This is a genomic window from Kribbella sp. NPDC050241, from assembly GCF_044459685.1.
Taxonomy (GTDB): domain Bacteria; phylum Actinomycetota; class Actinomycetes; order Propionibacteriales; family Kribbellaceae; genus Kribbella.
Window position 1 is genome coordinate 727412 of sequence record NZ_JBITJE010000003.1, and the last position, 111262, is coordinate 838673.

The following is a 111262-nucleotide window of genomic DNA, read 5'->3' on the forward strand; positions in this document are numbered from 1 at the left end:
GGCGCTCACGTTGATCACTGCCACCGGTCCTGCCCTCGATGCGCTGGCCTCACTGGCCGATGAGTTGCGCAAGGCAACAGTCGGCGACGACGTGACGTACGTCGTGAACCGGAACATCAACTTCACCAACGTCTGCTACACCGGCTGCCGGTTCTGCGCGTTCGCCCAGCGGCGCACCGACGCGGACGCCTACTCGCTGTCGATGGACGAGGTCGGCCAGCGCGCCGAGGAAGCCTGGGTGATCGGCGCGACCGAGGTCTGCATGCAGGGCGGTATCCACCCCGACCTGCCAGGCACGGCGTACTCCGATCTGGTCCGCGCGGTGAAGGACCGGGTGCCGGACATGCACGTGCACGCGTACTCCCCGATGGAGATCGTGAACGGCTCGGTCCGCACCGGGCTGTCGATCGAGGACTTCCTGATCTCGGTCAAGGAGGCCGGGCTGGACAGCATCCCCGGTACCGCGGCGGAGATCCTGGACGACGACGTCCGCTGGATCCTCACCAAGGGAAAGTTGCCCACGGCATCGTGGATCGAGGTCATCACCACGGCCCACAAGGTCGGTCTGCCGTCGAGTTCGACGATGATGTACGGCCACGTCGACGCACCGCACCACTGGGTCCAGCACCTGCGCACGATCGCCGCCGTCCAGGATCAGACCGGCGGCTTCACGGAGTTCGTGCTGCTGCCGTTCATCCACCAGAACTCGCCGATCTACCTGGCCGGCGTCGCCCGGCCGGGTCCGACGTACGACGAGAACCGCGCGGTGCACGCGATGTCGCGGATCATGCTGCACGGGCGGATCGACAACATCCAGTGCTCGTGGGTCAAGCTCGGCGTGGACGGGTGCGTCGCGGTGCTGAACGGTGGCGTCAACGACATCGGCGGCACACTGATGGAGGAGACCATCAGCCGGATGGCCGGCTCCAAGCACGGGTCGCGGAAGTCCATCGCCGAACTGACCGCGATGGCCACGGCCGCCGGCCGCCCGGCGCGGCAGCGTACGACGACCTACGGCCAGGTGCCGGAGCGCCCTGCGCTCGAACTGGCCTGAGAATCACCGGACGGGGTCGAGGTCCGCGCCCGTGGACCTCGACCGCCGCATACGTCGCCTGGATCGCCATACACCCAGCACGTGTCGCCGGATGCTTGCGGTCCTCACCCACCTGACGTCGTGAGCATGCATCCCTGACGTTGTGAGCGCGCGGCGCCGGTCGGACCGTGGGCGTTCTGGGGTGCAATCGGATGCACGGGAACGCTGATTTTGCAGTGGCGTTTCCTGGTTGGTGTCTGGTCCCCAGCAGCACCAGACACCAACCAGGGAACGGAAACGCCGGCCATGCCCGGAGTCGGTCGCCACCTCACTGGCGACCGGCACCGCCTGCGGCACGGCCGGCGTCCTGCTGTTGCCCCGAGAGGGCAGTCGGCCCTAAGGAGGGCGGGCCGGCGTCTCATTCCGTGACCGGCAGGGGAGGTACAGTCCGGTCGCGGACGGGAGTACGTCGGTACCACCTGGAGCCTGTTTGTCAGCGACCCGTCCGTCGCCGACAACTGAACGTTGTCACGTCACCACAACCGCAGACCATCCCCGGGTTCAAACATTTGCATGGCCTTTGAACTGGACAACCCTCAGTAAACAAACCCTCACTTTCCGTGCCCCCGTTGCCTTCCGCAACAACAATCACCCACGCCGGATCTCCAGATCCACACGCCAGTGGCGGGTTGTTCTTCCACTGACGCGCAAACAACCCGCCACCCAGCACACAACCCGCCACCTGCCGGCAACCACCGCCAGTGCCCACCGATCCCGAGCAGTGCCCGACCGGACCGGGATTCGCATCAGCCGGCACGAGAAGCGGCCCGACGCGGCCCCCGGATTGCACCGAACAGATCTGTCATACCCGGCCCACTGGCGGGTTGTTTCTCCACTGGCGCGCATATAACCCGCCAGCCAGCTCATAACCCGCCACCCGTCGGGAACCACCGCCAAAGCCGACCACGTGCCGACGGTCGCAGAGGCATGGCGGGCTCCCGGCGGCAGGCATGGCGGGCTCCCGGCCGGGTTGGGATCTCAACCCTCCTTGACGCGGCGCTCAGTCCGAGGTGCCACACCGGACTGAACCGGACAGGAGCATCCAGCCGACCCCGTGCATCGAAGTCAGCTGGTCGGCTCCACGCTCAGCGGGAGACGGGTCCGGAGGTTAGTACGGGTAGGTGTCGTCGCGGCGGGTGGGGTCGAGGTCCCAGAGGGAGAAATCGACGATCTTGTGGGACTCTTCGCCGCCGGCCGGCATCAGGCCGAAGGAGTCGTAGTCCTTCGACCCCATCCCGTCGAGGTAGCACAGCAGCTCGAACGCCGACTGCGCGTCCTCGATGTCGTCGATCACCTCGTCGTTCTGCGCCTCGTCCGCGCGGCTGCGGACGTACTCCACGAACGCGTCCGGATCCGTCACCACGTAGTCGTACCGCGCCTGGTAGCTGAGCCGGACCCCGTCCGCCGGCAGCAGCGGCTCCTCGAGGCCCTCGAGGTCGTCCAGGCCGGCGCCCTCGACCATCTCCCGGTAGTCCGCGGGGTCGTCGAAGTCGTCCGGCCCGAGCGGCAGGTCGTCGAGCTCGTCGGGGTCGTAGGAGTCGATCCCGAGGAAGATGTCGCCCCAGCCCCGCTCGTGCACGGCGTCCGCGAGCGCCCGGGCCTGGACCCGGACGTTCTCGATCGCGCCGGTGGCCCGCAGGTCGTGGAGATCCAGAGCGTCGGCCTGCTCCAGCAGCACCCGGGCGAGTTCGCGGGCGGCCTCGGCGGCCGACGCGGGTTCGATCGGCTCACTCATGCTGCGACGGTACAACCATCGGCACCTCCACCGCCGAGCCCGGTACGCCGAACGCGTCGACGAGCTCGACCGCGACCGGCCGAACCGTGGCGCAGAGCTCGTTCACCAGCGCCGTGATCGCCTTCGACCGGCCCGGCGACAACCGCCCGTGCTCGAGGTACCAGGCGCGCTCCGACTCGATCGTCGCGAGCGCATGCAGGTCGTAGACGTCCTTCAGCACCTCGCGGAGCTCCTCCGGCGCATCGTCGACCGCCGCATGGAACGCCTCCAGCACGACGCGGTCCACGTGCGCCCGCCCGGCCGCGATGACGTGGTCCTGGCACCGGTTGAACACCTCGAACGGCTCGTCCCCGGCATCGATCCCCGCCTTCAGCCGCCGCGCGACCCCGGACAGCATGTGCTCCTCGCGGAACCGCAGCAGCCCCGAGTGGTACGCGTCGTCCCGCAGCCCCGCATCCGGATCGTTCGCGTCACTTCGATTCGGTACGACGTCCCGCAGCCGCTCGATGAGTGGTCGCAGGGCCGCCTTCTCGACCGCGATCTCCACCGCCTGAGCCGCGATGAACCGGGCCGTGCCGAGCGGGTCCAGCTTCCCGAACGACTCCCGGTAGTCCGTCAGCAGACCCTTGGCCACCAACTGAAGCAAGACAGTGTTGTCACCCTCGAAGGTGGTGAACACATCGGTGTCCGCCTTCAGCGTGGCCAGCCGGTTCTCTGCCAGGTAGCCGGCACCGCCGCACGCCTCGCGGCACATCTGGATCGTCTCGGTCGTATGCCACGTCCCGAGCGCCTTCGTCCCGGCCGCCTGCGCCTCCAACGCTCTCCGGTCGTGCTCGTTGCTGCCGTCACCGAACACCCGCACGAACTCGTCGACCAGCTCGGCTTGCGCGAAGTGCAGTGCGTAGGTCCGCGCGAGCAACGGCAGCAGCCGGCGCTGGTGCATCCGGTAGTCCAGCAGCAACGCCTCCTCAGCACTCCCCGGAGCACCGAACTGCCGCCGCTGAGCGCCGTACCGGATCGCGATGGTCAGTGCGACCTTGCTGGCGTTGATCGCCGCGCCACCGACCGAGACGCGTCCCTGTACGAGTGTGCCGAGCATGGTGAAGAACCGGCGGTCCGGGTTCTCGATCTCGCTCTGGTAGTTGCCATCAGCATCGACCTGCGCGTAGCGGTCCAGCAGCGCCTCCCGCGGCACCCGGACCTGATCGAACACGATCCGCCCGTTGTCGACCCCGTTCAGCCCCAGCTTCGGGCCGCAGTCGGACAGCGTCACCCCGGGTGTCGTCGTACCGTTCTCATCCCGGATCGGCACGAGCAGGCAATGCACGCCTCGGCTCTTGCCGCCGACGAACAGTTGCGCGAACACCGCGGCCATCCGCCCGTGCCGCGCCGCGTTCCCGATGTAGTCCTTCCGCGCGGCCGCGGTCGGCGTGTGCACGACGAACTCCGCGGTCGAGTCGTCGTACGTCGCCGTCGTACCAAGGGCCTGCACGTTCGAACCGTGGCCCGTCTCGGTCATCGCGAAGCAGCCGAGCAGCCGGCCGCTCAGCGCATCCGCCAGATAGCGCTCGTGGTGACGCTCGGTGCCCAGGTGCAGAATCGCGCCGGCGAACAGGCCGAACTGCACCCCCGCCTTCACCATCAACGAGAGGTCCCCGAAGGCGAGTGTCTCGAACCCGGCGATGAATCCGCCGAGATCGCCCGCACCGCCGTACTCCTTCGGGAAACCGCGTGCCGGATGGCCCTCGGCCGTGACATCCAGCAACACGTCGAGCACCTTGTCGCGGTACTCGTCCGGCTGCAGGCGCAGGGACATGTCGAGCAGCTCCGCGTTCGCGCTCAGCCCAGCGCGCACGACGTCCCGCGCCGCCTTGTGCGGCCCGTCCAGATAGTCCCGCAACCCCGTTGTGCTCATGCTCTTAACCTATGCGGATTCGCCCGCACTTTCCGTCACCATCGTGTGACTGTGGACAACTCTCTCGCAATGCGCATCTGCGGCAGTATGCTGTCGACCGTGCCGAACTTGCGGATCAGTGAGGCGGCCGCGCTCCTCGGGGTCAGCGACGACACAGTACGGCGCTGGATCGATCAGGGCAGGCTGCAGTCAGTCCAGGAAGGCGGCCGGATGGCCGTCGACGGCGGCGCGCTCGCCGCCTTTGCCCAGAGCTTGGCGGAGTCGCCCGAGCCGGGGGTCACCGCCGCGGCCTCGGCACGCAACCGCATGCGGGGGATCGTCACCCGTGTGCTCAAAGACGGCGTGATGGCCCAGGTCGAGATGCAGGCCGGGCCGTTCCGCGTCGTGTCCCTGATGAGTCGCGAGGCCGCCGACGAGCTCGGACTCGAGCCAGGTGTGGTTGCCGTCGCCTCGATCAAGTCGACCCATGTGGTCGTAGAGATCCCGGAGGCCTGATGTTCCGTCGTACAGTGCTCGCCGCGCTGGCCGCCACCGTCGCGCTCACCCTGGCCGGCTGCGGCGACGACACCCCTGCGGCGTCGTCGTCCTCGGACAGCCCGAGCGCCGCGGCGTCCCTGTCCGGGACTGTCAACGTGTTCGCCGCCGCGTCCCTCACCGAGTCGTTCACCCAGATCGGCAAGGACTTCGAGGCGGCTCATCCGGGTGTGAAGGTCACCTTCAACTTCGCCGGCAGTTCGGCGCTGGCGCAGCAGATCAACCAGGGTGCGCCCGCCGACGTGTTCGCCTCCGCCGCGCCGAAGAACATGGACCAGGTGACTGACAAGAACAGCCCGACCACGTTCGTGACGAACACGCTGGAGATCGCCGTACCGCCCGGCAACCCCGGGAAGATCACCGGTCTGAAGGACTTCGGGGACAAGAGCAAGAAGATCGCGCTGTGCGCGCCGCAGGTGCCGTGTGGCGCAGCGTCGGAAACGGTGTTCAAGGCGGCCGGGATCACCCCGCAGCCGGACAGCCTGGAGCAGGACGTCAAGGCCGCGCTGACGAAGGTCAGCCTCGGTGAGGTCGACGCCGCGCTGGTCTACAAGACCGATGTGCAGGCGGCGAAGGGCAAGGTGGAGGGCATCGAGTTCCCCGAAGCGAGCGAGGCCGTCAACAAGTACCCGATCGCCACGCTGACCAAAGCCCCGAACGCTGACGGCGCCAAGGCGTTCGTTGACTACGTCCTGTCCGACAAGGGCAAGGCCGTCCTCACCGCGGCGGGCTTCGCTACACCGTGAGTCGTCGTAGCAGGAGCACGATCGGGCGTCTGCCCCTGGTGCTCCTGCTGCCTGCGTTACTCGGCCTGGCGTTCCTGCTCATCCCGCTGGTCGGTCTGCTCGCCAAGGCGCCGTGGTCGACGCTGCCGAGCCGTCTGTTCAGTGCTGATGTCTGGGACGCACTCAGGTTGTCTCTGCTGTGCGCAACGGCGGCCACTGCGGTGTGCATGGTCCTGGGGATCCCACTGGCGTGGTTGCTGGCCAGAGCACCGATACCCGGCCGCGGTGTCATCAGAGCGTTGGTGACTGTTCCACTGGTCCTGCCGCCGGTGGTGGGAGGTGTTGCGCTGCTCCTGGTGCTCGGACGGCGTGGACTGGTCGGTCAGCACCTGGACGCCTGGTTCGGCATCAGTCTGCCGTTCACCACGGCCGGAGTAATCGTGGCGGAAGCCTTTGTGGCTATGCCGTTCCTGGTCATCTCCGTGGAGGGTGCGCTGCGCGCTGCGGACCCCCGCTACGAGGAGGCCGCCGCGACGCTCGGCGCTGGTCGGTGGCTGACGTTCCGCCGCGTCACACTGCCTTCCATCGCACCAGGCGTCGTGGCGGGCGCCGTACTGTGCTGGGCTCGTGCACTGGGTGAGTTCGGCGCCACCATCACCTTCGCCGGCAACTTTCCCGGTCGTACGACGACGATGCCGCTGGCCGTCTATCTGGCTTTGGAGACCGACCCGGACGTGGCCGTCGTACTGAGTCTGGTGCTGCTGATCGTTTCTGTCGTCGTACTGGCGTCTCTGCGTGAACGCTGGATCAGTGGGCTGCGATGACGCTGCATGCCGAGATTCGTGTGACCCGCGGCGAGTTCGACCTCTCACTCGACCTCGCCGTCGAACCAGGCGAGGTCGTCGCCCTCCTCGGACCCAACGGCGCCGGCAAGACCACTGCGCTCCGTGCGATCTCCGGACTGCTGCCTCTGGGCGACGGCCGGATCGCGCTGGACGAGGAGGTGTGGGACGAGCCTCCTCGCACCTTCCGTACGCCGGACCGTCGGCCGATCGGTGTGGTCTTCCAGGACTACCTCCTGTTCGACCACCTGAGCTGCGTGGAGAACGTTGCCTTCGGCCTCAGAGCCCGTGGTGTCGACAAACACGCAGCGCGTGCTGAAGCCAGCCGGTGGCTCGACACCGTAGGCCTCTCGGCGTACGCCCGAAGCCGACCACGCTCGCTGTCCGGCGGCCAGGCCCAGCGGGTCGCTCTGGTCCGCGCGTTGGCAACCAGCCCTTCGCTGCTGCTGCTCGACGAGCCGCTGGCCGCATTGGACGCCAGTACGACGCTCCATGTGCGCGCCGAACTCGGTCAGCACCTGGACCGCTTCCCGGGGCACACGCTGCTCGTCACCCACGACCCCCTCGACGCCATGGTCCTCGCAGACCGCCTGGTGATCGTCGAACATGGCCGCGTGGTCCAGGAAGGCCGTCCCACCGAGATAGCCCGCCGCCCTCGCACCGACTACGTAGCCCAACTGGTAGGCCTCAACCTCTACCGAGGCACAGCATCCGGCACCACCGTCACGCTGTCCGAAGGCGGCACCATCACCCTCGCCGAGCCTGCGACCGGCCCGGTTCACGTAGCCTTCCCACCCACTGCCGTCAGCCTCTACCCCGAGGCCCCGTCCGGCAGCCCCCGCAACACCTGGCCCGCCACAGTGACCGGCATAGAGCAACACGCCCACACAGTCCGAGTCCGCCTGACCGCAACCCCCGCCGGCCCAACCACCCTCCTGGCCGACATCACTCCCGCCGCAGTAGCCGACCTCCACCTGTCCCCCGGCCAACCCCTCCACGCCTCCCTGAAAGCCACCGAGATCCACACCTACCCGGTGTAAAGGGCCCCACGAGCAACGCGGCAGTTGAGGACGTTCCCGTCAGTCGCCCTCGAAGGTGACTGGGCCAGCCGCAGCTCGTCCAACAGCGACTCGCATCGTTGACGGTGCTGTCGAACTCATCCTGCTCGGGTGAAGTCGAGCGCGTCCGAGCCGGATAAGACTCAGGGGCATGACGACTCCTCGTGATGCCAGCGCTGCCGTCCGCGTCCAGCACCGAGCGGCGCTCGAGACTCTGCCGATGTCCGATACTGCCGACTTCGATGCGACCTCACGGGGTCGGATCGATGAGCTCAGCCCGGGTGTGGTGCGGGCCGTGGGCGGCGAGGTGGTGTGGGACAACGACTCGTACGCGTTCCTGGAAGGAGACGCCCCGGACACGGTGCACCCGAGCCTGTGGCGGCAGTCGCAGCTGGTCGCGCGACAGGGGCTTTTCGAGGTGGTCGAGGGCATCTACCAGGCGCGCGGCTTCGACCTGTCGAACGTCACGTTCGTCGAGGGCGAGACCGGTCTCGTGGTCATCGACCCGCTGCTGTCGGCACAGACCGCTGCCGCCGCGCTCGGTCTGTACCGCAAGCACCGGGGCGACCGACCCATCCACGCAGTCATCTATACCCACTCTCACGTCGACCACTTCGGTGGCGTGAAGGGCGTGGTCTCCCAGGAGGACGTCGACGCCGGGCGCGTGCGGATCCTCGCTCCGGAGGGGTTCACCGAGCACGCCGTCTCCGAGAATGTCTACGCCGGCACCGCGATGGGCCGACGGGCCGGCTACATGTACGGCGCGGCACTGGCCCGTGGGCCGCGCGGCCAGGTCGGCGCCGGGCTCGGGCAGACGACCTCGACCGGAACGATCACGCTGATCGCGCCGACCGACTTCATCTCCACGACCGGGCACGAGGAGACCATCGATGGGGTCCGGATGGTGTTCCAGATGGCGCCCGACACCGAGGCGCCCGCGGAGATGCTGATCTACTTCCCCGAGCACAGGGCGCTGTGCGCAGCCGAGGACGCCACCCACAACCTCCACAACCTCCTCACCCTGCGAGGCGCGCTGGTCCGCGACCCGCGCGGCTGGGCTCGCTATCTCACCGAGACCCTCGACCTGTTCGGTGCGGACGTCGACGTTGTCTTCGCCTCCCACCATTGGCCCACCTGGGACAACGAGCACGTCGTCCACTACCTCACCCTCCAGCGCGACCTGTACGCCTACCTGCACGACCAGACCCTGCGGATGCTGAACAAGGGCCTGACCGGCCCCGAGATCGCCGAGCTGATCCAGCTCCCGCCCGTCCTGGAGAACGCCTGGCACACCCACGGCTACTACGGCTCGGTGAGCCACAACGTCAAGGCCATCTACCAGCGCTACATCGGCTGGTTCGACGGCAACCCCGCGCACCTATGGCAGCACCCACCCGTCGAGGCCGCCACCCGGTACGTCGAGTTCATGGGCGGCGCCGACGCTGTCGTGGAGAAGGCCCAGCAGTACTTCGACAACGGCGACTTCCGCTGGGTCGCGGAGGTCGTCAACCACGTCGTGTTCGCACAGCCGGATCACGCCGCCGCCCGCGAGTTGCTCGCCGATACCTACGAGCAGCTCGGCTACGGCTCCGAGAACGGCACCTGGCGCAACTTCTACCTGTCCGGTGCGACCGAGCTACGCGACGGCAGCTTCGGCACCCCGACCGTCACCGCATCTGCCGACGTGGTCTCCAACCTCAGCCCGGACATGTTGTTCGACGCCTTCGCGATCCAGCTCGACGGACCCCGCGCCTGGGACCAGGCCCTGTCCATCGACGTTGTCTTCAATGATGTCGACCAGCGCTACCGGCTCCGCCTGTCCAACGGCGCTCTCACCTACAGCTCAGCGCCACAGCGCGGGGACGCCGACGTGACCCTGACCCTCCCTCGCGCCTCGTTGCCCGCCCTCGCCCAGGCAACGACAGATCCCGCCGCGCTGGCTGCCGCCGGCATCGACGTCGCCGGCGACGCCGGAGTCCTCGACCGACTGTTCGGGCTTCTCGACCCCGGCGACCCGAACTTCACGATCGTCACACCGGACTGAGTCCAGACCAAGCATCGACCAGGACCGCCGGCCGCTGAGCCTTGGGCGGGCATCGTGCAGGTGCTGGACACCGGAGTTGGACCTTCGAGGGAGGCGGGGTGACACGCGTGAACTTCCTGTTCGGATCGCTGGCCGGGTACCGGCCACAATGGCTGCGCCGGGACCTGGTCGCAGGCCTGACAGTGTGGGCGGTGCTGGTTCCCGAGTCGCTCGCCTACGCCACGATTGCCGGCGTCTCGCCGGTCGTAGGCCTGTACGCGGCGGTGCCGGCGCTGGTGCTGTACGCGGCAATCGGAAGTTCCCGGCACCTGGTGGTCGGTCCGATGTCGGCGACCGCGGCATTGTCGGCGGGCATCGTCGGCACCTTCGTCGCCGCCGGCGACGATCGGTACGCCGCGCTGACGACCGCGCTCGCGCTGGTGACCGGGGTCATCGGTGTGGCCGCGGGGCTGGCCCGGCTGGGGTTCCTCGCCTCGTTCATCTCCGAGCCGGTGTTGAAGGGGTTCATCGTCGGGCTGGCGCTGACGATCGTGGCTGGACAACTCCCCAAGCTGTTCGGAATCGAAGGTAGCGACGGCGACTTTTTCGCCAAGCTCTGGCACCTGCTCACCTCGCTGGACCAGACGAGCGGGACCACGCTGGCAATCGGCGTGCTCAGCCTCGTCGTGGTGCTGGGCCTGCGCCGGTGGCTACCGATCGTCCCCGGGTCCCTGGTGGCGGTCCTGCTCGGCATCGCCGCGGTCGCCCTGTTCGACCTCGACCAGCATGGCGTGGCGATCGTCGGGCCGATCCAGTCCGGCCTGCCGACGTTCGGCCTCCCGTCGGGGTTGGCGTGGGACGACTACCTCGCCCTGGTGGGGCCGGCCGGTGGAGTGCTGCTGGTCGGGTTCGCCGAGGGACTGGCGGCGGCGAAGACGTACGCCGCCCGGGCCGGCTACGACATCGACGCCAACCGCGAGCTGGCCGGTTTGGGCGTGGCGAACCTCGGAGCAGGCGTCGCCTCCGGGATGGTCGTCAACGGCAGCCTGTCCAAGACCGCCGTCAACAGCGGGGCCGGCGCCCGCTCCCAGATCAGCGGGCTGACGGTTGCCGCACTCACGGTCGTGACGCTGCTGTTCCTGACCGGCCTGTTCGAGGAGCTTCCGGAGGCCACCCTGGCCGCCATCGTGATTGCCGCGGTCATCGAGCTGGTTGACATCGCCGCCCTGCGCCGGCTGTATCGCGTGTGGACCCAAAGGCTCGGCGGCATTTACGGCCCCGCCGCCCGCGCGGACTTCCTCGCCGCGATCGCCGCGATGCTCGGCGTGCTCGTCTTCGACACCCTGCCCGGCCTGGTGATCGGCATCGCCGTGTCGATGACATTGCTGCTCTACCGAGCCAGCCGGCCGCACGTGACTAGACTGGTCCGCATCGGCGATACCGACCGGCCAGGACTCTGGGTGGATGCCGACCGGCACCCCGACGTCCGCCCCGAGGACGGCATCCTCGTGATCCGCGTGGAATCCGGGCTGTTCTTCGCCAACGCCGATCACGTCCGCGACAGCATCCGTGCCCTTGCCGCACCCGGTCCCGTCGCCGTCGTGCTGGACGGCGAGAGCAGCCCATTCATCGACGTGACCGCGGCCGGCATGCTCGATCAACTCAGCCGCGAACTCGCTGCCCGCGGCGTTCGCCTCTACTTCGCCCGCAACATCGGCCAGGTCCGTGACGTCCTCCACCACACCGACAACGGATCAGGACTCGTGATCTACCGGAACATCGACGCCGCAATCGCCGCCGCCCGAGCGCATCCGCAACGACCTGACAACTGACGCACACACCGCTGCTCCTCCCCAGATGCGCGCGGCCGACCACAGCCGACCCGTAGTTAGTGCAGTCCGTGGCTCCACGCCAGTTGGAGGAGGGCGGCGCCTGCGGGTTGGGTGGGGTTTTGGTGGGTGAAGGTGTTGATTACCTCGGGGGTGAAGGGTTGGGGGGTCAGGAGGCGGCCTTCGGGGTTGGTGGTGGGGAGGTCGGGGAAGAGGGTGTCGAAGATCGTGGAGTCGAGGGACAGCACTGTCAGTAGGTCGGTGGCGAAGGTCAGGGGGTCTACGCCTAGGCCTACGCAGTGGGCTCGGGCTGTGCCGGCTTGGAGTGCGTCGGTCAGGTGGGTGGCGAAAGGCCAGTTCGCGTAGGGGATCGGGGCGGTGGCGCTTCCGTAGTCTTCGGTGTGGGCGGCCAACTCTTCGGCTAGTTCTCTGGTGAGGTTGTGCCAGAGGGAGAAGTCGTCCTGTTCGTTCCAGGGGGCGGCGGCGCTGGGTTGGAAGATGCCGGAGGGGACTACCTGGTAGAGGCCGCCGGCGTGGCCGACTTTGGCGGGGTCTCGCCAGTGCAGGTAGAAGGTGGATTCGCCGGAGTCGACGTCGCGGCGGATGGTGAGGGTGCTGATCGCGATGTTGGTCGGGCGGTTGGCTGGGTTCCAGGGAGCGCCGATGGATGAGCGCAGTGGGGTGGGGGCGTTCGGGTTGAGGCGTTGGGCCGTGAACTCGTGGGCGGAGGCCTCTCCGGTGTTGATGCTGTCGAAGTAGGTGCCTCGGCCCAGGCGGAGGAACGGCTTGGGGCCAGTCAGGTCCGCGGCTATGAGGCGGTAGGTGGGGCGGTCCTCGAAGACGGCTGGTGGGGCCAGGTCGGCGATGGTATCCGCGTACGAGCCGTAGTGGGTGCCGTCATGGCGGAGAGGCAACTGCACCCGGGCTGCGGGTTCGCGGCCGGTGACGCCGGTGAAGGTCGCGTCGGGATCGAACTCGAGAGTGATGGACGTCAGCGGGATGGGTGTCGTCGGTAGCCAGGTTCCTGGTGCCAGCAGCGGTGTGCCTGCAACATGATGGGCTGCAGGGAACTCGTCGGATGCGTCCAGGCCGAGGCGATAACGGTGCTCGACGAGGTGGCGGCGTACGGCGAACCAGGCGTGGCGGCTTGCCTCGACGTCGGCTGTGGACTCCGGCATGACTCATTGCAGCAAGGTGCACGGTCCCCGAGCAACGGCGGGTCCCGGCTATCGTGTGCATTCGACCGACGGGGAGGCCGACGTGATGAAGCCTGTTGTTGCCTCAGGCATCTTGGTGATCGCCGCATGACGGCGGACTTGGAGGCCGCCCTCGGGCGGTTGGAGGACGTCCTGGACGGTGTCGAGGCGAACGTCGATGACTTCTGTGGGTTCTGCTACAGCGAGGCGGATGCGAAGGCGCTTGCGGGGCCGGTCGATCGATTCCCTCAGAGCCTGCTGACGTCGGTCGCCATGGAGGTACCGGATCACTTCGACGATTACGCGAACCTGTACCGCAAGGTCACTCCTCGCGTGATGGCCCTGATGGTTCGCGACGAGCTGCACGTCGACGAGAACCTGATCGCGAAGCGCATCGCGGAAGTCGGGTGCTGGAGCACATGGGCCGACGACGAGCGCGATGCGATGCTGTCCGTCTGCCAGGCTTGGTGGGAGGACACGCTGACGACGCACCCGCGCCAACCGGAGGCGCACGTGGTGCTCGGCTTCCTGGCGACAACGTCCGTACCGGTGACGCACTGGTTCGAGCTGTGGAACGCGCTGCCACCGGGCGCGGCCGACCTGCAGGCCGTCGACCTCTGCCGGCGGTGGGTGCTCCAACTGCCCGGCGACGTGAAGGTCGGGTACTCCGAAGACATCGACATCACGGCGGACCTCCGCCAGTGGATGTTCACCGACGCTCGGCCCCGGCTCGTCCGTGCCGAGGCCACGGATGTGCTCGACATCTTTGAGTGGATCTGACGCGGCACGAGGAACAGCCGGAGAAGTTACGAGCTGTGACGTCACCGGGATGAATTGACATCGTGTAACGGCCGGTTTCACGCTCAGAACGCGCGATGCGGTAACGAAGAGTGTTTAGTTACTCACTTGTAGTGTGTGGATTCTTCACACGAGAGTGATGACATCGTGCACTACGCCAGCCCCTGTCCGGGTGTCCAAGATGTGCGGGGCACCACGAGAGGGGGTCGGACAGTCATGCACGAGAGTTACGAGTTCTACTGCCTTGCGGACCGGACGTTCTACGAGACGCCGGCCAATCGTGGTGCCCAGCACCCGGACTTCGCCCTGTCCGGTAGGGCGGTACCGGACGGGTGGCGGCATGTGCCCGGGGAGACCTGGATGCACTACGCGCCCGACGGGCTGAAGCTTCCCGCGCAGGGCTGGAAGATCCACGTGTCGGCCCGGCTCACGGATGTCGAACGGACGCTCGAGGCCGTCTGGGAGTACTGCGTCCCGCGCGGCATCGCGTTCAAGTTCCTCCGCAACGAGCCCGTCCTCGTGATGGTCAACTCGAAGGCCGCTCCGCGCGGATCGAGTGGCAAGCTCGTGACGATCTACCCGACCGACGAAGCACAGCTCGAGCTCGTCCTCAAAGAGCTCGACGGGATCCTCCAGGGCGTCGAAGGCCCTTATATCTTGAGCGATCTGCGCTACGGCGAGGGTCCGCTGTTCATCCGCCGGTACACCACCGCGGCGGCGAAATCCAGCTGCCGGACAGCGGGGCCCGTGCTTCGATCAACGAGTGAACCCGCCGGATGACACGCACGAATCCCGCCGCTGCCCGGGCTGCGGCGCCGATCTCCCGCGCTCGGACTGGCCGGGCGAGGCGAAGAACAACGCATCCCCCGAGTGCCTGGAGGTCTCCGGTCAGCTGCTCGGCTTCGAGATCGAGCACCAGGCCAGGCTCGGCCACCTGCACCAACTGCGGATCGACGCGTACGGCGGCCAGCATGTCCTCCCCGGGACTCCGCCGATCGGGCCGGTGTTCGCGCTCAACGGGCTGTACATGTACCTCGAGCGCGGTTCGGGCAACCTCGACGTACGCACGGCGCACGGCATCATGGCCAACTCGTACGACGACTGGCCGGTGCTCACCCCACCCGCGACGGTCGGCCGGCTCACGGCGTACGACGTCCTGACCGCGGGCGGCGTCGAGGAGGTGGAGGCGACGCTCATCATGTGGGCCGGACAGGTGTGGGATTCCTGGCCGGACGACGTCCAGGATGTGGTCCGGAAGCTGACCGTCGAGCTGGTCCCGGAACGCTATTTCCGGCGCTAGAAACCGGTCGGTTCCGAGCCTCGGATACCCCTTTCCAGCGACCCTAAAACCTCGGCGTGTCGGGCCGGAAACCGTTCTGTTGTTGGACTTTCACTACCTCAAAGGCCAGAAAAAACCGGGGCAGATTCCCCGAATGGTCTTGCGCTCCGCGCCGAGGTCGCACAGGATGACAGGCGTTGCGTCGTTACCGTGGCGTGATCATTCGGTCGCTGTCCTGTGACCTGACCGAGTGCCCCCTCCCCTGCACGGGGGGCCTGGTGAGTTCCACCATGCCCAAGCTCACGAGGAGCGCTTTTCCGATGTCCAAAGCACGACATGCGCGCCCCCGGCGAAGTACCCGCCGGGTGGCACGGACCCTCACGATCGCCGGTCTCGGGGCCGGCATCACCGCCGCCGGCGCCGGTGCGGCGTTCGCGACCGACTACACGGTCAAGTCCGGCGACACCCTCTCCGAGATCGCGCAGGCCAACGGCGCCGACTGGCATCAGCTGGCCAGGATCAACAACCTGAAGGACCCCGATCTGATCCTGATCGGGCAGACCCTGACGCTGGACGGCGTGACGAAGGCCGCCGCTCCGAAGCGGGTGACGACCAAGAAGGTCGAGACCAGGAAGGTCCGCAAGACCGAGCGCAAGGTGAAGTCCAGCCGCTCCGAGGACCGTCGGTCGACCAGCGGCCGCGCGAACCTCAGCGGCGCCTGGGCGAAGGTCGCCAACTGCGAATCCAGTGGGAACCCGCGGGCCGTCAACCCGGCCGGGTACTACGGGCTGTTCCAGTTCGACCGGCAGACGTGGCGCAGCGTCGGCGGCTCCGGCAGCCCGGCCAATGCGTCGGCGGCCGAGCAGTTGATGCGCGCCAAGAAGCTCTACGCCCAGCGCGGCGCGTCCCCGTGGCCGGTCTGCGGCCGCTTCCTCCGCTGACCTGACCTCCACCACGCACGTTCTATCCGGCCGGGCGGCGGTAGACCGTCCTCCACCGCCTGGCCGGGCCTCCGCGCCCCTGGCGTCTGGCGCTCCCCACCCATCGTGGCGGGTTAGTGCGCAACTCATCCGTGATCGCGACGGGTGGGGAGCACCAGACGTCAGTTGGTCAGAGGGCGTCTGAGGTCCGGGTGATGACCAGCATCTCGTTGGCACCGACCTGGAACTCGTACGGCACCTTGCGGGTCTCCCAGGTGATGCCGTCCAGCTCGTCCAGGATCTCCGGCAGGAACGGCACCGGCTCGCCGGCGCCCTGCAGCACGAGCGGGAAGATGCGTACCTCGGCGTTGCTGACCCGGAGCAGTTCACGCAGCGCCGCCAGGTGCCAGTCGCGGTCGTACTTGTCCGCCCAGGTGAACAGCAGGTGCGAGCACAGCACCAGGTCGAACCGCCGGTCGCCGAACGGAAGCTCCGGCAGCCCGGCCGCGATGTAGCGCTCGGGCGCCACCGACACGTCCTGCAGGAACCGGTCGGCCGCCTCGATCCTGTACTGGTCCTTCCGCTCCGGCGATCCGTACCAGTGCCAGACGAAGCTCCCGTGGTGCTCATCCACGATCCCCGCGGTCGCGGGCAGGCTGCGCCGAACGGTGTCGATGAGCTCCGGCGGCTCCAGCTCGTACGCCGGATCGACCGCGATCGCGTCGACGCCACGCGCGGCGGCCTCCGCGGTGAAGCTCGCACCGCCCGCACAGCAGTCGAGCACGGAGTCAGGAAGTTCTCTCAGGTCGAACATCGCTTCGTACTCGGCGTACGAGCGCGAGGTCACCAGCACGGGTCTACCTTTCGACGGTTGTCTTCCGGTGCAGGCGGCGATCCAGGAAGGATGCTCCGGCCGCCAGAGCCAGGAAGAGTACCGCGACCAGCAGACAGTTCAGCAGCACCCGGGCGTATCCGTGCTCGCCGACGTCCACGAACGGATACGGGTAGAAACCGACGAACTCACCGCGGACCAGTGTGAAGACCAGCCACAGCAGGGGGTACACGATCGACCACCCCACGATCCGCTGATCCACCACGCCGCGCGGGCCGAACAGCAGCCATCCGAGGACGCCGAGGATCGGCGTCGCGGTGTGCAGCAGCAGGTTCGCCACCGACGCCCACCCGGACAGATCGTCCTGCCCGGCCAGCACCAGGTGATAGACGATCCCGGTCACCGCGATGCACAGCACACCATTCAGCCGCAACGTCTTGAACACGGTCCCCTGCGGCCGGTCCGGCTGCAGAGCCAGTAGCAGAACCGTTGCCCCCAGCAGCAGGTTCGACTGGATCGTGAAGTACGCGAACACGTTGAACACCCGCTCCGGGTTGTCCCGGAAGAACCCCTCGGTCCCGTTCGCCGTCACGAACAGCTGCACCACGATGCCGGCCGCCACGGCGAACGCGGTGACCCCGGCCCAGACCCGCCCGGTCGTCGTCATGCCCGCAATGTACGACGGCCGGACGGCGGAGCCGGGGACCTCAGACGGACTGCTTCTCGCGCGGCGCCTGCTCCTGGCCGGCGGACGCGTTGGCGCCCTGGAAGCTGTAGCTGAACGAGACGATGGCGTCGATCACGAGCACGATCGTCCACGTCCACGCCGGGGCGAGGGCGGCGTCGTACCCCTGCCCGGAGAGCAGGCCGAGGGCGATCATGATGCCGACGGCCACGACGTACGCGAGCAGGTGGCGGTACCAGCCGGCGCGCTCGCGGCGGGCCCGCTCGGGCCCGCGCTTCGGCGGCTTGACCGGCCGCGGCGCGCCACCCAGGTAGTGCGCGGCCCACTTGTCCGCCCACTGGAGCGTCTGGTGGCCGAAGCCGACGCTGACGCCGATGAAGATCGCGGCCAGCGAGTGCTTGAACGACGGCTCGCCGCCGCGATGAATGTCGATCACGCTGGCAACCAGCATGACCACGTCGACCAGCGGCACCGCCGCCAGCAGGACCAGACCGGCCTTCGGCAGCCGGAGCAGATAGCGCGTCGCGAGGCCGGCGGCGAGCAGGACCCAGAACCCGATCTCACATGCGGCGATCACAGCGAGCAGCACAGTGGTCCACCCTCCCGAGATGTTTATTAGTACGACTGTGTTGTGAACGACTGTAACACGACTGTGCTAAAAAGGGCACATGCCGAAGATCGTCGACCACGACGTCCGCCGCGAGGAGATCGCCCAGGCGCTCTGGCGGGTGGTCCGCCGCGACGGCGTCCGCGCAGCGTCGGTCCGGACCGTCGCCGCTGAGGCCGGCTGGTCACCCGGCGCCGTCCGCTACTACTTCCCCGACCAGGAGGGTCTGCTCAGCTTCGCGATGGACCTGGTGGCGCGCCGGGTCGGCCAGCGGATCAGCGCACTGGACGTCAAAGGAAGCGCCCTGACGATCGCGCTGCGTTATCTGGAGGAGGCTCTCCCCCTCGACGCCGAGCGGCGGGCCGAGTTCGACGTCTGGCTGGCGTTCATGGCCCAGGCCCAGGCCGAGTCCGGGGCCGGCGCACTGCACGGACACGTCGACGCGGTGCACGACGGCTTGCGCCAACTCTGCGAGTCGCTGCTCCGATCCCTGTCCGAGGCCGGCGGTCTCCGCGAGGGTCTGGATCTACGCCGCGAGGCCGAACTTCTGCACGCCCTGATCGACGGTCTGGCCCTGCACTCGGCCATCCAGCCCGGCCGGACCACACCGGCCCGGATCCGGCAGCTCCTCCGGCACCACCTCGAGACACTGCTTGCCTGAAACCCCTTGCACACGAGGCTCTTCTGTCCGATCACAGACAAGATTCGGCGAGACCGGACTAAAACCTTGCGCCGCGTGGCACGATCACCGCATGGAGTCCGAGGGGGTGATCGTCGTCAGTGGGATCATGGCGGCCGGGAAGTCGACGGTTTCCCAATTACTGGCGGAGAGATTCCAGTACGGCGTCCATCTCCGGGGTGACGTTTTCCGCCGGATGATCGTCAGCGGGCAGGCCTCGATGGCCGACGACATGGCCGAGGCCCAGCGGCAACTCCAGCTCCGGTACCGGCTCGCCTGCCAGGCCGCCGACGGGTACGCGCAGGCCGGTTTCACCGTGGTCCTGCAGGACGTGGTGATCGGTGAACTGCTGCGCGAGTTCCTGGACGGGATCCAGAGCCGACCGCGCTATCTCGTCGTTCTGACGCCGCGACCCGAGGTGATCTCCAGCCGGCTCGGCGGGGCTTATCACCTGGTCGACGAGCTCGACTACGAGCTGCACGCGTTCAGTCCGCGGCGCGGGTTGTGGCTGGACAACTCCGATCTGTCCGCCGGCGAGACCGTCGACGCGATCCTCGGCCGCCTGGACGAGGCGCGCTTCGAGTGATGACCGGACAGGCTACCCAGGGGTAGTTTGGCTGGATGGCGACCACAGTACGGCGGACCTCCTGCAACCTGTGTGAAGCGATCTGCGGCGTGCTCGTGACGGTCGACGACGGCCGGGTCACCGACATCCGGGGCGACGAATCCGACCCGCTCTCCCGCGGTCACATCTGCCCCAAGGCCGTCGCGCTCCGCGATCTCCAGGAGGACCCCGACCGGCTGAGCACGCCAGTACGACGTACTGCCGACGGCTGGCAGGAGATCGGATGGGACGCGGCATACGAGCTGGTCGTCGAGAGGCTGACCGAGATCCAGCGCGAGCACGGCCGGAACTCGGTCGGTGTCTACCTCGGCAACCCGAACGTGCACAGCCTGGGTGCGCTGACTCACCTGCCGACGATGATCCGGCAGCTCCGGACCCGGAACCGGTTCAGTGCCACGTCGATCGATCAGCTTCCGCACATGCTCGCGTCGTACCTGCTGTACGGACACCAGCTGATGGTCGCGGTGCCGGACATCGATCGGACGTCGTACCTGCTGATGCTCGGCGCCAACCCGCTCGCGTCGAACGGCAGCATGATGACCGCGCCCGGCTTCGGCCGTCGGCTCAAGGACCTGCGTAAGCGTGGCGGCAGGGTCGTGGTGATCGACCCGCGCCGGACCGAGACGGCCGCGGTTGCCGACGAGCACCACTTCGTCCGGCCGGGCACCGACGCGGCGTTCCTGCTCGCGCTCATTCACCAGATCATCGCCGACGGTCACGCGCGGCCGGCGTCGTACGTCGACGGGTTCGCGGCGGTCAAGGCAGCGGTCGTGCCGTGGACCCCGGAGCGGGCAGCCGCCATCACCGGGATCGACGCGGACGTGATCCGGCGGATCGCGACCGAGTTTGCGACCGCGGACCGGGCCGCCTGCTACGGGCGGGTGGGGGTGTCGACGCAACAGTTCGGCGCGATCTGCCAGTGGGCGATCCAGGTGCTCAACATCATCACCGGCAACCTCGACCGGCCGGGCGGGACGATGTTCCCGCGGCCGGCGGTGAACGCGCTGCTCGGCCTGGGCCGCGGTCACGTGGGGCTGTGGAAGAGCCGGGTCCGCGGGCTGCCCGAGTTCGGCGGCGAGCTGCCGGTGTCGACGATGGCCGAGGAGATGCTGACGCCGGGCGACGGCAGGATCCGGGCGATGGTGACGGTCGCCGGCAACCCGGTGCTGTCCACCCCGAGCGGCCGGCGCCTGGACGAGGCCCTCGACACGCTCGACTTCATGGTCGCGGTCGACCCTTACATCAACGAGACCACCCGGCACGCGGACGTGATCCTGCCACCCGCGCCGCCGCTGGAGCGCGACCACTACGACGTGATCTTCCACCAACTCGCGGTCCGCAACACGGCTCGCTGGAACGACGCCGTACTGCCCAAGCCGCCCGAGGCCCGGCACGACTGGGAGATCTTCCGCGACCTCGGCCTGGCCTTGGTACGCCGTACGCCGTGGAGCCGGCGGAAGGTGGAGGTGATGGCGCGACTGCGGATGTCGCCGCGACGGATCGTCGACCTCGGACTGCGGATCGGGCCGTACCGGTTGTCGCTGCGAAAGCTGCGGAAGTCGCCGGGCGGGGTCGACCTCGGACCGCTCCAGCCGGCGCTGCCCGGAGCACTCCGGGGCACGAGCAAGCGGATCGACCTGGCCCAGTCGATGATCCTGGACGACCTGCCGCGGCTCGAGTCGCTGGTCGCTCTCGACGACGGCGGGCTGTTGCTGATCGGACGGCGGCATCTGCGCAACAACAACTCGTGGATGCACAACTCGGCCCGGTTGGTGAAGGGCCGGCCGCGGCACCAGCTGCTGATGAACCCGGCGGATCTGGCCGAGCGCGATCTGAAGGACGGCCAGCTGGTCACGGTGGCGTCGGCGGCCGGGTCGGTCTCCGTGGAGGTTGCCGCGAGCAACGACATCATGCCGGGCGTGGTCAGCTTGCCGCACGGCTTCGGGCACGGCCGGCCGGGTGTCCGGCTCACGGTTGCGAGTCAGGTCGCGGGAGCGAGCGCGAACGACGTCACGGACGCCGGGCTGACCGACACCGTGGCCGGCACCGCCGCGGTCAACGGCGTACCGGTGACGGTGACGGCCGGTTAGGCCGGCGGTGGACCGGAGCTGTCGCGGACGATCAGCAAGGGTGTGGAGTAGAGGTGCGCCTGTGGGCGGGCGCCGTTGAGCAGGTCGAGCAGCCGGTTGGTGACCTCGGCGCCGTACCCGATGATGTTGTGGCTCATCGCCGTCAACGTCGGGTGCGTGATCCGGCACAGAGTCGAGTCGTCCCAGGCGACCAGGGTGACGTCGTCGGGTGAGCGCGACCCCAGACCGTGCACGACGGCCAGACCGGCGACCGCCATCAGGTCGTTGTCGTAGATGATCGCGGTCGGCCGGTTCGCGACGGCCAGCAGGTCGCGCGTCGCCGCGGCACCCTCGTCGGCGGAGAAATCGGTGTGCACGACCCGGACGTCGAGGCCGAGCCGCCGGCCCGCCGTCGCGTACGCACGGTCGCGGATCCAGACATCGCCGTACTGCGGTGGTCCGGCGACGCGGGCGACCACGCGGTGATCGAGCGACGCGACATGGTCGAGCGCCGCGTTCATCGCCGCCGTACCGTCGGTCCAGACACACGGCATCCCCTCGGCCAGCTCCGGATCGGCGACCAACACGGCCGGCAGCCCGAGCTTGCGGAGCAACGGGATGCGCGGATCGGCGACCCGCAGGTCGACCACGATCACACCGTCGACCCGGCGTTCCGCGGCCCACTTCCGGTACGTCGCCAGCTCTTCGTCCAGGTCCGCCACCACCTGCAGGGCGAGCGCGTACGACTTCTGTGCGAGCACGGACTCCACACCACCCACGAAACCCATGTAGAACGGTTCCTCGGTCAGGGTCTTCGCGGTCCTCGCGAGAACGAGCCCGAACGTCTCGCTCCGCGCCGCGGACAGCTGGCGGGCCGCCCAGTTGGGCACCCACTCCAGCTCTTCCGCGACCTTCAGGACCCGCGCCCGGGTGGCCTCGGAGACGCCCGGCTGGTTGTTCAGCGCATACGACACCGCGCCCTGGGAGACGCCCGCGCGGCGGGCGATCTCTTTGATCGTGACTCGGGGCACAACGGCCTCCTCGAAGGGCGGCCGGACCGGTGACGGCCGGTCCGGAATCCTTCAGTGTGCGCTGCTTTCCACACCGTGTCACCACTCAGGCGCGGAGGGTGACTGTTTGATCAAATCCTCGTTCGTTCCAGCGAACCGCGGCGGGTGCGCGGAGGGGTGGAGTGTGGAGGTGGTGACCGCCCAGTGGTTGGGCGGAGGGTGGTGTGGGCGGGGCCGGGTGGGATACCGTTGCCGTCGTTACTTAACCGGTTCGGCAATCAAGCCGGCGACGATCCCAGGGCAGCGGGTGAGCCGCCGGCGACGAGGAGAAACCATGGTCGCAGTGGACAACCTGTCCCTCCAGTTGTACACGGTCCGGGGCAAGCTCGAGGAGGACTTCGACGCCACCCTGGCCCACATCGCGCAGATCGGCTACACCAAGGTCGAGCCCTTCGGTGTGACGAACTTCGCGGACCGCCTGGCCGAGGCGCTGCCCAAGTACGGACTGTCGGCACCCACCACGCACGCCGGCCTGCTCCGCGACGAGAGCGGCCCGATCTACGCCGCGGCGAAGCGGCTCGGCATCACCACCGTGATCGACCCGCACACCGACCCGGCCCGCTGGCAGGCGGCCGACGACATCAAGGCCATCGCCGAGGGCCTGAACAAGGCCGCGGTCGAGGCCGCCGACCACGGCATCACGGTCGGCTACCACAACCACCAGTTCGAGCTCGAGTCGAAGATCGACGGCGTGCACGGGCTGGAGATCCTCGCGGACAACCTGTCCGACGAGGTGATCCTCGAGGTGGACACCTACTGGGCCGCCGTCGGTGGCGCCGATGTCACGGCACTGCTGGCCAAGCTCGGCGACCGGGTGAAGGCGATCCACGTCAAGGACGGCGACGGCACTCTGGACAACAAGGCCCAGGTGGCGGTCGGCGACGGCAGCATCGCGGTCCGGGAGATCCTGGCCGCCGCACCGAACGCGCTGCGGGTGGTCGAGCTCGACGACTTCACCGGCGAGATCTTCGACGCGGTAGAAGGCAGCTACAAGTTCCTCACGGGAGAGGAAGCGCCTGAATGAGTGCCGTTGGCGTAGGTGTGATCGGCGCCGGAGTCATCTCCGACGCCTATATCAAGAGCATGCAGAGCTTCCCCGACCTGAAGGTGCACGCCATCGGCGACCTTCGGCCGGAGGCGGCGAAGGAGAAGGCCGAGCAGTACGGCATCGAGACCCACGGCGGTCCCGAGGCGGTCCTGAACCACCCGGACGTCGAGATCGTGGTCAACCTGACCATTCCGATCGCGCACGTCGAGGTGGCGCTGGCAGCTGTTGCTGCGGGCAAGCACGTGTGGAGCGAGAAGCCGTTCTCGCTGGACCAGGACAGCGGCCTGAAGCTGCTGGCGACGGCGCAGGACGCGGGTGTGCGGCTGGGCTGCGCACCCGACACCATCCTGGGTCCGGGCCTGCAGGAGTCTCGCCGCATCATCGAGCGCGGTGACATCGGGCAGCCGATGACCGCGCTGACCCTGATGCAGTCGCCCGGCCCGGAGTCCTGGCACCCGAACCCGGCGTTCCTGTTCCAGGAGGGCGCAGGCCCGCTGTGGGACATCGGCCCGTACTACCTGACCACGCTGGTGCAGCTGTTCGGTCCGGTCGCGGCGGTCGCCGGGCTCGGCTCGAAGTCGCGGGAGAAGCGCACCATCGGCTCCGGTCCGCTGGCCGGCACCGACTTCGACGTGACCGTGCCGACGCACGTCAGCACGATCGCGCGGTTCGAGTCGGGGCAGTCGTCGCAGAGCATCTTCAGCTTCGACTCGCCGCTGTCGCGGGGCGGGTTCGTCGAGATCACCGGTGCTGACGCGACTCTCGCCGTACCGGATCCGAACGGGTTCGACGGTGCGATCAAGGTCCGCCGTCGGGGCAGTGACGACTGGGAGACCGTCGCCGAGACGAAGGCGGTGGCGCAGCGCGGCACCGGCGTACTCGAGATGGCGCGGGCGATCCGGGCCGACCGGCCGCATCGCGCGACCGGGGCGCTGGCGTTCCACATCGTCGACGTGATGGCCTCCATCACCGAGTCGATCGACTCCGGTGCGTTCGTCGACGTGAAGAGCACGGTCGAGGTCGCGGCGATCCTGCCGGACGACTGGGACGTCACCGCGGCGACCCTGTGAGTCCGGCACAGTGACCACGATCCTTCTCGATCCCCGGCGGACCGTCGTGTTCGCCGGGGACTCGGTCACCGACTGCGGCCGCCGTACCGACCCGGCCGGGCTCGGCGGCGGCTATGTGCGCAACCTGTACGACGACCTCGGCCAACGCCGGCCGCGGATCGTCAACGTCGGCATCAGTGGCAACCGGGCCGCCGACCTGGTCGGCCGCTGGTCCGCCGATGTGCTGGCCCACGACCCCTCGCTGGTGTCGATCATGATCGGCATCAACGACACCTGGCGTCGGTACGACAAGTTCGACCCGACGACGGCCGAGTCGTTCGAGACGTCGTACCGGGCGTTGCTGGATCCCCTCACCTGCCCGGTCGTGCTGGTCGAGCCGTTCCTGATGCCGGTGAAGGACGGGCAGGAGGGCTGGCGGGAGGACCTCGACCCCAAGCTCGACGTCGTCCGCAAGCTCGCCGTCGAGTACGGCGCCATCCTGGTGCCGGCCGACGTGGAGCTCAACCGCCAGGCCAGGACCGTCGGCGCGGCCACCCTGGCGCACGACGGCGTGCACCCGTCCGCCGCCGGACATCGCGCCATCGCCGACCTGTGGCGCAAGACCGTCCTCGAAGACTGAGACCACCGCTCCCCATTCCCTGGGGAGCGGTTTTTCAACGGAACTAAACCGGTTCACTTTGGAGAGCTGCTGTGACATCGCTCAAGACAGTCCCGCTGACCACTGAAGGCGGCGCCGCCTGGACCGTGCGCGCGGCCGCCGGGCCGGTGCCCGAGGGGATCCGCACACCGGTCGCCGCCACAGTCCCGGGCGAGGTGCACACCGACCTCCTCGCCGCTGGACTCATCCCGGATCCGTTCGACGGTGACAACGAGGGCGAGCTGGCCTGGATCGGCCGGACCGACTGGAGCTACCGGACCACCTTCGACTGGGCGGCCGACGACCACGCGGTCCAGGAGTTGGTGGCCGACGGGCTGGACACCGCGGCGACCGTGACACTGAACGGGACCGAGCTGGGCAGGACCTGCAACCAGCACCGGGGCTACCGGTTCGACATCACCGGACTGCTGGTGGCCGAGGGCAACGAACTGGTCATCGACTTCGCCGGGCCGGTGCGGACGGCCGAGGAGCTGGCCGAGTCGCTCGGACTGTGGCCGCACACGAACCACCATCCGTACAACGCGATCCGCAAGATGGCCAGCAACTTCGGCTGGGACTGGGGACCGGATGTCGCGACGGCCGGCATCTGGCGGCCGATCAGGCTCGAGTCGTGGTCGGACGTTCGGATCGACTCGGTCCGCCCGTTGGCAGGGCTCGACGGCGACCGCGGCGTACTGACCACGCACGTCGCGCTGGCCTGGGCGGACGGCGCGACCGAAGGCGCTACCGTCACCGTCGAGGTCGGTGGGACGACCGTCTCGGAGAAGGTTGCCGCTGGCACCGGAGCCGTCGAGCTCACCTCGACGGTCGAGTCGGTCGACGCGTGGTGGCCGCGGGGCTACGGCAAGCAGCCTCTGTACGACGTGGCGGTGGCACTGGACGACCAGGACAGCTGGCAGGGTCGGGTCGGCTTCCGGACGATCACGTTGAACGTTGCCCCGGACAAGGATGGCGGGCCGTTCGTTCTGTCCGTGAACGAGAAGCCGATCTTTGTGCGTGGCGCCAACTGGATCCCCGACGACGCTTTCGTCACCCGGCTGAACAGGGCGACGTACGAGACCAGCCTGCAGGACGCGGTGGACGCGGGTATGAACCTGCTGCGGGTCTGGGGCGGCGGGATCTACGAGAGCGAAGACTTCTACGACATCTGTGACGAGCAGGGCCTCCTGGTCTGGCAGGACTTCCTGTTCGCGTGCGCGGCGTACTCCGAGGACGAGCCGATGCGCAGCGAGGTGGAGGCCGAGGCGCGGCAGGCGGTGACCCGGCTCAGCCGGCACGCCAGCCTCGCGGTGTGGAACGGCAACAACGAGAACATCTGGGGGTACGTCGAGTGGGGCTGGCGGGCGCCGCTCGCCGGGCGCGCGTGGGGTGAGGGCTACTACTTCGACCTGCTGCCCGGGATCGTCGCCGAGCTCGACCCGCGAACGCCGTACTCGCAGGGCAGCCCGTACTCGTACGACCACTTCATCCACCCGAACGACGAGCGCAACGGGACCATGCACATCTGGGACGTGTGGAACCAGGTGGACTACACGACGTACCGCAAGTACAAGCCGCGGTTCGTGTCGGAGTTCGGCTTCCAGGGGCCGCCGGCCTGGTCGACGCTGGTCTCGGTGGTGCACGACGAGCCGATGGATCCGTACGGCCGGCAGATGCTCGTGCACCAGAAGGCGTTCGAGGGCAACCTCAAGCTGGAGCGCGGACTCGGCGACCATCTGCCGAAGTGGAAGGACATCGACGACTGGCACTGGACGACACAGCTCAACCAGGCGCGCGCGATCATCTACGGTATCGAGCACTTCCGCAGCCTGTTCCCGCTGAACACCGGCGCGATCGTGTGGCAACTGAACGACAACTGGCCGGTCGTCTCGTGGGCAGCGGTCGACGGGCACGGCATTCGCAAGCCGCTGTGGTACGCCTTGAAACGCGTGTACGCCGAACGCCTGCTGACCGTCCAGCCTCGGGACAACGAACTGGTCGTTGTCGCGCACAACGACTCTGACGTCGCGTGGAGCACCGAGGTCACGGTCACCCGGCGGTCGACCGCCGTCGGCAGCGAGGTGCTGGCGCGGGAGACGTTCGTCCTCGAGGTCGAGCCGCGGTCGGCGACGCTCAGCTCGCTGCCTGCATCGGTCGGCGTGCCGGGTGATGCTGCCGGTGAGTACCTCGAGGTGCGCGGCGGCGACGGGTCGACGGCGTACTGGTACTTCGTCGAGGACACCGCACTGCGGCTGTCCGGAGACGCGTACGCGGCCTCGGTCACCCCGACCGAAGACGGGTACGACGTGACCGTAACGGCTGCCTCACTGGCGAAGGACCTGGCTTTGTTCCCGGACCGGCTGGACCCTGCCGCCCGAGTGGACTCGTGCCTGGTCACGCTGTCCGCGGGCGAGAGCCACACCTTCCACGTGACGGGTGCGGCAGCGCCGGCGCAGGTCGGCGTACCGGTGCTGCGGTCCGCGAACGACCTGGTGAGCTGACTTACTTGACCATGGAGTGACCGGCCTGCGTGGCGTGAGCTTGTGGGCGTGCGACAGTTGATGTCGCCATGACCACCACAGACTCGCGATCACGCGGCCGGAGCCTGCGCAAGGATGCCCTGGGCCTCAGCTCGTCCACCGCGATCGGCATCGCTTCGACCGCTCCGGCGTACTCGCTGGCGGTGTCGGTCGGCCTGCTGGCCGGGTACGTCGGTGCCGCGGCACCCGTGGTCCTCGCGGTGAGCGCGATCCCGGTGTTCCTGGTCGTGCTGTGCTTCCGCGAGCTCAACCGGGCCGAGCCGGACTGCGGTACGACGTTCCCCTGGACGGAGAAGGCGTTCGGCATCGGCGTCGGGCGAATGGTCGGCTGGACCACCGTGATGGCGTGCCTGCTGGTGATGAGCAACCTCGCGCAGGTCGCTGCCATCTACACCTACCTGCTACTCGGTCTGGACGGCGCTGCCGACTCCCGCCTCGCCAAGGCCGGGCTGGGCGTCGTGTTCATCCTGCTGATGGCGGTGCTCGCCTACCGCGGTATCCGGATCGCCGCGACCACACAGTTCATCTTGTTGACGATCGAAGTACTCGCGCTGCTCTGGTTCGCCGTCAACGCCTTCATCGAGGCCGGCACGGTCAGCATCCCGGCGTTCTCGGAGACCGGCGACGGCTCCTGGGTCGCCGCGGTCCTGGTCGCGATCTTCGTCTACTGGGGCTGGGACTCCTCGTTCAGCATCAACGAGGAGACCCGCGACCCACGCCGCATCCCCGCCATCGCCGCCCTGGTCGCGAACGGGTTCCTGGTCGTCCTGTACGTCGTGGTCGCGTGGGCCGCGGTCGCGTACGCCGGGTCCGCTGCGCTCGGGGACATCGCGGACGACGACTTCTTCGCTGTACTGTCCAACGAGCTGCTCGGGACCGCCGGCGGGAAGCTCTTGGTCGCGGCGGTTCTGGTGTCGGCGCTGGCGTCGACGCAGACGACGATCCTGCCGACCGCACGGACGATGCTGTCGATGGCCCGGCGGGACGCGTTTCCGGGCCAGTTCGCCCGGATCTCCTCCCGCTACCAGACGCCGACCGTGTCGACCTGGGTGTTCGCGGGAACCAGCGTGGTCGTGTATGCGTCCCTGGTCTTGACGTCGGACGACGTACTGGCGGATTCCGTCGCTGCTGTGTCCCTGCTGGTGTCGCTGTACTACCTGGCGACAGCGGCCGCCGTACCGGTGTACTTCGCCGGGCAGTGGAGCGGGCGCATACTGCAACGGGTGGTCGTGCCGGTAGTGGCGGCCGCGTCGTTCGTGGGAGTGCTGGTGCTGTCGGTGATCGACGTGGGCGCCGGTCCTCTGATCGTTGTCGCCGTGGTGCTGGTGATCGGGGCGGCGATCATGTTCTCGATGAAGCCACCGGCCGAGGGGGAAGGCAGGCAGTGACACAACGCCAGACCAGGAGGCGGATGCGCAGCGCGGGCGTCACGCTCGGGCTCACCGCGCTGGTGGCCGCGTCGCTGACCGGATGCTCCAACAACAGCCAGCCCGACTATGCCGCGATCTGCGTCGATCCACAGACCCAGACCCGGTCCGACGACGAGAACTGCAAGGACGACCGCGAGTACCACGGCTCCGGCGCCGGATTCTTCTGGTTCTACATGGCCACCCGCGGCGGCGGCCTGGTGCCGCCGATCGGCGGCCGCTACAACGCCGGCCAGGGCACCTACACGATCCCGCGGACGGGATCGCCGACGATCAAGCGGGGCGGCGTCGACAAGAAGGGCGGCGACATCGGCACCATCACCCGCGGCGGGTTCGGCAAGTCCGGCAAGGGGAGCTCTGGCGGCTGATGTGGCGGCACCTGATCAAGACCCGGCCCGGCTGGCAGGACACGGTGATCGAGCAGGGGCTGGTCTTCCCGATGACCGACCTGCCCGACGGCAGCCAGCGCCCGTACTGGAACGAGAGCGCCTGGTACGAGGTGACGATGGACGAGGTGCTGCACCTCGAGCGCGTCACCGAGGAGCTGTACGAGATGTGCAAGCACGCGGCGTCGGTGATGGCGTCGGGTGACCGGTTCTCGGATGCCCAGCTCGGTCTTGCCTCGGGCACGCTCCCGCTGGTGCAGGAGTCGCTGAAGCGCGACGACCTGTCGGCGTACGCACGGTTCGATCTGGCCTGGAGCGGGGTCGAGCCGAAGATGCTCGAGATCAACGGGGACACCCCGACCGGGCTGCTGGAGTCGGCGGTGATCCAGTGGAACTGGTTGGAGGACGTCTTCCCGGACGCGGACCAGTGGAACTCGGTGCACGACCGGCTGGTGAAGTGGTGGGGTGAGCAGCTGGCGGCCGGGCGATTCCCAAGCCGGGAGGCGCACTTCTTCAACTCCGGCGCGGAGACCACTGGCGAGGAGGCGATGACGGTCGCGTACCTGCGCGACACCGCCGCGATGGCCGGACTGGCGACGTACGGGCATGAGATCGAGGACGTCGGCTGGGACGAGGCACGGCGTGCGTTCGTCGACTGGGGCGGCCGGCCGATCCGGACCGCGTTCAAGCTGTACCCGTGGGAGGACATGCTCGACGACCAGTTCGGCCGGTACATCCTGGCCGGGCTGGAAGCCGAGCCGGTGCGCTGGATCGAGCCGATCTGGAAGACGATGCTGTCCACCAAGGCGATCCTGCCGGTGCTGTGGGAGCTCTACCCGGACCACCCGAACCTGCTCCCGGCGTACTTCGGTGATCCGGGCGATCTGCTCGAGTGGGTGGCGAAACCGCTGCACGGCCGCGAAGGCAGCAACATCGTCATCCACACCATCGCCGACACCGAGGACCACGTCCACGACGGTCCGTACGACACCTCGACGATGGTCTACCAGGAGTGGCACCCACTCCCGTCGTACGAGGGCAACCGGGCGGTGATCGGGAGCTGGATCGTCGACGGGGTCGCGGCCGGGATGATGGTGCGCGAGTCGGACGGGCCGATCACGGACTACTTCGCCCGGTTCGTCCCGCACGCGATCGGCACCAGCCCGCGACCGGACGACGAGACCGTCCAGCGCTGGCTGGCTGAGTGATCAGTCCAGGTTCACCGCGACGTACTTGATCTCCAGGTACTCGTCGATACCGACGCTGCCGCCCTCGCGGCCGAGGCCGGACTGCTTCACGCCGCCGAACGGCGCCGCGGGGTTGGACACGATGCCCTGGTTGAGCCCGATCATCCCGGTCTCGAGCTTCTCGGAGACGCGGAGCGCACGGCTGAGGTCGTTGGTGAACAGGTAGGAGACCAGCCCGTACTCCGTGTCGTTCGCCATCCGGACCGCCTCGTCCTCGGTCTCGAACGGGGTCAGTGGGGCGACCGGGCCGAAGATCTCCTCCTTCTGCAGCCGGGCGCTGTACGGTACGTCGGCCAGCACCGTCGGCTGGTAGAAGTACCCGTTGCCGTCAGCAACTGACCCGCCGGTGAGCGCCCGGGCGCCTTGAGCGATCGCGTCGTCGACCAGGTCCTTCACCTTGTCCCGCTGGGTCGCGTCGATCAGTGGGCCGACGTCGACGCCGTCCTCGGTGCCGCGACCGACCTTCAGCGCGTCCATCCGCTGGGTCAGTCGAGTGGCGAACTCGTCCATCACCGGCGCCTGGACGTAGATCCGGTTGGCCGCCGTACAGGCCTCGCCGCCGTTGCGCATCTTGGCCAGCATCGCGCCGTCGACCGCCTTGTCCAGGTCGGCGTCGGCGAACACCAGCAGCGGCGCGTTGCCGCCGAGCTCCATGCTGGTCCGCAGTACCTGGCCGGCCGCCTGCTCGATCAGCTTCCGGCCAACCTGGGTGGAGCCGGTGAAGGACAGCTTGCGGGCGCGGCCGTCGCGGATCAGCGGCTCCATCACGCCACCGGCGTTATGGGTGGTGATCACGTTGAGTACTCCGGCCGGCAGCCCGGCCTCGGTCATCAATTCGGCCAGCTTCAGCATCGACAGGGGTGTCTGACCGGCGGGCTTGATCACCATCGTGCAGCCGGCCGCAACGGCCGGGCCGATCTTGCGTGCGCCCATCGCAGCCGGGAAGTTCCACGGCGTGATCAGCAGGCATGGCCCGACCGGTTGCCGCATCACCAGGAACCGGCCCTTGCCGTTCGGCGCGACCTGGTAGCCGCCCTCGATCCGGACCGCTTCCTCGGCGAACCAGCGGAAGAACTCGGCCGCGTACGCGATCTCGCCCTTCGACTCGGCGACGGGTTTGCCCATCTCGAGCGTCATCAGCAGCGCCAGCTCGTCGGCCCGCTCGGTCATCAGCTCATACGTACGCCGCAGGATCTCGCCTCGGTCGCGAGGCGGGGTGGCGGCCCACTCGGCCTGCGCGGCCACCGCGGCGTCCAGGGCGGCCAGTCCGTCCGCCGGACTCGCGTCGGCGACGTCACAGATCGTCGTACCGGTGGCTGGGTCCTCGACCGGGAGGGTCTTGCCACCCTCGGCCGCCTGCCACTTGCCTCCGATGAACAACTCGGTCGGACACGCCTCGACGACTTCCCGCTCCCGTGACATGAGTCTGCCTTTCGCTAGTCGGCAAGATCCAGACTAGGCGGTGGCGATGAGGGGTGGGGCGTGTCTGGGGACGGTCCGGACGGACTTGGTCAGGCCGGCGGCGATGGTCCGGAGGATGGCCGACCGGACCAGGCCGTCGAAGGCCAGCGGGACCAGCATGATCTCGTCGGCGCCGGTCTCGGCCGCGAGCGTCCCGAGCGCGGACACCACGGTCGCTCGCGAGCCGACGATGTGACCGGGGTCGTCCAGCAGCCGCTCGGCGCGGCCGCGTTCCCGTCCGGTCAGCGGTGGATCCAGCAGAGCCATCAGTTCGGCCGGAGTGGCCCGTGGCGATGCCGTCGCCAGCCGGGTCTTCACCCGGACGTAGTCGGCGAACCGGACGATGGCCGACTCCTCCGAGTCGGCAGCCACGACACCGACGGTCACAGCCATGTACGGCTTCACCGTAGGACCACTCGACTCGAAGTGATCCCGGTACGCCGCCACCGCCGCAGGAGTCGGCGCGGCAGCGGAGTGGTGCGCCAGGAACACCGGCAGCCCACGTACTGCGGCCGTCGCGGCGGCGCCCGGGTGGTCGGCCAGCACGAACACAGGAGGCGGCAGACCGGCCAGCGACAGCCGTACGTCGCCTACAGGTGCGCGGCCGGGCAGTCCGTCGCGCAGGAACCCGCAGAGCTCGTCCAGCCGCTGTGGGAAGGCATCACGGGCACTGCCGCCGAGTGCGGCCGCCGTACTGGGCACAAGGCCGAACTGCTGGCCGACGCCGAGATCGATGCGACTCGGGTACGCCGCTGCCAGTGCGGCGAACTGTTCGGCCACGACCAGCGGCTGATGGTTCGTGAGCAGGACCCCACCGGCGCCGAGCCGGATCCGGTCCGTCCGTGCGGCGAGGACTGCCGCGAGTACCGCCGGTGCCGCGCTGCCGACGCCTCGGACGCCGTGCTGCTCCCCCACCCAGAACCGGCGATACCCGAGGTCATCGGCAGCCTGTGCCACCTCCGCGGTCTCCCGGAGTGCGGCCGCAGCCGACTGACCGGGCAGCTGCGGTACGACGTCCAGCACCGAATGGGCTGAGACGGGCAGTCCGGGAGTGACAGGGGCAAGCACCTGTTCACCGTGGCAGCGCCGGCCCGATCGCACATGGGTGCGCGGCCCCCATGTTCGGACCGCGCGGCACCCATCTGTCCGTGCCTGCCGGCGATCCGAAATTGGGTAGGCGGAGGTCTTGCCGGACCCCAGGACGTGGGGGCATCGTTCCGGGCGTTCCTTCCAGATTTCGCGGACAGAGGAGGCCGAAGACGAGTGCAGACACCTAGCTGGGAGCCGTAGCGCTCCCTACCTGAGCCGGCCGTCCTTCCACCAAAGGCCGACCGGCCGGGCGCTGCTGCCGCGGGGTGGTCAACCCCCAGTCGTCACCCCGCGGCAGGTGCTGCCCCACGCCTGGACCATGAGCTCCCAGGAAATATGGGGGCCGGATACCCATGCCCCGAGCGGGTGGGCAATGGCAGCCTGTCCGCGTGCTCAACTCAGCGACCGCCGGGCCGACCCGGACCGACCAGCGCACAGCCTGGTGGTCCGCGGGGATGCGCCCGCACGAGCTGGCCCAGACCGCACCGGCCTGGGCCGAGTACGTGGAGCGCAGTACCTCCACCCAGACGGCGCCTGCCGCCGGTCGAGGCCCCGCAGGGACCGGCACCGCAGCCAGCCACACGTCAGGTGGGGCAGGCGGGGCGTCGGGTGGGCCTGACATGGACTGGCGGCAGGCGCTTATGCGCTGCTTGGAGCCATTGCTCTCGGCAGCTCGCCGCGATCTTGCGGCAGCCGGCCACACCGGCGTACTGGCCGAGCAGTTCCTGCAGCGGCTCGGGCTGCGACTGGTCAAGCTGGCGTCGCGCACGCTGGTGCTGGAGCTCGCTCGGGCACGGGACCGCGGTGAGCTGGCCGGTGACACTCCGGCCGAACGTTTTATGGACTTCACCCACCGGCTCGTTGGAGGGAGCGAGCTGGCGGACTTCCTGGCCGCATACCCGGTGCTGGCCAGGGTCCTGGGCGAGTCGTGCAGGCAAGGCGTCGAGGGACACCTCGAACTGCTGGCACGGCTCGCCGAGGACCGTGAGTCGCTCGTCACCGGGCTGCTGGACGGCCGTGATCCCGGCGCGCTGACCGCCATCGACCCCGGGGGCGATCCCCACCGGGGCGGTCGATCCACCGCAACCCTCACCTTCGCCGACGGACGGCGGGTGGTCTACAAGCCCCGGCCGCTCGACCTGCACCGGCATTTCAACGAGTTCGTCGCCTGGCTGAACGACAAGACCGGTCTGGGCATCCGCACGGTCGATCTGCTTCCCCGCCGCGGCTACGGCTGGCTGGAGTACGTCGTACCCGAGCCCTGCCACGACGTGGCTGAGGTACGCCGGTTCTACCAGCGGCAAGGCGCTCTGCTGGCACTGCTATACGTGCTGGACGGCACCGACATGCACTACGAGAACCTGATCGCCGTCGGCGACCAACCGGTGCTCGTGGACGTCGAGACCCTGTTTCATCCGAGCCACCTACCAACCGGCACGCTCAGCCAGGACCCGGCGTACCGGACGCTGCTCAGCTCGGTCTACCGCACAGCGCTGCTACCGCTTCTGGTCGCCGGCGAGCACGGTGTCGCGGACATGTCCGGCCTCGGCGGCGACGCGGACGCGACTGCGCCTTCGAGCGTGGTCGACTGGGCGGACGCCGGACTCGACTCCATGCACCTCATCAGGCGTCCCGGCAAGACGCCCGGCGCTGCCAACCGGCCACATCTCGACGGCGCGGTGATGGAGCCACGGGACCACGAGATCGCCGTCCTGACAGGGTTCCGGGCCGCGTACGAGGCGATCGCCTGGCACCGCGACGAGTTGATCGGCCCGGACGGTCTGGTACGCCGTTGCGCGCAGGACCAGATCCGGTTCGTGCCACGGAACACCAGTCTCTACACGGGTTTGCTCGACGAGGCGACGCATCCCGACGCGTTGCGGAACGCGGCAGGTCGCAGTCAGTTGCTGGATCTGCTGTGGGACGCCGACGAGTCACTGCACGACGTGGTGCCGCACGAACTGGCCGACATGTGGGCGGGCGACGTACCGCTCTTCACGGCACGGCCGGACAGCCGCGACCTGTGGGCGTCCGACGGCACGCGCATCCCCGACATCCTTGCCACCGAAGGGCTTGCCGCGGTCGAGGCGAAGATCGCCGGACTCAATGACATCGACGAGCACCGGCAGAAGTGGCTGATCTCCGCGTCCCTCGCCACCCGGCCGGAGCCGATCGTGCACGCCAGCACCGCCGGCCGGCGCGGCGTCGGCGCCACCGAGGCGGATCCCGGCTGCCTACTGGCGGCCGCCACCGACATCGCCGACGAGATCGTGGCGCAGGTGATCAGCGAACGCGGCGGTGCCGCCAACTGGCTCGGCCTCGAACTGCTCGACGACCATCACTGGGCCATTCGCCCAATGGGCGCAGGGCTTTCCAACGGCTACACCGGTACGGCGCTGTTCCTCGCACAGGTCGGTGTGCTCACCGGAGCCAACAAGTACTGCGAGCTGGCGCGTGACGCGATCCGCCCGATCCCCTTTGTACTGGAGAGTCTGTCCGCAGACTTGGAGACGGCTCAGCTGGTCGGACCAGGTCTGCACGGCCTCGGCGGGATCAGCTACGGACTCCACCGGCTCAGCACGTTGCTCGACGACTCTGAGCTCGCCAGTTGGTTGCACGCAGCCCTGGAACTGACCGATCGACTCAAGCCCGAGCCCACCGAGTTCCCGACGTACGCCGAGGGTGCGGCGGGTGGACTCGCCGCCATGCAAGCGATTGAAGGCAACCCGGCCGCGGCCGACCTGGCCAAGCGGTACGCCGACGAACTGGTCGCCGCTGTGGACCAAGGGCTGCGCGGCGGCCTCGCCGCTCCGGACCACGGGTTCACCCGCGGCTACCAGGGCATCGCCTGGACTCTCGGGCAGTACGGCGTACCTGGCGACAGGTACACGGATGCCGCGCGTACGGCGGCCGACCTGGACCGGCGGACCCGGTCCGGCGGCCATGGATGGTGCTCCGGCGACGCCGGGACCGCGTTGGCCCGGCTGGCGGCCGGAGTACCCGCGGACCTCGACGCCTACCTGAGGACCGCAACAGAACGTCCGGTGCTCGCAGACCTCAGTCTGTGTCATGGCGAGCTCGGCGCGGTGGAGCCACTGGTGTGGCTCGCCGAACGCGAACACCCAGCTGTTGAGGCGGTCCGGCGACGCCGGGCCGGGCTGGTGCTCGCAGCAGTACAGCAGTACGGCCCACAGTGCGGGACACCCCGTGCCGTTCCGTCACCAGGCTTGCTGACCGGCCTGGCGGGCATCGGCTACGGCTTGCTCCGGCTGGCGTTCTCCGAACGCGTCCCGTCCGTCCTGCTGCTCGAACCATCCACCGGGTCGACGCGCCCATCACAGCGCGGACGCCCCACAGCGACAGGGGAAACAGCATGACCGCCCAGCAGCACCACGAAGACGACATCCGCGACGCCCAGCTCGAGCGCCCGGACTCCACCGACCCACTCGGCCCGATCACTCTGCCGAAGCGCACCCACGTCGGCGCCCGCGCGATGGCACTCGTGGGCACCGTAGGGATGAGTGCGTTCGCCCTCGCGGCGGTCGCCAACGCCGGAGGGTTCAGCACCTGGCCGACGATCGAAGCCTGAGCCTGCCAGCAAGCGCTTGATCGGCGGAGTCGCCCGGTCACCCGAGGGTGCCCGGCCGGCCCCGCCGATCCGCTGCGGTGGCAGCGATACGTCGTTAGAGTTGGCAAGCATGCAGACCCGTGCGCCCGGAGTGGTCGGCAGAGACAGGGAGATCGATCAGCTCCACCGCCTGCTGGCTGCAGCCCGTGGCGGTCACGGAGGTGCGGTCTTCCTCGTCGGTGAGCCCGGTATCGGCAAGAGCCGGCTGGCCGGAGTCGCCACCACGCGGGCGCTCGACGATGCGATGGCAACCTTGCGCGGACGCGTCGGAGCGATCGGCACGATGGTTGCGTTCCGCCCGTTCACGGAGGCGTTGCTGTCGTTGATCCGTCGCGGCGAGATGCCTGCGGCGGATGGACTCGGGCCGTACCGCCAGGTGCTCGGCCGCCTGGTGCCGGACTGGGACGACGGGACGGCGCACAACACTGCGACCTCCACTGTCGTTCTCGGTGAGGCTGTCCTGCGGTTGCTGGCCTTGGTCGGCAAGGACCGCGGCTGCCTGCTGGTGCTGGAGGATCTGCACGGTTCCGATCCGGAGACTCTCGCTGTGATCGAGTATCTGCTCGACAACTTGGAGGACCAGCCGATCGCTCTGGTCGCCACACTTCGTTCGGAGACCTGCGCGGCCTTCGAGCTCGCCCAACTGTCCGCACAGCGTGGAGCGGCCGGCCTGGTCGAACTGCAGCCCTTGGACCGCGCAGAGGTGGGTGAGCTCGCGGCCGGGTGCCTCGAGGTCCCAGCGGACGGCGTGCCCGATGCGCTGGTCGACAGCCTGTGGCGGGACAGTGCCGGAGTCCCTTTTATCGTTGAGGAATTGCTGCAGGAGGCGAGTCGGACCGGACAGCTGCTGTCGAAGGAGGACGGCAGTGTCCAGGTGGTCGATGGCCTGCAGACCACCGTCCCGGCGGCCGTTGTGCGCAGCATCAGTAGCCGGACGGACCAGCTCGGACCACAGTCGCGTGACCTGCTGGTGCTTGCCGCGGTCATCGGCCATCGCTTCCCGCTGAGCGTCGTACGCAAGGCCACCGGGACCGATGAGCGGTTGCTGCTGGCCACGCTGCGCGCCGGTCTTGCGGCGCAACTGGTCGGGCCGGACGAACCCGTTCCGGACTGGTACGCATTCCGGCATCCATTGACCGCGGATGCACTGCTGGCCGGGCTGACACCGACGGAGCGCTCTACCCTCGCACGACGGTGTGCCGATGCGATCGAGGAACTGCATCCCGGTCTGCCGGGTGAGTGGTGTCCGATGGTCGCGGAACTGGCTGAGACCGGTGGTGACAACGGGCGAGCCGGGCGGCTGTTCGCGATGGCCGGGCGACGATCGTTCGACGATGGGTCGATGGCGTCGGCCGTCAACCTGCTCGAGCGCGCGAACGCCTTACTGGCCGGCGATCCCGACACCATCTACCGCGCCGAGGTACTGGGGTCGTTGCTGATCGCACTCAGTGAGACCGGCCAGTTCGAGAGCAGCGCCGAGCACGCGGCGACCATCGAGGAGATGGCCGACCGCAACCTCGACAGCAGCAGGGTCGCCGCCCTGCATGTCCAGTTGGCCAATCTCGAACACATGGCGGGCCGCTGGTCTGCCGCACTGACCCAGGTCGCGACCGCCCGATCGTTGCTCGGCATCGACGCGGGCGACGCCGACCTCGCACCGGTCGATGCGATCGCCGCACACCTCGAGCTCGCCCGGCCCAGTCCCGGCCGGCTGAAGGCGGCCACCGAGCTCGCCACTCGCGCTGCCGAAGCGGCGGAACGCGCCAAGCTGCCCGCGGTGGCGTGCGATGCGCTGCAACTGCTCGGCATCCTGTCCCGTGAGCACGACCTGGACCGGTCGATCGACTTCTTCCACCGGGCCCGGCTGGTGGCCGAAGAGCACAACATGACCTTCCAGCGGGTGTGCTCGCACATCTTCCAGGCCGGCACGATCTGCCTGGCCAACGGCAGCATCGCCGAGCTCGAACGGGCCCGGCAGCAGGCGCTGCGGATCGGCGCGATTCCCCTCGCCTACGAGGTGGACGGCATCCTCGGCCAGCAGGCGATCCTGCGGTCGGAGTACGCCAAGGCCGCGGTCATCATCGACGAGTGCCTGGAGGTGACCCGGCGCCTGCGGCTCGGCCGCTCGGCGACGTACTTCCTGTCCACCAAGGCGATCCTCGAGGCGCATCAGGGCCGTCGTACGGCGATGGAGGCGACGCTGGCCGAGGTCGCGAACTGGGGTGGCGAACGGGCGTCGTACGAGCTGCCGTACTCCTACGGGCTGGCGCGGACGTTCTGCGCGCTGCTGGAGGAGAACCGCGAGCTGGCCGACTCCGAGATGGCGCAGGCGCTCGCGTACGACGCACAGAATCCGACCACCCTGCACACCTCGGGGAAGTACGGGCTGGGCCTGCTGCTCGGCGTACTGTCCGGCCGCAACGGCTGGGCGCACTTCGAGGCGATCACCGCCGCGGCTGCCAGTGGGATGCGGTGGAACAAGCAGTTCGTCCAACTGGCGCACGCCGTACTGCTCGGCCGGGACGGTCGGGTGGACGCGGCCAACGCCAAGGTGCTGGAGGCGCTGGAGACCGCGTCGCTTTACCCGATGGCGCGCTATCTGGGTCTTCGGCTGGTGGCCGAGCCGGCCCATGCGGACGGCTGGGGCGAGCCGGTCGCGTGGCTGCGGCAGGCCGAGGACTACTTCCACAACGCGGAGGTGCCGGCGGTGGCCAGTGCCTGTCGTAGTCTGCTGCGTCAGCTCGGGGCAACCGTCTCGCAGCGGCGAAGCGGGACCGAGCAGGTGCCGGCGCACCTGCGTCAGCTCGGAGTCACCACCCGCGAGTACGAGGTCTGCCGGTTGCTGGTCGACCGGATCGGGAACAAGTCGATCGCCTCCCGGCTGCACATCTCGCCACGGACGGTGGAGAAACACGTGGCGAGCCTGATGACCAAGACCCAGCAACCGGATCGGGAGGCACTGAGCAGTTTCGCCCGGACCGTTGTGCAGGACTGAACAGCGGACCGGGACACTCCGCGAGTCGCGGGTCCGATTCCGGCACTGATGCGTGTTCTGGAGGATCGGACCCCCAGTGGGTGATAGTTGTCGACTCACGCAGTCGGGACCGCCGGCCGCTTGCGGACACGGGAATCACGGTAATTTATGAACGCTCGCTTTCTATATAGGATGGGCGAGTGGCAGGCAAGGGGTCGGACATGGGCAAGGGAACGGTCGGCGGCGGCGGTACGACGATGCTGCGGCGGATCAACGTCGCGGCAGTCCTGGACGCGGTACGGCGCTCCGCACCGGCACCACTGCGTGTCGCGGAGCTGGTCGAACGGACCGGCCTGGCGAGACCGACCGTCGCACAGGCGGTCGATGAACTCCTGGACGCCGGCTGGCTCCAGCAGCACGGCCCCGACTCGGCGGACCGCTCGCTCGGCCGTCCGGCGATCCGCGTGTCACTGCGCGGCCGCGCGGCGCCGGTGCTCGGCCTCGACGTCGGCCCGCACCGGGTGACCGTCGGTGTCTCCGACCTGGCCGGCCGCAAGCTCTCCCTGGTACGGCGCTCCGGACCCGGATGGACCGCCCAGGAGCTGCTCGGGGTCATCAGCGAGGTGATCACCGAGGCTCTCGCAGAGGCCGAAGTACCGGCCGAGGACGTCGCTGCCGCCGTCGCCGCCAGCCCCGGCATCGTGGACGAGCACACCGGTCGGGTCCAGCTGGTCCCGAGTGTGCCGGGCTGGTCTGCGATCGACCTGATCAAACACGTCCGCGGTCTGCTCGACTGCCCGGTGATGCTCGACAACGACGCCAACCTGGCCGCCCTCGCCATCGCCGCCGCACGTGGCGGCACCGGCACGCTGCTGGCAGTGCAGTGGGGCGAGCGACTCGGCGCCGGCATCGTCATCGACGGGCGGCTGCACCGCGGCACGGGAGCGGCGGGCGAGATCGGCTTCATCGCCACCGCGCCGGACGACGTGATCAACCCGGAGGACAGCCGGGGTCCGTTGGAGCGTGCGGTCGGCTCGGAGGCGATCGCAGCTCTCGGCCGGCAGGCCGCACTGGACAACCCGAAGTCCCGGCTCGCCGAGCTGGGTGGAGAGCAGCTCGACACGGCCGACGTGTTCGCGGCCGCGGCGGAGCGCGACCCCGTGGCTCAGGCCGTCGTGCAGCAGGTCGCCCGCGACTTCGCCCGCGCGCTGGCGCCGTCCATCCTCGTGCTCGACCCGACGGCCGTCGTCATCGGCGGTGGCGTCGCCCGGGCCGGCGCCGTACTGCTCGACGCCATCTCCGACCAGTTGCGCCTACTCACCCTGAACCACCCAAAGCTGGAGCTGTCCGCCCTGGCCGAGGACGCTGTCGTCACCGGCGCCATGCGCATGGCCCTCGACGAGGTCTGGCAACGCAAGCTCCCCACCCCGACCCTCACCACAACCGCCTAGGTCACCCGCCCGTGGACGGCCGCGGCGATTGCGTCTGGGCGGTCCAGGTGGACGAGGTGGGCGGAATCCGGTAGCACCTCGACCGAGCCGCCCAGCGCGTCCGCCAGCCGTTGCTGACCCGCCACCCAGCGGTTGGCGGTGAAGCGCGAGCTACCACCGGTGGCGACCAGCAGCACGGTCGGCGCGATCGCATCAACCGGCCGGGCGACCAGGCGTCCGACCTCGGTCGCCAGCTCCCAGCTCCCGGCCAGTTCGTCCCAGAACAGCAGCCACGACGACGCAGCGCCGTACCGGGACCCTTCAGTTGCCTTGGACAACAGATCCCGCTTCGTCGCGCTGCCGATCCGCACGATCAGCCGCCGCAGTCCAGGCCCCAGCAGTTGCGGTACGCCGATCCGCCCGAGCAACCGCAGGAACCCGCGCACCGCCCGATCACCCCACGTCCCCGGATACAACCACCGCACCCCGGTCTCCGAGGTGAGACTGGTGTCGACGAGCACGAGACCGACCACCTCGATCGGCCGGGTCAGCGCCCACCGCAAGGCAGCCAGTCCGCCGATCGAGTGACCGACCAATCCGATCTCTGCATCCACCGGTACGCCGGCCGCCGTACGCAACTCGTCGACAGCGGAGGTGACCGGCGTACGCCAAGGATCGATCACGCGCAGCTCGGTGCCCGGCAACAACTCGACGACCCGCGCGAACTCCTCCGGAGTCTCGGCCAGGCCGGGCAGCACGATCCAGGTGACGGTCATCGAGAGCAAGCGTGCCTCACGCCGGGCAGTACTGTCCCTGGAATATGCACATGCCCGACAGCGTCGCACCCGAACCAAGGGATTGACTGTCGTCTCAGCTATATCCCTGAGGTGGACCTAGCACGACCGAAGCCGCGGCGAGGGTAATGGCATGATCGCTGCGTGCGGTCGGAACAAGCCGAGGTGATTCCCGCGTGGCAGCATCGTGCTGCCGTGTGGGTCGGACGTGTTGTGGTGGCCGCCGCGGTCTGGTCGTTCATCGCGATCCCGTTGCACTTGTTCGCCCCGGCGTACGTGAAGCGGGTCGACCAGGCGTTCGACTTCTTCGGCATCCCGGCCGGACACACCTTCTTCCCAGCGGTCTACCTGGCCGTCGTCGGCAGCGCGCTGCTGCGCGGCAAGCGCGCCGCGTTGCTCTGGGTGCTGTGGGTCTTCGAGGCCCTCTGGTTACTGGCACAGACCGCGGCCGTCGCGTTCACCAGCGTCCGGCTGGCCAATCCGAACGACGCCGAGCTGCTTTCCGACTTCGGCCCGGCCACGGTCAAGGACCTCGAGCTCGGCATCGTCCAGGTGGTCGTGGTGATCGCGATCATCGTGCTGCTGTGGACGATCCGGGGCGCGTTCCCGGCCCGACTGGCGCCCGGCACCCGGCGGCTCGCGATCGGCGCGTTGGTCGCCGGCATGCTGATCTCGATCGCGGTCAGCATCACGCTGACGCAGATCTTCCCCAAGACCCTGACCGGTCAACGGGAGAAGATCGGCTGGGCGATCGTCGCGGCCTTCGGCCAGTCCCGCAACCGGATGGGTGGGCACGAGGGCCACGGCTGGATCGGCCTGACGGTCGGCGCGATCTCGGCCGCGACGCTGGTGATCGCGTTCGCCATCTTCCTGCGCTCGGTCCGCCGGGTCCGCTACCTCACGCAGCCCGAGGAGCTCGACGTACGCCGCCTGCTGCTGGAGCACGGTGAGCGCGACTCGCTCGGGTACTTCGCCACCCGGCGCGACAAGGCGGTCGTCTTCTCCCCCGACAGGCAGGCGGCGATCGCGTACCGCGTGGTCAACGGGGTCAGCCTGGCCAGCGGTGACCCACTCGGCGATCCGGTCGCCTGGCCCGGCGCGATCCAGCGCTGGCTCGCGGAAGCCCGCACGTATGGCTGGTCGCCTGCGGTCCTGTCGGTGAGCGAGGAGGGCGCGCACGCGTACGTCGACGCCGGCCTGCGCGCACTGTCGATGGGTGACGAGGCGATCATCGACGTCGCGGACTTCACGCTGGAAGGCCGGACCATGCGGCCGGTCCGGCAGGCGGTGACGCGGGTCCAGCGGGCCGGCTATCACGCGGAAGTCGTCCGGCACGGAGACCTGTCGCCCGAGGCCCTGGCGCAGTACGTCGGCCTCGCCGAGAGGTGGCGTGGCGCGCAGACCGAGCGCGGGTTCTCGATGGCGCTCGGGCGGCTGGGTGACCCGTCCGACGCGCGCTGTGTGATGGTCATCGCGCGCGACTTCGACGGCGAGGTCCGCGGGCTGCTGTCGTTCGTGCCGTGGGGTGTGCGAGGCGTTTCGCTGGACCTGATGCGGCGCGACCCGGAGTCCGTGAACGGGTTGATGGAGTTCATGGTCACGTCGCTGGTGGACGCGTGCGGCGACCTCGGACTGCACCGGATCTCGCTGAACTTCGCGATGTTCCGGGAGATCTTCAGCGATGCCGAGCGAGTCGGTGCCGGGCCGGTACTGCGGCTGACCAACGCGCTGCTCACCGCCGCCTCACGCTTCTGGCAACTGGAGAGTCTCTACCAGTCGAACGAGAGGTACCTGCCGCGCTGGTCCCCACGGCTGATCTGCTACTCCCGTGGGGCGTCGCTCGCGCAGGTGCTGCTGGCGGCGGGGACCGCGGAGGGCTTCCTGCCCGCGCCGAGGCCGTGGACCCGGGTCGACACCGTGGCGACCGCCGAGCGGCACGCGATCATGGCGGCGGACGGCGGCGCGTTCGCTGCCGCCGTCCGTGAGCAGGAGGAGAAGCTGCTGCGACCGGCGCTGCCTGATCGCAAGCTCACCGAGCAGGAGCTGATCCGCCGGACCAAGCTCGCCGAGCTGATTGCTGCGGGCATCGATCCCTACCCGGTCAGCGTGCCGCGGACGGAGACGCTGGAGCGGGTGCGCGCACTGCACCCGAACCTGCCGGCCGATCACCGCACCGGCCACACGGTGTCGATCACCGGGCGGATCATGCGAATGCGGGACCACGGCGGTCTGTCGTTCGCCCAGCTGCAGGACGGCCTGGCGCAGCTTCAGGTGATGCTGACGACCGAGGACTGCGGCGAGACGGCACTCGAGCAGTGGCGGCGATTTGTCGACATCGGCGATCACGTCAGCGTCACCGGCGAGGTGGTCACCAGTCGTCGCGGCGAGCTGTCGATCGCGGTGACCAGCTGGCTGATGGCGGCGAAGTGCCTGCACCCCCTGCCGGACAAGCGGAAGGGTTTCACCGATCCGGAGGCACGGGTCCGGCAGCGGCATCTCGACCTGATCATGAACCCGGACTCGCTCCGGATGATGCAGCAGCGCAGTGCGGCGGTCCGGGCCCTGCGCAACGGTTTCGAGGCGCGCGGGTTCATCGAGGTGGAGACGCCGATGCTGCAGGCGGTCCACGGCGGGGCGAACGCGCGGCCGTTCGCGACCCACATCAACGCCTACGACACCGAACTGTTTCTCCGGATCGCGCCGGAGCTGTTCCTGAAGCGGCTGAGTGTCGGCGGGATGGGCAAGGTCTTCGAACTGAACCGGAACTTCCGCAACGAGGGCGCCGACGCGACCCACAACCCGGAGTTCACCTCGGTCGAGGCGTACCAGCCGTACGCCGACTACCAGGTGATGCGGGAGCTGACCCGCGAGCTACTGATCGAGGCGGCGACCGCGGTGTTCGGCAAGCCGGTGGTGCAGCGGCCGGACGGCGAGATCGACATCTCCGGTGAGTGGCCCGTCATCACCGTGCACGACGCGGTCGGCCGGGCCGTGGGCACAACGATCCAGGTGGACACACCGGTCGAGCGGCTCCGCGAGCTGTGCGCGGAGCACGGCGTACACACGACCTTCGAACTGACCGCGGGCGAGCTCGTCCTCGAGCTGTACGACGAGTTGGTCGAGCCTGCCACGACCGTGCCGACGTTCTACACCGACTTCCCGTTGGAGACGTCACCGCTGACCCGGAGCCACCGGTCCGAACCGCGGCTGGCCGAACGCTGGGACCTGGTTGCCTTCGGCGCGGAGATCGGTACGGCGTACTCCGAACTCGTCGACCCGGTCGAGCAGCGCCGCCGGCTGACCGAGCAGTCCCTCAAGGCCGCGGCCGGCGACCCCGAGGCGATGTCCCTGGACGAGGACTTCCTCAGCACCCTCGAGTACGCGATGCCCCCGACCGGCGGCCTCGGTATCGGTGTGGATCGAGTCATGATGATGCTCACCGGCCAGAACATCCGCGCCACCCTCGCCTTCCCGTTCGTTAGATCCGCTCCCAGAAGCTAGAGCTCGACTCGCACGGACCTGGCCGGTGCGCATACCCTGTGCGGCACAAGGGTTGTGGGGCGACCTGGGGGGACGTGCATGAAGCGGTTCTGCGTGCTCTGGGCCGGTGTTGCGGTGCTGGGGCTGGTGGCTGGTTGTGGTGGTCCGGCCGAGGACGATGCCTCGGGTGCGCCGTCGACGCCAGCGGGTGCGTCGTCCTCGGCGCCGGCTTCGTCGACCCCGACCGGGCCGCTCGGGACGGCGGCGTACCAGGCGGAGCTGACGAAGCTCGAACAGGGTCTGGCGAAAGACCTGCGGAGCCTCACCCGAGTGCGCACTGCCGAGGCGCTGGCTCAGACCATGACAAGCCTGGCGGAGTCGCTGAACACCGCCGCATCACGACTTGCCGACTCCACGGTGACCAGCCGCCTGACCGCCGTACACGAACTGCTGCAGGACAGCCTCGGCACCGCCGCGGTCTCACTGGCCGACTCGGACCAGGCCGAGCTGAACGCGCGCTGCGGCGGAGTCGCGTACACCTCGCAGAAGGTCCAGCGGACGCTGCGCGCCGATCTGAAGACCGCGATCGCGGCGCTGACGAAGCTCAAGCTGAAGTTCGGCGCCACGCTGCCCGATCCCGGCCCGGCACCCGACAACGAACGACCGGACAACGGCGAGATCCTGGTCCGCGAGGGGGACTCCGGCACCGGCCGGATCAAGGTCACCAACGGAACGGCGAACGACGTCGCGATCTCGGTCGTCAACGACGGCGACCCACCCAGCGAGCCGCACGTGATGATGTTCGTCCAGGCGAACAAGGCCGCCACGATCACCCGGATCGGCGGCACGTACCGGATCTACTACAAGAGCGGCACGGACTGGAACTCCGAACGTCGCCAGTTCAGCGCCGGCTGCACGTTCCAGAAGTTCGACCGCTCCTTCGGCCGGAACGAGTCCTGGCAGGTGAACCTCGAACCGACCGTCGACGGCAACGCGTCGACCACCGAGGTCGAAGCCTACTGAGGCCTGTCGAGGTTATGTGACATCGGCCATGTCACGATGACAGGAGCTCGTCCCGCGGTCACGATGAAGTGATGAGCGCCATCGCAACCGTGACCGTGGCCGGCGTCCCGGGAGTGGAGATCGCCTACCACCGCAAGGGAGCCGGCGAGCCGCTGCTGCTCCTGCACGGCATCGGCCACCACCGGCAGGCCTTCGACCCGGTCCTCGACCGGCTGGCCGAACACCGCGACGTGATCGCCCTCGACCTCCCCGGCTTCGGCGAGTCACCCGACGTACCGGCCGGCATCCCGAACGAGCTCGATACCTTCGCCTACGCGATCGAGGCTTTCTGTACGGCCCTCGACGTCGACCGGCCGCAGGTCGCGGGCAACTCGATGGGCGGCCTGGTCGCGCTCCGTATGGGCCAACTCGGTTTCGCTCGGTCCGTCACCGCGCTCTCCCCGGCCGGCTTCTGGACGCCCCGTGAACGCACCTGGGCGATCGGCCTGCTGACCAACCTCCGCCGCGTCGCCCGGCGTACCCCTGAAGCGACCGTACGGCGCCTGTCCCACACCGCGGCCGGCCGACGGGTGATGACCGGCGCGATCTACCACCGCCCGGCCCTACGCGATCCGGACGCGGTGGTCGCAGAGACCCGCGCCCTCCGCGACGCACCCGCCTTCGATCGCGTCGCCGCGCATGCGCGCGCCGGCATCACGTTCGACGGCGACGTACCGGACATCCCGGTCACCATCGCGTGGGGCACGCACGACCGCGTTCTCATCCCGACCCAGGCGGCGCGAGCTCACCTTCAACTCCCGCGCGCCCGCATGATCCCACTCCTCGACTGCGGCCACGTCCCCATGAACGACGCACCCGCCCTGGTAGCAGACACCATCCTCCAAACCCCGGAGGGCTGACGATCACAGATCGTCAGGCACCAGCCGGAAAGCAGCATGTGGCGTGAGCGGACGGACGGCCCTGAAGTCCCTCCGGTCCAGGGTGAGCACAGCATCCGTCCGGTAGTCCGCGGCGAGCGCGACGCTGACAGCATCAGCCAGATCGAGATCCAGGTCGGCGTATCGACTCATGATCGCCAAGGCAGTCGCGAAGGTTTCCGGGCTGATGTCAGGTACCTGAAAACGCATCCGCCGGACCTGGGTCAGCAGTAACTCGAGGATCGACGCCCTGGCCGCGCCACCAAGCCGGGCTCGGGCCAGGTGATCAACCTCTGCAAGCACCAGCGGCGAAAGAACAACTGTCCCGGCGTCCTGGAGGAGCTTCCTGCACAACGGCCCCTCGGGTGCGTTGCGATCGAAGGCCGCGATGATGCCCGAGGTGTCGGCGACGAGGATCACCGGTCGGTACGACGCACGACCTCGGCCCGAACCTCGTCCTTGGTCAGCGGCTCGCCGCTGCCGTCGAAGGTCGGCCAGTCGAGCGGCTCGTCCCAGACTCTGTTCGCCATCGCCGCGAGGTGAATGCCCTCCCGGATGATCTCCGCCTCCGGGATCCCACGTCGACGTGCCGCATCCTTGATCAGCGCCAGATCCTCAGGATCGGCGTAGACGTTTGTGCGCTTCATCGACATGTACCGACCCTAACACACGTACCTACAGGCCGAGGGTGTGGAGGAGGCCGCCGAGTAGGCCGCCGAGGGTGAGGGGCGGGTCCGGATCCGGGTCCGGGTCCTGGGTTCCTGGGTCGTCAGGGGTGGTCGGCGGGTCGTCCGGGGTGGTGGGCGGCGGACTGGTCGTCTTGTCCGGAGGATCGGTCGTCGGGTCAGACGGCGGCGCGGTGGTGTGCGTCGGCGGGCGCTTGGTACCGACCGGGGTGGTCGGATCGTACCGATCGACGACCTGCTGCGACGGCTTGACCACCTCCGTCGGGGAGGGCGTCTTCACTCCGCTGTCGACGACGGAGTTGCCCGTGCCGGTCGTCTCCTCCGGGGTGGTTGCCGGCGGCAACGGCGTACTCGCGGGCGTGGCACCGGGGGTCGGCGAACTGCCGCCCGGGATCGTCGGGACGTTCTTCGTCGGCTGACTGGGCTGGAGCCCGGCGACCGGGTTGGCCGGGTCCGGTCCGCCGCCGGGCAGCGGCAGGAACGACGCACCCAGCCGCGGGCCGCCGAGGAGAGCGACCAGGACCAGCACAAGGTAGAGCAGCAGCAGTGCGCCGGCGACGCCGGCGACCTGTCGCAGCCGCTGCGGGTTCTGCCAGGGCGGGCGGCGGGCGGCCACGGCAGCGATCGGTCTCACAAGTCCCGGAGAGTATCTGGTGCACCAGCGCTTCAAACAGCCCTTGGAAGAAATTCCACGCTAGATCGCAACTTTTCGGCAGCCGAGTTACCCCTACGCGCGCGTAGGATCTCGCTCCGTCATGGGACCGGTGAGTTCAGTTATCACCCGAGCGTCTGCAGGCCGACGACCGACAGCAGACGCAGCTTCTCGGCGGCCTCGCTGTTAGGCGCGGCGGTGTAGACCACGATGCGCAGATCATTGCCCGGCACTGTGAGTACGTCGCAGTCGATGACGATGGCACCGAGATCGGGGTGGTTGATGGTCTTCTGCTCGCTCTGATGGAACCCGACGACCGGTTGATCCCAGAGTTGGGCGAACGCGTCGTAGCCGGTCCGCAGTTCGTGGATCAGCCCCTTGAGCTCCGGGTCGTGCGGATAGCGAGCGATCGAGGCACGCAGGTCCGTCACCATCGCGGCCCGGAACGTCCGCTGCTGCTCGGGTGTCTGTACGACGCGTTCCCCCGGAGCCGCGTACTGGCGCCAGATGATGTTCCGCCACCGGCCACGCCACTCGGACGGATCACCGATCAAGGCCGCGAAGAGCGGATTCCAGGTGATCACCGTCCAGGCGGCGTCGCACACGCACAGCGGCGCACCTTCCAACTGGTCCACGATCCGCTGCACGCCGGCCGGGATGTACGCCGAGATCCTCCCCGGAGACGGTTCCACCTGGCCGGCGAGCACGAAGAGATGGTTGCGCTCGGCATCGGACAGCCGAAGTGCCCGGGACAACGCGGTCAGCACCTGGACCGACGGCGAGTCCGACCGACCCTGCTCGAGGCGGACAACATAGTCCACCGACATTCCGGCCAAGTGCGCCAGCTCTTCCCGGCGCAGTCCCGGCGCGCGCCGCTTGCCGCCCGCCGGAAGGCCGACCGCGTCCGGCGTCACCCGATCCCGCCACGCGTGCAGTGTCCGGCCCAGCTCGCTCATGCACCCAGTATTCCGCGCACCGCACCGGCCAGCCTGGTACTGCCGTTCCCTAGGACATCGCGGGTACTACCTGGCCGACACCCCTGGCACGAGGCTGAGGGCATGACCACGACACTCATCACCGGTGCGAACAAGAGCCTTGGATTCGAAACCGCCCGCAGGCTGATCGCCGCCGGGCACACCGTTTACATCGGCGCCCGCGATCCCCAGCGAGGCAAGGAGGCTGCGGCCACTCTCGGCGCGCGATACGTGCCGCTCGACGTCACCAGCGACGAGTCCGTCGACAACGCGGCGACTCAGATCGAGGCCGAGGCCGGCGGACTCGACGTACTGATCAACAACGCCGGCATTCCCGGCCAGGTGCGCACTGCCCGGGACTTGAGGGCTGATGACCTGCGACAGACGTACGACGTCAACGTGTTCGGACCGGTCCGAATGCTGCACCGTTTCCTGCCGCTGCTCGAGCGCAGCGCCAACCCGGTCGTCGTGAACGTGTCCAGCGGGCTCGGCTCGATTGCCACGGCCACGGATCCAGAGGCACACTCCGCTGCGGTCCCGGTCTGGGTTCCCGCACCGGGCTACGGCTCGTCGAAGGCCGCGCTCAACATGCTCACCGTCCAGTACGCGCGGCAACTGCCGGAACTGCGGATCAACACGGTCGACCCCGGCTACACCGCGACCGACTTCAACGGGCACAGCGGCGACCAGACGGTCGAGCAGGGAGCGGAGATCATCGTCCGGCTGGCCCAGATCGGCCCGGACGGACCGACGGGTGAGTATCTGAGCCTGACCGGAACCGTGCCTTGGTGATCAGCATTCGATGACGTTGACGGCCAGGCCGCCGCGAGACGTCTCCTTGTACTTGACCTTCATGTCGGCGCCGGTCTCGCGCATCGTCTTGATCACCTTGTCGAGGGTGACCACGTGCACCCCGTCGCCGTGCATCGCCATCCGGGCCGCGTTGACCGCCTTCACCGACGCCATCGCGTTCCGCTCGATGCACGGGATCTGCACCAGGCCGCCGACCGGGTCGCAGGTCAGGCCGAGGTTGTGCTCCATCGCGATCTCGGCCGCGTTCTCGACCTGCTGCGGCGTACCGCCGAGAACCTCGCACAGCCCGGCCGCCGCCATCGAGCAGGCCGAGCCGACCTCGCCCTGGCAGCCGACCTCGGCACCGGAGATCGACGCGTTCTCCTTGTAGAGAACGCCGATCGCGCCGGCGGTGAGCAGGAACCGGACCGCGCCGTCGTCGGTTGCCCCCGGCACGAACCGCCGGTAGTAGTGCAGTACGGCGGGAATGATGCCCGCGGCGCCGTTCGTCGGCGCGGTGACGATCCGCCCGCCGGACGCGTTCTGCTCGTTCACCGCGAGGGCGAACAGGTTGACCCAGTCCATCACCTTGAGCGGATCCACCGACCACGGGTCGCGGCTCAGCTTCTGGTGCAGCGCGTGCGCCCGCCGCGGGACCTTCAGGCCGCCGGGCAGGATGCCCTCGGTCTCACAACCCTCGCGGACGCAGTCCTGCATCACCTGCCAGATATGCAACAGGCCGTCGTGGATCTCGGTCTCGGTCCGCCAGGCCAGCTCGTTGGCGAGCATCACCTCGCTGATCGGCAGCTGCGACTCACGGCACCGCTCGAGCAGCTCGGCGCCGGTCGTGAACGGGTACTTCAGCGGGGTCGTGTCCGGCACGATCCGGTCCCCGGCCGCCGCGTTCTCGTCGACCACGAACCCGCCGCCGACCGAGTAGTACGTCCGCTCCCGCAGTACGCCGCCGTCCGCGGACCGGGCCACGAACGTCATCCCGTTCGGGTGGTACGGCAGGACCTTGCGCCGGTGCATCACCAGGTGTGCATTCTCGTCGAACGTGATCTCGTGCGTGCCGGCCAGCAGCAACCGGCCGCGCTCGCGGATCGTCTCGACGCGTGCATCGACCGAGTGAGTGACGACGGTCTCGGGGTCCTCGGCCTCGAGACCGAGCAGGACGGCCTTGTTGCTGCCGTGGCCGTGGCCGGTCACCCCCAGCGAACCGAACAGCTGTGCCTCGACGGTCGCGGTAGTAGCCAGCAGGCCGGCATCGGCCAGGCCGAGTGCGAAGGTGCGGGCGGCGCGCATCGGTCCCACCGTGTGGGAGCTCGACGGGCCGATCCCGATACTGAACAGGTCGAAGACGCTGATCGCCATCGTGTGGAGGTTTCCTTCCGGTCGCCGTTGACCGTTTGGTGTCCTCCCCGCTCTGTCAGACGTCCGGGGACGTCTTCCAGAGGTGCCTCGCCCGTGCGGTGAAGGTGCCTGAGAGATTCTTGGGGAGAGTTGCTCCTACGGCGCCCGGGTCGTACCCGGGACTCTCCCGCACGGGTTCATGCGGCTGTTGAATTAGCTGACGCCCTGGACGGTACGGCGGTGTCCCGGCCGTCGTCAATCCGGCCCGTGCGCACCGCCCAGATCTCGAAGAACCAGGTGAACAGCGGCGGAACACTGGCCGCCAGCGCGAGCAGCGTGACCGGCCAGGACCAGCGCAACGGGCGACGCACCAGCAGCACGGTGAGCACGTAGACGATGAAGATGCCGCCGTGGATCGGGCCGAAGATCTTCACCCCGAGCTCGTTGTCGGACAGCACGTATTTGAACAGCATTCCGATCAGCAGACCGGTCCAGGAGATCGCCTCGGCGATCGCCACCGTGCGGAACCAGGTCGCGTGTTTCTTCGTGCCGGCCGGGGCGGCAACAGTCGTCTCGGTCATCGACCAGACCCTAACAAGTCCCCCAAGCCGCGGCCGGGGTGTGTCGAGGGCTGCTCCCCGATGTGAGCAGGCAAACGGTTGCTGAGGATCGAGGGAGGTTCCCCAGACAGGAGACTTCCCTGATGACATCCAGACAAATACTCAGGACCACCGCGTGGGGTGTGGTCCTGGGATTCGCCGCGGCGGGTCTCACCGCGGTGCCCGCGCCGGCCGACGTACCCAAGCCGGCGACAGTGCAGTGGTCCGGCTGCAAGCCCGAAGGCAAGGACGATCCCGCGGAAGTGAAGGGATCGCAGTGCGCGACCCTGCAGGTGCCGGTGGACTGGCACCATCCGGACGGACCGACGTTCGGCCTCGCGATCGCCCGGCGTACGGCGAAGTCCCCGAGCGACCGGGTCGGCGTGCTGGTGTTCGGCCCGGGCGGCCCCGGTGACTCCGGCGTCGACCGGATCAAGACCGGCATCGAACGATTCAGCCCGGCCCTGCAGGATCGCTTCGACATCGTCAGCTTCGATCCGCGGGGGATCGCCCGCAGCAACCCGGTGCTCTGCTCCGCGGCGCTGCTCGCCCGGCAGCCGTCGCCGCTGATGAAGAGCCAGGCCGACTTCGACGCGACCGTGCGCTACAACCGCACCCTTGCCGCCGACTGCCGCAAGCACACCGGACCGCTCTACGACCACATCGACACCTGGCAGACGGTGCGCGACGTGGACGCGATCCGGAAGGTACTCGGCGAGTCGCAGATCTCCTTCCACGGCTCGTCGTACGGGACGATGCTCGGCGCGCAGTACGCCGAGGCGTTCCCCGGGCACGCTCGCGCGATCGTCATCGAGGCCGTGATGGACCACAGTGTGCCGACCGCGCGCCTGTTCCTCGACGACGAGTCGGCCGCGGTGCAGGACTCGTTCGACGAGTTCGTGAAATGGTGCGATCAGGCAACGGCCTGTTCACTGCACGGCCGCGACGTCCGCGCGCTCTGGGCGGACCTCCTGCAGCGGTCCGGGCGCGGTGAGATCCCGGATCCCCGGCAGCCGAATGTCGCCATCACCCCGTTCTACCTCAGCTTCGCGGTGTTCCGGACCTTCTACGACCCGCGGTGGGCCGGGCTGGCCGACATGCTGAAGCAGCTCGACGAGAGCAAGCCGCCCACCGGCCAGGCCCCGGTGCCGACCGGCTTGGAGAACAACACGATTGCCCCGTTCTGCCAGGACTGGCACCTGCCGGTGCGCAACTACCGGGAGTACTCCGGCCTGATCGACCGGATCGGCCGGAACAACCCCGACATGCGGTACCCGGGTGAGCTGATCGCCGTCACGACCTGCCTCGGCACACCGCAGGCGAACAACCCACAGCACACGCTGAAGGTTCACGATCTGACGACGCCGGTCCTGCTCGCGGGCGGGATCCACGACCCGGCCACTCCCTACAGCTGGGCCCAGAACGTCGCCCGCCAACTGGGTCGCGATGGCAGGCTGTTGACCTACGAGGGCTGGGGGCACGGCAGCTACACGACCAGTCCGTGCGTGCAGTCGACAATCGACGACTATCTGATCAAGTTGCAGGTCCCGAAGCGCGGCACCAGCTGTCCCGCCGTACCACCGGTGGGCTGACACGAGTCCGGGCCGGCGCTCCCAACAAGCGCCGGCCCGGGGTCCGTATCAACTTCAGACCGGTACGCCGGTCACATCGAGCACACGGATGATCTCGTCGCCGCGGACCATCCGGCCCGCCAGCAGGCGAAGTTCGGCGCAGGCGGATTCCAGGGCCTGCGTCTGGGATCGGCAGTTGTCGACGTACCAGAACGGATCGTCGGGCTGCGGATCATCGGCGTCGTCGATGTCGGCGTACCAGCGTCGATCGCCGCAGTGAACTACGCGCACTCGTAGATTCATGACGTGCTCCCCGTGCCCCAGGATTCTGGGTCCCCCACGGCCCCAGTCGGGGCCGCCTCGGCCGGGCGCGTGGTACGCGGCCCCCCACTACCACGCGCCGAGCCGAGTTCGACCCTCCCCCGCTCCCTACATCGTTGCCGAGGGCGTCAGTGTTACTGCTTGTGACCGATAATTTTCCGGAGTCGTCCGGTCACCGCGCGTCGAGGTGGGACTGCGTCCAGTTCTCCAGGCCGTCGGTGGTGATCGGAAGGTCCTTGGTGAGGATCTCGAGCCGGTCGGAGTGGACCACGACGTTGTCCTCGATCCGGATTCCGATCCCGCGCAGTTCCGGCGGCACGGTCTCGTCGTTCGGGTGGAAGTAGAGCCCGGGCTCGACCGCGAGTGCCATCCCGGCCTCGATGTCGCCGGCGAAGTACGCCTCCGGACGCGAAGCGTCACAGTCGTGGACGTCGAGGCCGATGTAGTGGCCCGTCCCGCACACGATGAAACGACGGTGCTGCTGCCCGTCCGGGCCGAGCAGTTCGTCGATCGAGACGTCGAGCAGCCCCCAGTCGCGCAGCCCTTCGGCCAGCACCTTCATCGCCTCGTACTGGAAGGCGCGGTACGGCGCTCCGACCTTGACGGCGTCGAGTGACGCCAACTGGGCCTTGTGCACCAGGTCATGCACCTGCCGCTGGGCCGCGGTGTACTCCCCGGTGGCCGGGAACGTCCGCGTCACGTCGGCCGTGTAGAGCGTCCGGGTCTCGACGCCGGCGTCCAGCAGGATCACGTCGCCCTCGTTCACCGGGCCGTCGTTGCGGACCCAGTGCAGTACCGGCGCATGATTGCCAGCAGCAACGATCGAGGCGTACCCGACGCCGTTGCCCGCGGTCCGCGCGCGCCGGTCGAAGGTGCCCTGCAGCCACCGCTCGCCGCCGCCCCGGATCGCCTCCGGCAGCTCACTCGCCACGTCGCCGAACGCGAGCACGCTGGCCGCGACCGCCTCCCGCAGCTGGTCCAGCTCCCAGTCGTCCTTGATCCGGCGCAGCTCCGCCAGCGTCTGGCGCAGCGAGTTTCCGTCGGTCGGCGAGGTCCGGACCAGAGCGTCCAGCATCGGCTCGACGCCGGGCACCGACAGCATGAACGGCACCGCGCCGCGCACACCCTGGGGCAACTCCTCGATCGGGCGGCAGGGGATCTGCAGCGCGTCCGACCAGTCCTTCAGCCCGGGCACCGGCCCGATCCACAGCTCGCCGTCGCGCGCGTTGGCGAAGAAGTCGGCCTCGTCCGGCCCGGCGGTCTCCCGCAGGTACAGCGTCGCATCGCCATCGGCCGACAGCACCAGTACGGCGCCTTCGGCCTGGCAACCTGTGAGCCAGACGAAGTCGCTGTCGGCGCGGAACATGTAGTCCGTGTCGTTCGAACGAACCGGTGCGCGGCCGGCCGCGATCGCGATCCGCCGGCCCGGCAGCGACGCCGACAGCTTGCGCCGGTGTTCGGCTGCAGCCTCGGCCAGTCCCTCCGGCACGGTCACGGATCGGTCGACGGGCCCCCAGCCGCGCGAGATGGACTCCCGGAATCCCTTCGCGTCGATCGGGCGGTAGGACTTGGGTGTCTGCTCGGTACGGTCGTCGTCGGTCATGCGCTGTGCTCCCCTTTGCAGCTGACGGTTACAGGTATCAACTCAGGTCGTGGCGGGGCGCGCAAGCCCTTATCGCCTCTGGTGGATCAGCGGGCCCGGAATGCTTCGAGAATCCCCTGCTCGCTGTCGAGCAGGTACTGGTGCAGGTCGGCCGCGGCCTGCTCGTACTTGCGTGCCTCGAGCAGTTCGAACAGCCCGCGGTTGCGTGCGATGTACGGCTCGTGCAGCTCGCGCGGGGTCGCGATCACGTGGAAGAGCAGCCGCAACTCGGCCAGCAGGCGCCCGGTCATCGCGTCCATCCGCGTGCTGTCGGCCAGACCGATCAGGTGCTCGTGGAACCGCATGTTCGCCGTACCGACGGCCGGCCAGCGGTCGACGAGCGCGGCCGCCTCGGCAGCCTCGACATCGGCCTGCAACGGCTCGAGCCGGCCGGCCGGCAGCTCCGGGTCACGCTCGGCCAGGCCGCGGACGACGTCGACCTCGAGCACGCGGCGGAGGCGGTACAGGTCGATCACGTCCCGCTCGTCCAGCTCCGGGACGAACACCCCGCGGTGCAGCTTGTAGACCAGCAGTCCCTCGTGGGTGAGCAGCCGGAACGCTTCCCGCAGCGTGTTCCGGCTGACCTCCAGGACCTCCGTCAGCTCGATCTCGGAGAGCTGGGCGCCCGGCGGCAACGCGCCCTCGGTGATGCTGCGGCGCAGGATGTCGGCGGCCCGCTCGGCCGAACTACTGCGGTCCAGCCGCGCGACATCGTCGGCCACTGTCCGCAACCATGCCTGCCGGCCTTCGTCGGCCCCACCCGTGCTCATCTCCGCATCATCGCCCACCCGAGGCGGTGAGGGGAAGTTTAGTGGAACAAGACTCTTGCAGGATTGTTGAACAATCTCTACGCTCAAGTCATCACCCGTTACTCACAGCCATGGAGCCCATCCCGACAACAGCCCGCCAGACCCTGGAGACACGCCCATGTCGACGCCCACCTCGAAACGTCCGCACCGCCCACCGCGGCGGCCCTCCACGAAGCCGGTCACCCGCCGGACCAACCCCTATGCCCGCCGGCTCGCCCCCGCGGCCGGACGCAAGACGCCGGACAACGCCATGAAGACCGGCAGCCGGTCGACGCTGATCGGCGCTATGTTCCTGATGGCCACCTCCGCGATCGGGCCGGGGTTCATCACCCAGACCACGCTGTTCACGGTGTCGCTCGGCGCGGCGTTCGCGTTCGCGATCGTCGTCTCGGTGCTGGTCGACATCGCGGTTCAGTTGAACGTGTGGCGGGTGATCGGCGTCTCCGGGCGCCGGGCCCAAGAGCTCGGCAACCTGGTCGCCCCCCAGACTCGGTACGGCGATGTCCGCGCTGCTGTTCGCCGGTGGACTCGTCTTCACGATCGGCAACGTCTCCGGCACCGGGCTCGGCACCGACGCCATGATCGGGCTGGATCCAAGGCTCGGCGGCGCACTCTCCGCAGTCGTTGCCATCGGCATCTTCTTGTCCCGGCGGGCCGGGGTTGCGATGGATCGGGTCGTGATCATTCTCGGCAGCGTGATGATCGTGCTCACCGGATACGTCGTGATCACCTCGGACCCACCGATCGGCCAGGCGCTGCGGAGCGTCGTACTGCCGTCCCACGCGGAGTTCCTAGTCATCACCACGCTGATCGGCGGAACGATCGGCGGCTACATCATGTACGCCGGTGCTCACCGGCTGCTCGACTCCGGGGTGTCCGGGCCGCCGTACGTCCGGGACATCAGTCGCGCGGCGGTCGGCGGGATCCTGCTCACCGGTCTGGTGCGGGTCGCCATCTTCCTCGCCGTACTCGGTGTCATCGCCGGTGGAGCGACCCTCGACCCGGCGAACCCGACCGCCTCGGCCTTCCAGCACGCGGCCGGCGAGTTCGGCCTGCGCGCCTTCGGGGTGGTGTTGTGGGCGGCCTCGATCGCGTGCGTGATCGGAGCGGCGTACACGACCGTCACCTTCGTCACGTCGCGGACGAAGACCTCGGAGGGGACCAGGACGGTCCTCGTCGTGCTGTTCATCGCAGTCAGCACAGTGATCTACCTGGCCGTCGGTACGGCGCCCGCCCAGTTGCTCGTGTTCGCAGGCGCGTTCAACGGGTTGCTGTTGCCGCTGGGGATCGGCGTGCTTCTCTGGGTGGCATGGCAGCGGCCCGACCTGCTCCGCGGCTACCGGTACCCGCGCCGGCTGCTCTGTCTTGGTGGGGCGGCCTGGCTGCTCACCGTGTATCTGGCCGTTCGTTCGATCGTTTCCCTGTTCTAACTTGGAGGAGTGTTCATGGACCTCAACGCCGATCTCGGTGAGGGATTCGGATCGTGGCCGATGGGTGACGACAACGCCCTGCTGGACGTCGTCACCAGCGCCAACGTGGCCTGCGGCTTCCACGCCGGCGACCCGTCGATCATGCGCCGAGTCACTGCGCGGGCTGTCTCGCGTGGCGTGGCGATCGGGGCCCACGTGGGGTATGCCGACAAGGCGGGATTCGGCCGGCGCTTCGTTGACATCGAGCCGTCGGCACTGCGCGACGAGGTCGTGTACCAGATCGCCGCGCTGGACGGCTTCGCGCGGATCGCGGGCGACCGGGTCCGGTACGTGAAGCCGCACGGCGCGCTGTACAACACGATCGGCCACCATCTCGAGCAGGCCGCTGCCGTGGTGGGCGCGGTCGCCGACTACGACCGTTCGCTGCCGGTGCTCGGCCTGCCCGGGTCGGCCTGGTTGCGCCTCGCGGCCGACGCCGGACTGCCCGTCGTACATGAGGCTTTCGCGGACCGCGCGTACACACCCTCCGGGACCTTGGTGTCGCGGCGCGAGGCCGGCTCGGTGCTGCATGACGCGGACGAGATCGCTGCCCGGTGTACGGCGATGGCCACCGGCCAGCCGATCCACGACATCGAGGGCGGGACGCTGAAGGTCGAACCCGCCTCGATCTGCGTACACGGCGATACGCCGGGCGCGGTCGACATCGCGCGCAAGGTCCGGTCCGCGATGGAGGGGGCGGGCGTGACGTTGAGCCCGTTCACCCAGTGATGCGGATCCTGCCCTCCGGCGACCACGCGCTCCTGGTCGAACTCGACACCCTCGACCAGGTCCTCGGCTACTACACCGCCCTCACCGCCACACCACCCGCCGACGTCATCGACATCGTCCCGGCCGCCCGCACCGTCATGGTCACGACCTCCGGTGGCCTGGACGCACTGTCTCGCGCCCTGCGCGCTGTCACACCTGCTGACGGAGCCCACGCGGTCGGGGATCTGATCGAGCTTCCGGTCGTCTACGACGGTGAAGATGTTGCCGACGTCGCCGAGGTGCTGGGCTGCAGCGTGACCGAGGTGGTCGAACGCCACACGGCAGCTGAGTGGACCGTCGCCTTCTGCGGCTTCTCCCCGGGCTTCGGCTACCTCACGTCCACCGCGACCTGGGACGTCCCACGACGTCAGTCCCCCAGGACGAAGGTGCCGACAGGAGCCGTGGCTCTGGCTGGGGAGTTCAGTGGGGTCTACCCGCGAGAGTCGCCGGGCGGGTGGCAACTGATCGGACGAACCGACGTGAAGATCTTCGACCAGGAGCGCGATCCCGCCGCTCTGTTCCATCCGGGCCGCCGGGTCCGGTTCATCGACGCGGGCCGTGGATGACCAGCCTCACCATCCTCGAAACGGGGCCCCTAGCAACCATCCAGGACGCCGGCAGAACCGGCCAGGCGTCCCTCGGCATCCCCACGTCCGGCGCCTGCGACCGCGCGTCGTACGCCCTCGCCAACCGTCTGGTCGGAAACCGTGACGGGGCCGCCGCGATCGAGGTCACCTTCGGCGGCCTCGTACTGCACGCCGACAACGACCTCACCATCGCCATCACCGGCGCACCCTGCCCCGGCGTCCCGTTCAACGCACCGGCCGTGATCAAGTCCGGCCAGGTACTCCGGCTCGGCCCGCCGCGGACCGGTCTCCGCACGTACGTCGCCGTCCGCGGCGGAATCGACGTACCGCCGGTCCTGGGCTCCCGCTCGACCGATCTCCTCTCCGGCCTCGGCCCCGCACCACTCACCGCCGGCCTGACCCTGCCGGTCGGCTGCACCTACAACCCGATGCCCGGCGTGGACCTCGCCCCCGTCGCCGACCCGCCCGCCGGCGAAGTCGTCGTACGCGTAACCCCCGGCCCCCGACGCGACTGGTTCACCGACGCCGCCTGGGCCACCTTCACCACCCAGTCATATGCCGTCAGCAGCAACAGCAACCGCGTCGGCGTCCGCCTGGACGGTCAACCCCTCGAACGCGCCCGCACCGGCGAACTGGCCAGCGAAGGCATGACCCTGGGCGCCATCCAAATCCCACCCTCCGGCCTCCCCGTCATCTTCCTCGCCGACCACCCCGTCACCGGCGGCTACCCCGTCATCGCCTACGTCGCCGACCCGGAGGTCAACACCTGCGCCCAACTCCGCCCCGGCCAATCCCTACGGTTCATCTAGTGCCCTGCGTCGGAGATCCCTTGAGCGATTGCGGCGCAGGGCACTAGGTGAGAGGTGGGAACCTCCGCCGGCCGTCGACGCCCACTCGCATCCGGTCCGACGGGTGGCGGTAGCAGCCTCGGTCCCGCGAGGGCCGGAACCAGAACCCACCTGCCTCGATGTCCATCTCTTGCAACTCCTCGGGCAGCGGCACGGCGCTGTCGCGAGCGGTACTCTCCGCTTTCAGTCGCAGGTCGTCGCCTTGTTGTGGCGAACCGGGGGTGTCGAGCGACTTGAACGCGGGGTCGTTCGACTGGCCGTTCTGTTCCTGCGGCGATTCGGCTTGCACGTAATCAGCAAGGTCAGGGTACTGGTCGAAGTGGTCGGTATCGCCTGCGATCGTCACGAAGAACTTCTCCTCCGGGCCGGTGCCGAAGCGGTGGTAGGTGTTCCCATCCGTCGGTCCGGCGAACTCGCTCGGTGGCAGGAAAGCGATCGTCCTGGCCTCGCCCGGTTTCGAGTACACCGCAACGAAGATGTTGTTGTACGCCCTCCGTCGACCAGCAGGGCCCAGCGGTTTGTAGTGGCCGAAGCCGGTGAGCGCGATCTCCTCGCGCGCCGCGCCGACCGCCCCGGGGTCGAGGACGATGCAGGTGTTGTGGAACAGGTCGAACGGTCCTTCGTCCTTGCCGTCCTTGTAGAACTGGCCGTAACGCAACGATCGCTGCTCTGTCTGCTTGCGCGGCCGGTTTCCCAAGGTCGGACGCCGAATGTCGAACAGGTTCCGGAAGATGGAGATCTGTCCGACACCGCCACCGGCGAAGCTCAACGCCGTCAGGCATTGTGTGATCACGTTCTGGTAGATCCTTGCATCCTTGGTCCCTGGTACGCCGGCCACGATCATGCTGTCGTCGTTGATGTTGTGCACCCAGTTGTGGTGGAAGCGCGTCTGATCGCCGAAAGCGACCGAGACGTCATGGCCGTTGACAATCTCGCAATGGTGCACCGCAACGCGCAGGGCGCCTTCGTCCGAGGACAGCAGAACCCCACCGGTGGAGGCGCCAAGCCGGTTCCGGACCACGGCAGCATCCGGAGCCGGGCGAAACCTGTACTCGTCCTTGCGGTCGCTGCGGAACAACCACGTCGGGAGGCCGCCGTCGATCAGACAGTGCTTGACCTCGATGTCCGTGTTGGCCTCATCTGACTCGGTCTGGAGCCGGATCCCGCGACTGGCTGCCCAGACCCGAACGTGGTCGAAGGTGATGTCGGTGCAGTTCCGGAGCCGGACCGTGTCTTCGTCACCGAACCGCAGGGTGAGGTTCTGGAACACCATGTGTTCGCAGGTCACCAGCCGCAGGACGTGGCTCTCGGCGGTGGACAGGGCGAGGCGCAGCTGCCGTGGGTCCGTCTTCCCGGTGTAGTCCGGCCATCCGTCGATCCCGTTGGAGGTGTGCGACAGACGGATATGGACTCTGCGTCCCTCGGCGCTGTCGTCGAACCAGATGCCGGGGCCCATGTACACGAACGGCCGGTACCGAGGAGGCTTGAACGACTTGTCCTTGTCGGTGAGCTGCTCGTGGGACACATCCGGCCCGAGTTGGTCCGGATTCTCCGCCAGTTCCTCGGCCTCCGGCCACAGTTGGTTCGGGGACCGCAGGTCCTCCACACGGTCGTAGGTGATCAGGCGCGTGTACCGCCCCGCGTTCAGAAACGCGCCCTTGCGGACCACCATGGAACCGTCCTCAGGCGACGGTTCGAACTGAGCCGTCGATTCATACTCGTCAAGCTGCCCTGCTACGGGTTGCCAGTCGGTTGCGAACGATGCCCCACGGAACTCGGCGACCGTCGAGTCGATGGTCACCCGCTCGAGCTTGTACGGCTTGACCACGATCTTGACCGAGTCGCTCCCCTTCACCCCGGTGAGATTGATCGACTCCACATAGGTCCCGCCACGCAGGTACACGAAACCGCCAGCGGCCGCCGCCGTGATGCCCTGCGCGATCAGGTGGTACGGGTCCTCCAGCGTGCCCGACCCCTCCGGCACGGGGTCGACTCCAGGCGGCGGTGGGCTCACGTAGAACTCAGGAACGACCATGACCTGTCCCGATCCGATCAGCGTCGCGACGACTGCTGTACATGGCGGACGCGTTCATCGCAGTAGCTCGGCGGCTTTGAGGTCCTTGCCTACGGCCCAGCAGGCGTCTTCTGTGCAACTAACACCGCGCAAGTCGTTCTGGTCGAACCGGCGCCAGGTGCGCCCACCGTTGGTGGTGATGTCACTGCCCGTGAAGCCAACAGCCACCGCCGTGTCGCGCCGGTTCGCCGGAACCACAGCCATGTTGAGACGGAATCCGGCCAGCGATCGCACCCGCCTCCAGGTCCTGCCACCATTGGTGGTCCTCGCAGCCACGCTCGGCTTGTTGGAGGAAGGGTCGCCACCCCCGAGCGCCAAGCCGTGCCTGGTGTCCCAGAAGGCCAATGAAGCGATGCCGAACTCTGGGTCACCGGGTATCGGGGTGTCTGCCACCGACCAAGTGCGACCACGATCGTCGGTATGGAACACGCGAGCGTTGGCGTCCGACGGCTGGGTGCCGAACCAGGCGTCGTGAGGACCCTTGGTGACCAGACAGGTCCCAGTCGCGCGCCCGAACTCGTCGGGCAGAGCGTCAGGCATTCCCTTGGTGGGTGCGACTTTCCAGGTCCATCCACCGTCATCCGTGAGCAGGATACGGAATGTGCCCCGGACCGGGTCGCTCATCGCAAGACCGTGAACCGCATCAAAGAACGCGATGCCGTTGTAGAACGCCTCCTTCTCCCAATTCTCGAACACCAACCGCCAGGTCGCTCCGCCGTTGACGGTCCGATAAATCCTCGAACCTTGGGACTCACCGGACGCCAGCGCGAGGACGTGATCGCGGCCGAAAGCGCGGACATCACGAAAGGTCAGGTGACCGGCGTCGGGAGGAGTGACATTCTCCCAGGACTGTCCTCCGTCCAACGTCCGGACAACCAGTCCCGGACTGCCGGATTCGTCAGGGCCGTCAAAACCGCCGGAGGCCCACACAACATCGCGGTTGACGACGTCGATGCCGATGAGACTTGAAGGAATTGTTTGCATGAAACGCCAGGACGACATGGCTCCTCCGATGACAGCTGTCCGTCAGTGCTGAGGGCCGGTCTACCTGGCACGCCACATGCTCGGCCGGCTTGCCTCAGCAACTGGGGCCGCCATGAGGTCTGAAGAACTATCAATCTGCTGAGGTAGAGAGATACCTGTCAATTTCGACATTTGCGCCCCCCGGTCGGTTTCCTGATTCCTCGGCCGTGCCGCACCAGAAAACCGCCGCTTTACGATCACATTACAGCGGCGGATACGCGCAGTCGATAGTCGCCGTCAGGTCGGGCCTTTGCGGGCTCAACGCAATCGAGGGTGTGGCCGGGGTCTGAATCCGCCGGTATCCAGGAGCGATCTGGCGATGTAGCTGGTGTGTGATGACTTCGGCCAGTGCGGCCGGGACGCCGTGGCCGGCTCGGGTGTGCGGCGTTCGTCTGGCCGCGTAGAGCGGGTCGGTCGTGCGGCCACGGTGCCCGTGATGGCCTGCTGGACCCGGCGCGACAGCTTCGCCCGCGGCTCAGCCACCTTGGACGTGTCTTGGCGCCACACGTGCCCGCACCCGCCGCACCACCGTGTCACCCGCCATGGCCTCGCACCCGCAACGACGACACCACCTGTCCAACGACCCGTCGGGGTCGACGACCAGCGTCAGGCACGTCGAGGTCTTCTGGATGGGCGGCGTACGAACCCCCATCATCAGGAGACCTCGACGCCTACCCGGCCGCCGGCTTTCTGACGGGTCGCACGGAATTAGTTGGTACTCCGGTCTAGCGCTGAGGGGGTCTGTGGGTTAAGGCTGCTCCTGTTCCTGTGGGCGGGCTTGAGGAGATGGTGATGGCTAGGCGGATTTCAGTGGATGTGCCGGCGTTCTGGGAGAACGGGTGGCAGATTCTGCGTGGGGTGTACACCCCGGAGGAGGTGCAGAAGTTTCGTGACGGCGCGAACGCGTCGAAGGGGGTGAGCGGCGAGCTACTCTCGCGGCCGCTGATGAGGCACGCGATCCTGGACGGGAAGATGGTCGAGGTGGCCAGGCAGCTGCTTGGTTCCGAGGACATCATGTACGCCGGTGACAGTTCCTTCACGATCAACTCCGGCCAGCACGGCTACCACAAGGACAACGCGGACCGGAAGGATGCGAACGCGCCGGACTGGCAGGGCCGTTACACGATCCTCAGGTTCGGGATCTACCTGCAGAATCACACCAGGCACACGGGTGGCTTGAACCTGCGGCACAAGTCGCACAACGAACCTGACCTGACCACCGGCAAGACGATCTATGTGAAGACCAGGCCGGGCGATCTGGCGGTGTGGAGTCTGCGCACGACGCACAGCGGCAACGGCAAGCTGCTCAGCTTCCCCTGGTGGGTGACGCCCGAACCGCAAAGCGAGGACCGGTGGCCCTGGTTCTTCCGCGAGGCCAAGCCGGACGGCGACCGGATCGCCGTGTTCGCCGCCCTCGGCCTCGACGACGACCATCACGACCGCTATACGACGTACCTGAAGACGCGGAAGTACATGGTCGACATGTGGCATCGATCGAAACTGGATCCGGAGGTCTTCGACCAGGCCGCCCAGATCGGCCTGAAGATCCGCGACATGCACGACGAGGTCGCCGACGACCTCAACGCGGGCCAGAACGTCGAGTGGAAGCCGATCCCGTACTGATCAGAACGGGGCCGGTCCTTTACCGACCGGCCCCGACTGGTTTGGTTGATCAGCTGATGGTGAGAGAAGGCTTCTACACCCTCAACTGTGAAGAGCCCCTTTGCGGCCGACGAGGTGGAAGATTCGGCTGAGTTGGCGGTAGGGGTCTCGGCGGCTCGCTTCGAGTTCTACTGCGGCTGTTGCTTCCAGTTGCTTCGTGTCATTGGGGTCGAGCTCGGCTCCGGCGAAATCGAGCCAGTCGACGAACAGCCATACGCCGTACCAGCGCAGAGCCTCCACGTCCCGGCTTCGCAGAAGGTCGGTGAGCTGCTCCACCGTGTGGGCTCGAGTCAGGAGTCCCAGTACTCCGATCTCTTCCGTGGCGTCGAATGCTGCCAGGGCGTCGCCCCACCGCCGTTCCATGGCCGGCCGCACCGCCGACGTGTTGGCGTTGCCCGCCATGATCGAGACGATGCCACCCCGGGAGCAGCGCATTGGCACAGCTGGTCGAGCAACGGCTCCTGTTGCTCGAGGTACCCGAGCACCCCATGGCACAGGACGGCCTCGAAGCGCCGACCACCGACCGCTTCATCGGCATGCGCACCGTCAGCCTCCACGAACGTCACCCGTCGCTGGGCGTCAGCGGGCAAGCCTTCGAGTCGCTGACGCGCCTTGTCGAGCATCGCGGGTGATGGATCGAGCAGCGTCACGTCGTACCCGGCTCGCGCCAACGGGAACGACTGATGGCCCGCGCCGCCGCCGACGTCAAGCACGGTCGCCGGAGGCGGTGGCAGATGCTCCAGCAACTGCTGGTGCATCACGTACGTGCGCACCCGCCCCTTCACCGTGGCGTAGGCCCCATCGGCGAATTGGTCAACCAAACCAGCCCAGGCGTCAGTCTCCACCCGACCACAGTATGGGTTCGCACGACTACGAAATGCTCGCGGACCGCCTGACCATCAACCGTCTCGCTCAGCGGTTGGTGGATCTTGTCTGCATTTCTGTGGTGAAGGGAGCTGCTGCGTTGTCTGCGCCATGCCGTCGAGTCCGGCGCAGGACGCGGCCAGCTTTTGTCCTCTTCTCGGAATACTGGTCAGCCGGCCGCGCGGAAGCGGCGGAGGTACTCGGTGGGCGTCGTACCGAGGTGTCTGGCGAAGGCTCGGCGGAGGGTTTCGTCGCTGCCGAGGCCGCTGAGCCGGGCAGCTGAGGTGATGCTGTGGCCGTCGAGGAGAAGTTGCTGGGCTCGGTCGAGGCGTACGCGCTCGACCCACCGGGCCGGCGTGGTGTGGAACTCGGTGTGGAACAGGCGAGTGAGGTGCCGCGGGCTCAGGGCAGCCGACGCGGCCAGGGCGGGCAGGCTGTGGTCAGCGGCGGGGTCGGCGACCACAGATTCGGTCACTGCTCGGAGTGGATCGCTGCGAGGTGGTGGGGTTGCGATCGCTGTAGAGAACTGGGATTGACCGCCGGGTCGTTGCATGAAGACGACCAGCTCCCGGGCTATCTCGCGAGCGACCTCTGCGCCATGGTCCGCCTCGACGAGGGCGAGTGTCAGGTCGATGCCGGCGCTGATGCCGGCCGAGGTCACGTACCGGTCGTCGTGGATGTGTAGCGCGTCCGGTTCGACACGCACTGACGGATAGCGGCGGGCGAGCGTCTGGGCATGACGCCAGTGGGTCGTGGCGCTCCGGCCGTCCAGGAGCCCGAGTGCTGCGAGTACGAAGGCACCCGTGCAGACGGACGCCACCCGGCCGGCCTGATCCGCGAGAGCGCGGACCGCGGCGAGGAGATCGTCGGGCACTCGATCGACCAGGTGGTCGGATCCCGCGACCATCACGGTTTCGAAGGGACCTGCCCCGGCTGCTGCTGTGGTGGCGGCGAGGGTCGGACCGGAGGATGTCGCGATGTCACCGCCTCTTGGGGAGACGAGGGTCGACTCGTACCGGGCGCCGTTGCGGTTGGCCTGGTGAAGGACCTCGAGAGGGCCGCTGACATCGAGGAGGGTCACGCCGTCGAACACCACCAAGGCGATCCGATGTGTCCGAATCTGTGGTTCATATGGCGTTCTGGACATGGCACCAGCGTAGCCACTCCGGCGAATCTGGACGCACAGACGAGGCCACACCAGGAAGGCAGAACGACGATGAGTGAAGAGATCGCCGGAGTACGGATCCCGGACAGCGCCCTGGCCCGCGAAGCCACCGAACTGGTTCGCGAGGTGGCGTCACCGCTGCTGTTCGATCATTCGCGGCGGGTCTTCCTGTTCGGTGCGTTGCGCGGCCAGGAGCAGGGCCTCGAGTTCGATCCGGAGTTGCTGTACGTCGGCGCGATGTTCCACGACCTCGGTCTGACCAGCCGGTTCCGTCGTACCGACCAGCGGTTCGAGATCGACGGCGCCGATGAAGCGCGCCGCTTCCTGCAGGCGCACGGCGTCACCGGGGAGCCGGCCGATCGGGTCTGGACCGCCATCGCTCTGCACACGACCCCGGAGATCCCGTTGCACATGGCGGCCGAGATCGCGCTCGTCACTCGCGGTGTGGAACTGGATGTCCTCGGCATCGGTTATCTGGCGATCACTGACGAGCAGCGGACGGCCGTGGTCGCGGCGCATCCGCGGCCGGACTTCAAGAGCCGGATCCTGGCCGCGTTCACGGACGGCATCAAGGACCGGCCGGAGACGACCTTCGGGAACGTCAAGGCCGACGTCCTGGAGCATTTCGTCCCCGGTTTCCACCGCGGCGACTTCGTCGACGTGATCAAGAACTCCGACTGGCCCGAGTAGATCCGAGGCCCATTCGGCGGACGGGTCGGGCGTGCCTGGGGCTGCTTGTTTGGGGGCGGTGGGCAGGCGAGGATGTGGGGTATGACGGAGAGTTCTGGGACACCAGGAATCGACAGCACGGTTCCTCCGAGCGGGACCGGGTGCGCGGAGTGTCTGGAGGTTGGCGGCTGGTGGTTTCACCTGCGTCGGTGTGCGCAGTGCGGACATATCGGGTGCTGTGACTCCTCCCCTGCGCAGCATGCATCGGCTCACGCGTCCACGACCGGGCACCAGATCGTGCGCAGCTTCGAGCCGGGCGAGGACTGGTTCTGGCACTACGGCGAGTCCCAGTACTACGAGGGTCCCGCGCTCACACCGCCGGAGTCCCACCCGGTCGACCAGCCGACGCCGGGCGGCAACGTCCCGCCCGACTGGCAGAACCACCTCAACTAGCGTCGCGCTAGAGGACGAAGCCGGCGGGGAACGGGTCGTCGGGGTCGAGTAGGTAGTTGGCTGTTCCGGTGATCCAGGCTCGGCCGGTGACGGTTGGTACGACGGCCGGCCGCGTGCCGACCGTGGTTTCCTCGATCAGGCGTCCGGTGAAGCGGGTGCCGATGAACGACTCGTTCACGAAGTCGGTGTTGAGCGCGAGCTCACCGCGGGCATGCAGTTGCGCCATCCGGGCCGACGTACCCGTCCCGCACGGCGACCGGTCGAACCACCCCGGGTGGATCGCCATCGCGTTGCGCGAGTCCGCACCGTCGAGACCGGGCGCGGTGAACTGCACGTGCTTGCACCCGTTGATTCCCGGATCGAGCGGATGCACCGGCCGGTCGGTCGCGTTGATCGCGTCCATGATGTCCAGCCCGGCCTGCAGGATCCGGTCCTTCTCGGCCCGGTCGAACGGGAGGCCGAGCTGCTCCAGCGGCAGGATCGCGTAGAAGTTGCCGCCGTACGCGAGGTCGTAGGTCACCTTCCCGAGCCCCGGAACCTCCACCGTCGCGTCCAGTGCATGGCTGTACGACGGAACGTTGCGCAGCGTCACGTGCTCGGCCCGTCCGTTGCTGACGGCAACGTCGACGACGACCAGGCCGGCCGGGGTGTCGAGGCGAACCTTGGTGACCGGCTCGGTCACCTCGACCATGCCGGACTCCACCAGCACGGTGGCGACGCCGATCGTGCCGTGGCCACACATCGGCAGCAGGCCGGACACCTCGATGTACAGCACGCCCCAGTCCGCGTCGGACCGGGTGGGCGGTTGCAGGATCGCGCCGCTCATCGCCGAGTGTCCGCGTGGCTCGTTCATCAGGAACAACCGCAGGTCGTCCAGGTGCTTGATGAAGTACTCGCGCCGCTCGGCCATCGTCGCGCCGGGGACGACGCCGACCCCGCCGGTGACGACGCGGGTCGGCATTCCCTCGGTATGCGAGTCGATCGCGCTGATGGTCCGGACGGACCTCATCGCAGCGACTCCACGGCCTTCTTCATGTCCTGCTCCAGTTGGGCGAGGTGCTCGGGCACCAGGGGTCCACGCGGCGGCCGGCACGGACCGCCGTACCGGCCGACGTAGTCCATGCTGTACTTGATCGCCTGGACGAACTCGGTCCGCGAGTCCCACCGGAACGCGGCGACCAGCGGTTCGTACAGCGCCCGCGCCTCTTCCAGCTTGCCTTGTACGGCGAGGTCGAACAAGCGGACCGATTCCTTCGGGAACACGTTGGGGAAGCCGGCGAACCAGCCGGTCGCGCCCATCAGCAAGGCCTCGAGGGTCAGGTCGTCGGCGCCGGCAATGACGGCCAGGTCCGGCGCGAACTCGCGGATCTCGAGGATCCGGCGGACGTCACCGGAGAACTCCTTCACCGCGACGATGTTCTCGATCTGCGCGATCTCGCCCAGCAGGTCCGGGGTCAGGTCGACCTTGGTGTCGTGTGGGTTGTTGTAGACCATCACCGGCAGGCCGGCCTTGGCGACCTCGGTGAAGTGGTGGATCACCTCGCCGCGGTTCGCGCGGTACATGGTCGGCGGCAGGCACAGTACGCCGGTTGCACCGTCCTCGGCCGCCTTCTCCGCCCACGCGCGGGCCTGGTGTGCACCGACGCCGTGTACGCCGACCACCACGATGCCATCGTTGCCGACGGCCTCGATCGCGGTCCGGGCGACGGCTCGGCGCTCGTCGTCGGTGAGTGACGAGTACTCGCCGAGGGAGCCGTTCGGGCCTACTCCGCGGCAACCGTTGTCGACCAGCCACCGGCAGTGCTCGGCGTACTTGTCCAGGTCCGGACGCAAACCTGCCGGCGCCGACGCGTCCTCGGCGTACGGCAACGCGGTGGCGACGATCACGCCTTCCAATTTCTCCGTCACAGATCCTCCTGAGCTTCTGCCAGATCCCGCAGCCTCACCGGCACGGCGATCGGTCGTTTCATCGATGATTCCGGTGCACCAACCAGCGCACCGACGGTCCGCGAACAGACCCGTCCCTGACACATCCCGAGCCCGGCCCGGCTGCTGAGCTTGAGCGCCCGGCCGTCCTGCACACCACGTCCTGCCACAGCCGCTTCGATCTCTCCGCGCGTAACTTCTTCACACCGGCACACCACGGTCTCGGCAGTGCTCCACGCTCGCCACCCGTCTCGCACTGGATAGGCCCGCGCCAACACCTCCGCAAACTGTCGCCCGCGTACGACGGCTTCCCGCGCCTCCACCGCGCCTGCCACGTCCGCGCGCTCTGCGGCTGCCCGGGCACCGGGCGGTCCTGGCGCATCAGTTCCCGCGTGAAGCGCGGCAGCCGCACCGGCCACTCGACCTTCGGCAGCCGCTAGGTCCGCGCCGCCGATTCCGGTGAGCTCACCGGCGGCAAACACCCCCGGAGTAGTGGTTTCTTGGTGGACGTCGACGACAACTGTTGAGCCTCCGTCCGGACCGGTCGTGAGGTTGCAGCGGGCCGAGACCGCGAGCTCGAGTTGAGCGGTGAAGCCGAAGCCGAGACATACCGCGTCGACCTCGATCCGTCGCTCGGAGCCCGTGATCGGCTGCCACGAGTCGTCCAGCCGTACGACGGTGACAGCTTCGACGTGGTCGGTTCCGTGTGCGGCGACGACGGTCCAGCCGTGCCGGAGCGGAATGCGATGCTTCGCCAGCAGCGCGCCGTACCCGAGGACCTCGCGGAATTTGCCAGAGGCAACTAGTGGGTTGGTGAGCCAGCCGCGGCGGACTGTTCGCAGGGTGTTGGCCTCGAGTAGCTCGACGACCTCGGCACCGACGCCGATCAGCGATTCCGCTACCGGCAGGAGGAACGGGCCGGTGCCTGCGACGAGTACCCGTTGACCGACGGAGATGCGTTGCCCTTTGGCCAGCGATTGCGCGGCGCCGGCGCTGTAGACGCCCGGCAGATCCCAACCAGGGAAGGGAAGTACGCGATCGTATGCACCTGTGGCCAGGACGATCGCCCTCGCGTCAACCGCGAAGACCTGCCGCCCGACGCTATCCGCTGGTCCTTGTTGCACCCACAGTCGGAGCCCTTCCATCGCCCACACGGAAGTCTCCGCGAGATGTGTGATCCGCTCATGCCCCGCAAGCCGATCCCGCTGCGCGACGAATCCTTTCCACCCGTGCTGCAACCGGCCGGCCCGCCGAGCCCCGAATTCCACGGGCAGTTGCCGGTTGAACTGCCCGCCCACACTCCGGCCGGTGTCAATCAACGCCACCGACGCACCACCATCCGCGGCCGCCAAAGCTGCAGCGATCCCGGCCGGCCCAGCCCCCACCACAACCACGTCAGCCACCCGCGGGACATTCGAAGTGGCAGCGGCGTGGGACGACGCCGGGGAGAGATGCGCCCGAGGCTGCGCGTCGAAGGTGGCTGACGTCCCGCGTGCCGTCTCGCGAGGCTGCGGATGGGAGGTGGCTGGCGTTCCGCCTGTCCGCTGCCCGTCTGCAGGTCGGGGTAGGGTCGCGCCTGTTTGGGTTGTGATTGTGTCTGCTGGCTGGATGGTGCGTTGGCAGGCTCGGATGTCAGGGGTGCCGTTGACTATGACGAGGCAGTCGTGGCAGGCGCCGATGCCGCAGAAGACGCCGCGGGGGCGTGCGGCGACGCGGGTGGTTCGCCAGGAGTCTCGGCCGGCGGAGAGCAGCGCGGCCGCGACTGTTTGGCCGGCCAGGGCGGTCACCGGTTCGCCGTCCACGGTGATCTCGACGGGCGTCGGCGTACCGACTCGGGCGGGGTCGCCGTCGCGGGGGCGGAGGTAGGCGGTCATGAGGCGAGCACCGCCGGACGGTCGACGCGGAACGGATCGGGGTCTACATGTGGAGCCAGCCCCAGGAACAGCTCGGTGATCAACCGACCGGTCGACGGCGCGAGCCCGATGCCCGCACCTTCGTGACCAGTCGCATGCCACAGACCCGGCGTGCGAGGGTCGGGCCCGATGACCGGCAGATGATCCGGCGCATACGGACGGAAGCCGCCGTACGCCCGCATCACCGGCACGTCGGCCAGGAAGGGAAACAGCCCAACCGCCTTCGCAGCAAGCTCACGCAGCACCTTCACCCGGACTGAGTCGTCGAACCCGATCCGCTCCCGACTCGAACCGATCAGGATGGTCCCGGACCGCGTCGACTCCACCACCGTCGACGTCTGCAGCTCGGCGTCTCCGCTCCCGACCGCACCGACGTAGTCCGCGTCGTACACCTTGTGCCGAACGCATTCCGGCAGCGGCGCCGTCACCAGAATCACCCCGCGCCGAGGCAGCACCTGAATCGGCGCACCCGCATCGGCACTGAACGACCCGGCCCACGGCCCGCAAGCATTGAGTACGGCGCCACACGCGATCACACCGTCATCGGTCTCGACCCCGACGACCCGTTCCTGAGCCGAACGTCGTATCGCCCGCGCCGTCACCCCCGAGCGCACCTCACCTCCGCGGTCCCGGACGGCCGCGAGCAAAGCCGTTGCCGCGAGCACCGGTTGGACCTGCGCATCGTCCGGATAGTGCACCCCGACCGTCACCCGAGGAGTCAGCAAAGGCTCCAGCTCAAAGGCCTCCGCCGGCGTGATCACGCGAGCGTCGACACCCGCCGCCCGCTGCTTGGCCGCGAACGCCTTCAGCGGCTCGGGGTCAGTCGTCGCAACCACGACCCCACCCTTGGTCTCCCACTCGACGTCGGCGACCCGCTCAGGCAGCCGCGACAGTACGACGTCCCACTCGGCCCGCGACGCGATCGCCAACTCGAGCTCGGGCCCGGGCTCCTTGTCCGAGACGAGCACGTTGCCCTCACCGGAGGCCGTCGTACCGGCAGCCGGGCCGTCGCGATCGATCACCAGCACCCGGACGCCCGCGGCGGAGAGCGCCTCGGCGCAGGCCGCGCCGATCATGCCCGCGCCGACGACCACCACGTCGGGTGTCGCGGAACCAGGCATCAGACTCTCCGTTCAGTAAAATGAACGAAACCGAGCCTACGCGTCCACCCTCGGCACGGTCAATGCACCCATCCGGCACTCACCAGGCATTCACTGGGCACTAAACATGCACTACCCCGGCAGATGTGGGCTGCCCGGCGTGATCGGGTACGCGTCCGGCGGGTACTCCAGCAGCAACACCGACCGCACCAGACCATCCACCGCCTCGTACCCGTGCGGCCCACCGGCCCGGAAAGCCAGGTAGTCCCCCGGCCCCAACTCCTCAGTCCTGCCACGTGCCGTGATCCGCAGCCGCCCGGTCAGGACGATGTGATGCTCGGTCCCAGGATGCCCGTCAGACTGCTGTACGGCGTCCGGCCGGACCTCCTGGTTGTAGACCTCGAACAACCCACCGGGGTTCTCCAGCCGCCGGAGCATCCGCAGATCGATCGCTTCACCGGACAGTACGTCGATGTCCGCCGACCGTACGAGGACCAGCTCCGCACTCGGCGACTCGCTCAGCAGCGCCGACACCGGGACACCCAGAGCGTTCGACAGACTGAACACTGTCTCGATCGTCGGGTTGCCCGCCCCGGACTCCAGTTGCGAGAGCGTCCCTTTCGCGATCCCCGACCGCCGGGCCAGCTCGGACAGCGAGATGCCCTGCTCGTCCCGCCGCATCCGCAGATTCGTCCCGAGCAACCGTCCCGCACCCATCGCCGCCACAGCCCGGAGCATGCCACATGCCACGAAGCACGGGCTCGGTTTGACCCAGCCACCCCGCGGGCACGCGAGGTGGATGGCAGAGGAATCCGTCGGGACCGTACTACTGGCCGGAGCGGCGAATCTGGCGATCGCGATCGCCAAGGTCGTCGCCGGTCTGCTCTCCGGCTCGACCGCGCTGCTCGCCGAGGCGGCACACTCCGTCGCGGACACCATGAACCAGGCGTTCCTGCTGACCGCCCTCCACCGCAGCCGGAAGCCTGCCGACGCACGCCACCCGTTCGGCTACGGAATGGAGCGGTACTTCTGGTCCCTGCTGGCCGCGGTCGGCATCCTCGTGCTCGGCGCGGGTTTCTCGATCGCCGAGGGCCTGCGCGCACTCATCAACCCCGAGCCGATCGCCTCACTCGGGTTGGTCTACACGGTCCTGGCAGTCTCGGCGATCTTCGAAGGTACGTCGTGGTTGCGTGCAGTCAGGCAGATACGACGGGAGGCCCGCCAGGAAGGCGTGCCGGCGCTCACGCACCTGAGAAACGCCGAACCAGCAGTCAAGACCGTCGCGTTCGAGGACACCGCCGCCCTGATCGGACTGCTGATCGCAGCCGTTGGCGTGACGCTTGCGGTCGTCACAGGACAGCACCTGTGGGACGGCGCCGCGTCGATCAGCATCGGCGTACTGCTGATCGTCGTCGCCTTCACACTCGGTCGCGACAACAAGGCGATGCTGATCGGCCGGGCACTGCCGGAAGACGTACAGCAGCGGATCCGCGCGATCATCAACGACACACCAGGCATCGACAGCGTCCTCGAACTGCTCAGTCTCCGGCTCGCTCCGGACCAGGTCCTGGTGGTGGCGACCGTCGATCTGGCCGACATGCAGACCACCGGCGCTGCGATCGAACAGCTTGCCGAGCGGGTCGACTTCGAGGTACGCCGGAACTACCCGATGGTCCGGCACCTCTACCTCGATCCCACCCCTGGAATCAGTCCTGACCCCAGTTCGCGACGATGACTGCGATCGGCGGCAGTACGGCGGCGACGGCGCTCATCCCGATCGCGACCGGAATCGAGAACAGCCGCACGACGAACCATGCCAGCCCGATCAGCACCAGACAGCTGCCCATCAGCCAGTAGTAGAGCTTGCGGTTGTCGTACTTGCGGGCCATGTCAGACCTTCATCGCCAGCCTGTCCAGAGCACCGACCAGCGGAGCCAGCTCGGGCAGTCCAGCAGCCTTCTCCAGAGCAGCAGTCAGTACGACGTCGTGCGTCGGCTGGGCCTGGTCGCGCAGGTCACGGCCGGCCTGGGTGACCTCGGTGTAGACGCCGCGGCGGTCGGTCGGGCACAGGTACCGCTGCAGGAGCTTGCGGTCCTCCAGACGGTTCACCAGCCGGGTCGTGGCCGACTGACTCAGCACGACCGCGTTGGACAGCTGGTTCATCCGCAGGTGGTAGTCGTCCTGCCGCGCCAGCATGTCGAGCACGCTGTACTCACTGACGGACAGGCCGTGATGCTTCTGCAGCGCGCGCTCCAGCTCGTCCTCGATCCGGGCGTGCAGAGCGGCCAGGGTTCGCCAGCCCGCTGCCCGCGCCTCCGCGGCATCATCCGGCAGTCCCATGACGCCTCCACGTGAACGATGGCGAATAGCCCGCTTCTGCAACTATCGCGCACGCCGGTAACAGCGACAAGACCACGGTCCGATCGCGCCTGCCGGCCGGGCTTTTCGATGCAGAGCGGTAAGCCTTGACAGTCGGCACCCTCGCTCCTACGGTGAGCAACCAGGTGGATTATGGCCATGACCGTAATCCGGCCGACCTACCGTGAGGCTACCTGAGAGGGGCCGGTCGTGAGGAAGTTCGGGTTGTTGCTGACGGCAACCGTATTGGTCGCCGGAAGTCTGGTCCAGGCCGGAACGGCGCGGGCCGCCGTACCAGCCGGGGTGTTCCAGGATTTCGAGACCGATGCCGATCTGACGGGTGCGACCGTCACCCTGCCGCAGGCCGACAAGATCGAGCGGACCGCCGATCCCACGCACGGCGCCTCCGGGGTGAAGTTCAGCATCGCGCCGGCCGGTACACCGGGGGCGACGGCCTCGTCGGGGCTCACCCTCAACGCCGGTACGCCGAGCCTGCCGGTCAGCGACTGGTCCGGTCACACCCTGCTCGGGTTCGACTTCTTCACCGAGCAGGACTACACCGTCGTCGGCCGGATCACCGTCCGGGACCAGGCCAACAAGGCGTACGGCGTCGACTACAAGATCAACGCCCGCAGCTGGACGCCGGTCGACCTGCGGTTGAGCGCGATCACCGCCGCCGGCGTCGACATCACCCGGATCGCCTACATCGGCATCTCGATGCCCCGTGCAGGCACGACGGTCGTCGGCCACTACGACGCTTTCCGGCTCGTCGACACCGACCCGTACGACAAGACGGCGTACGGCGACCAGGCTGCGGCGCAACTGCTCCGGCTGTCGGACTTCAACGGCGTACTGACCAAGCTGGCGGATCAGATCGCCACCATGGACCGTCAACTCGGCCACACGCCTGCCGATGAGCGGCTGCGGGCGCAGGTCGACTCCACGGCGGCACAGTGCGTCGAGTTGCGCCAAGCGCTGTCCGCAGGGCCGATGACGTATGCGCAGTACGCGCCGTTCAACGCGGGCGTCACGGCGTTGCAGCGATCGGTGCCACGACTGGCGAACACCATCCAGGCGCGGTCGCACGACAAGCATGCGGACTTCGGGCTGGAGTCGGCCGACTCGATGGCGCTGGTCTACCCGAAGGACCTGCCGTTCAGCTCGACCGGACCGTCGCCGTCGGTCTCGCTGACCCGCGGTGAGTACGAGAACGTGCAGGCCGTCGTACTGCCGTTCGCCGAGCAGCTCAACGGCGTACAGGCCCGGGTGACCTCGGTGTCCGGCCCGCAAGGTGCACTCACCGCCTCGGTGGCGCCGGTCGGATCGCTGAACGTGACGCCGACGAACCAGTACCACCGTCCGACGTACGCCGGCTGGACGCCGGACCCGATCCGCGACGACCTGTCCTCGGTGGATGATGTCCCGGCCGACACGATCCAGCCGTACTGGATCCGGCTGAAGGCCTCGCCGGACGCGCGGCCCGGCATCTACGAGGTGGAGGTCGCGTTCTCCGCGGACGGCAAGCACACCCGGACGATGACTGTGTCGGCGACGGTGTGGCCGGTGACCGTTCCGGATCGGCCGAAGCTCAACACCACCTTCCAGTTCACGCCGGCGATCGTGAACGACATCTACGGGATCACCGATCCCGCCGCGCAGGAAGCGACCAAGCACACGTACTGGTCGTTCCTGAACGACTACAAGATCGAGCCGGACCAGCTCTACACCTGCCCGTGCATTCCCTCGAGCCCCGGGCCGGTGATCGTGCCGACCCCGGTCGAGGACGTGCTCTACATCCGCGACCACTACGGCCTGCGTGACTTCAACGCCTTCTACCTGTGGGCCGGAATGCTGAACCCGGCGAAGCCGGAGACCTGGCAGGCGCAGATCGACACCTGGATCTCGCAGCTGCGAACCGCGATGGACAGCTACCGCGCCGCTGGTGTCGACAAGTACGCCTACGTCTACGGATTCGACGAGGCCAACGGGCCACTGTTGCAGGCCGCCAAGCAGACCTTTGCTGCGGTCAAGGCCGCCTTCCCGGACGTGCCGATCATGACCACGCTGCGGGACAACTCGATGGGAGTCGACACCGGGCTGGCCGGGCTGGTCGACATCTGGGCGCCGCAGCAGGACCTGTACAACCAGACGGTGGCCGAGCGGACCAGGGCTCGCGGCGATCAGGCCTGGTGGTACCCGGACATCGCCACCGGTTCGCCGTTGCCGAACTGGTTCAACGGCTACCCGCCGATCGACTCGCGCACGCTGATGGGCCCGATGTCGTACAAGGCCGGGGTCGAAGGCGTCCTGTACTACGCGACGAACCGTTGGCTCCGTTCGGACCACGCCAACCAGTTGCTGGTGAACGACGGCATCCTGTCGGCGTGGAAGGCGGCGACCTTCAACGGCACCGCGGGCGACGGGTCGATGTTCTACCCAGGTCCGACCGGGCCGATGGCCTCGATCCGGCTCGAGAACTTCCGCGACGGCATGGAGGATTACAACCTGCTCTGGCTGCTGTCGCACGACGTGGCGGCGAAGCCCCATCTGCCACCCGCGTTGAAGGCGCACGCCGCCAAGCTGCTGGCGGCCGACGACGTGGTCACCGACCAGCGGAACTTCACCGAGGACCCGGTCCGCTACCGGCACTGGCGCACCGACGTCATCGCGACCATCACCGCGATCGGCCTAGTGCACTAGGCAGAAGCGGGAGACCGCCCGGAAGGACTCCTTCGGCTGCCAGTCGTATGGCGATGCCGGGTCGTCGGAGTTCTTCCGGATCACCTTGCAGAGACTGAAAGCAGCGATGTCCTCGTCGTGGGGATGGTCGTGCGGGCGGTGCGGTGCGTCGGGTGAGATGAAGGTGTACGGCGACGCACCGAGGAAGCCTTCGGCGGTGAAGACGTCGAGCATCGTGGCCAGGTGGTCGGCCGCGCCGGTGAACGTGCAGCAGCCGAACTCGAGGATCATGATCGGCTTGCCCCACCGGCGGAACGGCGCCAGTTCCTTGGTGTGGCCGGCGCGGTTGGCGTGGTACGAGTAGTAGTCCAGCCCGACGATGTCGAACAGCGACCAGTCCACCCTGCTCCAGGTCCGACGCGGCGCCGTACGTGATCCGCCCTTTAAGTTGCTGCGGGCAACCTTCGCTCTGACAGCTCAGATCGACAGCTGATCGCAGGACGAGTGGCCGGCCCATGGGGGCCGCTCACTCACTTCTTCGGATGCGCAATCACCACGGCATTGCTGAGGAACGCCGTACCGTCCCAGTCCTCGCAGGTGACCAGAACCAGCCGGCCCGGAACACTCTGGTCGAAAACCTGCGCGGCCTGGGCTGCGAGCGCCTTCTTCCGATACGTGGTCACGGACGCGACCACGTAATTGAGGGTCCCTTTGCCTGTGGTGACCTTGACCGCGTCTCCGGCCTTCAACTGGCCGAGGTCGTCGAATACGCCACCGCCGTCGTGCACGGTGTGGCCGGTGATGATCGCCGACCCCTTGGCCGCGCCGGGCTGAGCGCCGTCGGACCACCAGCCGACCAGCTGCGGATTGGACGGCGGGATGAGAGCACCACCGCGGGCGTGGATCCCCAGCACGCGGGCGGAGACCCCGAGACTCGGGACGGACACCCGCACCGGGTTGCCCGGCCGCGCCGGGGCGGTGCTGCGGACCTCGGGCGGAAAGGTGGTCTTCGGTGCTGTGCCGTTCGGTGTGGTGGCCTTCGGCGTGGTCGCCTTCGGCGAGGTGGGCTTCGGTGACGGTTTCGTCGGCACGGCGGACGTCGTCCCGGTTGGGGCCGCGTCAGTGCTGTTGTCGGTCCTGAGCTGCAGGTAGCCGCCGGTCAGGAGTAGTACGGCGCCGACCGCCAAGGCCCCGATCGTCCACCACGACGAACGAGCGCGACCCGGGCGGCGACGCTGTGCGGACATGTCAGGCAGCGTGGTGACCGCGGTTCTGCCGCGACTTCAGGATGCCGGCGAACACGAGCACACCACCGAGCATGATCAGGGTGATACCCCACGCGCTCTGGTGACCGGTGATCGCCGAGGTGAGCTTGAGCCCACCGGACTGTCCGGCGTCGACCTCAGTCGGAACCGCGACCGGCGAAGTCGAGGTGCTGGTCGGGCTGTCCGACGGCGTGACCGACGGAGAGTCGGACGGGCTCTGGCTCGGCGACTCCGACTGGCTCGGCGACTCCGACGGCGACTGGCTCGGCGACTCCGAGGGCGACTGGCTCGGCGACTCGGACGGGCTTTCGGACGGCGACTCGCTCGGCGACTCCGACGGGCTCTCGGACGGCGACTCGCTCGGCGACTCCGACGGGCTCTCCGACGGCGACTCGCTCGGCGACTCCGAAGGGGTCTTGGTGGGCGTCGGAGTCGGGGTCGGGGTCACCTTCTTGACACAGAAGTTGAGGTGGCTGATGCCGTAGTACTTGTCGTTGCTCGAGTTCACCGGCGGGTGCAGGCCGGTGTCCGCGGTCTTCCCGTCCGGCTGGTAGTTGTAGTAATTGGCCGCCGGACCGCCCTTGACCAGCACAGCCAGCACGACGCCGCCCGTGGCGGTGAAGTCGACGACCTGACCGCCCGTCTGGTCGCCTGGGTGATCCGGGTCGTCGGCCTGCAGGGTGCGCTCGGTCCAAGTGACCTCGACGCCGTCGGCAGTGCCCGAGCCCGGTATCGGCGGGTTGCCCTGATCGTCTCCGTCAAACTTGATCTCGGTCGAACCCGGGATCATGTTCTCGCAGGTCGGGTTGCCGTCGACGATCTCACCGCTGGCTGAGGCCGACGGAGCCAAGGCCAGCGTGACGCCGCCAAGGACAAGCGCCAGCGTGCCGGCTCCACCGAGCAGCGCGACCAGTCGCGGGCTCTTCGATTTCGCGCGCACGTCGATCGGTGCCTCGTTCACAGCTCTTCCCCACTCATGCTCAGTGACCAGCCGACTCGGCTATGTCGTCGGCGCTCCCCCCGGAGCGATCCCCGGAATACTCCGGGAACCTCGGCAGTCTGGTGGCGCGGAGTTCCCAGGCACAAGAAGCCTCGCGAAGATCTAACACAAAAACATCGTGTTAGTTCGTGAGACACTGTTTTCGTGCGTGAAGCTGATCAGAAGACGGTGCTCGGATCGGTCTGGTTGCGGACCGATCCGGAGGCGACCAGATCGCCGCTGAGCCGGGACGACATCGTCCGTACGTCGATCAAGGTGCTGGACCGCGACGGGCTGGACCTGTTCTCGATGCGGCGGGTGGCGGCGGAGGTCGGCACGGCCGCGACCTCGGCGCTGTACTGGCGGATCGCCAACAAGAACGACCTGCTCGAGCTCGCCGTCGACGAGGTGCTGGGGGACGCCGTGGTCCCACCCGGTGACGGCGATTGGCGCGACCAGGTGACCGTGGTGGTGCGAGCGGCGTACGAAGCGCTGTGGATTCATCCCTGGGCGCCGCAGTTGCTGGCCTCGCATGCGGGGCTCGGGCCGAACTACCAGGCGCTGGCCGATCAGGTGCTCGCGATCCTGCGGGCGGCCGGGTTCAAGGGTGTGCATCTCGACTCGGCCATGTCGGCGATCTTTCACTACCTGATCGGGTCCGCAGTCACCGACGCCGCGTGGTCGGCCGTCGTACGGCGCAGCGGCCTCAGCGAACCCGACTGGGCATCCGAGGCCGGCGACCAACTGGGGGTGGGCGCGGCCAGTCTCGCGGCGTACCTGAACCGCGAGAATCTGGCCGGGCCGGAGGCACGTTTCACTTCGGGGCTGCGGGTCATCCTGGTCGGGCTGCGGCCGCGGCAGCTGTCCTGAGGCTCAGCTGGCCGGCTTCTTCTTGCGGGTCGTGGGCTTCGGCTTGAGCGATCGCGCGTAGGCGGCGCTCACTGCGAAGTGCTCGCGCAGTTCATCGGTAGTGGCCAGGAGCGCGTCGGGGACGACGACGTACTCCTTCTGCTGCACTCCATGCGCGACGTTGAGGGTGGTGTCGTACCTGGAGAGAAACGCCTCGCGCTCGGCTTCGGGAAGGCGCAGCGCGAGGGTGCCGTTCTCGTTCAGCATCGAGAACATGTTGCCGTTGACCGCGGTGTACGGGAAACCGGCGCCCTTGCGCTCGACGCCGGGGAACAGTTCGACGAGTGCGTCGAACAGTGCGACCTTGTCAGCCGGAGCTTTCACTGAGGCCACGGTAGGAGCTCGGGTGAGACGACCGCTAGAGATCGGCGAACGCTGACGCCGGGTTCTCGAAGGCGTCGGCGACGAACCGGAGGAACGCGGCCGCCGTCCCGCCGTCGCAGACCCGGTGGTCGAACACGAGCGACAGTTGAGTGAGCTTCCGGATCGCGATCTGGCCGTCGACCACCCACGGACGGTCGATGATCCGGCCGACACCGAGGATCGCGACCTGCGGGTGATTGATGATCGCCGCGCTGCCGTCCACGCCGAAGCTGCCGTAGTTGTTCAGCGTGAATGTCCCACAGCCGAGCTCGTACGGCGTCAGCCGGCCGGTCCGCGCGGATTCGGTCAGTCGGCGGATCTCACCGTCGAGGGCGCGCGTGGTCATCGTGTGCGCGTTCGCCACCGCCGGTACGACGAGACCGCGATCGGTCTGGGCGGCCAGTCCGAGATTGATGCCGTCGTACTGGACGAGTTCCTCGCGCTCGGTGTCGACGAAACCGTTCAGCTCCGGGTAGCGCTGCAGGCCCGCCACCGTGAACCGCGCCATCAACGCCAGCAGCCCCGGCCCGGAATCCTTTGCCGACCGCAACGATTCCCGCAACTCCACCAGGGCAGTCGCATCCACGTCCACCCAGGTCGTCGCCTCGGGGATCTCCGCCCGGCTCCGAGTCAGTGTCGCCGCCACAACCTTCCGGAACCCGCTCATGGGGATCCGGCGTAGCTCGGGCAGCCCGGTCCGCGAACTCACGTCCTCAACCTGGGGGGCCGGCGTCTGCTCGAACCGTTGAGCGATCGCCTGCTCGACATCCCGGCGGACGATCAGACCGTCCGGCCCGGAACCGCTCAACGTCCGCAGATCCACCTCAGCGTCCCGCGCGATCCGCCGTACCAGTGGCGAGATGACCAGCGGCACTCGCCGCGCACTGCCCGCGTCCTGCGCCGACACGTTCTCCGGTGTAGCGGCGGGGCGCGGTGACTGGAGGTCGGGGCGGCGCGTCGACGGCGTAGCGGCGCTGCGCGCCGGCTGGAGGTGGGGGCGGGGCTTGCGGCGCCGACCTGAGCCGGTGCCGGTACCTGTGCCGTAGCCGACGAGTACGCTCCCGGACCCGGCCCGCTCCTCCTGCCGGTACGCCTCTCCGGCCACCTCGGACCCTGCACCCGACCCGGCAGGCTCGTCCTGCCGGTTGTCCCCACCGGCCGCCTCGGATCGTGCACCGTCCTGCCGGTTGTTCCCGCCCTCGGCCGCAGGCCGTGCACCGGTGTCGACCTCGCCGATGGTGATCAGGGGTTTGCCCACCGGGATGGTTGTGCCGGGATCGCCGTGGAGTTCTTCGACGACGCCGGCGTACGGGGACGGGAGTTCGACGATGGATTTGGCGGTCTCGACTTCCGCGACCGGGGCGTCGACGGTGACGACGTCGCCGACCTTCACCAGCCAGCGAACGATCTCTGCCTCGGTCAGGCCTTCACCGAGATCGGGCAGCAGGAAGGTGTTCACGAGTCCTCCCACTGCAGGTCGTCCACCGCATCGAGGATCCGGTCCACACCGGGCAGCTGGTACTTCTCCAGCTTCGGCGGCGGGTACGGGATGTCGAACCCGGTCACCCGCCGGATCGGCGCGGCCAGCGAGTGGAAGCACCGTTCGGTGACGCGGGCAACGATCTCCGACGACACACTGGCGAACCCGCTGGCCTCCGCGACCACGACAGCCCGCCCGGTGCGCCGTACCGCTGCACACACCGTCTCGTCGTCGAACGGCACGATCGACCGCAGATCCACTACGGACAGCTGCCGCCCTTCGGCGGCCGCGACCTCGGCCGCCTCCAGCGCGACGGGCACCGTCGGCCCGTAGGCGATCAAGGTCGCGTCCGCGCCTTCCCGCCGTACGACGGCCGTGCCGATCCCGGGCTGGTCCTCGGTGAGATCGACCTCTTCCTTGGCCCAGTAGAGCTTCTTCGGCTCCATGAACACGACCGGATCCGGCAGTTCGATTGCCCTGCGCAACAACGTGTACGCGTCCGCGACGGTGGCCGGCGCGACGACGGTCAGGCCTGGCGTGTGTGCGTAGTAGCTCTCCGACGAGTCGCAGTGGTGCTCGACGCCGCCGATCCCACCGGCGTACGGCATCCGGATCACCATCGGCAGGGTGATCTTGCCGCGGGTCCGGTTCCGCATCTTGGCGACATGGGAGACGATCTGCTCGAACGCCGGGTAGCCGAACGCGTCGAACTGCATCTCGACGACCGGGCGCATCCCGTTCATCGCGAGCCCGACGGCCATCCCGACGATGCCGGACTCGGCCAATGGGGTGTCGAAGCAACGATCCTCGCCGAACTCCTCGGTCAGTCCGTCAGTGATCCGGAAGACGCCACCGAGCGCGCCGACGTCCTCACCGAACATCAGCACGGTGTCGTCGGCCTTCATCGCATCGCGGAGGGCCTGGTTGAGAGCCTGCGCCATGGAGATCTTCACATGCGTCATGAGCTCAGACCTCCTCTCGCGCCAGCTCGTCGCGCAGGAACGCCGCCTGCTCGCGCAGCTGCTGCGTCTGCTCGGAGTAGAGGTGCGTGAACAGTTCCCGCGGATCCACTTCGGGCTCCGGCATCAGTCCATCGCGCAAGCGCGTCCCGACCTGGTCCGCCATCGCCTCCGCGCGCTCGCGCACCGCGTCGTCGAGCCAACCCTGCTCGTTGAGGTAGGTCTCGAGCCGCTTGATCGGGTCGCGCTCCAGCCACGGCGTGACCTCGTCGTCCTCGCGGTACCGGGTCGCGTCGTCGGCGTTGGTGTGTGCCTGCACTCGGTACGTGTGCGCCTCGACGAGCTGCGGTCCCTCACCCGAGCGTGCCTTCTCCACGGCCTGTCCGAGGACGGCGAGCAGGCCGGCCAGGTCGTTGCCGTCGGCCCGTTCGCCGGGGACGCCGTACCCGATGCCCTTGTGGGCCAGCGACGGAGCGACGGTCTGCCGGGCGAGTGGCACCGAGATCGCGTACTCGTTGTTCTGGATGAAGAAGACGACCGGCGCGTGGAAGACGGCGGCGAAGTTCAGCGCCTCGTGGAAGTCGCCTTCGCTGGTGGCGCCGTCGCCGCAGAGCGCCATCACCACCGTGTCCTCGCCCTTCAGCCGGGCCGCGTGCGCAACACCGACCGCGTGGGTGAGCTGCGTCGCGAGCGGCGTGGACTGCGGAGCGACGTTGCGCGCGTACGGGTCGTACCCGGAGTGCCAGTCGCCGCGGAGCAGCGTCAGCGTCTCGATCGGGTCGACACCGCGGCTCACGATCGAGACCGTGTCGCGGTACGTCGGGAACAGCCAGTCGCCCTCGCGGAGCACCATCGTGGCCGCGATCTGACAGGCCTCCTGGCCGTGCGACGACGGGTAGACGGCGAGCCGGCCCTGGCGGACCAGCGCGCTGGCCTGGTCGTTGATGCGACGGCCTTTGATCAACTGAACGTAACCGTCGACCAGGGCTTCCTTGGTGGGCAGCCGGTACGACGGATGGTCGTGCGGTACGCCGTCCTGGTCGATCAACCGGACGGGTTCGGCGGAGGGGAGCAAACGCTCCTCGACGGTGGTCATGGACACTCCTGCGCAGGAGACGGACGGTGGCCTCATCGTCGTACTTATGGCCAATCGGATCCAGACCTGTGACAATCACGAGACGATTGGTTCCGACTGCCGCGAAGCGAGGTGCACAGATGTCCGACGAGGTGACGGTCCACCGGGCCGGTCCTGGACAGATGGTCGTCGCCCCGGCGCTGGACGAGGTCGACCGGCAGATCGTCGAGGCGCTCGGGCAGGACGGACGGCTCTCCATCCGGGCCCTCGCGGACCAGGTCCACATCTCCCGCGCGAACGCCTACGCCCGGGTCGAGCGACTCACCGCGACCGGGGTCATCACCGGTTTCACCGTCACGGTCGACCCGCTGAAGCTGGGCCTCGCGACCTCGGCGTACGTCACTCTCAGTCTCCGCCAAAGCTCCTGGCGAACCCTGAGAGAACAACTCCAGGCGATCCCCGAAATCAAACACATGGCACTCGTCGGCGGCGACTTCGACGCCATCCTCCTGGTCCGAGCCGCCGACAACGAAGGCCTCCGCCGAGTAGTCCTCGAAAAACTCCAGGCCATCCCCGAAGTCCTCGCCACCCGAACCGCCCTAATCTTCGAAGACCTCGGCACGCTCTAGCAGCCGCAGGATGTTCTGAGGATCAGGTCGGTTGGGTAGGTGAGGGACTGGACGGCGTCCTCGCCGTCTATGAGGCGGCTGACGGCCTCATGGGCCATGCGGTCCAGGGGTTGGCGTACGACGGTCAGGGGTGGCCAGCTGTACTCCGTTTCGGCTGTGCCGTCGAAGGCCACTACCGCGATGTCGTCGGGGACTCGGAGGCCGGCTTCGTGGATCGCGCGGAGTGCGCCGACCGCTTGCAGGTCTGAGCTGGCGAAGATCGCGGTCGGTCGTTTCGTTGCCGCGAGCAACTCCCGGCCGGCGTCGTACCCGCCCTGCCGGCTGAATCTCGCGCGTGCGATCGGACCGTCCTCGAGCCCTGCCTGGCGAAGTGCATCCCGCCACCCAAGCTCACGCTCCGGCGCCCGACCGCCAGTGCCGCGACCACCGATCACCAGCCCGATCGTGCGATGGCCGTGCTCGATCAGGTGCTTGACGCCGGCGCGCGCACCCGCGCGGTACTGCGGCCGGACCGAGCTCACGGTCGGCAACACCCGGTTGATGGCGATGACCGGGATGCCGACCTCGGTCAGGTCCGGATCCTCGGTCGGAGCAACCAGGAGCAATCCGCTGACCTGGCGGACCAGCAGTTCGGCGATCTTGGCCTGCTCGGTGACCGGATCACCGTCAGCGCTGGTCTGCAGAACGACGTACCCGCGGGCCGACGCCTCCTTGTCGATCGCCTTGGCGAGTTCGGCGAACAGCGGGTTGCCGCCGTCCGGCGTGATGAGCCCGAACGTGCGCGTCGTACCCATCCGGAGTGCCCGCGCGGTCGCGTTCGGCCGGTAGCCGAGCACGCGGATCGCCTCCAGGACCCGTTCCCGGGTCTGCGGCGCGACCCGGCGCGGGCCTTCGTTCACCACGTAGCTGACCACAGCGGTGCTGACCCCGGCGTACTGCGCCACGTCGTTCCGGGTGATGGGGGTGGCCTTCGGCATGTGCCGATAGTACGACGGTTGACCGGTTTGGAAAGCGGTTGCTAGCGTGCTGTTCTACACGAGTAGAAAGGGTCCGCCGTGCCCAGACGTTATGCAGTCGCCGGAACCGGGTCGCGAGCGCGGGCGTATGTCCGTGCGATCTTCCAGGAGCACCCCGAGGAGGCGCAGCTGGTCGCCCTGCTCGACCCGAACCAGGGCCGTCTCGCCTTCCACGAGCGGTATGTCAAGGAGCTCGGTGGTCCCGAGCTGCCGCAGTACGGCGCCGACGATCTCGAGCGGATGATCAAGGAGCAGTCGGTCGACCGGGTGGTCGTGACGAGCCCCGACTACACGCACGCAGCGGTCGTGTCCCGGATCCTGCGGGCCGGCGCCGACGTGATCGTCGAGAAGCCGCTGACCATCGACGCGGACGGCACCCGGCAGATCGTCGCCGCGATGAACGAGTCCGGCAAGTCCGTGGTCGTCACGTTCAACTACCGCTACTCGCCGCGGAACAGCGCACTGCGGCAGGTGATCGCGGACGGCGAGATCGGCACCGTCACCAGCGTCGAGTTCCAGTGGGTGCTCGACACCCGGCACGGCGCGGACTACTTCCGCCGCTGGCACCGCGAGAAGAAGAACTCCGGCGGCCTGATGGTGCACAAGGCCTCGCACCACTTCGACCTGGTGAACTGGTGGATCGCGTCGACGCCGACCAAGGTGTACGCGTCCGGCGGCCTGTTCTTCTACGGCTCGGACAACGCGGCGGCCCGTGGCCTTGGGCAACGACCTGCCCGGGGCACGATCGAGGGCTCGGCCAACGATCCGTGGTTGCTGGATCTGCGCACCGACGAGATCAACCGGCAGCTGTACCTGGAGAGCGAGCAGTACGACGGGTACCTGCGCGACCAGGACGTGTTCGGTCCGGGGATCACGATCGAGGACAACATGGCGGTGGTCGCGGAGTACGCGAGTGGTGCCCGGCTGAGCTACTCGCTCAACGCACACTCACCGTGGGAGGGCTATCGGGTGTCGGTCAACGGCACCGAGGGCCGCGCCGAGCTCGAGGTCATCGAGCGGGCGGCTGTGATCGATGATCAGATCGACCCGAGCTACCCGTCGGACCGGGTGATCCCGGGCGACGTGCGCTCCAACGGCGAGCGGCTCGTCCTGCAGAAGCACTGGGCACCCGCGGTCGAGGTCGAGATCCCCCGCGGTGTCGGCGGCCACGGCGGTGGCGACCGCCTCCTCTACGACGATCTCTTCAAGGGCCCGGGCAACGACCCGCTCGGGCGGGCCGCCGACGTCCACGACGGCGTCCGGGCCGTTGCCGTCGGCATCGCCGCCAACCAGTCCCTAGCCACCGGCCAGCCGGTCGTCATCACCGACCTGGAGCTGGGCGGCTGGGTCTAAACCGGTCTCGCGCAGGATCCGCTGGACTGTCGCGTCGAGCGAGCTGGTCTGATTGATCACCGTCTCCCGCGGCCACTCCAGCAGATCCTGCGGCCGGTACCACTCCGCCATGTCGTCGGCCGTGAAAGCCGCCGCCTTGTCTCGCAACGCGTGCCGCCGGACGGTCTCCTCGAACGGAATGTCCAGGTAGTAGAAGTACGCCGACCCCGCATAGTCACGGGCGAGCTCCGCGAACATCTCGGCGTACCCGAGGGTCGGCATGATGCCCTCGACGACAGCGTGAAAGCCCCGCTCGAGCGCATGCCGCGCGATCTGCCCGATCATCGGAATGCTCGCGTCATCCGGCCGACCGCGTTCCTGGAAGATCGTCCGCCGCACATAGTCCTGCTCGATCCAGGCAACCCCAGGCCCATGCGCCGCCCGAATGCCCTCGACGACCGAGCTCTTACCTGAGCCGGAGTTGCCTCTGATCACGATCAGCCTGGGATCCACCCGTAGTTGTCTACCAGGTGGCGGGGAGGCCTGGGTGGTGGGTGCCGAAGGTCCATTCGTAGCCTTCGGGGTCGGCTACTCGGCAGCGATAGTTGCCCCACTCGGTGGTGGCCGGGGTCCAGATGGACTCGGCGCCGGCGGCTACCGCGGTGGCGTGGACAGCGTTGACCTCGGCCTCGGTGCCGAAGGCGATGTAGACGCCGTGGCCGACGGTGTCGCCCTTGCGGGTGGGCTTGTCGTAGCCCTCCTCGTCGGTGAAGAGCGTGAAGGCCACACCGCCGTACCGCATCTCGGCGTGCATGATCCCGCCCTTGTCGTCCGGGACCTCCATCGTGGTCTCGAACCCGAAGGCCTTCTCGAGCCAGCGCAGTGCGCCGACCGCGTCGCGGTAGCCGAAGTACGCGTGGAATGTCGCTGAAGTAGTCATGTACCCAGCATCGATCGAGTAGCGGACAGCTTCCGTCCGCTACTCGATCGACCTCCGACTACTTCTGGAACTGACCCGGGCCGAGGACCTGCCAGCCCCTGGTGGTCGGCGTCTTGATCAGGTCGAGCGGCATGGCGAACGTGTGCACCACCTTGTTCGGCCGGCTGATCGCCCAGAAGGTCGGGTTCCGCGGATTCGAGCGGTCCCACGCGATGCCCTGGCCCTGGACGTCGGGCAGGTCGACCGTGGCGATCCAGCGCAGCTCGGCGCCCGCCGTCGGCAACTCCATCACATACGCCTCACCGAGGTCGTGACCGGTCAGCCAGAGCCGGCCGTCGGGACCCCACGAGCCACCGGAGTTCGACATCGGCTTGAACCGGTCCAGGATCGGCTTCGGGATCGTGTACGACGCGAGCGGCTCGAACTTGTCGTTCAGCTTCACGATCTGGGTGTTGTAGGTCTGGCCGTACGGCTCGTTCGTGTCGTCCGAGATCTCGTCGTAGTTGGCGAAACCGGCCCACCACGCGCCGTCGTGCCGGTCCAGCCAAGTGAGCGAACCGCGGTAGATGCCGAACGAGTACGAGTCGATGTGCTTCATCGTCTTGGTGTCGAACACCTCGATCGAGCTCTCCATCGGCCACTCGGGGTAGTTCGAGTGGACGGCGTACAGCTTCGACCCGACGACCACACCGCTGTCCATGTGCTTGAACGGCCCGTCGGCGTCGCCGGCGAACTGCAGCAGCGGCTCGCCGGTCCGGCGGTCGTGCTTGGTGATCGTCCGATTGTCGACCGCGTAGAAGTACTTCGCGTCGACCGCGATCGCCTGGTTCGCGTCGAAGGCGGCGTACGACGTGAGCGGGGTCGCCGGGTACGACGGCGGCTCGGCCGTCGCACCGGCCTGCGCAGCGGGAGCCGGGGCCGCGGGGCGGGCGGCCGAGGCGGACGGGATCGCCACGGCGGCCAGGACGGCCGTCGCGGCGATGAGGGCGGGGAGCTTTCGCATCACAAACCTCCGAGGGATGGATCCTGCTCCCCGACCCCTCGGTGCCGCACGGGAACGACTGCGGACGGCCGCATGAACCTGCCGCGTCAGGTAGGTTGCCGGGCCGCTCGCTGCCGGCGGAACCAGACGAACAGGGCGAGGCAGGGGATCAGCAGGCCACCGACCCCGAGGACGAGGAAGTCCCACTCAGCGCCGATGTGGTCGACCAGCCAGCCGAAGTTCTGGCCGAAGAACCCAGTGACGAAGGTCAGCGGCAGGAACACCGTGGCCAGAATGGTGAGCTGCTCGATCGTCGCGTTCTGCCGGACGCTGACCTTGGTCTGCTCGACCGAGATCACCGCCATGTTCGCCTCCAGCACAGTCGCGAGGAGATCCCGCTGGGCGGCGACCTCCTCGTTCACCAGCACCAGGTGGTCGTGCACGTCGCGGAAGTACGGCAGCAGTTCGGTGTTGCGCGCGCCGCGCTCGATGGTCGCGAGTACGGCGAGCAACGGGTGGACCGCACGGTAGAAGTCGGTGACCTCGCGACGGAGGAAGTAGATCCGCTCGGTCGGCGCGACCGAGCCCGCGAACACGGTCCGCTCGACCTGCTCGATGTCGCGTTCCAGCTCCGCCACGACCGGGCCGTAGCCGTCGACGACCTGGTCGAGGATGGCCCACAGGACGGAGTTCGTGCCGACCGCCAGCAACTCGGTCCGTTCCTCGAGGCGGATCCGGGCGCCGTGCAGGTCGCTGGCGACCCCCTGGCGGACCGTGATCACGAACGACGGTCCGACGAACACACTGACCTCGCCGAAGTCCACCTCTTCGCGCTGGTCGTCGTACCGGGCGGTGCGCAGGATGACGAGGCGGATGTTGCCCTCGTACGGCTCGACCTTGGGCCGGAGGTGGAAGGTCTGCGCGTCCTCGACGGCCAGTTCGTGCAGGCCGAAGCTCTCCCGGACCTGGACGAGTTCCTCGGGGGTGGGCTCGAACATGCCCAGCCAGACGAATCCGCCCTGCTTGCAGTGGGCGGCGGCATCCTCGACCGACATCGCCCCGACGTGCTGGCGGTGTCCGTCCCGGTAGTAAGCGCAGTCGATGATCATGGTGACCTCCTCCCCCGATCGTCGTCCGTTCCGGGGGCGGGAAATAGGGTTGGGCGGGAAAGCGGCGGTCAACATCGGTGCAGGACGCGCGAGGAGGACTCTCATGGGACTACCAGTGGTGCTGATGCCGGGACCGATGCATCCGGCGGTCGCGGCGGGTCTGGACGGTCACTGTGAGCTGATCCGGCTCTGGGAGGAGAGCGACCCGGACGCGGTCCTCGCGGCCCGCCGCGACGAGATCGTTGCCGTCGCCACCGGTGGCTCGCTGATCGACGGCGCGTTCCTGGACCGGCTGCCCGCCGTACGCATCGTGGCGAGCTTCGGCGTCGGGTACGACCGGATCGACGCGGCCGCGGCGGCCGAGCGCGGCGTGGTCGTGACGAACACACCTGGCGTCCTGGACGACGAGGTCGCCGACACGGCGCTGGGTCTGCTGCTGATGACGGTCCGCGAACTGCCCCAGGCCGAGCGCTACCTGCGCGCCGGCAAGTGGGAAACCGACGGCGCGTACCCGTTGACCAAGGCAACGATGCACGGCCGCCGGGTCGGCATCCTCGGTCTTGGCCGGATCGGGCAGGCGATCGCGGACCGGGTCGCTCCGTTCGGGATCTCCGTTGCCTACCACAACCGCCGCCGCAAGGACGTCGGCTACCGCTACTACCCGTCGCTGCTGGATATGGCGCGCGACGTGGACACGCTGGTGATCGTCATCCCTGGCGGCGACTCGACTCGTCACCTGGTAAACGCCGAGGTCCTGGCGGCGTTGGGGCCGGACGGCATCGTCATCAACGTGGCCCGCGGCTCAGTCGTCGACGAGCAGGCCCTGGTCGACGCGCTTCGCGACGGCACCATCCTCGCGGCCGGCCTCGACGTCTTCGAACACGAGCCGAAGGTCCACCCCGACCTGCTCACCCTGCCCAACGCGGTCCTCCTCCCCCACGTCGGCTCGGCCACCATGCCCACCCGCAAGGCTATGGCCGGCCTGGTCGTCGAGAACCTGACCAACTGGTTCGCCTACAACGCTCCGCTCACCCCGGTGCCGGAGTCCATCCCGCTCACGACGTAGGCAGGTCCCAGATTCGCTCGGTCTCCCAGGCGTACTCCCAGGCTTGGATGTCCGGGGGCTCGATGCCGAAGCCGGTGAGGATCGCGCAGACCTGCTCGCGGTGGTGGTTGGCGTGGTTGATCGCCTGCGCGATGAAGATGCCGAGCCGGGTACCGCGGGTGTTGTTGTCGACGATGATGATGCGCTCGACGTCGATCGGCTTGGTGAGGACGTCCTCCCAGAGGGCGCCGGCCTCGTCGTTCCAGTGTTCGAGCACGTCGAAGTCCGGCGCCTCATCGCTGTCCACGAAATCGAGGGGGCTATCGGCGACACGGCGTACGTAGCTGCCGTCGCAGCGGACGATGTGATCCAGCGTCGCCACGATGCCGCCGTACGTACCGACGCCGGTGACCTCGAGTTGCTCGGCGGTCAGGCCCTGCGCCCGGCAGAACTGGATCAGGCTCTTGGTCGCCCAGTTGTTGTGGCGGATCGGGTCATACAGCACATCGTTGAGTCCCATACTCCAGGCTAGACCGCGGGCATCGCGTTCCCGTACTCAATTTCCGCTGATCAGAGTCGTGAGGACGTCGTCCCAATGATCCTGCAGTACGGCGAGGTGCGTGCTCTGCTCGCGGACGACCAGGGTCGCGTGCGGGAGGTGCGCGGCGAGCCAGTGGCCATTGCGGACGGAGGCGTTCGCGTCGAGTTCGCCGTACCAGAGGAAGGTGGGGCACGTGATCGCCTCGGGGTGGAAATCCCAACGCCTGAAGGAGATCGCGGCGTCGCGGAGGTAGCCGTCCGGGTTCGCGAGTGCTTCGCGGACAGCAGCCGCGGCGGCCGTCGTTCCTTGCCTGGTGGCGATCTCGGCGTCGTACGGCGGTAGTTGCGCGACGAAGCGGCGTACCAGGGCTTCGTTGTCCGGATCGGTTGGGTCGAGCCGGTCGACGTACTGCTGGAAGTCGGGCCGCATGTGCTCGGCCGCCTCGTCCGGGGTCATGCTCGCGAGCCGAGTGAAGAAGGCTTGCTCGTCCGGGCCGAGGTCGTCGCGGTGGTACGGCGGGTCGAGCTCGGGAACGTTGGCTGGGCTCGCGAGCACGCCGACTGCGGTCACCCGGTCCGGATGCCGCGCAGCGCAAGCCAGTGCGTACGGCCCGCCGATCGACATTCCGAGTACGGCGAATCGGTCGATCGCCAGCGCATCCGCGACCGCGACGACATCGTCGGCCACCGACAGGTATGTCGACGCGTGCGAATCCGACCGCCCGTAGCCCGGACGGTTCACCGCCACCAGGTGCACGTCGGCACGCAACGCGGCTTGCTCGCCCGGATACGCGGCGTGCCGGGTATCCGGACAGCCGGGCAGGAACAGCACCGGCGTGCCACCAGGGGAGCCGCCGGCCCAGATCTGAACCCAGCGACCATCCCCCAGCCGCACTCCTGCGTCCGCCTGCGGATCAGCTGCCGGCGACGTTGACCATCCAGTTGACGCCGAACTTGTCGGTGACCATGCCGAACTCGTCGCCCCACATCTGCTTCTCCAACGGGACCGTCACCTTGCCGCCGTCGGACAGCTTCGCGTAGTACCCACGCAGCTCGTCGCCGTCGTCACCGCTCAGGCTGATCGCCATGTTCTCGCCCGGGTTGTACGGCATCCCCTGCGGGGTGTCGGCCGCCATCAAGGTGAACCCGCTCGGCGTCTCCAGCTGGCTGTGCATGAGTTTGTTGTCGTCGTCCGGTCCGTGGCTCGCGCCGAACTCGGCGAACGTGTTCGACTGCACCTCGCCCCCGAACACGCTCTGGTAGAACTCCATCGCCTCCCGTGCGCTGCTCTCGAACTGGATATACGGATTGAGTCGAGACGCCATCGGAAATCTCCCCTTCCCCCTGCGAATACCTCTCTTTGCCCGCACAGTAGACCCCGCCACCGACAGTCCGCGAGGCCGCACGGCGGTTAGGGTCTGCCCATGATCCCCCGACACATCACGATCGATGCCGCGAACCCGTACGAGCTCGCGCAGTTCTGGTGCACCGTCACCGGCTGGCCGCTGGGCGAAGGCGACGAGCCCGGCGACGACGAGGTGCTGGTCGACGCCCCGGCGCCGGTCCCCGACATGCTGTTCATCGCCGTTCCCGAGGCGAAGTCGGTGAAGAACCGCGTGCACATCGACTGGGTGCCGACCGGGCGGACCCGCGACGAGGAGGTCGAGCGCCTGCTCGGCCTCGGCGCCAGTATCCACGAGGACCACCGTCTGCCCGACGGCCGCGGCTGGGTCACCCTCCTCGACCCCGAGCGCAACGAGTTCTGCATCGAGCGCAGCGACGCCGAACGGGCGTCCTGACCTCAGCCGTCGCGTCTGCGCAGCCACCCGCGCTTGGACCTCGGTGGTCGTTCGGCTGCGGATGTCGGCGGCTTGTCACGACTCGGGCTGGGCGGGAAGCGGGCGAGGTAGGCGCGGGCGCACCCTCATGTGATCGCGGTGGCCTGCGACCAGCGGAGCTGCCAGCCGGCCGGCGTACGGCAATAGCAGTCGAGATGCCAGGCCTCGAGGTCGCTGGGTTCGCGGCCGCCGACGGAGATCTCGATCGCGGAGCGATACCGCAGTACGGCGACATCACCGTCGAGCATCACGTCGATCTCGCTGATCGGTTCGAAGCGGCGGTAGTCGATCTCGCCGGACTCGATCCCGCCCAGGTACTCCGCTTTGGTCCACGAGAGCCCGCTCGGCGTCACGATGACGAAGTCGTCGGCGTGAACGGCATCGGCCTCGGCGACCCTGCGGTCCACCAGCCACGTCAACCGGTCCCGCTCGATCCGTCGCAACTTGTCGGCTTCCACCCTCGAAAACCTACCGTTCGCCCGGTTCGTCCGTCATGCTCGACCCATGAAGTGGTTCAGGCGAAAGAAGAAGGACCCGAAAGACCGCGACGCCTCGCCGCGCCAGCGTCCTCCCGCCGAGGTCAAGGACCTCCGCGCCCGCCTGACCAGCGACGGCTACACCCTCAAGCACTGAGGCACGCTCGACCCCAGGCAGCCGCCGAGTCGTGGATCTTCGCAGCGAAACCCCGGCAACACCCGACCCAAATCCACGACTCGACATCCACCGCGGATCACCCGGGCTTGGCAACTTTTTGCGCCGGGGGGAAATCTTGTAGGTGTCGGGGGTGAGCCGTGGGCGGGTGCTTGTCCGGCTTGTCTAGTCTCTGTTCGGGCACGGCGCCCGCGGATCTTGCAACGTTTTGCGGATTCACGACATTGAAGGATGTAGAAGGGTCCGTGCGCGAGAGTTCTGTGGGGGAGTGAGGGCTGTTGAGTCAGCGACGCCGGCTGCGTGAGCATGTCATCGACCCGATCGTTGCCATGACGGTGACGCTTGCGGTCCTGACCCTTATCGGCGGCGTGCTGGTTCTGCTGGAGCCCCCGCGGCCGAGCACCGCGATCAGCAACGTCATTGCGCCCGATCCCTCCGCCGGTACTCCGTCCGAGCCGTCCATCGGCGGCGCGCCGGGGCCGGCCGATCCCGCGCCGGCCCAGGACGACTACGGGTCGGGGAAGCTGGGCTCGTGGCAGAACCTGGCCCGGCGGATCGCCTCCGAGGACCAGATCCGGGACACCCTGATGTTCAACGGGATCTTCCTGTTCGGCGACAGCATCTCGGTCCAGGACGGTGCGGCCCTCGAGCGCATGGTGACGGCGCAGACCGGCGACCCGATCGCCAGCCACGACTGGTCGGGTGAGCCGGCCTCCGCCGCGGTCGACGCGCTGGCGGAGTGGTCACACCACTACGGCCTGCCCGGCCGGATCGTGATGGCGGTCGGCACCAACGACATTTTCGACCCGCCGGCCTTCGCGGCGCAGGTCGAGCGCACGATGGAGATCGTGGGCCCGGTGCGGACCGTGTACTGGGTGAACGTGCACGCCGGCCGCTTCAAGAAGTCGGCCACCGTTCGGGCCGCCGACGAGCGGAACAGCGCCTGGATCAACCAGCAGCTGGACCAGGCCGCGGCGCGCCACCCGAATCTGAAGGTCGTGCGGTGGGCCGAGTACCTCGCCACCCAGCCGAGCGGGCCCGCGACGTACCTGCGCGACGGCGTACACACCACCGAGCCGGTCGGCCAGGACGCCCGCAACTCGCTGATCCTGAGGGCGATCCAGAGCCATTGAATCCTGCCCTTCCGGGCACTCCGGGAACCGAAGTAGGGGATCCGGACAACCTTTTGTGTGGGTCGAACCATCAAACACACAGACGACAAATCGGCCTTGGGGGACAGATGACGGCGAAGCTCGAGTAGGCCTCGAATAGGCACCGCACACCCGCTGTCACGCGACGTTTCCGGGATCTCCCGGCGTCGACCGTTGCTCGACCATGGGTGGTTCCTGCAAAAGAACTGGAGCGGCGCCTGGAACCACGGCACCGACGAGAGCATCGCGCAGTTCGGCGTCGGCTGCACGCTCGGCCGCGGCGATCTGAAGAAGCTCGCCGTCAATCGGCTGACCAGCACGATCACGACCTCGATCGACGCGCAGGGTTCGACCAACGAGCAGTCCACCTCGTACGCGCAGTTCAACTACTCGCTGTGGGGCCGGGCGGTCGACGTACTGCAGCGGTGTGGCGTCGACCCGGGTACGACGATCAAGGCGCGCCGGCTCGAACTCGCGAAGTGGCTCGCGCTCGGCACCAACTCACTCGGCCGCGCACGGGTCAGTTACGCCACGTCGTGGCAGGGATCGCGGATGCTGATCAACCTCACAGTCACCAGGTCACGACCACGGTCGCGGTCACTCCGGATGGGACCCTGGAGCGGATCAAGTGAGCGTCAGGCAGGTTGCGAGGTCTTGGCGCCGACGGGGTGCCAGCCGTCGGGCGGGTCCTCGCCGACTCGCCCGTCGATGGACTCCCGGATGAGGTCGGCGTGACCGGTATGACGCCCGTACTCCTCGACCAGGTCGCAGACCAGGCGGCGCAGGCTGGCGTGCCGCCCGTCCGGCCAGGTGATGTGCGCCGGCTGGTCGAGCCCACCGTCGGCGATCGCCGCCTGCAGCGTCGCACGGGACCGCTCGACCGCGCCGTCCCACCACGCGTACAGCTCCTCCGGTGTGTCGTCGACGGCGGAGTTGAGCTCCCAGTCGTTGTCGTCACTCCATCCGTTCACGGTCCACGGCTCCCCCATCGGCTCGCCCCGGAGCTTCACCTTGAACATGTAGTCCTCGTTCGCGGCCAGGTGCTTCAGCAACCCGCCGATCGTCAGCGTCGACGCACCGATCCGCGCTCGCATCCCGGCCGCATCCAACTCGTCCGCCTTGAACCGGAACGTCGTACGCAACCGCTCGAGCGCCCCGACCAAGTGCTCAACCTCAGTGCCCGCCAACGGCGGTTCCCACGGAATCAAGGTCATGCCGTCACCGTAAGCCCGATTCCGGACACTCCCCTTCCGGAACTTTCCGGTCCTTCAGAAGACCGGGCAAGGTGGTCCGATGCGGAGATACTGCGGGGTCGTCGCGAGGTACGACGGGCAGGTGGCGTTGGTGCGGGAGCAGTACGACGCGTGGGACGCGGAGTACTGGAATCTGCCGAGTGGTGCCGTGGAGGACGGCGAGACGCCGGCGCGCGGGGCGGTGCGGGAGCTGCGGGAGGAGACGGGGCTCCGGGTGGATGAGGATGCGCTCAAGCTGGTGTGGCGGACGATCTCGACGATTGAGGGCGAGGCGGCGACACAGTCGTGGAACTACGTGGTCTCGGTGGGCGATCCGTCGTTCTGCATCGACGATCCCGATGGCTACATCACCGACGCGCGGTGGTTCCCGGTCGAGGACGCCGTACGCCTGCTCCGGCAGGTCCCGTACCCGCCGCTCGCCGTACCATCCAGTCACTTCCTGCAAACCGCCGAACGGCTGGTCTGGAACTTCACCCCCGCCGACAACGACCAGTGGGGCTGGTCCCACTTCCCAATAGCTCAATCCTGAGCAACCCGACCCGGCATCCAGCCTGTGCGGTCGTAGATGTTGCGGTCGCCGAGCCAGGTGCGGAACTCGGCGAAGCTCCGTACTCCGGCGTCCAGCACCGCTTGGTAGAGCCAGTAGCCGTACGCCCGCTCACCGATCGCGACGGCTTCTTCCTTGATCGCGAGCACGCGATCACGCAGCTCCGGGCTCAGTGCATCCCTCAAGGCCGCGGTCAACGGAGCACCGCTCGAGGCGCCGCGCTTGAGCACCCACATGTCGATCGTCCACGTCTCGTCTGGTGTGAGCTCGTACTCGAGCTTCCAGTACTGACCCCGCTCATGCCGGTCCCGCGCGTCGAGGTACGTGATCCGCCGCGACCTCGGCAGCTCGGCCAGCGGACGCATCACCCTGAACCCATCCGCCACCTGCGGGTCATCCGAGTGGATCTCCAGATCGATGTCGGGTGCCACCACGACCCCGATTCCGACCGAGCCGACGATCTCCACGTCGCCGTACCGGCTCCACCGTCCGAGCAGATCCAGCTCACGCACGAGTTCGTACGCCGTGCGTAGCCGCGCGTCTGCCCTCGTCCTGAGATCGGTCCTGCGGGTCATCCTCACACTCCGGGGGTTCGTCTCGTCGTAGTACTGACGACGCATCTGGACGAGAGGAATGCAGTGGTTATGAGTAACGCCGAGCATGAGGTTGGCGCTCTGCTGGAGAGCCGTGAGCAGGCTTGCCGGGACAAGGACATCGAGCGGCTGATGTCGCTCTACTCCCCCGACATCATCTACTTCGATGTCGTTCCGCCGCTGCACTACTCCGGAGCTGACGCGGTACGGAAGAACTTCCTTCGCTGGTTCGACGAGTACGACGGACCGATCGGCCTGGAGACGCACCAACTCAAGATCGCGGCCAGCGAGAGCGTGGCGATCGCCCACATGTTCCACCTGGACACCGGTGCGATGCAGGCCGACGGATCACCGAGCCGCAGCCTCTGGCTCCGCTCGACCGTCTGCCTCGAACGCACAGACACCCAGTGGCTGATCACCCACGAACACATCTCCCTCCCGGTAGCCCTCGACACCATGCAAGCCGTCCTGGACGCCACTCCCTGACAATCACAGGTATGACGAAGTGGACCGTGCGGGACTATGCGCCCGCCGACGAGACGCCGTGGCTGCGCTGCCGCGTTCTGGCTTTCCTCGACACGACGTACTACGACGACGTCGCGACAGCCAAGCCGCAGCGTGAGGCCGGCCTCCAACTGGTGGCGGTCGCCGGTGACGAGCTCATCGGACTGGTGGACGCGAGCGTGACCGGTCAGGAGGCGACCATCGAGACGATCGCGGTGCACCCTGACCACCGTCGGATGGGCGTGGCGCAACGACTTCTCGACGAGATCTGCGACCGGCTGCAAGCCCGTGGAGCAACCCAGGTCGACGCCTGGACGCGCGACGACGAGGGCACCCTGGCCTGGTACCGGTCGCAGGGCTTCGAGCAACGGATGCGGTATCTCCACGTCTACGCGTCCGATCCGGACGAGGCCGGCCGAGCGTTCGGTCCGCGGACGGACCTCATGCCGCGATTCGGCTTCTTCCATGCCTGGACCGACCACGAGGACGCGCTGCGGAAGGAGTTCGGCCGCGTCTACTCCTGCAGGCAGTTCGTGAAACCCCTCGGGGTCACGCCTGGAGACCGTTGAGGATGCGCGTCAGGCCCCACAGAAACTGCTCGGTGGTGAAGTCTTTCGAGATGGTGCCGGCCGTTTCGGTGGTGCGTGGATAGGCCTCGGCAGGGAGGGTGTCGAGTACGGCGCGCCGGGTGGAGACGCGGTCGCGTTCGGTCGGAGGGATGCGGCGCTGGTCGAGCTCGGCGACCTCGAGAGCGATCGCGCCGAAGATATAGACCAGCAGCACGTACGACGCACGGGCGGCGTCATCCGAAGCCAAGCCACCGTCGGCGAGGACCTCGCTGAGGGACTCGCGCAAGGTCAGAGCGTTCGGGCCGTCCATGGGTCCGCCGAGGAGAAGCTGAACTGCGCCGCGGTGCGCGACGAGGTGGGTCCGAAGCTCGAGCGCGAGCGCCTCGACGCGTTGCCGCCAGGGCTGGTCCCGGTCGACGAACCGGTCGTGGTTGACGTCGCCCAGGAACCGCTCGACCAGAGCCCGCAGCACCGCGGCCTTGCTGGGGTAGTACGTATACACGGCGTTGGGCGCGATGCCGACCTGAGCAGCGATGCCCCGGATCGAGACCGCGGCCGCGCCCCCCGCGTCCAACTGCCACAGGGCGGCGTCGAGGATCGCCTGTTCCGTGACCGCCCGCGGCCGGCCGGTCCGCCGTCCCATCGGTGTCGTCATCGACGAGGACCTCCACTGTTGACTTCTTTCTGTACGCCGTCCATATTATGGACAGAGTACAAAAAGACCCGGTCACCGGGTCTCACCTTTGGCAGTCGGGGACGGGGCGGACCACCGGAGGTCCATTCGTTCTGGGGACCTGGTGGGGGAAAACGCCGGTCCCGCTCGCTGAGGGGGCAGTCCAGCATGACGAATCTGGACGCATCGCACACACCATCAAGCAGCACCGCATCCCGCGCACCACTCACCCGCCTGGCCGGGCCGCTCGCGTTGGCCGCCGGCGTGTTGATGGTCGTGGTCGAGGTGGTGATCTTCCCGATCGTCGATCGCGACGATCACGTCGGTACGTCGACCAACACGGTCTACCGGGTCAGCGGCGTCGTGTACTTCGTGGCCTTCTGCCTGCTGGTGCTCGCCGCGGTCGCGGCGTACAGCTGGCAGGCACACAAGGCCGGCCGCTTCGGCGTCGTCGGGCTGATCGGCGCGGTGGTGGGGACGATGTTCCTCGGTGGCGACCTGTGGTTCGAGACGTTCTACGTCACCTACCTGGCCGATATCGCACCTGAGGTTCTCGACGCCGATCCGGCCGGCATGATCGTCCTCGGCGCCGTGTCGAGCTACCTGCTGTTCGCGATCGGCTGGGCGCTGTTCGGCCTCGCGAGTTTCCGGGCCGGCGTCTTCCCGCGCGCCATCTGCATCGCGATCGTGATCGGCGGACTGGTCGGCTTCCAGTCGTTGCTGCCGCCGTTCGGGATCGTGCTCGGGCTGGCGATGATCTGGCTCGGCATCTGGATGATCAGAACGCCCGGCGCGAGCGAGGTCGTCTCATGACCGCGGCCCCGGCCACGCCTGTCCCGAGTTCTCCTGCACCGGTACGCCGTTCCTGGAGCGCCTGGCGCACGGTCTTGGTGATCCTCGGCAGCCTGCTCATCCTGCTCGGCGGCGGCCTGCTCGTCGGCGGCGGCATCGGACTGTGGGCACACAGTCAACGCGATGCAGACGGTTATCACACCGCGGGCCCCGAACGCATCACCACCGACGCCTATGCGTTGACCGCGCCGTCCCTCGATGTCGCCATCACCGGCCCCGACGCGCTCTACGCCAACGACCTGCTCGGCGACGTACGGATCAGGATCGAGTCGGCAAACGCGGAGACACCGCTGTTCGTCGGCATCGGCCCGGCCGGCGAGGTCGCCAAGTATCTCGACGGCGTCGGCCACTCGGAGGTCTCGGACATCGACGTCGACCCGTTCAAGGTCAGCTACATTCCGCACCAGGGCGACGCACCCGCGGCCGATCCCAGCGCGCAAACCTTCTGGGTCGCCTCCGACAGCGGGACCGGCCCGCGCTCCCTCGACTGGGACGTTGCTGACGGCAACTGGTCCGTCGTCGTGATGAACGCCGACGGGTCACCGGGTGTCGACGCCGACGTCAGCGTCGGTGGCACCCTGCCGATCGTCCTACCCATCGCGATCGCCACGCTCGTCGTGGGCGGCATCCTACTGATCCTCGGAATCGTGCTCGTCGTAGTGACCGTCGCAACCCGACGTACCGTCCGCACGCCGGTGCAGACCGCACCAGGCCAGGTCCCGGCGCCATAGCCGGGATCGCCCGCCAGCTGGCGCGCTCTACCGCCAACTGTCCCTCGACCGTGCCCTGGCGCGGATCGGGGGACAGGCGGACATCCAACGTAAGGAGTCGTTTCGTGTCCTCAGCGGACAAGTCTGTCCGGTCGCGCCGTGGCCGGTGGGTAGCGGTCATCGCACTCGCCACCGCCGCGAGCCTGGCCACAGCACCGGTCGTCTCGGCGTCGCCCTCAGCACCGGCACGGTCCTCGACCAGTCAGCCCCGCGGAGTTCAAGCCGCGCTCGATCAGGTCGTCACGGCCGGCGCGCCGGGCGCGGTCGCGTACGTGCGAGTGGGTGATCGCACGTATCGCTACTCCAGCGGGTATGGCAACCTCGCTCCGCTCACGCCGATCCGGGTCGCCGACCTGTCGCGGATCGGTGGCGTGACGAAGACCTTCACCGCCACTGTGGTCCTCCAGCTGGTCGGCGATCGGGTGCTCAAACTCAACGACTCCGTCGAGAAGTGGCTCCCGGGCGTCTTCCCCAACGGCGCCGGGATCACCATCCGCCAATTGCTCAACCACACCAGCGGAATCTACGACTACGCAGGCGACGATCGGGTCTTCGCGCCGTACTTCGAAAGTGGCGACCTGACCCTGATCTTCGATCCCCGCGAGGGCGTCCGGATCGCGGCCGAACACGGTCCGCTCTACGCACCGGGAACCGGCTGGAACTACTCGAACACCAACACTCTCCTGCTGGCGATGATCGTCGAGGCGGCCACCGGCAACTCGTTCGGCACCGAACTGCGCCGTCGCATCTTCAAACCACTCGGCCTCGACCACACCAGCTACCCGACCACGTCGGCGATCCCCGGCTCCTATGTCCACGGCTATTGGATCATCGGCGGCCCGGATCCGGTCGACTTCACGGCGCTCAGCCCCACGCTGCTCGGCGCTGCCGGAGCAATCCTGTCCAACCCTGAGGACGTCACCCGCTTCTATCGCGCCCTGCTGCGCGGCCACGTACTCAAACCCGCCCAGCTGCGGGCGATGCAAACCATCGACGCTGTTGCCACCGACCCGCCAGGGTCCATCGACTCGGGCATCCCCGGTGGCGGCTGGGGCCTGGGCTTGCTCCGAGAGACGTTCCCCTGCGGTGACGCCTGGGGCCACGACTCGGAGATCCCCGGCTACATGACCGCGGCCTGGAACAGCGAAGACGGCCGCCGCCAAGTCGTCGTAGTCGTCAACATCGACGGCCTCCCCCACGACCACCCGATCACCCAAGCCATGCGCACCGTCCTCCTCAAGGCGTACTGCGGCTGACCCATCCGAACTATTCGTATTCAGGGGGAGATATGGCCATCACGACCAGCACTACCGTTCGGGCGACGGCCGCTCGGGCCGAAGGCATCAGCAAGTTCTACGGCACCGGCGACGCAGCCGTCGCCGCGCTCAAGGATGTCACCGTCGATCTCGAAGCCGGCAGATTCACCGCCATCATGGGGCCGTCGGGGTCCGGCAAGTCGACCCTGCTGCACATGCTCGCCGGCCTCGACCGGCCGTCGACGGGCGAGGTGTACGTCGGCGACACACTGATCACCGCCCTCAACGACAAGGCGCTCACGCTGCTGCGGCGGGACCAGATCGGCTTCGTCTTCCAGTCGTTCAACCTGCTGCCGACGATGACCGCGGCCGAGAACATCGTGCTCCCGATCCGGATCGCCGGCCGCAAACCCGACACGGCCTGGGTGCAGTCGATTGTCGACAAGCTCGGGCTCGCCGATCGGCTCGACCACCGTCCCACCGAGCTGTCCGGGGGCCAGCAGCAACGAGTGGCCGCGGCCCGCGCCTTGGCGTCCCGGCCGCAGATCATCTTCGCCGACGAGCCGACCGGCGCCCTCGACTCCACCTCGGGCACCGAATTGCTCAGCTTCCTGCGGACGGCGGTCAAGGAACTCGGCCAGACCGTCGTGATGGTGACCCACGATCCGACGGCCGCGAGTTACGCCGATCGGGTGCTCTTCCTTGCCGACGGCCACGTTGTCGACGAGATGGAGGCACCGACTGCGGACGCCGTACTCGACTTCATGAAGCATCTGGGCGGTTGACGCCATGTTCACCGCGACCCTGCGCGGCATGCTCGCGCACAAACTGCGCCTGGTGCTGACTGTGGCATCGATCGCGCTCGGTGTCTCGTTCCTGGCCGGCACGCTGGTCCTGACCGACACCATGCGCCTGGCGTTCGACCAGCTGTTCGGCAAGGTCTCCGCCGGCACCGATGCGGTCGTCCGCGCCGAGGCGGCGTACACCCAGTCCGAAGGCACCGGCACCAGCCGCGGACCCATCCCGGCTTCGGTCCTTCAGCAGGTCCGTGGCGTCGACGGCGTACGGGCAGCGGAGGGTTCCGTCAGCGGATACGCGCTGCTCACCGACAACGCCGGCCGTGCCGTCCTGACCAGCGGCGGGGCCCCGACCATGGGCTACAGCATGCCGGCGGACACCACCTTGCGCGGCGACGTCAAGATCCTCACCGGCACCGCACCTTCGGCGCCACACCAGGTCGCGATCGACGCGACGAGCGCCGAGGAGCATCACATCGCGCTCGGCTCCACGATCAAGGTGCTGTTCCAGGGGCCGACGCAGGAGTTCAACGTGGTCGGCACCGTCGGCTTCGGCGGCGAGAAGAACCTCGGCGGTACGACGTCGGCGTACTTCGACCCGACGACAGCCCAGCAGGTCCTCGGTTCTCCCGCCGTCTTCGACACGATCAACGTCAGCGCGGCCGACGGCGTGAGCCAGGCCGAGCTCGTACAGCGGATCGATGCGACCCTGCCGAAGGGCACGGAGGCGGTCACCGGTGCGACCGTGGTGAAGGAGTCCGCGGACGCGATCGACGAGGACCTCCGGTTCGTCCGGATCATCTTCATGGTGTTCGCCGGCATCGCGTTGTTCGTCGGCTCGTTCATCATCTGGAACACCTTCACGATGACCGTGACGCAACGGTCTCGCGAGATCGCGCTGCTGCGTGCGATCGGCGCGACCCGGCGCCAGGTGGCCCGCAGCCTGATCATCGAGGCGCTACTCCTCGGCGTACTCGCCTCGGCCCTCGGCGTCGGCCTCGGGCTCGTGGTCGCCAAGGGGCTCAATCTGCTGATGGACCGGGTGGGGTTCACTCTGCCCAGCACGTCCCTGCAGGTCGAGCCACGCACCATCTGGCTGTCGCTGCTCGTCGGCACGATCGTCACCGTCGTGGCGGCACTCGTCCCGGCGATGCGAGCCACGAAGGTACTACCGGTCGAGGCGCTGCGCGATGCGGTGCCCGGCGCCGGCAACCCCTCGAAGAGGCGCATCGTGATCGGAGCCGTCCTGACCGTGCTCGGCTTGGCCGGGCTGTTCACGTCCCTGTACGGCGGCCTGACGATGAAGGCGTTCGGCCCGAGTCTGCTGGCGATCCTCGTCGGCATCATCACGCTGTTGCCGGTCGCTGCCCGGCCGCTTGCCTCGCTGATCGGCATACCGCTGCGACTCCGCGGACTGTCCGGCGAACTGGCCAGGCAGAACGCGATGCGCAACCCGCGTCGTACCGCCTCGACGGCGGCCGCACTGATGATCGGCCTGACGCTGGTCGTGAGCATGGGCGTGTTCGCGTCCTCGCTGAAGTCGTCGTTCAGCGACATCATCGGCGACTCGACCAACGCCGAACTGTTCGTCACACCCGCGAGCGCCCAGGCACCCGGCTTCAGCCCCGAGGTCATTGCGGTGGTCGGCGGTGTCAACGGCGTACGGCAGGGTGTCTCCGAGTGGCTTTGGCGAGGCACGCTTCGACGGTGCGGACTCCAGTTACTCCGCGATCGACCCCGCGGCGGCGGACGGCCTCAATCTGCGGCTGTCGGCCGGCGCACTGTCCGACCTTGGCGCCGATGGCGTGATCGTAGCTCAGTCGGCCGCGACCTCGCACGGCTGGAAGCTCGGCGACAAAATCACGTCGGAGTTCGCCGAGACCGGGAAGCACGTGCTGCATGTCGTCGGTGTCTACGACAGCAAGGGCTGGATCGGCGACGACTACGTCATCAGCATCGCCGCTCAGACGGCTGCGGCCGGCCGGCAACTGACCGCGTCCGGTCTGATCACACTCGCAGACGGCGCCGACAGGGGCGACGTACAGAACGCCATCACGGGTGCGTTGGCCAACCACCCCGATGCCAAGGTGCTGGACCGAAAGGGCTTCGAGAAGGAAGCGAGCGGCTTCATCGACCAACTGCTCGCCTTCGTCACGGTGATGCTGGCGCTGGCGGTGCTGATCGCGCTGCTGGGCATCGTCAACACCCTGGTGCTGTCGGTCTTCGAGCGAACCCGCGAACTCGGGCTGCTCCGCGCGGTCGGCATGACCCGCGGCCAGGTCCGGTCCATGGTGCGCTGGGAGTCGGTGGTGATCTCCCTGATCGGCGCGCTGGCCGGCGCCGGCCTCGGGATCGGACTCGGTCTGGCACTCTCCCAAGCCCTTGCGGACGAGGGCATCGAGGCCATCTCGATCCCCGTCGTCCAGGTGACGCTGTACGTCGTCCTGGCCGCGGTGGCCGGCGTACTCGCCGCTCTGGGACCGGCCCACTCCGCAGCCAAGGTCGACGTACTCCAGGCGGTGGTTGCCGACTGACCTAGGCGGCCGCGTGGGCGAGGGCCGAGGGGGTCTGCCGGCCGACGATGGCCGGGGCCTCGTGGATGAGTTCGTCTCGCTCGAGCGCATCGACCATGAACAGAGCGAAGTCCACGCGGCGCGTCAGGTTGCTCTCCAGCACAGGGTCGCCGACGTGCCGGCTCCAGACTGGCAGGCCTTGGCTGTCGCCCTCCTCGAGGTCGCTGCCGCGGACAACAGTCCATCGCGTGTCGCTGGCGAACACTCGCCGGCATGCCTCGACCTGATCGTCGAGGTCAGCGAACCGGAACAGGCGCGCGACCGGACCGAACACGTTCACAAGCACCTTGAGCTTCAGCGGGTACTTGTCCTGGCCGTCGAGCGTGATGTGCCATCCGCAGGAGAACACGAGGCGGGCGCCCGGTTGCGCGTGATCGAGCACTGCCTGGACCGTTCCGGCGGCGTACCCGTGGACGCCTCGCGGGACCAGCACAACAAGGACCCCGTCGCAGCCGGCGACCGCCCGCTCGATGACCGCGGCGTCGTCCGTCCGCCCCGGAAAGACGGTCATCCGCCCGCTGAACGCCGCGAGCTTCTCCACACTCTCCGGCCGGCAGACACCAACCACCTCATGACCACGATCCAGCGCATGCTGAACCATGTACCGCCCGAGCTTCCCCGAAGCCCCCACGATGCAGACCTTCATCCCGTGCCCCTCCCCTGGCGACAACGTCCCCCGCCTTGAGCCTGAGGCCCCGACCCACCCCCGTCAACTGTTCCGGGTGCAGACGACGTCCCCCTCTTCCTGCGATACGACGTGAAGCCCTGCGCGCTCGAGTTCGTCTCGCAGTGCTGTGGCTGACAGGTGGCGCCGGTGCGGGACGTACCAAACTCCGTCGATCTCGACCGCATCTTGTGCCGCTTCGCTGGACGCCTGGTAACAGATGCCAGTGACCTCGTCGTACCGGAAGCCGCCTTCGTAACTGCGGCCAGGCTCATACATGGCTGTCGAAACGAGGTAGTAGCCCTTGTCCTTCAGCCGGGCGCGCACGGCGGCGAAGACACGGGCCCTGTCGGCATCAGTAACGATCGACTGAAGACAGTAGCTGTCAACGATGAGGTCGTACCGCTTGCTGACCGGCTCATCTGCCAAAGCACAGATGTCCTGCACACCAAATGCGATCTCCACACCCCGCTCCTGCGCAAACCGCCGAGCCAGCGCAATCGCCTCAGGAATCAGGTCAACCGCGTCCACCCGAAAGCCCCGCGCCGCCAAGAAGCAGGCCGCCGGCCCAGTCCCACAGCCATACTCCAACGCCTCAACCTCACGCCCCGAGGGCAACTCAAGCCGAGCCAGCACATCTTCGAGAAACCCCCGATTCGGAAACGCGTCGAACGTCTCCGTCTCCCCAAACAGATCACTCCACTGGCTCATCCCGTTCTCACGGAGCCGCCGATAGGCCGCCTCATGCTCGCCGTAGTAGTACCTCACACAGCCCTCCCGGTCGTCCTAGTCGTGCCGGTTTAGTGTGTCGGCCGCTGGGTCCTGGTTGCGCTGGTACGTTCGCGCCATGGCTAAATACCCCAGGGTGCGCGAGCAGCACATCGCCGTTTTCGGAGAGGGCGGCTCCGGGAAGACCGTGCTTGTTTCCTCGTTCTTCGGCCCGACGCAGGAGGGCTCATATTCGAACGACCTCTGGGACCTCGTCGCAGACGACACCGGCCAGGGCAACCGCCTCTACCAGAACTACCTCGGCATGAGAGACCGCGCGAGGACGCCGCTGACTACCCGATTCGCGGGCACGACCTACTACTTCTCGGTGAAGCTCAAGGGCGGAGACAACGCCGCAGCGAAGAAGCGGCCTTTCGACACCCTGCGACTCGCATGGCACGACTACCCGGGGGAATGGTTCGAGGAGTCGCCGAGCAGCGAGGAGGAGGCCAATCGCCGTGTCGACACGTTCCGGTCACTGCTGCGTTCCGATGTCGCGCTCTTGCTGGTGGATGGCCAGAAGTTGCTGGACAACACGGGCGAGGAGGAGCGGTACCTCAAGTCGCTCCTGACGAACTTCCGCCAAGGCGTGCTGCGACTCAAGGACGACCTGCTGGGCGACGAGGACCGCCTGGTCGAGTTCCCGCGCATCTGGATCGTGGCACTCTCGAAGGCGGATCTCTTCCCGGACTGGGACGTCTACTCCTTCCGCGACCTCGTGATCGAGAAGGCCACCGATCCCCTCGACGACCTGCGCTCGACGCTCAAGGACTTCGTGGACACGCCCGACGCGCTCTCGGTGGGCGAGGACTTCATGCTGCTCTCCTCGGCGAAGTTCGAGCTCTCCGCGGCCGGCCCGGAGATTGATGTGACCCAGCGGGTCGGGCTCGACCTCATCCTGCCGGTGGCCTCAATGCTTCCCCTCGAGCGCCGAGTTCAGTGGAACGAGCGGATGGAGATCCCGAGGAAGGTGCTGGACACCCTGGCGGACGGCGCCGAGACCCTGGCTGAGGTCCTGACGGGCGAGACGTTCCTTGATATCAACAAACTGGTGGCGAAGCTGCCGAAGTTCGGCCCCCTCGCGAGTATGGCCGGGCTCCCTGCCCTGGCTGCGGCCGCCAAGATGGCTGGGCCGAAACTCAGGGAGATCAATGCCCAGGCCCGCGAGCACCACGACTTCCTGACCGCGACGCTCACGCAGTTCAAGTTGAACCTGGACCAAGGCGTCAAGGACAAGCTGCTCATCAGGAGCCTCAAGTGACCGCTCAGGACCTACCCAAGAGCCTCATCTGGGCCACTCGAGGGCGTTCCTGGGGGTTCCGGTTCCTCCTCGACGGAGGCCAGTCCGACCCACTTCTGGACTATGAACGCAGCTTCGCGCATCTCGAGGACGAGCCGACGACGTGGCGCCGTACCGCCGGGAAGGTCGCGCTGCGCTTTCCCGATCCGTTGGGCCGGAAAGATGCAGCCGGTCGCGTCATCCCCCACGAGTTCGTCGTGTCCGGAGACCTGGCCGATGAGATCGAGTCGGTCGAAGACGGCCTGCAACAGATCTGGCCGGTTGTTGCAGAGACCTATGCGAGAGTCTGGGATGCCGAGGGTCCACCTTCGGTTGCAGACCTCGGCTTCACCACCCAAGACAGTTAGCCCTCGATGCCCGTGTGCTGACGGCGATGGGCGGGCCGACCCGTCCTAGCTGGGCGACTGCTCAATCAGGGGCCATCGTGGGTCGTGGGCGGAGGGCCACAAAAGACGCTCGCCGTCGTAGTACCTCACACAGCCCTCCCAGTTCGTCGACGCGTTCGGTCCAGCCGGTCGGCTATCGGGCGGTGTGCTCGATGCGGTACTGGTCGGCCAGTTCGTCGAAGCTGCCCGGCGTACCGTCCATCAGCGTGACTTCTCGCGGCTCACAGGGCCCGTTGTGTTCCGGCACCGGGCACAGCACGCGCGCGACCGTCTCCTGCATCGCCAGCGCATCGTCCACGCCGGCGAACCCCGCGATTCTCACCTCGAACGTCTCCACCCCGGCAAGCTATCCCCACTCGGACAACCACCACATCAGGGTTTCAGCCCAGACACCCCCTGAACTCACATCAGCCCGAAGTCGTACGTCGGCCCTAGTTGGCCCTGGCCGTGCTGACTCGTGAGAGGCTCTGAGCCTGCAAACTGGGTCGAGGAGGGTGATGAGACACATCTACCTGGTCACGCATCCCGAGGCGCAGCACCACGTTGACGGCATCGTTGGGGGCTGGCACGACTCAGAGCTGACCGCCCGCGGGCACCTGCAGGCCGAACGCATCGCCGAGGTCCTGGCGAGCAGAATCGGACTCCAGCCGGTCGAGGTCTACTCCTCTGATCTGCGTCGAGCCAGCAAGGCGGCGGAGCGAATTGCCCGGAGGCTCTCCGTCGAGGTTCAGACTGATGCTCGGCTTCGCGAGAGGTCCAACGGTGAGGCTGACGGGCGTCCCCAGGCGTGGCTCAACGAGCGCCGCATCCCACTTCCGGAGTACGGCGATCGACTCGGCCACCACGACGGACCGGCTGGTGCGGAGACACGA

112 protein-coding genes, 3 pseudogenes and 1 riboswitch (2 of these 116 cut by a window edge) are annotated in these 111262 nt (G+C 68.1%); of the genes and pseudogenes, 59 read left to right on the forward strand and 56 right to left on the reverse strand.

Translation table 11 applies throughout. From position 1 onward, the window contains the following. On the forward strand, positions 1–1054 hold the 3' portion of the coding sequence (locus tag ACIBG5_RS18200) for a bifunctional FO biosynthesis protein CofGH (protein WP_396393005.1). Its footprint begins 1430 nt before the window's first position; the window shows 1054 of its 2484 coding nt (coding positions 1431–2484); the start codon falls outside the window, past its left edge; the stop codon is at positions 1052–1054. Positions 1055–2201: 1147 nt separating this feature from the next. Here the strand turns inward: ACIBG5_RS18200 and ACIBG5_RS18205 are convergent. Both ACIBG5_RS18205 and ACIBG5_RS18210 read right to left on the reverse strand, forming a co-directional pair. Next, entirely contained in the window at positions 2202–2828 is a 627-nt protein-coding gene (locus ACIBG5_RS18205) for a hypothetical protein (protein WP_131359921.1), read from the reverse strand. Continuing rightward, positions 2821–4743, reverse strand: a complete 1923-nt coding sequence (locus tag ACIBG5_RS18210) for an acyl-CoA dehydrogenase (RefSeq protein ID WP_396392660.1) — start codon at positions 4741–4743, stop codon at positions 2821–2823. Before ACIBG5_RS18210 ends, ACIBG5_RS18205 begins: the two co-directional genes overlap by 8 nt. Before the next feature lie 99 nt (positions 4744–4842). On the opposite strand from ACIBG5_RS18210, the gene ACIBG5_RS18215 reads away from it, so the two are divergent. From ACIBG5_RS18215 to ACIBG5_RS18240, 6 genes are all read left to right on the forward strand, one after another. Continuing rightward, positions 4843–5238, forward strand: a complete 396-nt coding sequence (locus ACIBG5_RS18215; protein ID WP_360445857.1) for a TOBE domain-containing protein — start codon at positions 4843–4845, stop codon at positions 5236–5238. Continuing rightward, entirely contained in the window at positions 5238–6023 is a 786-nt protein-coding gene (modA, locus tag ACIBG5_RS18220; RefSeq protein WP_396392661.1) for a molybdate ABC transporter substrate-binding protein, read from the forward strand. The genes ACIBG5_RS18215 and modA overlap by 1 nt, the downstream gene beginning before the upstream one ends. 38 nt (positions 6024–6061) lie before the next feature. After that, positions 6062–6826 carry a molybdate ABC transporter permease subunit gene (modB, locus tag ACIBG5_RS18225; RefSeq protein WP_396392662.1) on the forward strand — a complete coding sequence of 255 codons (765 nt, stop codon included), beginning with the start codon at positions 6062–6064 and terminating at the stop codon, positions 6824–6826. Beyond that, on the forward strand, positions 6823–7884 hold the full coding sequence (locus ACIBG5_RS18230) for an ABC transporter ATP-binding protein (RefSeq protein WP_396392663.1): 1062 nt from the start codon (positions 6823–6825) through the stop codon (positions 7882–7884). Before modB ends, ACIBG5_RS18230 begins: the two co-directional genes overlap by 4 nt. A gap of 169 nt (positions 7885–8053) precedes the next feature. Further along, positions 8054–9946, forward strand: coding sequence for an alkyl/aryl-sulfatase (locus ACIBG5_RS18235; protein ID WP_396392664.1), 1893 nt, complete (start codon positions 8054–8056; stop codon positions 9944–9946). A 98-nt stretch (positions 9947–10044) separates the two neighbouring features. Beyond that, positions 10045–11757, forward strand: a complete 1713-nt coding sequence (locus ACIBG5_RS18240) for a SulP family inorganic anion transporter (RefSeq protein ID WP_396392665.1) — start codon at positions 10045–10047, stop codon at positions 11755–11757. 56 nt (positions 11758–11813) lie between these two features. On the opposite strand, the gene ACIBG5_RS18245 is transcribed toward ACIBG5_RS18240, so the two are convergent. After that, a complete protein-coding gene (locus ACIBG5_RS18245) occupies positions 11814–12932 on the reverse strand; it encodes a hypothetical protein (RefSeq protein WP_396392666.1) in 1119 nt (372 codons plus the stop codon). Positions 12933–13058: 126 nt separating this feature from the next. Here ACIBG5_RS18245 and ACIBG5_RS18250 point away from each other — a divergent pair, with 126 nt between their 5' ends. The 4 genes from ACIBG5_RS18250 to ACIBG5_RS18265 all read left to right on the forward strand — a co-directional run bounded on the left by ACIBG5_RS18250 (position 13059) and on the right by ACIBG5_RS18265 (position 15968). Next, complete coding sequence (locus ACIBG5_RS18250; RefSeq protein WP_396392667.1) at positions 13059–13730, forward strand: hypothetical protein; 672 nt, start codon at positions 13059–13061, stop codon at positions 13728–13730. A gap of 234 nt (positions 13731–13964) precedes the next feature. Next, positions 13965–14528, forward strand: a complete 564-nt coding sequence (locus tag ACIBG5_RS18255) for a hypothetical protein (protein ID WP_396392668.1) — start codon at positions 13965–13967, stop codon at positions 14526–14528. Further along, on the forward strand, positions 14512–15048 hold the full coding sequence (locus ACIBG5_RS18260) for a DUF5946 family protein (protein WP_396392669.1): 537 nt from the start codon (positions 14512–14514) through the stop codon (positions 15046–15048). The genes ACIBG5_RS18255 and ACIBG5_RS18260 overlap by 17 nt, the downstream gene beginning before the upstream one ends. Positions 15049–15392: 344 nt before the next feature. Then, positions 15393–15968: a transglycosylase family protein gene (locus tag ACIBG5_RS18265; protein ID WP_396392670.1), complete on the forward strand. Its 576-nt coding sequence runs from the start codon at positions 15393–15395 to the stop codon at positions 15966–15968. Between the two features lie 169 nt (positions 15969–16137). Here ACIBG5_RS18265 and ACIBG5_RS18270 read toward each other — a convergent pair whose 3' ends face one another. From ACIBG5_RS18270 to ACIBG5_RS18280, 3 genes are read right to left on the reverse strand one after another with little or no spacing between them, the layout of a single operon-like run. Beyond that, the gene (locus tag ACIBG5_RS18270; protein ID WP_396392671.1) at positions 16138–16800 is read right to left on the reverse strand and encodes a class I SAM-dependent methyltransferase; all 663 of its coding nucleotides are present in this window, start codon (positions 16798–16800) and stop codon (positions 16138–16140) included. Positions 16801–16804: 4 nt separating this feature from the next. Next, on the reverse strand, positions 16805–17446 hold the full coding sequence (locus ACIBG5_RS18275) for a Pr6Pr family membrane protein (protein ID WP_396392672.1): 642 nt from the start codon (positions 17444–17446) through the stop codon (positions 16805–16807). Positions 17447–17486: 40 nt separating this feature from the next. Beyond that, positions 17487–18053: a 2TM domain-containing protein gene (locus ACIBG5_RS18280; protein ID WP_396392673.1), complete on the reverse strand. Its 567-nt coding sequence runs from the start codon at positions 18051–18053 to the stop codon at positions 17487–17489. Between the two features lie 79 nt (positions 18054–18132). Between ACIBG5_RS18280 and ACIBG5_RS18285 the strand changes: the two genes are divergently transcribed. The 3 genes from ACIBG5_RS18285 (at position 18133) to ACIBG5_RS18295 (ending at position 21465) form a co-directional block, all read left to right on the forward strand. Next, positions 18133–18732 carry a TetR/AcrR family transcriptional regulator gene (locus tag ACIBG5_RS18285; RefSeq protein ID WP_396392674.1) on the forward strand — a complete coding sequence of 200 codons (600 nt, stop codon included), beginning with the start codon at positions 18133–18135 and terminating at the stop codon, positions 18730–18732. Between the two features lie 91 nt (positions 18733–18823). Next, positions 18824–19336, forward strand: a complete 513-nt coding sequence (locus ACIBG5_RS18290; RefSeq protein WP_396392675.1) for an AAA family ATPase — start codon at positions 18824–18826, stop codon at positions 19334–19336. Positions 19337–19371: 35 nt separating this feature from the next. Further along, complete coding sequence (locus ACIBG5_RS18295) at positions 19372–21465, forward strand: molybdopterin-dependent oxidoreductase (protein ID WP_396392676.1); 2094 nt, start codon at positions 19372–19374, stop codon at positions 21463–21465. Here ACIBG5_RS18295 and ACIBG5_RS18300 read toward each other — a convergent pair. Beyond that, the gene (locus tag ACIBG5_RS18300; protein WP_396392677.1) at positions 21462–22475 is read right to left on the reverse strand and encodes a LacI family DNA-binding transcriptional regulator; all 1014 of its coding nucleotides are present in this window, start codon (positions 22473–22475) and stop codon (positions 21462–21464) included. The genes ACIBG5_RS18295 and ACIBG5_RS18300 overlap by 4 nt on opposite strands. Positions 22476–22788: 313 nt before the next feature. Here ACIBG5_RS18300 and ACIBG5_RS18305 point away from each other — a divergent pair, with 313 nt between their 5' ends. The 7 genes from ACIBG5_RS18305 to ACIBG5_RS18335 all read left to right on the forward strand — a co-directional run bounded on the left by ACIBG5_RS18305 (position 22789) and on the right by ACIBG5_RS18335 (position 30830). Further along, positions 22789–23538, forward strand: a complete 750-nt coding sequence (locus ACIBG5_RS18305) for a sugar phosphate isomerase/epimerase family protein (RefSeq protein ID WP_396392678.1) — start codon at positions 22789–22791, stop codon at positions 23536–23538. After that, positions 23535–24632: a Gfo/Idh/MocA family protein gene (locus ACIBG5_RS18310; RefSeq protein WP_396392679.1), complete on the forward strand. Its 1098-nt coding sequence runs from the start codon at positions 23535–23537 to the stop codon at positions 24630–24632. The genes ACIBG5_RS18305 and ACIBG5_RS18310 overlap by 4 nt, the downstream gene beginning before the upstream one ends. Positions 24633–24642: 10 nt before the next feature. Then, a complete protein-coding gene (locus tag ACIBG5_RS18315; RefSeq protein ID WP_396392680.1) occupies positions 24643–25251 on the forward strand; it encodes an SGNH/GDSL hydrolase family protein in 609 nt (202 codons plus the stop codon). A 71-nt stretch (positions 25252–25322) separates the two neighbouring features. Beyond that, a complete protein-coding gene (locus ACIBG5_RS18320) occupies positions 25323–27770 on the forward strand; it encodes a glycoside hydrolase family 2 protein (RefSeq protein ID WP_396392681.1) in 2448 nt (815 codons plus the stop codon). 68 nt (positions 27771–27838) lie between these two features. Next, a complete protein-coding gene (locus ACIBG5_RS18325) occupies positions 27839–29197 on the forward strand; it encodes an APC family permease (protein WP_396392682.1) in 1359 nt (452 codons plus the stop codon). Between the two features lie 23 nt (positions 29198–29220). After that, positions 29221–29604, forward strand: coding sequence for a hypothetical protein (locus tag ACIBG5_RS18330; RefSeq protein ID WP_396392683.1), 384 nt, complete (start codon positions 29221–29223; stop codon positions 29602–29604). Further along, positions 29604–30830: a glutathionylspermidine synthase family protein gene (locus ACIBG5_RS18335; RefSeq protein WP_396392684.1), complete on the forward strand. Its 1227-nt coding sequence runs from the start codon at positions 29604–29606 to the stop codon at positions 30828–30830. Before ACIBG5_RS18330 ends, ACIBG5_RS18335 begins: the two co-directional genes overlap by 1 nt. Here the strand turns inward: ACIBG5_RS18335 and ACIBG5_RS18340 are convergent, their stop codons facing one another. Both ACIBG5_RS18340 and ACIBG5_RS18345 read right to left on the reverse strand, forming a co-directional pair. Then, positions 30831–32291, reverse strand: coding sequence for an NAD-dependent succinate-semialdehyde dehydrogenase (locus ACIBG5_RS18340; RefSeq protein WP_396392685.1), 1461 nt, complete (start codon positions 32289–32291; stop codon positions 30831–30833). Positions 32292–32324: 33 nt separating this feature from the next. Next, positions 32325–33398, reverse strand: coding sequence for an MsnO8 family LLM class oxidoreductase (locus ACIBG5_RS18345; RefSeq protein ID WP_396392686.1), 1074 nt, complete (start codon positions 33396–33398; stop codon positions 32325–32327). A 410-nt stretch (positions 33399–33808) separates the two neighbouring features. On the opposite strand from ACIBG5_RS18345, the gene ACIBG5_RS18350 reads away from it, so the two are divergent. The 4 genes from ACIBG5_RS18350 (at position 33809) to ACIBG5_RS18365 (ending at position 41472) form a co-directional block, all read left to right on the forward strand. Next, entirely contained in the window at positions 33809–36796 is a 2988-nt protein-coding gene (locus ACIBG5_RS18350) for a type 2 lanthipeptide synthetase LanM family protein (protein ID WP_396392687.1), read from the forward strand. Further along, positions 36793–37008: a hypothetical protein gene (locus ACIBG5_RS18355; RefSeq protein WP_396392688.1), complete on the forward strand. Its 216-nt coding sequence runs from the start codon at positions 36793–36795 to the stop codon at positions 37006–37008. Before ACIBG5_RS18350 ends, ACIBG5_RS18355 begins: the two co-directional genes overlap by 4 nt. Positions 37009–37117: 109 nt before the next feature. Beyond that, entirely contained in the window at positions 37118–40042 is a 2925-nt protein-coding gene (locus ACIBG5_RS18360) for an ATP-binding protein (RefSeq protein WP_396392689.1), read from the forward strand. Between the two features lie 179 nt (positions 40043–40221). Further along, on the forward strand, positions 40222–41472 hold the full coding sequence (locus ACIBG5_RS18365; RefSeq protein WP_131359856.1) for an ROK family transcriptional regulator: 1251 nt from the start codon (positions 40222–40224) through the stop codon (positions 41470–41472). Here the strand turns inward: ACIBG5_RS18365 and ACIBG5_RS18370 are convergent. Then, positions 41469–42227, reverse strand: coding sequence for an alpha/beta fold hydrolase (locus tag ACIBG5_RS18370; RefSeq protein ID WP_396392690.1), 759 nt, complete (start codon positions 42225–42227; stop codon positions 41469–41471). The genes ACIBG5_RS18365 and ACIBG5_RS18370 overlap by 4 nt on opposite strands. 162 nt (positions 42228–42389) lie before the next feature. On the opposite strand from ACIBG5_RS18370, the gene lysX reads away from it, so the two are divergent. The 3 genes from lysX (at position 42390) to ACIBG5_RS18385 (ending at position 47647) form a co-directional block, all read left to right on the forward strand. After that, positions 42390–45746, forward strand: a complete 3357-nt coding sequence (gene lysX / locus ACIBG5_RS18375) for a bifunctional lysylphosphatidylglycerol synthetase/lysine--tRNA ligase LysX (protein ID WP_396392691.1) — start codon at positions 42390–42392, stop codon at positions 45744–45746. A 78-nt stretch (positions 45747–45824) separates the two neighbouring features. Further along, positions 45825–46748, forward strand: a complete 924-nt coding sequence (locus tag ACIBG5_RS18380) for a hypothetical protein (protein ID WP_396392692.1) — start codon at positions 45825–45827, stop codon at positions 46746–46748. 71 nt (positions 46749–46819) lie between these two features. Further along, positions 46820–47647 carry an alpha/beta fold hydrolase gene (locus ACIBG5_RS18385; RefSeq protein WP_396392693.1) on the forward strand — a complete coding sequence of 276 codons (828 nt, stop codon included), beginning with the start codon at positions 46820–46822 and terminating at the stop codon, positions 47645–47647. A gap of 3 nt (positions 47648–47650) precedes the next feature. Here the strand turns inward: ACIBG5_RS18385 and ACIBG5_RS18390 are convergent, their stop codons facing one another. From ACIBG5_RS18390 to ACIBG5_RS18405, 4 genes are all read right to left on the reverse strand, one after another. Continuing rightward, positions 47651–48085, reverse strand: coding sequence for a type II toxin-antitoxin system VapC family toxin (locus ACIBG5_RS18390; RefSeq protein ID WP_396392694.1), 435 nt, complete (start codon positions 48083–48085; stop codon positions 47651–47653). Beyond that, positions 48082–48318, reverse strand: coding sequence for a CopG family transcriptional regulator (locus ACIBG5_RS18395; protein WP_396392695.1), 237 nt, complete (start codon positions 48316–48318; stop codon positions 48082–48084). The genes ACIBG5_RS18390 and ACIBG5_RS18395 overlap by 4 nt, the downstream gene beginning before the upstream one ends. 22 nt (positions 48319–48340) lie before the next feature. Then, complete coding sequence (locus tag ACIBG5_RS18400; RefSeq protein ID WP_396392696.1) at positions 48341–48985, reverse strand: hypothetical protein; 645 nt, start codon at positions 48983–48985, stop codon at positions 48341–48343. 143 nt (positions 48986–49128) lie between these two features. Then, a complete protein-coding gene (locus tag ACIBG5_RS18405; protein ID WP_396392697.1) occupies positions 49129–49959 on the reverse strand; it encodes a helix-turn-helix transcriptional regulator in 831 nt (276 codons plus the stop codon). Between the two features lie 102 nt (positions 49960–50061). On the opposite strand from ACIBG5_RS18405, the gene ACIBG5_RS18410 reads away from it, so the two are divergent. Continuing rightward, positions 50062–50769, forward strand: a complete 708-nt coding sequence (locus ACIBG5_RS18410) for an SDR family oxidoreductase (protein WP_396392698.1) — start codon at positions 50062–50064, stop codon at positions 50767–50769. On the opposite strand, the gene ACIBG5_RS18415 is transcribed toward ACIBG5_RS18410, so the two are convergent. Next, a complete protein-coding gene (locus tag ACIBG5_RS18415; protein WP_396392699.1) occupies positions 50770–52143 on the reverse strand; it encodes an L-serine ammonia-lyase in 1374 nt (457 codons plus the stop codon). An 86-nt stretch (positions 52144–52229) separates the two neighbouring features. Then, a riboswitch (glycine riboswitch) is annotated at positions 52230–52322 on the reverse strand. Next, positions 52320–52703: a DUF3817 domain-containing protein gene (locus tag ACIBG5_RS18420; protein WP_396392700.1), complete on the reverse strand. Its 384-nt coding sequence runs from the start codon at positions 52701–52703 to the stop codon at positions 52320–52322. It overlaps the preceding riboswitch by 3 nt. A gap of 122 nt (positions 52704–52825) precedes the next feature. Between ACIBG5_RS18420 and ACIBG5_RS18425 the strand changes: the two genes are divergently transcribed. Continuing rightward, a complete protein-coding gene (locus ACIBG5_RS18425) occupies positions 52826–54313 on the forward strand; it encodes an alpha/beta hydrolase (RefSeq protein ID WP_396392701.1) in 1488 nt (495 codons plus the stop codon). Between the two features lie 54 nt (positions 54314–54367). Here ACIBG5_RS18425 and ACIBG5_RS18430 read toward each other — a convergent pair whose 3' ends face one another. From ACIBG5_RS18430 to ACIBG5_RS18445, 4 genes are all read right to left on the reverse strand, one after another. Beyond that, positions 54368–54595, reverse strand: a complete 228-nt coding sequence (locus ACIBG5_RS18430) for a hypothetical protein (protein WP_360445773.1) — start codon at positions 54593–54595, stop codon at positions 54368–54370. A 190-nt stretch (positions 54596–54785) separates the two neighbouring features. Then, entirely contained in the window at positions 54786–56216 is a 1431-nt protein-coding gene (locus ACIBG5_RS18435; RefSeq protein ID WP_396392702.1) for an aminopeptidase P family protein, read from the reverse strand. A gap of 86 nt (positions 56217–56302) precedes the next feature. Then, positions 56303–57025 (reverse strand): GntR family transcriptional regulator, encoded by a 723-nt coding sequence (locus ACIBG5_RS18440; RefSeq protein WP_360445769.1) that lies wholly within the window; start codon positions 57023–57025, stop codon positions 56303–56305. A 237-nt stretch (positions 57026–57262) separates the two neighbouring features. Further along, on the reverse strand, positions 57263–57469 hold the full coding sequence (locus ACIBG5_RS18445; RefSeq protein WP_396392703.1) for a hypothetical protein: 207 nt from the start codon (positions 57467–57469) through the stop codon (positions 57263–57265). Positions 57470–57564: 95 nt separating this feature from the next. Between ACIBG5_RS18445 and ACIBG5_RS18450 the strand changes: the two genes are divergently transcribed. Genes ACIBG5_RS18450 through ACIBG5_RS18465 form a run of 4 tightly spaced genes read left to right on the forward strand, consistent with a single transcriptional unit; the run spans position 57565 to position 60697 of the window. Continuing rightward, a complete protein-coding gene (locus ACIBG5_RS18450; RefSeq protein WP_396392704.1) occupies positions 57565–58494 on the forward strand; it encodes an NRAMP family divalent metal transporter in 930 nt (309 codons plus the stop codon). Positions 58495–58509: 15 nt separating this feature from the next. Continuing rightward, positions 58510–59262 carry a LamB/YcsF family protein gene (locus ACIBG5_RS18455; protein ID WP_396392705.1) on the forward strand — a complete coding sequence of 251 codons (753 nt, stop codon included), beginning with the start codon at positions 58510–58512 and terminating at the stop codon, positions 59260–59262. Then, positions 59262–59867 carry an allophanate hydrolase subunit 1 gene (locus ACIBG5_RS18460; protein WP_396392706.1) on the forward strand — a complete coding sequence of 202 codons (606 nt, stop codon included), beginning with the start codon at positions 59262–59264 and terminating at the stop codon, positions 59865–59867. The genes ACIBG5_RS18455 and ACIBG5_RS18460 overlap by 1 nt, the downstream gene beginning before the upstream one ends. Beyond that, positions 59864–60697 carry a biotin-dependent carboxyltransferase family protein gene (locus tag ACIBG5_RS18465; RefSeq protein ID WP_396392707.1) on the forward strand — a complete coding sequence of 278 codons (834 nt, stop codon included), beginning with the start codon at positions 59864–59866 and terminating at the stop codon, positions 60695–60697. The genes ACIBG5_RS18460 and ACIBG5_RS18465 overlap by 4 nt, the downstream gene beginning before the upstream one ends. Before the next feature lie 43 nt (positions 60698–60740). Here ACIBG5_RS18465 and ACIBG5_RS18470 read toward each other — a convergent pair whose 3' ends face one another. The 3 genes and pseudogenes from ACIBG5_RS18470 to ACIBG5_RS18480 all read right to left on the reverse strand — a co-directional run. Beyond that, positions 60741–62771: a hypothetical protein gene (locus ACIBG5_RS18470; RefSeq protein WP_396392708.1), complete on the reverse strand. Its 2031-nt coding sequence runs from the start codon at positions 62769–62771 to the stop codon at positions 60741–60743. Between the two features lie 54 nt (positions 62772–62825). Further along, positions 62826–63812 (reverse strand): WD40/YVTN/BNR-like repeat-containing protein, encoded by a 987-nt coding sequence (locus ACIBG5_RS18475; protein ID WP_396392709.1) that lies wholly within the window; start codon positions 63810–63812, stop codon positions 62826–62828. A 391-nt stretch (positions 63813–64203) separates the two neighbouring features. Beyond that, a pseudogene (locus ACIBG5_RS18480) lies at positions 64204–64397 on the reverse strand (hypothetical protein); the annotation flags it as partial. Between the two features lie 228 nt (positions 64398–64625). On the opposite strand from ACIBG5_RS18480, the gene ACIBG5_RS18485 reads away from it, so the two are divergent. Further along, entirely contained in the window at positions 64626–65456 is an 831-nt protein-coding gene (locus ACIBG5_RS18485; protein WP_396392710.1) for a hypothetical protein, read from the forward strand. Positions 65457–65537: 81 nt separating this feature from the next. On the opposite strand, the gene ACIBG5_RS18490 is transcribed toward ACIBG5_RS18485, so the two are convergent. From ACIBG5_RS18490 to ACIBG5_RS18500, 3 genes are all read right to left on the reverse strand, one after another. Next, positions 65538–65897, reverse strand: a complete 360-nt coding sequence (locus tag ACIBG5_RS18490; protein ID WP_396393017.1) for a hypothetical protein — start codon at positions 65895–65897, stop codon at positions 65538–65540. Further along, a complete protein-coding gene (locus ACIBG5_RS18495; protein WP_396393006.1) occupies positions 65786–66253 on the reverse strand; it encodes a class I SAM-dependent methyltransferase in 468 nt (155 codons plus the stop codon). The genes ACIBG5_RS18490 and ACIBG5_RS18495 overlap by 112 nt, the downstream gene beginning before the upstream one ends. 275 nt (positions 66254–66528) lie before the next feature. Beyond that, on the reverse strand, positions 66529–67506 hold the full coding sequence (locus ACIBG5_RS18500) for a GlxA family transcriptional regulator (protein ID WP_396392711.1): 978 nt from the start codon (positions 67504–67506) through the stop codon (positions 66529–66531). A gap of 69 nt (positions 67507–67575) precedes the next feature. Here ACIBG5_RS18500 and ACIBG5_RS18505 point away from each other — a divergent pair, with 69 nt between their 5' ends. Together ACIBG5_RS18505 and ACIBG5_RS18510 are read left to right on the forward strand one after the other, a co-directional pair. Continuing rightward, on the forward strand, positions 67576–68214 hold the full coding sequence (locus ACIBG5_RS18505; RefSeq protein WP_396392712.1) for an HD domain-containing protein: 639 nt from the start codon (positions 67576–67578) through the stop codon (positions 68212–68214). 81 nt (positions 68215–68295) lie between these two features. Continuing rightward, entirely contained in the window at positions 68296–68646 is a 351-nt protein-coding gene (locus ACIBG5_RS18510; protein ID WP_396392713.1) for a UBP-type zinc finger domain-containing protein, read from the forward strand. Between the two features lie 7 nt (positions 68647–68653). On the opposite strand, the gene ACIBG5_RS18515 is transcribed toward ACIBG5_RS18510, so the two are convergent. From ACIBG5_RS18515 to ACIBG5_RS18540, 6 genes and pseudogenes are all read right to left on the reverse strand, one after another. Continuing rightward, entirely contained in the window at positions 68654–69655 is a 1002-nt protein-coding gene (locus ACIBG5_RS18515) for a proline racemase family protein (protein ID WP_396392714.1), read from the reverse strand. After that, entirely contained in the window at positions 69652–70554 is a 903-nt protein-coding gene (locus ACIBG5_RS18520; RefSeq protein ID WP_396392715.1) for a dihydrodipicolinate synthase family protein, read from the reverse strand. Before ACIBG5_RS18520 ends, ACIBG5_RS18515 begins: the two co-directional genes overlap by 4 nt. Next, a complete protein-coding gene (locus ACIBG5_RS18525; protein WP_396393007.1) occupies positions 70551–71975 on the reverse strand; it encodes an FAD-dependent oxidoreductase in 1425 nt (474 codons plus the stop codon). Before ACIBG5_RS18525 ends, ACIBG5_RS18520 begins: the two co-directional genes overlap by 4 nt. 186 nt (positions 71976–72161) lie before the next feature. Next, positions 72162–72446: pseudogene (locus tag ACIBG5_RS18530) on the reverse strand ((2Fe-2S)-binding protein); the annotation flags it as partial. Next, positions 72443–73606 (reverse strand): NAD(P)/FAD-dependent oxidoreductase, encoded by a 1164-nt coding sequence (locus tag ACIBG5_RS18535; protein ID WP_396392716.1) that lies wholly within the window; start codon positions 73604–73606, stop codon positions 72443–72445. The gene ACIBG5_RS18535 and the pseudogene ACIBG5_RS18530, both read right to left, overlap by 4 nt. A 111-nt stretch (positions 73607–73717) precedes the next feature. Further along, complete coding sequence (locus tag ACIBG5_RS18540) at positions 73718–74323, reverse strand: XRE family transcriptional regulator (RefSeq protein WP_360445740.1); 606 nt, start codon at positions 74321–74323, stop codon at positions 73718–73720. Positions 74324–74384: 61 nt separating this feature from the next. Between ACIBG5_RS18540 and ACIBG5_RS18545 the strand changes: the two genes are divergently transcribed. Continuing rightward, positions 74385–75320: a cation diffusion facilitator family transporter gene (locus tag ACIBG5_RS18545; RefSeq protein WP_396392717.1), complete on the forward strand. Its 936-nt coding sequence runs from the start codon at positions 74385–74387 to the stop codon at positions 75318–75320. On the opposite strand, the gene ACIBG5_RS18550 is transcribed toward ACIBG5_RS18545, so the two are convergent. Together ACIBG5_RS18550 and ACIBG5_RS18555 are read right to left on the reverse strand one after the other, a co-directional pair. After that, positions 75292–75474 carry a DUF3099 domain-containing protein gene (locus ACIBG5_RS18550; RefSeq protein ID WP_131359803.1) on the reverse strand — a complete coding sequence of 61 codons (183 nt, stop codon included), beginning with the start codon at positions 75472–75474 and terminating at the stop codon, positions 75292–75294. The genes ACIBG5_RS18545 and ACIBG5_RS18550 overlap by 29 nt on opposite strands. Before the next feature lies 1 nt (position 75475). Further along, on the reverse strand, positions 75476–75925 hold the full coding sequence (locus ACIBG5_RS18555; RefSeq protein ID WP_396392718.1) for a MarR family winged helix-turn-helix transcriptional regulator: 450 nt from the start codon (positions 75923–75925) through the stop codon (positions 75476–75478). 228 nt (positions 75926–76153) lie between these two features. Between ACIBG5_RS18555 and ACIBG5_RS18560 the strand changes: the two genes are divergently transcribed. Next, the gene (locus tag ACIBG5_RS18560; protein WP_396392719.1) at positions 76154–78643 is read left to right on the forward strand and encodes a glycoside hydrolase domain-containing protein; all 2490 of its coding nucleotides are present in this window, start codon (positions 76154–76156) and stop codon (positions 78641–78643) included. Here ACIBG5_RS18560 and ACIBG5_RS18565 read toward each other — a convergent pair. From ACIBG5_RS18565 to ACIBG5_RS18575, 3 genes are all read right to left on the reverse strand, one after another. Beyond that, positions 78632–79024 carry a hypothetical protein gene (locus ACIBG5_RS18565; RefSeq protein WP_396392720.1) on the reverse strand — a complete coding sequence of 131 codons (393 nt, stop codon included), beginning with the start codon at positions 79022–79024 and terminating at the stop codon, positions 78632–78634. The two genes, ACIBG5_RS18560 and ACIBG5_RS18565, sit on opposite strands and share 12 nt — an antisense overlap. Positions 79025–79152: 128 nt before the next feature. Further along, positions 79153–79869, reverse strand: coding sequence for a sortase domain-bontaining protein (locus tag ACIBG5_RS18570; RefSeq protein ID WP_396392721.1), 717 nt, complete (start codon positions 79867–79869; stop codon positions 79153–79155). A 1-nt stretch (position 79870) separates the two neighbouring features. Next, positions 79871–80848, reverse strand: coding sequence for a hypothetical protein (locus ACIBG5_RS18575; RefSeq protein WP_396392722.1), 978 nt, complete (start codon positions 80846–80848; stop codon positions 79871–79873). A 183-nt stretch (positions 80849–81031) separates the two neighbouring features. Here ACIBG5_RS18575 and ACIBG5_RS18580 point away from each other — a divergent pair, with 183 nt between their 5' ends. Further along, a complete protein-coding gene (locus ACIBG5_RS18580; RefSeq protein WP_396392723.1) occupies positions 81032–81736 on the forward strand; it encodes a TetR/AcrR family transcriptional regulator in 705 nt (234 codons plus the stop codon). Positions 81737–81739: 3 nt separating this feature from the next. Here the strand turns inward: ACIBG5_RS18580 and ACIBG5_RS18585 are convergent, their stop codons facing one another. From ACIBG5_RS18585 to ACIBG5_RS18600, 4 genes are read right to left on the reverse strand one after another with little or no spacing between them, the layout of a single operon-like run. Then, the gene (locus ACIBG5_RS18585; RefSeq protein ID WP_396392724.1) at positions 81740–82099 is read right to left on the reverse strand and encodes a hypothetical protein; all 360 of its coding nucleotides are present in this window, start codon (positions 82097–82099) and stop codon (positions 81740–81742) included. A 34-nt stretch (positions 82100–82133) separates the two neighbouring features. Then, positions 82134–83597 carry a dihydrolipoamide acetyltransferase family protein gene (locus tag ACIBG5_RS18590; protein ID WP_396392725.1) on the reverse strand — a complete coding sequence of 488 codons (1464 nt, stop codon included), beginning with the start codon at positions 83595–83597 and terminating at the stop codon, positions 82134–82136. Further along, complete coding sequence (locus tag ACIBG5_RS18595) at positions 83594–84580, reverse strand: alpha-ketoacid dehydrogenase subunit beta (RefSeq protein ID WP_396392726.1); 987 nt, start codon at positions 84578–84580, stop codon at positions 83594–83596. The genes ACIBG5_RS18590 and ACIBG5_RS18595 overlap by 4 nt, the downstream gene beginning before the upstream one ends. 4 nt (positions 84581–84584) lie before the next feature. After that, positions 84585–85673, reverse strand: coding sequence for a thiamine pyrophosphate-dependent dehydrogenase E1 component subunit alpha (locus tag ACIBG5_RS18600; RefSeq protein ID WP_396392727.1), 1089 nt, complete (start codon positions 85671–85673; stop codon positions 84585–84587). 119 nt (positions 85674–85792) lie between these two features. On the opposite strand from ACIBG5_RS18600, the gene ACIBG5_RS18605 reads away from it, so the two are divergent. Next, on the forward strand, positions 85793–86281 hold the full coding sequence (locus tag ACIBG5_RS18605) for an Lrp/AsnC family transcriptional regulator (RefSeq protein ID WP_131359784.1): 489 nt from the start codon (positions 85793–85795) through the stop codon (positions 86279–86281). Here the strand turns inward: ACIBG5_RS18605 and ACIBG5_RS18610 are convergent. Then, on the reverse strand, positions 86278–87258 hold the full coding sequence (locus tag ACIBG5_RS18610; protein WP_396392728.1) for a LacI family DNA-binding transcriptional regulator: 981 nt from the start codon (positions 87256–87258) through the stop codon (positions 86278–86280). The genes ACIBG5_RS18605 and ACIBG5_RS18610 overlap by 4 nt on opposite strands. A gap of 78 nt (positions 87259–87336) precedes the next feature. Here ACIBG5_RS18610 and ACIBG5_RS18615 point away from each other — a divergent pair, with 78 nt between their 5' ends. Continuing rightward, entirely contained in the window at positions 87337–88650 is a 1314-nt protein-coding gene (locus ACIBG5_RS18615) for a Gfo/Idh/MocA family oxidoreductase (RefSeq protein WP_360445712.1), read from the forward strand. Here ACIBG5_RS18615 and ACIBG5_RS18620 read toward each other — a convergent pair. From ACIBG5_RS18620 to ACIBG5_RS18635, 4 genes are all read right to left on the reverse strand, one after another. Further along, the gene (locus ACIBG5_RS18620; protein ID WP_396392729.1) at positions 88594–89142 is read right to left on the reverse strand and encodes an AAA family ATPase; all 549 of its coding nucleotides are present in this window, start codon (positions 89140–89142) and stop codon (positions 88594–88596) included. The two genes, ACIBG5_RS18615 and ACIBG5_RS18620, sit on opposite strands and share 57 nt — an antisense overlap. A gap of 10 nt (positions 89143–89152) precedes the next feature. Next, positions 89153–89569 (reverse strand): VOC family protein, encoded by a 417-nt coding sequence (locus tag ACIBG5_RS18625; protein WP_396392730.1) that lies wholly within the window; start codon positions 89567–89569, stop codon positions 89153–89155. Positions 89570–89627: 58 nt separating this feature from the next. Then, positions 89628–90572 carry a hypothetical protein gene (locus ACIBG5_RS18630; RefSeq protein ID WP_396392731.1) on the reverse strand — a complete coding sequence of 315 codons (945 nt, stop codon included), beginning with the start codon at positions 90570–90572 and terminating at the stop codon, positions 89628–89630. Between the two features lie 86 nt (positions 90573–90658). Then, on the reverse strand, positions 90659–91660 hold the full coding sequence (locus ACIBG5_RS18635) for a magnesium and cobalt transport protein CorA (protein ID WP_396392732.1): 1002 nt from the start codon (positions 91658–91660) through the stop codon (positions 90659–90661). Between the two features lie 103 nt (positions 91661–91763). Here ACIBG5_RS18635 and ACIBG5_RS18640 point away from each other — a divergent pair, with 103 nt between their 5' ends. Further along, complete coding sequence (locus ACIBG5_RS18640; protein WP_396392733.1) at positions 91764–92726, forward strand: 2-hydroxyacid dehydrogenase; 963 nt, start codon at positions 91764–91766, stop codon at positions 92724–92726. On the opposite strand, the gene ACIBG5_RS18645 is transcribed toward ACIBG5_RS18640, so the two are convergent. Genes ACIBG5_RS18645 through ACIBG5_RS18655 form a run of 3 tightly spaced genes read right to left on the reverse strand, consistent with a single transcriptional unit; the run spans position 92716 to position 94570 of the window. After that, complete coding sequence (locus ACIBG5_RS18645; RefSeq protein WP_396392734.1) at positions 92716–93225, reverse strand: DinB family protein; 510 nt, start codon at positions 93223–93225, stop codon at positions 92716–92718. The genes ACIBG5_RS18640 and ACIBG5_RS18645 overlap by 11 nt on opposite strands. Before the next feature lie 36 nt (positions 93226–93261). After that, positions 93262–94140, reverse strand: coding sequence for an alpha/beta fold hydrolase (locus tag ACIBG5_RS18650; RefSeq protein WP_396392735.1), 879 nt, complete (start codon positions 94138–94140; stop codon positions 93262–93264). A 19-nt stretch (positions 94141–94159) separates the two neighbouring features. Next, complete coding sequence (locus tag ACIBG5_RS18655; RefSeq protein WP_396392736.1) at positions 94160–94570, reverse strand: VOC family protein; 411 nt, start codon at positions 94568–94570, stop codon at positions 94160–94162. Between the two features lie 99 nt (positions 94571–94669). Here ACIBG5_RS18655 and ACIBG5_RS18660 point away from each other — a divergent pair, with 99 nt between their 5' ends. Beyond that, complete coding sequence (locus ACIBG5_RS18660) at positions 94670–95044, forward strand: VOC family protein (RefSeq protein WP_396392737.1); 375 nt, start codon at positions 94670–94672, stop codon at positions 95042–95044. 125 nt (positions 95045–95169) lie between these two features. Here the strand turns inward: ACIBG5_RS18660 and ACIBG5_RS18665 are convergent, their stop codons facing one another. Next, the gene (locus tag ACIBG5_RS18665) at positions 95170–95541 is read right to left on the reverse strand and encodes a nuclear transport factor 2 family protein (RefSeq protein WP_396392738.1); all 372 of its coding nucleotides are present in this window, start codon (positions 95539–95541) and stop codon (positions 95170–95172) included. A 46-nt stretch (positions 95542–95587) separates the two neighbouring features. Between ACIBG5_RS18665 and ACIBG5_RS18670 the strand changes: the two genes are divergently transcribed. From ACIBG5_RS18670 to ACIBG5_RS18680, 3 genes are all read left to right on the forward strand, one after another. Next, positions 95588–95716 (forward strand): hypothetical protein, encoded by a 129-nt coding sequence (locus tag ACIBG5_RS18670; protein ID WP_360445690.1) that lies wholly within the window; start codon positions 95588–95590, stop codon positions 95714–95716. A gap of 296 nt (positions 95717–96012) precedes the next feature. Further along, a complete protein-coding gene (locus ACIBG5_RS18675; RefSeq protein WP_396392739.1) occupies positions 96013–96867 on the forward strand; it encodes a hypothetical protein in 855 nt (284 codons plus the stop codon). A 192-nt stretch (positions 96868–97059) separates the two neighbouring features. Further along, entirely contained in the window at positions 97060–97620 is a 561-nt protein-coding gene (locus tag ACIBG5_RS18680; protein WP_396392740.1) for a hypothetical protein, read from the forward strand. Here the strand turns inward: ACIBG5_RS18680 and ACIBG5_RS18685 are convergent. Further along, a complete protein-coding gene (locus tag ACIBG5_RS18685) occupies positions 97521–98099 on the reverse strand; it encodes a DUF664 domain-containing protein (RefSeq protein ID WP_396392741.1) in 579 nt (192 codons plus the stop codon). The genes ACIBG5_RS18680 and ACIBG5_RS18685 overlap by 100 nt on opposite strands. Before the next feature lie 79 nt (positions 98100–98178). Here ACIBG5_RS18685 and ACIBG5_RS18690 point away from each other — a divergent pair, with 79 nt between their 5' ends. After that, positions 98179–98667 (forward strand): NUDIX hydrolase, encoded by a 489-nt coding sequence (locus ACIBG5_RS18690; RefSeq protein ID WP_396392742.1) that lies wholly within the window; start codon positions 98179–98181, stop codon positions 98665–98667. Here ACIBG5_RS18690 and ACIBG5_RS18695 read toward each other — a convergent pair. Further along, complete coding sequence (locus ACIBG5_RS18695; protein ID WP_396392743.1) at positions 98658–99260, reverse strand: hypothetical protein; 603 nt, start codon at positions 99258–99260, stop codon at positions 98658–98660. The genes ACIBG5_RS18690 and ACIBG5_RS18695 overlap by 10 nt on opposite strands. Positions 99261–99329: 69 nt before the next feature. On the opposite strand from ACIBG5_RS18695, the gene ACIBG5_RS18700 reads away from it, so the two are divergent. Both ACIBG5_RS18700 and ACIBG5_RS18705 read left to right on the forward strand, forming a co-directional pair. Further along, on the forward strand, positions 99330–99764 hold the full coding sequence (locus ACIBG5_RS18700; protein ID WP_396392744.1) for a YybH family protein: 435 nt from the start codon (positions 99330–99332) through the stop codon (positions 99762–99764). Positions 99765–99775: 11 nt separating this feature from the next. Beyond that, on the forward strand, positions 99776–100351 hold the full coding sequence (locus ACIBG5_RS18705) for a GNAT family N-acetyltransferase (RefSeq protein ID WP_396392745.1): 576 nt from the start codon (positions 99776–99778) through the stop codon (positions 100349–100351). On the opposite strand, the gene ACIBG5_RS18710 is transcribed toward ACIBG5_RS18705, so the two are convergent. Beyond that, complete coding sequence (locus tag ACIBG5_RS18710; protein WP_396392746.1) at positions 100332–101006, reverse strand: TetR/AcrR family transcriptional regulator; 675 nt, start codon at positions 101004–101006, stop codon at positions 100332–100334. The two genes, ACIBG5_RS18705 and ACIBG5_RS18710, sit on opposite strands and share 20 nt — an antisense overlap. Before the next feature lie 186 nt (positions 101007–101192). On the opposite strand from ACIBG5_RS18710, the gene ACIBG5_RS18715 reads away from it, so the two are divergent. The 6 genes and pseudogenes from ACIBG5_RS18715 to ACIBG5_RS18740 all read left to right on the forward strand — a co-directional run bounded on the left by ACIBG5_RS18715 (position 101193) and on the right by ACIBG5_RS18740 (position 107233). After that, on the forward strand, positions 101193–101837 hold the full coding sequence (locus tag ACIBG5_RS18715; RefSeq protein WP_396392747.1) for a hypothetical protein: 645 nt from the start codon (positions 101193–101195) through the stop codon (positions 101835–101837). Further along, positions 101834–102607 carry a hypothetical protein gene (locus tag ACIBG5_RS18720; RefSeq protein ID WP_396392748.1) on the forward strand — a complete coding sequence of 258 codons (774 nt, stop codon included), beginning with the start codon at positions 101834–101836 and terminating at the stop codon, positions 102605–102607. Before ACIBG5_RS18715 ends, ACIBG5_RS18720 begins: the two co-directional genes overlap by 4 nt. A 104-nt stretch (positions 102608–102711) precedes the next feature. Next, complete coding sequence (locus ACIBG5_RS18725) at positions 102712–103902, forward strand: serine hydrolase domain-containing protein (RefSeq protein ID WP_396392749.1); 1191 nt, start codon at positions 102712–102714, stop codon at positions 103900–103902. A gap of 32 nt (positions 103903–103934) precedes the next feature. Further along, a complete protein-coding gene (locus tag ACIBG5_RS18730) occupies positions 103935–104687 on the forward strand; it encodes an ABC transporter ATP-binding protein (RefSeq protein ID WP_396392750.1) in 753 nt (250 codons plus the stop codon). A 28-nt stretch (positions 104688–104715) separates the two neighbouring features. Then, positions 104716–105807 (forward strand): annotated as a pseudogene (locus ACIBG5_RS18735) (ABC transporter permease); the annotation flags it as partial. Positions 105808–106348: 541 nt separating this feature from the next. Then, on the forward strand, positions 106349–107233 hold the full coding sequence (locus ACIBG5_RS18740) for an ABC transporter permease (RefSeq protein ID WP_396392751.1): 885 nt from the start codon (positions 106349–106351) through the stop codon (positions 107231–107233). A 1-nt stretch (position 107234) separates the two neighbouring features. Here the strand turns inward: ACIBG5_RS18740 and ACIBG5_RS18745 are convergent, their stop codons facing one another. Beyond that, positions 107235–107903 carry an NAD(P)-dependent oxidoreductase gene (locus tag ACIBG5_RS18745; RefSeq protein ID WP_396392752.1) on the reverse strand — a complete coding sequence of 223 codons (669 nt, stop codon included), beginning with the start codon at positions 107901–107903 and terminating at the stop codon, positions 107235–107237. Positions 107904–107981: 78 nt separating this feature from the next. Beyond that, the gene (locus ACIBG5_RS18750) at positions 107982–108704 is read right to left on the reverse strand and encodes a class I SAM-dependent methyltransferase (protein ID WP_396392753.1); all 723 of its coding nucleotides are present in this window, start codon (positions 108702–108704) and stop codon (positions 107982–107984) included. Positions 108705–108762: 58 nt separating this feature from the next. Here ACIBG5_RS18750 and ACIBG5_RS18755 point away from each other — a divergent pair, with 58 nt between their 5' ends. Then, positions 108763–109965 carry a hypothetical protein gene (locus ACIBG5_RS18755; protein WP_396392754.1) on the forward strand — a complete coding sequence of 401 codons (1203 nt, stop codon included), beginning with the start codon at positions 108763–108765 and terminating at the stop codon, positions 109963–109965. Beyond that, positions 109962–110351 (forward strand): hypothetical protein, encoded by a 390-nt coding sequence (locus ACIBG5_RS18760; protein WP_396392755.1) that lies wholly within the window; start codon positions 109962–109964, stop codon positions 110349–110351. The genes ACIBG5_RS18755 and ACIBG5_RS18760 overlap by 4 nt, the downstream gene beginning before the upstream one ends. A gap of 172 nt (positions 110352–110523) precedes the next feature. Here ACIBG5_RS18760 and ACIBG5_RS18765 read toward each other — a convergent pair whose 3' ends face one another. Then, entirely contained in the window at positions 110524–110727 is a 204-nt protein-coding gene (locus tag ACIBG5_RS18765) for a hypothetical protein (protein WP_396392756.1), read from the reverse strand. A gap of 160 nt (positions 110728–110887) precedes the next feature. On the opposite strand from ACIBG5_RS18765, the gene ACIBG5_RS18770 reads away from it, so the two are divergent. Beyond that, positions 110888–111262, forward strand: partial view of a histidine phosphatase family protein gene (locus ACIBG5_RS18770; protein ID WP_396392757.1) — the 5' portion only. Its footprint extends 279 nt past the window's final position; the window shows 375 of its 654 coding nt (coding positions 1–375); it begins with the start codon at positions 110888–110890; the stop codon falls past the right edge of the window.

Excerpts from the sequence above, each read along its gene's own strand:
- ACIBG5_RS18440 (WP_360445769.1), bottom strand. The coding sequence starts at position 57,025 with ATGAGCACGGGTGGGGCCGACGAAGGCCGGCAGGCATGGTTGCGGACA.
- ACIBG5_RS18425 (WP_396392701.1), top strand. The coding sequence starts at position 52,826 with ATGACATCCAGACAAATACTCAGGACCACCGCGTGGGGTGTGGTCCTG.
- ACIBG5_RS18245 (WP_396392666.1), bottom strand. The coding sequence starts at position 12,932 with ATGCCGGAGTCCACAGCCGACGTCGAGGCAAGCCGCCACGCCTGGTTC.
- ACIBG5_RS18710 (WP_396392746.1), bottom strand. The coding sequence starts at position 101,006 with ATGACGACACCGATGGGACGGCGGACCGGCCGGCCGCGGGCGGTCACG.
- modA (WP_396392661.1), top strand. The coding sequence starts at position 5,238 with ATGTTCCGTCGTACAGTGCTCGCCGCGCTGGCCGCCACCGTCGCGCTC.
- ACIBG5_RS18610 (WP_396392728.1), bottom strand. The coding sequence starts at position 87,258 with ATGCCGAAGGCCACCCCCATCACCCGGAACGACGTGGCGCAGTACGCC.
- ACIBG5_RS18630 (WP_396392731.1), bottom strand. The coding sequence starts at position 90,572 with ATGCGAAAGCTCCCCGCCCTCATCGCCGCGACGGCCGTCCTGGCCGCC.
- ACIBG5_RS18570 (WP_396392721.1), bottom strand. The coding sequence starts at position 79,869 with ATGTCCGCACAGCGTCGCCGCCCGGGTCGCGCTCGTTCGTCGTGGTGG.
- ACIBG5_RS18690 (WP_396392742.1), top strand. The coding sequence starts at position 98,179 with ATGCGGAGATACTGCGGGGTCGTCGCGAGGTACGACGGGCAGGTGGCG.
- ACIBG5_RS18475 (WP_396392709.1), bottom strand. The coding sequence starts at position 63,812 with ATGTCGTCCTGGCGTTTCATGCAAACAATTCCTTCAAGTCTCATCGGC.
- ACIBG5_RS18600 (WP_396392727.1), bottom strand. The coding sequence starts at position 85,673 with ATGACCACCGTCGAGGAGCGTTTGCTCCCCTCCGCCGAACCCGTCCGG.
- ACIBG5_RS18555 (WP_396392718.1), bottom strand. The coding sequence starts at position 75,925 with ATGGGACTGCCGGATGATGCCGCGGAGGCGCGGGCAGCGGGCTGGCGA.
- ACIBG5_RS18285 (WP_396392674.1), top strand. The coding sequence starts at position 18,133 with ATGCCGAAGATCGTCGACCACGACGTCCGCCGCGAGGAGATCGCCCAG.
- ACIBG5_RS18275 (WP_396392672.1), bottom strand. The coding sequence starts at position 17,446 with ATGACGACGACCGGGCGGGTCTGGGCCGGGGTCACCGCGTTCGCCGTG.
- ACIBG5_RS18310 (WP_396392679.1), top strand. The coding sequence starts at position 23,535 with ATGAGTGCCGTTGGCGTAGGTGTGATCGGCGCCGGAGTCATCTCCGAC.
- ACIBG5_RS18490 (WP_396393017.1), bottom strand. The coding sequence starts at position 65,897 with ATGGCGGGCAACGCCAACACGTCGGCGGTGCGGCCGGCCATGGAACGG.
- ACIBG5_RS18635 (WP_396392732.1), bottom strand. The coding sequence starts at position 91,660 with ATGATCATCGACTGCGCTTACTACCGGGACGGACACCGCCAGCACGTC.
- ACIBG5_RS18360 (WP_396392689.1), top strand. The coding sequence starts at position 37,118 with ATGCAGACCCGTGCGCCCGGAGTGGTCGGCAGAGACAGGGAGATCGAT.
- ACIBG5_RS18670 (WP_360445690.1), top strand. The coding sequence starts at position 95,588 with ATGAAGTGGTTCAGGCGAAAGAAGAAGGACCCGAAAGACCGCGACGCC.
- ACIBG5_RS18660 (WP_396392737.1), top strand. The coding sequence starts at position 94,670 with ATGATCCCCCGACACATCACGATCGATGCCGCGAACCCGTACGAGCTC.
- ACIBG5_RS18500 (WP_396392711.1), bottom strand. The coding sequence starts at position 67,506 with ATGTCCAGAACGCCATATGAACCACAGATTCGGACACATCGGATCGCC.
- ACIBG5_RS18420 (WP_396392700.1), bottom strand. The coding sequence starts at position 52,703 with ATGACCGAGACGACTGTTGCCGCCCCGGCCGGCACGAAGAAACACGCG.
- ACIBG5_RS18250 (WP_396392667.1), top strand. The coding sequence starts at position 13,059 with ATGACGGCGGACTTGGAGGCCGCCCTCGGGCGGTTGGAGGACGTCCTG.
- ACIBG5_RS18325 (WP_396392682.1), top strand. The coding sequence starts at position 27,839 with ATGACCACCACAGACTCGCGATCACGCGGCCGGAGCCTGCGCAAGGAT.
- ACIBG5_RS18495 (WP_396393006.1), bottom strand. The coding sequence starts at position 66,253 with ATGCACCAGCAGTTGCTGGAGCATCTGCCACCGCCTCCGGCGACCGTG.
- ACIBG5_RS18455 (WP_396392705.1), top strand. The coding sequence starts at position 58,510 with ATGGACCTCAACGCCGATCTCGGTGAGGGATTCGGATCGTGGCCGATG.
- ACIBG5_RS18210 (WP_396392660.1), bottom strand. The coding sequence starts at position 4,743 with ATGAGCACAACGGGGTTGCGGGACTATCTGGACGGGCCGCACAAGGCG.
- ACIBG5_RS18550 (WP_131359803.1), bottom strand. The coding sequence starts at position 75,474 with ATGGCCCGCAAGTACGACAACCGCAAGCTCTACTACTGGCTGATGGGC.
- ACIBG5_RS18380 (WP_396392692.1), top strand. The coding sequence starts at position 45,825 with ATGAAGCGGTTCTGCGTGCTCTGGGCCGGTGTTGCGGTGCTGGGGCTG.
- ACIBG5_RS18695 (WP_396392743.1), bottom strand. The coding sequence starts at position 99,260 with ATGACCCGCAGGACCGATCTCAGGACGAGGGCAGACGCGCGGCTACGC.
- ACIBG5_RS18290 (WP_396392675.1), top strand. The coding sequence starts at position 18,824 with ATGGAGTCCGAGGGGGTGATCGTCGTCAGTGGGATCATGGCGGCCGGG.
- ACIBG5_RS18330 (WP_396392683.1), top strand. The coding sequence starts at position 29,221 with ATGCGCAGCGCGGGCGTCACGCTCGGGCTCACCGCGCTGGTGGCCGCG.
- ACIBG5_RS18485 (WP_396392710.1), top strand. The coding sequence starts at position 64,626 with ATGGCTAGGCGGATTTCAGTGGATGTGCCGGCGTTCTGGGAGAACGGG.
- ACIBG5_RS18625 (WP_396392730.1), bottom strand. The coding sequence starts at position 89,569 with ATGACTACTTCAGCGACATTCCACGCGTACTTCGGCTACCGCGACGCG.
- ACIBG5_RS18540 (WP_360445740.1), bottom strand. The coding sequence starts at position 74,323 with ATGCTCCGGGCTGTGGCGGCGATGGGTGCGGGACGGTTGCTCGGGACG.
- ACIBG5_RS18700 (WP_396392744.1), top strand. The coding sequence starts at position 99,330 with ATGAGTAACGCCGAGCATGAGGTTGGCGCTCTGCTGGAGAGCCGTGAG.
- ACIBG5_RS18505 (WP_396392712.1), top strand. The coding sequence starts at position 67,576 with ATGAGTGAAGAGATCGCCGGAGTACGGATCCCGGACAGCGCCCTGGCC.
- ACIBG5_RS18295 (WP_396392676.1), top strand. The coding sequence starts at position 19,372 with ATGGCGACCACAGTACGGCGGACCTCCTGCAACCTGTGTGAAGCGATC.
- ACIBG5_RS18470 (WP_396392708.1), bottom strand. The coding sequence starts at position 62,771 with ATGGTCGTTCCTGAGTTCTACGTGAGCCCACCGCCGCCTGGAGTCGAC.
- ACIBG5_RS18410 (WP_396392698.1), top strand. The coding sequence starts at position 50,062 with ATGACCACGACACTCATCACCGGTGCGAACAAGAGCCTTGGATTCGAA.
- ACIBG5_RS18705 (WP_396392745.1), top strand. The coding sequence starts at position 99,776 with ATGACGAAGTGGACCGTGCGGGACTATGCGCCCGCCGACGAGACGCCG.
- ACIBG5_RS18205 (WP_131359921.1), bottom strand. The coding sequence starts at position 2,828 with ATGAGTGAGCCGATCGAACCCGCGTCGGCCGCCGAGGCCGCCCGCGAA.
- ACIBG5_RS18385 (WP_396392693.1), top strand. The coding sequence starts at position 46,820 with ATGAGCGCCATCGCAACCGTGACCGTGGCCGGCGTCCCGGGAGTGGAG.
- ACIBG5_RS18685 (WP_396392741.1), bottom strand. The coding sequence starts at position 98,099 with ATGACCTTGATTCCGTGGGAACCGCCGTTGGCGGGCACTGAGGTTGAG.
- ACIBG5_RS18415 (WP_396392699.1), bottom strand. The coding sequence starts at position 52,143 with ATGGCGATCAGCGTCTTCGACCTGTTCAGTATCGGGATCGGCCCGTCG.
- ACIBG5_RS18370 (WP_396392690.1), bottom strand. The coding sequence starts at position 42,227 with ATGACCGTCACCTGGATCGTGCTGCCCGGCCTGGCCGAGACTCCGGAG.
- ACIBG5_RS18430 (WP_360445773.1), bottom strand. The coding sequence starts at position 54,595 with ATGAATCTACGAGTGCGCGTAGTTCACTGCGGCGATCGACGCTGGTAC.
- ACIBG5_RS18510 (WP_396392713.1), top strand. The coding sequence starts at position 68,296 with ATGACGGAGAGTTCTGGGACACCAGGAATCGACAGCACGGTTCCTCCG.
- ACIBG5_RS18460 (WP_396392706.1), top strand. The coding sequence starts at position 59,262 with ATGCGGATCCTGCCCTCCGGCGACCACGCGCTCCTGGTCGAACTCGAC.
- ACIBG5_RS18595 (WP_396392726.1), bottom strand. The coding sequence starts at position 84,580 with ATGACGCATGTGAAGATCTCCATGGCGCAGGCTCTCAACCAGGCCCTC.
- ACIBG5_RS18515 (WP_396392714.1), bottom strand. The coding sequence starts at position 69,655 with ATGAGGTCCGTCCGGACCATCAGCGCGATCGACTCGCATACCGAGGGA.
- ACIBG5_RS18355 (WP_396392688.1), top strand. The coding sequence starts at position 36,793 with ATGACCGCCCAGCAGCACCACGAAGACGACATCCGCGACGCCCAGCTC.
- ACIBG5_RS18340 (WP_396392685.1), bottom strand. The coding sequence starts at position 32,291 with ATGTCACGGGAGCGGGAAGTCGTCGAGGCGTGTCCGACCGAGTTGTTC.
- ACIBG5_RS18720 (WP_396392748.1), top strand. The coding sequence starts at position 101,834 with ATGACCGCGGCCCCGGCCACGCCTGTCCCGAGTTCTCCTGCACCGGTA.
- ACIBG5_RS18445 (WP_396392703.1), bottom strand. The coding sequence starts at position 57,469 with ATGTCGACCAGCACCGAGACGACGATCGCGAACGCGAACGCCGCGCCG.
- ACIBG5_RS18395 (WP_396392695.1), bottom strand. The coding sequence starts at position 48,318 with ATGTCGATGAAGCGCACAAACGTCTACGCCGATCCTGAGGATCTGGCG.
- ACIBG5_RS18640 (WP_396392733.1), top strand. The coding sequence starts at position 91,764 with ATGGGACTACCAGTGGTGCTGATGCCGGGACCGATGCATCCGGCGGTC.
- ACIBG5_RS18645 (WP_396392734.1), bottom strand. The coding sequence starts at position 93,225 with ATGGGACTCAACGATGTGCTGTATGACCCGATCCGCCACAACAACTGG.
- ACIBG5_RS18655 (WP_396392736.1), bottom strand. The coding sequence starts at position 94,570 with ATGGCGTCTCGACTCAATCCGTATATCCAGTTCGAGAGCAGCGCACGG.
- ACIBG5_RS18605 (WP_131359784.1), top strand. The coding sequence starts at position 85,793 with ATGTCCGACGAGGTGACGGTCCACCGGGCCGGTCCTGGACAGATGGTC.
- ACIBG5_RS18535 (WP_396392716.1), bottom strand. The coding sequence starts at position 73,606 with ATGCCTGGTTCCGCGACACCCGACGTGGTGGTCGTCGGCGCGGGCATG.
- ACIBG5_RS18435 (WP_396392702.1), bottom strand. The coding sequence starts at position 56,216 with ATGACCGACGACGACCGTACCGAGCAGACACCCAAGTCCTACCGCCCG.
- ACIBG5_RS18465 (WP_396392707.1), top strand. The coding sequence starts at position 59,864 with ATGACCAGCCTCACCATCCTCGAAACGGGGCCCCTAGCAACCATCCAG.
- ACIBG5_RS18730 (WP_396392750.1), top strand. The coding sequence starts at position 103,935 with ATGGCCATCACGACCAGCACTACCGTTCGGGCGACGGCCGCTCGGGCC.
- ACIBG5_RS18305 (WP_396392678.1), top strand. The coding sequence starts at position 22,789 with ATGGTCGCAGTGGACAACCTGTCCCTCCAGTTGTACACGGTCCGGGGC.
- ACIBG5_RS18255 (WP_396392668.1), top strand. The coding sequence starts at position 13,965 with ATGCACGAGAGTTACGAGTTCTACTGCCTTGCGGACCGGACGTTCTAC.
- ACIBG5_RS18450 (WP_396392704.1), top strand. The coding sequence starts at position 57,565 with ATGTCCGCGCTGCTGTTCGCCGGTGGACTCGTCTTCACGATCGGCAAC.
- ACIBG5_RS18335 (WP_396392684.1), top strand. The coding sequence starts at position 29,604 with ATGTGGCGGCACCTGATCAAGACCCGGCCCGGCTGGCAGGACACGGTG.
- ACIBG5_RS18235 (WP_396392664.1), top strand. The coding sequence starts at position 8,054 with ATGACGACTCCTCGTGATGCCAGCGCTGCCGTCCGCGTCCAGCACCGA.
- ACIBG5_RS18230 (WP_396392663.1), top strand. The coding sequence starts at position 6,823 with ATGACGCTGCATGCCGAGATTCGTGTGACCCGCGGCGAGTTCGACCTC.
- ACIBG5_RS18405 (WP_396392697.1), bottom strand. The coding sequence starts at position 49,959 with ATGAGCGAGCTGGGCCGGACACTGCACGCGTGGCGGGATCGGGTGACG.
- ACIBG5_RS18545 (WP_396392717.1), top strand. The coding sequence starts at position 74,385 with ATGGCAGAGGAATCCGTCGGGACCGTACTACTGGCCGGAGCGGCGAAT.
- ACIBG5_RS18715 (WP_396392747.1), top strand. The coding sequence starts at position 101,193 with ATGACGAATCTGGACGCATCGCACACACCATCAAGCAGCACCGCATCC.